The sequence below is a fragment of the Acidovorax sp. SDU_ACID1 genome (assembly GCF_045291395.1).
In the GTDB taxonomy this organism is placed as follows: domain Bacteria; phylum Pseudomonadota; class Gammaproteobacteria; order Burkholderiales; family Burkholderiaceae_C; genus MR-S7.
Genome location: NZ_CP152342.1, coordinates 1,690,988 through 1,804,237, shown reverse-complemented (window position 1 = coordinate 1,804,237; position 113,250 = coordinate 1,690,988). Strand labels below are relative to the sequence as shown.

At 67.7% G+C, this 113,250-nt stretch carries 99 protein-coding genes, 2 tRNA genes and 11 pseudogenes (1 of these 112 running past the window's edge); 38 read left to right on the top strand and 74 right to left on the bottom strand.

What is annotated here, in order from left to right; all coding sequences use genetic code 11:
• Positions 1–12: 12 nt before the first annotated feature.
• From AAG689_RS08885 to AAG689_RS08865, 5 genes are all read left to right on the top strand, one after another.
• Complete coding sequence (locus AAG689_RS08885; protein WP_406625625.1) at positions 13–423, top strand: DUF2946 domain-containing protein; 411 nt, start codon at positions 13–15, stop codon at positions 421–423.
• 77 nt (positions 424–500) lie between these two features.
• Positions 501–773 carry a hypothetical protein gene (locus AAG689_RS08880; protein ID WP_406625624.1) on the top strand — a complete coding sequence of 91 codons (273 nt, stop codon included), beginning with the start codon at positions 501–503 and terminating at the stop codon, positions 771–773.
• Entirely contained in the window at positions 773–2,941 is a 2,169-nt protein-coding gene (locus AAG689_RS08875; protein WP_406626313.1) for a TonB-dependent siderophore receptor, read from the top strand. The genes AAG689_RS08880 and AAG689_RS08875 overlap by 1 nt, the downstream gene beginning before the upstream one ends.
• Positions 2,942–2,952: 11 nt before the next feature.
• A complete protein-coding gene (locus tag AAG689_RS08870; protein ID WP_406625623.1) occupies positions 2,953–3,879 on the top strand; it encodes an MbnP family copper-binding protein in 927 nt (308 codons plus the stop codon).
• 62 nt (positions 3,880–3,941) lie between these two features.
• On the top strand, positions 3,942–5,084 hold the full coding sequence (locus AAG689_RS08865; protein WP_406625622.1) for an MbnH family di-heme enzyme: 1,143 nt from the start codon (positions 3,942–3,944) through the stop codon (positions 5,082–5,084).
• Between the two features lie 47 nt (positions 5,085–5,131).
• Here the strand turns inward: AAG689_RS08865 and AAG689_RS08860 are convergent, their stop codons facing one another.
• The 9 genes and pseudogenes from AAG689_RS08860 to AAG689_RS08820 all read right to left on the bottom strand — a co-directional run bounded on the left by AAG689_RS08860 (position 5,132) and on the right by AAG689_RS08820 (position 13,638).
• Entirely contained in the window at positions 5,132–6,802 is a 1,671-nt protein-coding gene (locus tag AAG689_RS08860; protein WP_406625621.1) for a putative Ig domain-containing protein, read from the bottom strand.
• A gap of 423 nt (positions 6,803–7,225) precedes the next feature.
• The gene (locus tag AAG689_RS08855; RefSeq protein WP_406625620.1) at positions 7,226–7,510 is read right to left on the bottom strand and encodes an H-NS family nucleoid-associated regulatory protein; all 285 of its coding nucleotides are present in this window, start codon (positions 7,508–7,510) and stop codon (positions 7,226–7,228) included.
• Between the two features lie 144 nt (positions 7,511–7,654).
• Positions 7,655–8,308 carry a hypothetical protein gene (locus AAG689_RS08850; RefSeq protein ID WP_406625619.1) on the bottom strand — a complete coding sequence of 218 codons (654 nt, stop codon included), beginning with the start codon at positions 8,306–8,308 and terminating at the stop codon, positions 7,655–7,657.
• Positions 8,301–9,430, bottom strand: a pseudogene (locus AAG689_RS08845) (phage capsid protein). The gene AAG689_RS08850 and the pseudogene AAG689_RS08845 overlap by 8 nt, the downstream one beginning before the upstream one ends.
• A gap of 127 nt (positions 9,431–9,557) precedes the next feature.
• Positions 9,558–10,565 (bottom strand): YqaJ viral recombinase family protein, encoded by a 1,008-nt coding sequence (locus AAG689_RS08840; RefSeq protein WP_406625618.1) that lies wholly within the window; start codon positions 10,563–10,565, stop codon positions 9,558–9,560.
• 112 nt (positions 10,566–10,677) lie between these two features.
• Entirely contained in the window at positions 10,678–11,667 is a 990-nt protein-coding gene (locus AAG689_RS08835) for a DUF932 domain-containing protein (protein WP_406625617.1), read from the bottom strand.
• Between the two features lie 100 nt (positions 11,668–11,767).
• The gene (locus tag AAG689_RS08830; RefSeq protein ID WP_406625616.1) at positions 11,768–12,049 is read right to left on the bottom strand and encodes a hypothetical protein; all 282 of its coding nucleotides are present in this window, start codon (positions 12,047–12,049) and stop codon (positions 11,768–11,770) included.
• Positions 12,050–12,570: 521 nt separating this feature from the next.
• Positions 12,571–13,233, bottom strand: a complete 663-nt coding sequence (locus tag AAG689_RS08825) for an inovirus Gp2 family protein (RefSeq protein ID WP_406625615.1) — start codon at positions 13,231–13,233, stop codon at positions 12,571–12,573.
• A gap of 219 nt (positions 13,234–13,452) precedes the next feature.
• Entirely contained in the window at positions 13,453–13,638 is a 186-nt protein-coding gene (locus tag AAG689_RS08820) for a helix-turn-helix transcriptional regulator (RefSeq protein ID WP_406626312.1), read from the bottom strand.
• Positions 13,639–13,942: 304 nt separating this feature from the next.
• Here AAG689_RS08820 and AAG689_RS08815 point away from each other — a divergent pair, with 304 nt between their 5' ends.
• The 6 genes from AAG689_RS08815 (at position 13,943) to arsC (ending at position 19,060) form a co-directional block, all read left to right on the top strand.
• A complete protein-coding gene (locus AAG689_RS08815) occupies positions 13,943–14,863 on the top strand; it encodes a hypothetical protein (protein ID WP_406625614.1) in 921 nt (306 codons plus the stop codon).
• Positions 14,864–15,559: 696 nt separating this feature from the next.
• Positions 15,560–16,319, top strand: a protein-coding gene (locus tag AAG689_RS08810) for an IS5 family transposase (protein WP_406622915.1) whose coding sequence is annotated in 2 segments (ribosomal slippage) — positions 15,560–15,903 and positions 15,902–16,319 — 762 coding nt in all. Because the reading frame shifts where the segments join, the coding sequence is not laid out codon by codon here.
• Positions 16,320–16,741: 422 nt separating this feature from the next.
• Positions 16,742–17,074 (top strand): ArsR/SmtB family transcription factor, encoded by a 333-nt coding sequence (locus AAG689_RS08805; RefSeq protein ID WP_406624592.1) that lies wholly within the window; start codon positions 16,742–16,744, stop codon positions 17,072–17,074.
• A 9-nt stretch (positions 17,075–17,083) separates the two neighbouring features.
• Entirely contained in the window at positions 17,084–17,542 is a 459-nt protein-coding gene (locus tag AAG689_RS08800) for an ArsI/CadI family heavy metal resistance metalloenzyme (RefSeq protein ID WP_406624591.1), read from the top strand.
• Positions 17,539–18,621, top strand: a complete 1,083-nt coding sequence (gene arsB / locus AAG689_RS08795; protein ID WP_406624590.1) for an ACR3 family arsenite efflux transporter — start codon at positions 17,539–17,541, stop codon at positions 18,619–18,621. The genes AAG689_RS08800 and arsB overlap by 4 nt, the downstream gene beginning before the upstream one ends.
• A 16-nt stretch (positions 18,622–18,637) precedes the next feature.
• A complete protein-coding gene (gene arsC, locus AAG689_RS08790; protein ID WP_406624589.1) occupies positions 18,638–19,060 on the top strand; it encodes an arsenate reductase (glutaredoxin) in 423 nt (140 codons plus the stop codon).
• A 42-nt stretch (positions 19,061–19,102) separates the two neighbouring features.
• On the opposite strand, the gene AAG689_RS08785 is transcribed toward arsC, so the two are convergent.
• The 10 genes and pseudogenes from AAG689_RS08785 to cysS form a co-directional block, all read right to left on the bottom strand.
• The gene (locus AAG689_RS08785; protein ID WP_406626410.1) at positions 19,103–19,282 is read right to left on the bottom strand and encodes a hypothetical protein; all 180 of its coding nucleotides are present in this window, start codon (positions 19,280–19,282) and stop codon (positions 19,103–19,105) included.
• Positions 19,283–19,294: 12 nt separating this feature from the next.
• Positions 19,295–19,369 (bottom strand): annotated as a pseudogene (locus AAG689_RS08780) (hypothetical protein); the annotation flags it as partial.
• A gap of 46 nt (positions 19,370–19,415) precedes the next feature.
• Positions 19,416–19,646 carry a hypothetical protein gene (locus tag AAG689_RS08775; RefSeq protein WP_406625613.1) on the bottom strand — a complete coding sequence of 77 codons (231 nt, stop codon included), beginning with the start codon at positions 19,644–19,646 and terminating at the stop codon, positions 19,416–19,418.
• A gap of 244 nt (positions 19,647–19,890) precedes the next feature.
• Positions 19,891–19,983 (bottom strand) — tRNA-Ser (locus tag AAG689_RS08770).
• Between the two features lie 43 nt (positions 19,984–20,026).
• Positions 20,027–21,295 carry an aspartate kinase gene (locus AAG689_RS08765; protein WP_406625612.1) on the bottom strand — a complete coding sequence of 423 codons (1,269 nt, stop codon included), beginning with the start codon at positions 21,293–21,295 and terminating at the stop codon, positions 20,027–20,029.
• 38 nt (positions 21,296–21,333) lie between these two features.
• Positions 21,334–22,341, bottom strand: coding sequence for a tRNA lysidine(34) synthetase TilS (gene tilS, locus AAG689_RS08760; protein WP_406625611.1), 1,008 nt, complete (start codon positions 22,339–22,341; stop codon positions 21,334–21,336).
• A gap of 51 nt (positions 22,342–22,392) precedes the next feature.
• Positions 22,393–24,237, bottom strand: coding sequence for a methyl-accepting chemotaxis protein (locus AAG689_RS08755; RefSeq protein WP_406625610.1), 1,845 nt, complete (start codon positions 24,235–24,237; stop codon positions 22,393–22,395).
• A 102-nt stretch (positions 24,238–24,339) separates the two neighbouring features.
• Entirely contained in the window at positions 24,340–25,317 is a 978-nt protein-coding gene (locus AAG689_RS08750) for an acetyl-CoA carboxylase carboxyltransferase subunit alpha (RefSeq protein ID WP_020228354.1), read from the bottom strand.
• 61 nt (positions 25,318–25,378) lie between these two features.
• Positions 25,379–26,038, bottom strand: a complete 660-nt coding sequence (locus AAG689_RS08745) for a DNA-3-methyladenine glycosylase family protein (RefSeq protein ID WP_406625609.1) — start codon at positions 26,036–26,038, stop codon at positions 25,379–25,381.
• Positions 26,039–26,086: 48 nt separating this feature from the next.
• On the bottom strand, positions 26,087–27,463 hold the full coding sequence (cysS, locus tag AAG689_RS08740) for a cysteine--tRNA ligase (protein WP_406625608.1): 1,377 nt from the start codon (positions 27,461–27,463) through the stop codon (positions 26,087–26,089).
• A 160-nt stretch (positions 27,464–27,623) separates the two neighbouring features.
• Between cysS and AAG689_RS08735 the strand changes: the two genes are divergently transcribed.
• The 5 genes from AAG689_RS08735 (at position 27,624) to AAG689_RS08715 (ending at position 30,990) form a co-directional block, all read left to right on the top strand.
• Positions 27,624–28,172, top strand: a complete 549-nt coding sequence (locus tag AAG689_RS08735) for a tetratricopeptide repeat protein (protein WP_406625607.1) — start codon at positions 27,624–27,626, stop codon at positions 28,170–28,172.
• Between the two features lie 69 nt (positions 28,173–28,241).
• Positions 28,242–28,820: a peptidylprolyl isomerase gene (locus tag AAG689_RS08730; RefSeq protein WP_406625606.1), complete on the top strand. Its 579-nt coding sequence runs from the start codon at positions 28,242–28,244 to the stop codon at positions 28,818–28,820.
• Between the two features lie 17 nt (positions 28,821–28,837).
• Positions 28,838–29,365, top strand: a complete 528-nt coding sequence (locus AAG689_RS08725; protein WP_020228349.1) for a peptidylprolyl isomerase — start codon at positions 28,838–28,840, stop codon at positions 29,363–29,365.
• A gap of 3 nt (positions 29,366–29,368) precedes the next feature.
• The gene (locus AAG689_RS08720) at positions 29,369–30,151 is read left to right on the top strand and encodes a UDP-2,3-diacylglucosamine diphosphatase (protein WP_406625605.1); all 783 of its coding nucleotides are present in this window, start codon (positions 29,369–29,371) and stop codon (positions 30,149–30,151) included.
• Positions 30,152–30,156: 5 nt separating this feature from the next.
• Positions 30,157–30,990, top strand: coding sequence for a zinc-dependent peptidase (locus tag AAG689_RS08715; protein ID WP_406625604.1), 834 nt, complete (start codon positions 30,157–30,159; stop codon positions 30,988–30,990).
• Positions 30,991–31,031: 41 nt separating this feature from the next.
• Here AAG689_RS08715 and otnI read toward each other — a convergent pair whose 3' ends face one another.
• The 7 genes from otnI to AAG689_RS08680 all read right to left on the bottom strand — a co-directional run bounded on the left by otnI (position 31,032) and on the right by AAG689_RS08680 (position 37,574).
• A complete protein-coding gene (gene otnI, locus AAG689_RS08710; protein ID WP_406625603.1) occupies positions 31,032–31,841 on the bottom strand; it encodes a 2-oxo-tetronate isomerase in 810 nt (269 codons plus the stop codon).
• A gap of 10 nt (positions 31,842–31,851) precedes the next feature.
• On the bottom strand, positions 31,852–32,517 hold the full coding sequence (locus tag AAG689_RS08705; RefSeq protein WP_406625602.1) for an aldolase: 666 nt from the start codon (positions 32,515–32,517) through the stop codon (positions 31,852–31,854).
• The gene (gene otnK, locus AAG689_RS08700) at positions 32,514–33,776 is read right to left on the bottom strand and encodes a 3-oxo-tetronate kinase (protein WP_406625601.1); all 1,263 of its coding nucleotides are present in this window, start codon (positions 33,774–33,776) and stop codon (positions 32,514–32,516) included. The genes AAG689_RS08705 and otnK overlap by 4 nt, the downstream gene beginning before the upstream one ends.
• A 3-nt stretch (positions 33,777–33,779) precedes the next feature.
• Positions 33,780–34,793 (bottom strand): D-erythronate dehydrogenase, encoded by a 1,014-nt coding sequence (gene denD / locus AAG689_RS08695; protein WP_406625600.1) that lies wholly within the window; start codon positions 34,791–34,793, stop codon positions 33,780–33,782.
• Between the two features lie 89 nt (positions 34,794–34,882).
• A complete protein-coding gene (ltnD, locus tag AAG689_RS08690) occupies positions 34,883–35,776 on the bottom strand; it encodes an L-threonate dehydrogenase (RefSeq protein ID WP_406625599.1) in 894 nt (297 codons plus the stop codon).
• 70 nt (positions 35,777–35,846) lie between these two features.
• Positions 35,847–36,617, bottom strand: a complete 771-nt coding sequence (locus AAG689_RS08685; RefSeq protein ID WP_406625598.1) for a FadR/GntR family transcriptional regulator — start codon at positions 36,615–36,617, stop codon at positions 35,847–35,849.
• A 66-nt stretch (positions 36,618–36,683) separates the two neighbouring features.
• Positions 36,684–37,574, bottom strand: a complete 891-nt coding sequence (locus AAG689_RS08680; protein WP_406625597.1) for a LysR family transcriptional regulator — start codon at positions 37,572–37,574, stop codon at positions 36,684–36,686.
• A gap of 117 nt (positions 37,575–37,691) precedes the next feature.
• On the opposite strand from AAG689_RS08680, the gene AAG689_RS08675 reads away from it, so the two are divergent.
• Both AAG689_RS08675 and AAG689_RS08670 read left to right on the top strand, forming a co-directional pair.
• Positions 37,692–38,684 carry a tripartite tricarboxylate transporter substrate binding protein gene (locus tag AAG689_RS08675; RefSeq protein ID WP_406625596.1) on the top strand — a complete coding sequence of 331 codons (993 nt, stop codon included), beginning with the start codon at positions 37,692–37,694 and terminating at the stop codon, positions 38,682–38,684.
• A 17-nt stretch (positions 38,685–38,701) separates the two neighbouring features.
• Entirely contained in the window at positions 38,702–39,982 is a 1,281-nt protein-coding gene (locus tag AAG689_RS08670) for an amidase (RefSeq protein WP_406625595.1), read from the top strand.
• A 43-nt stretch (positions 39,983–40,025) separates the two neighbouring features.
• Here AAG689_RS08670 and mdeB read toward each other — a convergent pair whose 3' ends face one another.
• Positions 40,026–42,683, bottom strand: coding sequence for an alpha-ketoglutarate dehydrogenase (gene mdeB / locus AAG689_RS08665; protein ID WP_406625594.1), 2,658 nt, complete (start codon positions 42,681–42,683; stop codon positions 40,026–40,028).
• Positions 42,684–42,784: 101 nt separating this feature from the next.
• Here mdeB and AAG689_RS08660 point away from each other — a divergent pair, with 101 nt between their 5' ends.
• Both AAG689_RS08660 and AAG689_RS08655 read left to right on the top strand, forming a co-directional pair.
• On the top strand, positions 42,785–43,258 hold the full coding sequence (locus AAG689_RS08660; protein ID WP_406625593.1) for an Lrp/AsnC family transcriptional regulator: 474 nt from the start codon (positions 42,785–42,787) through the stop codon (positions 43,256–43,258).
• Positions 43,259–43,354: 96 nt separating this feature from the next.
• Positions 43,355–44,602 (top strand): MFS transporter, encoded by a 1,248-nt coding sequence (locus AAG689_RS08655; RefSeq protein ID WP_406625592.1) that lies wholly within the window; start codon positions 43,355–43,357, stop codon positions 44,600–44,602.
• A gap of 6 nt (positions 44,603–44,608) precedes the next feature.
• Here AAG689_RS08655 and AAG689_RS08650 read toward each other — a convergent pair whose 3' ends face one another.
• The 6 genes from AAG689_RS08650 to AAG689_RS08625 form a co-directional block, all read right to left on the bottom strand.
• Positions 44,609–45,514, bottom strand: a complete 906-nt coding sequence (locus AAG689_RS08650; protein ID WP_406625591.1) for a DUF3014 domain-containing protein — start codon at positions 45,512–45,514, stop codon at positions 44,609–44,611.
• Positions 45,515–45,685: 171 nt separating this feature from the next.
• Positions 45,686–46,360, bottom strand: a complete 675-nt coding sequence (locus AAG689_RS08645; protein WP_406625590.1) for an alpha/beta hydrolase — start codon at positions 46,358–46,360, stop codon at positions 45,686–45,688.
• An 18-nt stretch (positions 46,361–46,378) separates the two neighbouring features.
• Positions 46,379–46,831, bottom strand: a complete 453-nt coding sequence (gene arfB / locus AAG689_RS08640; protein WP_406625589.1) for an alternative ribosome rescue aminoacyl-tRNA hydrolase ArfB — start codon at positions 46,829–46,831, stop codon at positions 46,379–46,381.
• 15 nt (positions 46,832–46,846) lie between these two features.
• Positions 46,847–47,713: an alpha/beta fold hydrolase gene (locus AAG689_RS08635; RefSeq protein ID WP_406625588.1), complete on the bottom strand. Its 867-nt coding sequence runs from the start codon at positions 47,711–47,713 to the stop codon at positions 46,847–46,849.
• The gene (gene aroQ / locus AAG689_RS08630; RefSeq protein WP_406625587.1) at positions 47,707–48,153 is read right to left on the bottom strand and encodes a type II 3-dehydroquinate dehydratase; all 447 of its coding nucleotides are present in this window, start codon (positions 48,151–48,153) and stop codon (positions 47,707–47,709) included. Before aroQ ends, AAG689_RS08635 begins: the two co-directional genes overlap by 7 nt.
• 124 nt (positions 48,154–48,277) lie before the next feature.
• Positions 48,278–48,631, bottom strand: coding sequence for a hypothetical protein (locus AAG689_RS08625; protein WP_406625586.1), 354 nt, complete (start codon positions 48,629–48,631; stop codon positions 48,278–48,280).
• Between the two features lie 195 nt (positions 48,632–48,826).
• Between AAG689_RS08625 and AAG689_RS08620 the strand changes: the two genes are divergently transcribed.
• The 5 genes and pseudogenes from AAG689_RS08620 to AAG689_RS08600 all read left to right on the top strand — a co-directional run bounded on the left by AAG689_RS08620 (position 48,827) and on the right by AAG689_RS08600 (position 54,847).
• Entirely contained in the window at positions 48,827–50,635 is a 1,809-nt protein-coding gene (locus AAG689_RS08620) for a glutamine--tRNA ligase/YqeY domain fusion protein (RefSeq protein ID WP_406625585.1), read from the top strand.
• Entirely contained in the window at positions 50,632–51,882 is a 1,251-nt protein-coding gene (locus tag AAG689_RS08615; protein WP_406625584.1) for an MFS transporter, read from the top strand. Before AAG689_RS08620 ends, AAG689_RS08615 begins: the two co-directional genes overlap by 4 nt.
• Before the next feature lie 79 nt (positions 51,883–51,961).
• Positions 51,962–53,091: pseudogene (locus AAG689_RS08610) on the top strand (ABC transporter substrate-binding protein).
• A gap of 88 nt (positions 53,092–53,179) precedes the next feature.
• Positions 53,180–53,650 carry a nucleoside deaminase gene (locus AAG689_RS08605; RefSeq protein ID WP_020229400.1) on the top strand — a complete coding sequence of 157 codons (471 nt, stop codon included), beginning with the start codon at positions 53,180–53,182 and terminating at the stop codon, positions 53,648–53,650.
• Positions 53,640–54,847 (top strand): annotated as a pseudogene (locus AAG689_RS08600) (MFS transporter). Before AAG689_RS08605 ends, AAG689_RS08600 begins: the two are co-directional and overlap by 11 nt.
• Before the next feature lie 165 nt (positions 54,848–55,012).
• Here the strand turns inward: AAG689_RS08600 and AAG689_RS08595 are convergent.
• The 5 genes from AAG689_RS08595 to AAG689_RS08575 form a co-directional block, all read right to left on the bottom strand.
• Entirely contained in the window at positions 55,013–55,885 is an 873-nt protein-coding gene (locus AAG689_RS08595; protein WP_406625583.1) for a DMT family transporter, read from the bottom strand.
• A 195-nt stretch (positions 55,886–56,080) separates the two neighbouring features.
• Entirely contained in the window at positions 56,081–56,581 is a 501-nt protein-coding gene (locus AAG689_RS08590) for a flavodoxin family protein (RefSeq protein WP_406625582.1), read from the bottom strand.
• A 20-nt stretch (positions 56,582–56,601) separates the two neighbouring features.
• Positions 56,602–58,440 (bottom strand): acyl-CoA dehydrogenase, encoded by a 1,839-nt coding sequence (locus tag AAG689_RS08585; protein WP_406625581.1) that lies wholly within the window; start codon positions 58,438–58,440, stop codon positions 56,602–56,604.
• A gap of 268 nt (positions 58,441–58,708) precedes the next feature.
• Entirely contained in the window at positions 58,709–59,158 is a 450-nt protein-coding gene (locus AAG689_RS08580; RefSeq protein WP_088886655.1) for a carboxymuconolactone decarboxylase family protein, read from the bottom strand.
• Positions 59,159–59,314: 156 nt separating this feature from the next.
• Positions 59,315–60,244, bottom strand: a complete 930-nt coding sequence (locus tag AAG689_RS08575; protein WP_228403699.1) for a sigma-70 family RNA polymerase sigma factor — start codon at positions 60,242–60,244, stop codon at positions 59,315–59,317.
• Positions 60,245–60,652: 408 nt separating this feature from the next.
• Between AAG689_RS08575 and AAG689_RS08570 the strand changes: the two genes are divergently transcribed.
• Positions 60,653–61,564: a GNAT family N-acetyltransferase gene (locus AAG689_RS08570; protein WP_406625580.1), complete on the top strand. Its 912-nt coding sequence runs from the start codon at positions 60,653–60,655 to the stop codon at positions 61,562–61,564.
• A 181-nt stretch (positions 61,565–61,745) separates the two neighbouring features.
• Here AAG689_RS08570 and AAG689_RS08565 read toward each other — a convergent pair whose 3' ends face one another.
• The 8 genes from AAG689_RS08565 to AAG689_RS08530 form a co-directional block, all read right to left on the bottom strand.
• On the bottom strand, positions 61,746–62,921 hold the full coding sequence (locus AAG689_RS08565) for an acetyl-CoA C-acyltransferase (RefSeq protein ID WP_406625579.1): 1,176 nt from the start codon (positions 62,919–62,921) through the stop codon (positions 61,746–61,748).
• A gap of 28 nt (positions 62,922–62,949) precedes the next feature.
• Positions 62,950–65,049, bottom strand: a complete 2,100-nt coding sequence (locus tag AAG689_RS08560) for a 3-hydroxyacyl-CoA dehydrogenase NAD-binding domain-containing protein (RefSeq protein WP_406625578.1) — start codon at positions 65,047–65,049, stop codon at positions 62,950–62,952.
• Positions 65,050–65,250: 201 nt separating this feature from the next.
• Positions 65,251–65,946, bottom strand: coding sequence for an ABC transporter ATP-binding protein (locus AAG689_RS08555; protein ID WP_020229107.1), 696 nt, complete (start codon positions 65,944–65,946; stop codon positions 65,251–65,253).
• Positions 65,946–66,734 (bottom strand): ABC transporter ATP-binding protein, encoded by a 789-nt coding sequence (locus AAG689_RS08550; RefSeq protein WP_020229106.1) that lies wholly within the window; start codon positions 66,732–66,734, stop codon positions 65,946–65,948. The genes AAG689_RS08555 and AAG689_RS08550 overlap by 1 nt, the downstream gene beginning before the upstream one ends.
• Positions 66,734–68,068: a branched-chain amino acid ABC transporter permease gene (locus AAG689_RS08545; protein WP_406625577.1), complete on the bottom strand. Its 1,335-nt coding sequence runs from the start codon at positions 68,066–68,068 to the stop codon at positions 66,734–66,736. Before AAG689_RS08545 ends, AAG689_RS08550 begins: the two co-directional genes overlap by 1 nt.
• A gap of 5 nt (positions 68,069–68,073) precedes the next feature.
• On the bottom strand, positions 68,074–69,027 hold the full coding sequence (locus AAG689_RS08540; RefSeq protein ID WP_020229104.1) for a branched-chain amino acid ABC transporter permease: 954 nt from the start codon (positions 69,025–69,027) through the stop codon (positions 68,074–68,076).
• A gap of 76 nt (positions 69,028–69,103) precedes the next feature.
• Positions 69,104–70,339 (bottom strand): branched-chain amino acid ABC transporter substrate-binding protein, encoded by a 1,236-nt coding sequence (locus AAG689_RS08535; protein ID WP_406625576.1) that lies wholly within the window; start codon positions 70,337–70,339, stop codon positions 69,104–69,106.
• Between the two features lie 138 nt (positions 70,340–70,477).
• Positions 70,478–72,115 carry a 3-(methylthio)propionyl-CoA ligase gene (locus tag AAG689_RS08530; RefSeq protein ID WP_406625575.1) on the bottom strand — a complete coding sequence of 546 codons (1,638 nt, stop codon included), beginning with the start codon at positions 72,113–72,115 and terminating at the stop codon, positions 70,478–70,480.
• A 160-nt stretch (positions 72,116–72,275) separates the two neighbouring features.
• On the opposite strand from AAG689_RS08530, the gene AAG689_RS08525 reads away from it, so the two are divergent.
• The 6 genes from AAG689_RS08525 (at position 72,276) to AAG689_RS08500 (ending at position 76,586) form a co-directional block, all read left to right on the top strand.
• Positions 72,276–72,971, top strand: a complete 696-nt coding sequence (locus AAG689_RS08525; protein WP_406625574.1) for a Crp/Fnr family transcriptional regulator — start codon at positions 72,276–72,278, stop codon at positions 72,969–72,971.
• Between the two features lie 83 nt (positions 72,972–73,054).
• Positions 73,055–74,500 carry a protein adenylyltransferase SelO gene (locus tag AAG689_RS08520; RefSeq protein WP_406626311.1) on the top strand — a complete coding sequence of 482 codons (1,446 nt, stop codon included), beginning with the start codon at positions 73,055–73,057 and terminating at the stop codon, positions 74,498–74,500.
• Positions 74,497–74,910, top strand: coding sequence for a peptide-methionine (R)-S-oxide reductase MsrB (gene msrB / locus AAG689_RS08515; protein ID WP_020229099.1), 414 nt, complete (start codon positions 74,497–74,499; stop codon positions 74,908–74,910). Before AAG689_RS08520 ends, msrB begins: the two co-directional genes overlap by 4 nt.
• Complete coding sequence (locus tag AAG689_RS08510; protein WP_020229098.1) at positions 74,907–75,464, top strand: septation protein A; 558 nt, start codon at positions 74,907–74,909, stop codon at positions 75,462–75,464. The genes msrB and AAG689_RS08510 overlap by 4 nt, the downstream gene beginning before the upstream one ends.
• Complete coding sequence (locus tag AAG689_RS08505) at positions 75,461–75,733, top strand: BolA family protein (protein ID WP_406625573.1); 273 nt, start codon at positions 75,461–75,463, stop codon at positions 75,731–75,733. The genes AAG689_RS08510 and AAG689_RS08505 overlap by 4 nt, the downstream gene beginning before the upstream one ends.
• A gap of 67 nt (positions 75,734–75,800) precedes the next feature.
• A complete protein-coding gene (locus AAG689_RS08500) occupies positions 75,801–76,586 on the top strand; it encodes a peptidyl-prolyl cis-trans isomerase (protein ID WP_406625572.1) in 786 nt (261 codons plus the stop codon).
• Positions 76,587–76,633: 47 nt separating this feature from the next.
• On the opposite strand, the gene AAG689_RS08495 is transcribed toward AAG689_RS08500, so the two are convergent.
• The 4 genes and pseudogenes from AAG689_RS08495 to AAG689_RS08480 all read right to left on the bottom strand — a co-directional run bounded on the left by AAG689_RS08495 (position 76,634) and on the right by AAG689_RS08480 (position 79,231).
• Positions 76,634–77,404, bottom strand: coding sequence for a heparan-alpha-glucosaminide N-acetyltransferase (locus AAG689_RS08495; RefSeq protein ID WP_406625571.1), 771 nt, complete (start codon positions 77,402–77,404; stop codon positions 76,634–76,636).
• A 65-nt stretch (positions 77,405–77,469) separates the two neighbouring features.
• Positions 77,470–77,546: transfer RNA gene (locus AAG689_RS08490), tRNA-Pro, on the bottom strand.
• Positions 77,547–77,620: 74 nt separating this feature from the next.
• Positions 77,621–77,872, bottom strand: a complete 252-nt coding sequence (infA, locus tag AAG689_RS08485) for a translation initiation factor IF-1 (RefSeq protein WP_020229094.1) — start codon at positions 77,870–77,872, stop codon at positions 77,621–77,623.
• Positions 77,873–78,120: 248 nt separating this feature from the next.
• Positions 78,121–79,231: pseudogene (locus AAG689_RS08480) on the bottom strand (HPP family protein).
• 251 nt (positions 79,232–79,482) lie between these two features.
• On the opposite strand from AAG689_RS08480, the gene asd reads away from it, so the two are divergent.
• On the top strand, positions 79,483–80,334 hold the full coding sequence (asd, locus tag AAG689_RS08475; protein ID WP_406625570.1) for an archaetidylserine decarboxylase: 852 nt from the start codon (positions 79,483–79,485) through the stop codon (positions 80,332–80,334).
• Between the two features lie 14 nt (positions 80,335–80,348).
• Here the strand turns inward: asd and AAG689_RS08470 are convergent, their stop codons facing one another.
• The 9 genes and pseudogenes from AAG689_RS08470 to hutC form a co-directional block, all read right to left on the bottom strand.
• Positions 80,349–80,612 (bottom strand): hypothetical protein, encoded by a 264-nt coding sequence (locus tag AAG689_RS08470; RefSeq protein ID WP_024001601.1) that lies wholly within the window; start codon positions 80,610–80,612, stop codon positions 80,349–80,351.
• An 11-nt stretch (positions 80,613–80,623) separates the two neighbouring features.
• Positions 80,624–81,442 carry an N-formylglutamate deformylase gene (gene hutG, locus AAG689_RS08465; RefSeq protein ID WP_406625569.1) on the bottom strand — a complete coding sequence of 273 codons (819 nt, stop codon included), beginning with the start codon at positions 81,440–81,442 and terminating at the stop codon, positions 80,624–80,626.
• Positions 81,439–82,830: a formimidoylglutamate deiminase gene (locus AAG689_RS08460; protein WP_406625568.1), complete on the bottom strand. Its 1,392-nt coding sequence runs from the start codon at positions 82,828–82,830 to the stop codon at positions 81,439–81,441. The genes hutG and AAG689_RS08460 overlap by 4 nt, the downstream gene beginning before the upstream one ends.
• Positions 82,827–84,050 carry an imidazolonepropionase gene (gene hutI / locus AAG689_RS08455; protein ID WP_406625567.1) on the bottom strand — a complete coding sequence of 408 codons (1,224 nt, stop codon included), beginning with the start codon at positions 84,048–84,050 and terminating at the stop codon, positions 82,827–82,829. Before hutI ends, AAG689_RS08460 begins: the two co-directional genes overlap by 4 nt.
• Positions 84,047–84,679: a HutD family protein gene (locus tag AAG689_RS08450; RefSeq protein WP_406625566.1), complete on the bottom strand. Its 633-nt coding sequence runs from the start codon at positions 84,677–84,679 to the stop codon at positions 84,047–84,049. The genes hutI and AAG689_RS08450 overlap by 4 nt, the downstream gene beginning before the upstream one ends.
• A pseudogene (gene hutU / locus AAG689_RS08445) lies at positions 84,676–86,372 on the bottom strand (urocanate hydratase). The gene AAG689_RS08450 and the pseudogene hutU overlap by 4 nt, the downstream one beginning before the upstream one ends.
• A 104-nt stretch (positions 86,373–86,476) precedes the next feature.
• Positions 86,477–87,313 (bottom strand): phytanoyl-CoA dioxygenase family protein, encoded by an 837-nt coding sequence (locus tag AAG689_RS08440; protein ID WP_406625565.1) that lies wholly within the window; start codon positions 87,311–87,313, stop codon positions 86,477–86,479.
• Positions 87,314–87,351: 38 nt separating this feature from the next.
• Entirely contained in the window at positions 87,352–88,941 is a 1,590-nt protein-coding gene (gene hutH, locus AAG689_RS08435) for a histidine ammonia-lyase (protein WP_406625564.1), read from the bottom strand.
• A gap of 112 nt (positions 88,942–89,053) precedes the next feature.
• A complete protein-coding gene (gene hutC / locus AAG689_RS08430) occupies positions 89,054–89,773 on the bottom strand; it encodes a histidine utilization repressor (RefSeq protein ID WP_406625563.1) in 720 nt (239 codons plus the stop codon).
• Between the two features lie 170 nt (positions 89,774–89,943).
• Here hutC and AAG689_RS08425 point away from each other — a divergent pair, with 170 nt between their 5' ends.
• Positions 89,944–90,270, top strand: a complete 327-nt coding sequence (locus AAG689_RS08425; protein ID WP_406625562.1) for a hypothetical protein — start codon at positions 89,944–89,946, stop codon at positions 90,268–90,270.
• Between the two features lie 167 nt (positions 90,271–90,437).
• Positions 90,438–90,983, top strand: coding sequence for an Rrf2 family transcriptional regulator (locus AAG689_RS08420; protein WP_406625561.1), 546 nt, complete (start codon positions 90,438–90,440; stop codon positions 90,981–90,983).
• Positions 90,984–91,073: 90 nt separating this feature from the next.
• Here AAG689_RS08420 and aceA read toward each other — a convergent pair.
• From aceA to AAG689_RS08400, 4 genes and pseudogenes are all read right to left on the bottom strand, one after another.
• A pseudogene (gene aceA, locus AAG689_RS08415) lies at positions 91,074–92,404 on the bottom strand (isocitrate lyase).
• 332 nt (positions 92,405–92,736) lie between these two features.
• A complete protein-coding gene (gene phbB / locus AAG689_RS08410) occupies positions 92,737–93,474 on the bottom strand; it encodes an acetoacetyl-CoA reductase (protein ID WP_406625560.1) in 738 nt (245 codons plus the stop codon).
• A 237-nt stretch (positions 93,475–93,711) separates the two neighbouring features.
• Positions 93,712–94,890, bottom strand: a complete 1,179-nt coding sequence (locus AAG689_RS08405; RefSeq protein ID WP_020229624.1) for an acetyl-CoA C-acetyltransferase — start codon at positions 94,888–94,890, stop codon at positions 93,712–93,714.
• 135 nt (positions 94,891–95,025) lie between these two features.
• Positions 95,026–96,738, bottom strand: coding sequence for a PHA/PHB synthase family protein (locus AAG689_RS08400; protein WP_406625559.1), 1,713 nt, complete (start codon positions 96,736–96,738; stop codon positions 95,026–95,028).
• Positions 96,739–96,880: 142 nt separating this feature from the next.
• Here AAG689_RS08400 and AAG689_RS08395 point away from each other — a divergent pair.
• Positions 96,881–97,185 (top strand): annotated as a pseudogene (locus tag AAG689_RS08395) (hypothetical protein).
• 30 nt (positions 97,186–97,215) lie between these two features.
• On the opposite strand, the pseudogene AAG689_RS08390 reads toward AAG689_RS08395, so the two are convergent.
• Both AAG689_RS08390 and maiA read right to left on the bottom strand, forming a co-directional pair.
• Positions 97,216–97,857 (bottom strand): annotated as a pseudogene (locus AAG689_RS08390) (polyphenol oxidase family protein); the annotation flags it as partial.
• Positions 97,858–97,949: 92 nt separating this feature from the next.
• Positions 97,950–98,618, bottom strand: a complete 669-nt coding sequence (gene maiA, locus AAG689_RS08385; protein WP_406625558.1) for a maleylacetoacetate isomerase — start codon at positions 98,616–98,618, stop codon at positions 97,950–97,952.
• A 59-nt stretch (positions 98,619–98,677) separates the two neighbouring features.
• Between maiA and AAG689_RS08380 the strand changes: the two genes are divergently transcribed.
• Both AAG689_RS08380 and AAG689_RS08375 read left to right on the top strand, forming a co-directional pair.
• Positions 98,678–99,376, top strand: coding sequence for a fumarylacetoacetate hydrolase family protein (locus tag AAG689_RS08380; RefSeq protein ID WP_406625557.1), 699 nt, complete (start codon positions 98,678–98,680; stop codon positions 99,374–99,376).
• Positions 99,377–99,448: 72 nt separating this feature from the next.
• Positions 99,449–99,997 carry an NUDIX hydrolase gene (locus AAG689_RS08375; protein ID WP_406625556.1) on the top strand — a complete coding sequence of 183 codons (549 nt, stop codon included), beginning with the start codon at positions 99,449–99,451 and terminating at the stop codon, positions 99,995–99,997.
• 3 nt (positions 99,998–100,000) lie between these two features.
• On the opposite strand, the gene AAG689_RS08370 is transcribed toward AAG689_RS08375, so the two are convergent.
• The 9 genes and pseudogenes from AAG689_RS08370 to AAG689_RS08330 form a co-directional block, all read right to left on the bottom strand.
• Entirely contained in the window at positions 100,001–102,463 is a 2,463-nt protein-coding gene (locus AAG689_RS08370; protein ID WP_406625555.1) for a transglycosylase domain-containing protein, read from the bottom strand.
• 45 nt (positions 102,464–102,508) lie between these two features.
• Complete coding sequence (locus tag AAG689_RS08365; RefSeq protein ID WP_406625554.1) at positions 102,509–103,447, bottom strand: GSU2403 family nucleotidyltransferase fold protein; 939 nt, start codon at positions 103,445–103,447, stop codon at positions 102,509–102,511.
• A 60-nt stretch (positions 103,448–103,507) separates the two neighbouring features.
• Positions 103,508–104,431 carry a patatin-like phospholipase family protein gene (locus AAG689_RS08360; RefSeq protein WP_406626310.1) on the bottom strand — a complete coding sequence of 308 codons (924 nt, stop codon included), beginning with the start codon at positions 104,429–104,431 and terminating at the stop codon, positions 103,508–103,510.
• A gap of 29 nt (positions 104,432–104,460) precedes the next feature.
• The gene (ligA, locus tag AAG689_RS08355) at positions 104,461–106,518 is read right to left on the bottom strand and encodes an NAD-dependent DNA ligase LigA (RefSeq protein ID WP_406626309.1); all 2,058 of its coding nucleotides are present in this window, start codon (positions 106,516–106,518) and stop codon (positions 104,461–104,463) included.
• 22 nt (positions 106,519–106,540) lie between these two features.
• Complete coding sequence (locus tag AAG689_RS08350; protein WP_406625553.1) at positions 106,541–106,915, bottom strand: hypothetical protein; 375 nt, start codon at positions 106,913–106,915, stop codon at positions 106,541–106,543.
• 8 nt (positions 106,916–106,923) lie between these two features.
• The gene (locus AAG689_RS08345; RefSeq protein WP_024001878.1) at positions 106,924–108,018 is read right to left on the bottom strand and encodes a ZipA FtsZ-binding region; all 1,095 of its coding nucleotides are present in this window, start codon (positions 108,016–108,018) and stop codon (positions 106,924–106,926) included.
• Between the two features lie 11 nt (positions 108,019–108,029).
• Complete coding sequence (gene smc / locus AAG689_RS08340; RefSeq protein ID WP_406625552.1) at positions 108,030–111,554, bottom strand: chromosome segregation protein SMC; 3,525 nt, start codon at positions 111,552–111,554, stop codon at positions 108,030–108,032.
• A 149-nt stretch (positions 111,555–111,703) separates the two neighbouring features.
• Positions 111,704–112,012, bottom strand: a pseudogene (locus tag AAG689_RS08335) (YnfA family protein); the annotation flags it as partial.
• 13 nt (positions 112,013–112,025) lie between these two features.
• A pseudogene (locus tag AAG689_RS08330) lies at positions 112,026–113,250 on the bottom strand (EAL domain-containing protein) (it continues 1,915 nt past the right edge of the window).

Below are 113,250 nucleotides of genomic sequence, written 5' to 3'. Positions count from 1 at the left end.
ATCCAAGTCCCCATGCGCCGCGCCAGCGCCTTTCTCCGCCATCCATCCACGCGCTTGTATTGCGTGTGGATGGTTGCGCTGGCGTTGCTCTGGGGCACCCTGGGTCCCGTACTCATTCCGGCATCTCAGGCCGGCGAAGGTACATGGGTCCAGGTATGCAGCGGCATCGGCACCAAGCTGGTCCGCATCGACGACGCGCAGAAAGACGCTCCATCCAGAGATAGCAAATCAGCCAGCACCCTGTCGGAATGTCCGTACTGCAGGCTGCATCTCAGCCTGGCGCTGCCGCCTGAAACGATTCCAGACGTCGTCCGGCGTCCACGCCAGCCTGTGGCGTTCAGCCTTCCCCGAGAAGAGCCGCACAGGCCGGCGCCGATCTGGCGACCGGCACTCGCCCGGGCTCCACCCACGACTTCCGCCTGAACGCCCCACTGCAGCGCATCTTCGCTCGGTTCAGTTCTCGTCGCCTGCCTCAGCCGGTGACTCCAAGGAAGTCATTCATGCAAATCTCTCCCGAGGTGCGCCTGCGCGCGCCTTTCTTCAACGCGCGGCCTGACCCCGCGCACGAACCCCTGGCAGCAGGTGCCGCTCGCTGCCGCACCACCGTACTGTTCCTCCTCACGCATCTCGCGGTTGTCGCAGCCGCCTACGCCGCCGCAGTGATTCACGCAGATGGGCACGAGCTGAAGGCAGGCACCATCGGTGCCGGGCATGTCGAGCACCTTGGCCAAATGTTGCTGGTTCCCATCGCAGCCACGGAGGTCCGGCCGTGATGCGTGCAACCCGATCTTCCAAAAGTCAGCAGCGCACCACGCAGAACACTTCATGCGTCCCCGGCGCGCGACATCCCGTCACCTGCGCGGCGCTGTTCTTGTTCGCAGTCTTTGGTACTCCGGCCCAAGCGCAGGATGCCACTGCGAGAACGCTGCCCGTCGTCGAAGTCACCGGCGATGCGCTTTCCGACGGCTACACCAGCCCTGTCGCAGTCGGCGGAAAGGAGCCCTTGCCGGTCCGGCAGATTCCCCAGTCCGTCTCGGTGATCACCGAGCAGCGCATTCGAGACCAGAACCTGTCCACCGTGCAGGAAGCGCTGAACCAGGCCAACGGGGTCACCGTGATCGCCAACGACAGCACGCAGAGCCAGATGCGTTCCCGCGGCTATTCGCTGGGCGTCAGCTACGACGGAGTGCCCGCGTACAGCGCGCTGTCAGGCTACCAACAATTCGACCTCGACCTCTACGAGCGTGTTGAGGTCTTGCGTGGTCCTGCCGGCATTTTCTCGGGCAGTGGTGACCCGGGCGGCGTGGTCAACCTGGTGCGCAAGCGGGCCAAGCCGCAGTTCGGCATCTCTGCGAGTGCATCGGCGGGAAGCTGGAACAACTACCGCAGCAACCTCGACGTGACGGGCCCGCTCAATGAGGACAAGAGCCTCCGCGGGCGCGCCGTCTTTTCAGTCCAGGACCGGGACTACTTCTACGACAAGACCCACACGCGCCGCTGGCTAGCCTACGGAACGCTGGAATGGGACATCGCCAGGGCCACCACACTGTCATTCTCGGCAGCGATTCAGGATGACAACACCCGCGCCAGTTCCTTCGGGTTGCCAGCCTGGACCACGGGCGGCTTGATCAACGCGCCTCGCTCCACCAACACCATTGCCGACTGGACCCGCTACGCCTGGCAGACCCAGGAGTACACTGCCGAGCTGGAGCGCCGGCTCGACAGCGGATGGCTGTTCAAGGGCAAGCTCAGCCACCGGCCACAGGATTTCTACTTCAAGGACGGCTATCCGAGTTCCGGCGTCGATCCCACGACCGGAACGCTGACCTACGCCCGGCGGGTCCGCGACTACACCTACGAGCGCAATGCCGTGGACCTCTACGCGACGGGGCCTGTCGTACTGTTCGGGCGGCGGCACACGTTGCTTGCCGGCTACAACCGGGAGAACCTGTCCTCGGTCTATGCCGGAGTGAATGCCACTGCGGTCACGGGTGTTCCCTTCGGGCAATCCAGCCTGGTGCCGGATTTCGACCTTGCCTACAACCTCGGGGGTGACACGCGAACCAGCCAGAGCGGTTTCTATGGGCAGGCACGGCTCAGTATTGCGGATCCCTTGATCGTCGTGCTCGGCGGGCGAGTGAGCGACTTCAACGTCAAGAGCCGTAGCATCGCGCCGGCCACGCCGACCAACTGGACGCAGGGGGCGAAAGCCAACGGGGAGTTCACACCCTATGGCGCCGTACTCTATGACTTCGCTCCGAACTGGACCGCGTACTCCAGCTACAGCGACATCTTCCTTCCCCAAACGCAGCAGCGCGTCGACGGCAGCACGCTCGATCCACGCTCCGGTCGCCAGATCGAAGTGGGGGCCAAGGCCGAGTTCCTTGAAGGCCGGCTGCAGGCTTCTGCAGCATATTTCCAGCTCAGGGACCGCAATCGTTCCTACGCCGACCCGGTCAATACAGGCTACTACCTGAATGCCGGCGAAGTCGAAAGCAAAGGCTGGGAGATAGAAGTCACGGGCCGCCCCGCCCCGGGCTATGAGATCCAGGCCGGCTATGCGCGGCTGGACACGGTCTATCTCAGGGACAGAAACAACGCGGGACTTCCTTTCACGACCTGGGATCCGCGTCACACATTGAAGCTCTGGGGCGTCCGACGCTTTGGCGATGGTCTGCTGCGCGGCCTCAGCCTTGGGCTTGGCGCCAATGTGGTCAGCGAAAGCGCCTCCGGGACTGGAAGCTCGGCCGTCCGCCGCCAGGGTGGATACGCCGTCGTCAATGCCATGGCGAGCTACCGCATTACACCGAAAGTGACGCTGAGCCTTCATCTGAACAACCTCACGGATCGCACCTACTACACCCGTCTGGGAGGCACGAACACGTACAACACGTACGGCGAGCCACGCAATGTCAGCCTTGCCCTGCGTGCAGATCTGTAAGGGAGATAGACATGAATTCACGTTCATTTCTTCGAGGCTCGCGAGGGGCATTCCTATTGGCTGCGGCAGCAACACTTTCGGCGTGCGGAACCACGGACCCCGGTGCAACAGCGAAAGCGGAACAAACGGTCTCGATTCGCTTTGCCGCCATGACGGGCACTGAGCCCGTACGGTGCGGCAAGACCATCAGCGGGTTGGGGAAGCCGGCGTCCTCCGCCGAGTTGCGAGACCTCCGCTTCTACGTCAGCGACGTAGCACTCATCGATGAGGCTGGCCGACCTGAGCCACTTCGCCTGACTCCAGGCGAGTGGCAGCGTGGACAGGTCGCCTTGATCGACCTGGCGGATGGTCAAGGCGCCTGTGCGACCGCAGGTTCGCAAACCAATCCCGAGATCACCGGTACGCTGCCCGCGGGCCGCTATCGGGGCTTGCGCTTCACCGTCGGAGTTCCACACAACCTCAACCATTCCGACTATGCGAGCGCGGACCCGCCACTCGACGTCCAAGCCATGGCCTGGGCCTGGCAGGTCGGACGCAAGTTCATGCAGTTCGAGATCAACCCGGTCGGCGGCGTAGTGCGCACGACATCAGGCGCAGCGCCCGGGCGATCATTCCTGTTCCACCTGGGAACAACGGGTTGCAGAGGGAACCCCGTATCAGGCGAGACAGTGCACTGCGAGCGCTCGAACCGCGCCGAGGTGGTACTTGGCAGCTTCGATGCCTCCGTTGATCAGGTCGCCATTGACCTCGCTGAGCTTTTCGCGGGCAATGACGTGGGGCGGGATGGCGGTGGCGCCCTCGGGTGCATGTCTGCCTTGAGCGACCCAGAGTGTGCACCGTTGTTCGCGGCACTCGGCATCGATATGGCCTCTGGAAAATCCAGCCCGCAATCGACCGACGCGCGACGATCAGGTGTTTTCAGGGCGCTTTCAAAATGAAGGCTCAGCAAAGCGCTCATCATGGCGCTTCTGCCCGCTCGCAAATGCGGCGCCACCGTCGCATGATCGCTGCCGTCGTGCCTGCGATCCTGACCACGGTGGCCATGGCCACCAGCACGGTCTGGACATGGACGCTCCCGGCGTTCTTTCCCGAGCCACGCATTCCGCAGGCCAACCCGATGACGGCCCAAAAGGTCGAGTTGGGGCGCCATCTCTTCTTCGACCCACGCCTGTCCGGCAATGGCACGCAGTCATGTGCCAGCTGCCACGATCCTTCCCGCGCATTCACGGACGGACGGCGCCTGGCGGTCGGGTCAACCGGACAGACTCACCCCCGCAATTCGCAAGGCCTGGCCAATGTGGTCTACCACCCGACGTTCACCTGGGCCAATCCTGCTTTGGTCACGTTGGAGCAGCAGATGGAAGTGCCGTTGTTCGGCACCGAGCCCGTGGAAATGGGCATCGACGATGGCAACAAAGCCGAAGTGCTTGCGCGCTTCTCGGGCGATGAGGACTATCGCCGACGCTTCGCGCTGGCCTTTCCCGGAGACAAGACGCCGGTCCGGTGGACCCACATCATCCAGGCGATCGCCGCCTTCGAGCGAACCCTGCTTTCGGGTGACAGCCTCTACGACCGCCACCTGCAGGGCAAGGCGCAGCTCAACGCCGCGCAGACGCGAGGCCTTGAACTGTTCTTCGGAGAGAAGGCCGAATGCTTCCACTGCCATGGCAGCTTCAACTTCAACGACCAGACCATCCACGCAAAGAGCCGCCTCGTCGACACGCCCTTCCACAACACCGGCCTCTACAACCTCGGGGGAACTGGTGCTTTCCCCGAGCCTAACCGGGGGCTGTTCGAGCTCACCCAACGCTCAGAGGACATGGGGGCATTCCGAGCTCCCAGCCTGCGCAACGTCGAGGTCACGGGGCCTTACATGCACGACGGCAGCATCGCCACCCTGGAGGAGGTCGTGGACTTCTATGCAGCGGGTGGCCGCCAGGTCAATGAGGGCCCGCATGCCGGCGACGGTAGGGCCAACCCCCACAAGAACGACCTCATCAACCAGATCGATCTCAATGCACAGGAGCGCGCCGATCTGGTGGCGTTTCTGAAGACGCTGACGGACCACAGCTTCCTCTGCAGCGCACGGTTCTCCAGCCCATTCGAGCCACCCGTCAATCAACCCGAGTGCCGCCGGCCATGAAGTCCCGGCTCGGCCATCGTTCTCAATCCAGTGAAGGAGTTTCCATGTCACCTCGCCATTTTACGCGCCGCGCCATGGCGCTCACCGCCGCAGCCGCTTTGCTCACGAGCGCACCCCTCATTCACGCCCATAACTTCCGCGCAAGCGACCTGGTCATCGACCATCCGTACGCGACGCCGTCCAACCCGAGCGGCTGCCGTTGCCATGAGCAATGCCAACAGCGCCGTGGTCCATGATTGGAGTGAAGGCACCGGGGCGGGTGCGCTCACAATGACTGCCGACGGCTGACTCTGGCTTGCCAAGTTATTCGCATCGCCGCCGTACATGGCCACGATGGAGTGCGATCCCGGGGTCACAAAAGCAGTGCATTGCGCCTGTCCGGTGACCAAAGGGACCGCATCGCAGCCGGGCAGGGCCGTCGCTCCATTCATGAAGGCCACCACGCCACCCATGTTCGGACCGGCCGGCGCCACGTTGGCGGTAAAGACCACCTGCTGGCCCGCCACCGCGGTAGCCGTGGAAGCGGCCAGCGTGGTCTGGGTGCTGACCTTGCCCACAGCAAAGCTTTGCTGGGCCTGGGCCGGGGCGTAGTTGGCCGAGCCGGCCTGGTTGATGTTGATGATGCAGGTGCCTGCGCCCGTGAAGGCAATGCCCCCGCCCTGCAACCGGCATACCGCGTTGGCGGCCGCATCGATGTACAGCACCACGGGCTGGCCGGATGCCCCGGCACTGACCGTGGGCACATAGGGCGCTCCCCCCACGATGGCCGCGGCGGGAGGCGTGCTGGAAAATGCCAGCGTCTGCGCTGCCCGCTGGATGGTCATACTGTAGGGCTGGCTGCCCGTGTAGCCGATGTCGTCTGTGGCGGTGATCGTGAAATTGGAATCGCCTGCCGCGTTGGGCGTGCCAGAGATAATGCCCGTGACTGGGTTCAGCAGGAGGCCGGTGGGAAGCTGGCCTGCGGTGACGGCGTAGGCATAGGGGCCGGTGCCGCCGCTGGCCTGCAGTTGCCGGCTGTAGCCGCTCTGGTAGGTGCCGTCGGCCAGCGTGGTGGGGCCAAGGGCGATGGTAGGCACCTGGAAACTGTAGGTGACGGGGTTGGAGGTGGTGCCCGCATCGGTGGTGACCGTGACGGTCTGCGTGCCGACGCCCGGCGGCGTCTTGGCCATGATGCGGCCAGCATTGTCCACGATGAAGGACGGGGCAGGCAGCGAACCGAAGCGCACGGCAGTGGTGCCGTAAAAGCCCGTGCCCGTGAGCGTGACCATGCCGCCTGAGCCCGAAGCCGGGGAGACCTGGGCCAGCTGAGGCAGTGCGGAGTCGCAGGACACCTGGTAGGCCAGGCTGGCCGAGGCCCCGGGCGAGAGGTAGAGGTCCACGGCATAGATCAGCCCCTGCGAACTGGACACATCCACCGCCACGGTGCCGGGAGTGGACGTGCGCTCGTCCTGTTCGTTCTCGCCGATAAGGCTGAACTTGAAGGCGCCGCTGGCCGGTCCCGAGAAGTTGACCGAGATACGGTCGCCTGCGTTGAAGTAGCCGAAAGGCAGCAGCCTGTCGTTCGTCGCATTGAGATTGCCGGAGACACCGTGGACCGCCCTGCAGCCCGGCGAGGCGAAGGCCGGGAGCGGCAGGCCTGCAGCAAACGCGGCTATCGTCACCGTTGCCATCGCGTAGGCACTTCGCGCGCGGTGGGTGACGAAAAAGTGCGGAAGCATGTCTCTCCTTCAGGTATCTGTTCCGACGAAGCAATGCGCAGCGGTATGGATTGGCATTGCTGCCATCGCTGATGTGGCCAGAAGTACTAGCTTGAGTCTGATCCCACCCTCTCCACTGAGAGGCGGCGCTGACTAATTGTTGGTTGGCGGCGATGGTAGTTGCCAGGAAATGTCAGTGGGATAGTTTTTATCAATTCGGCCGCGTCGAAGGTTGCGTGGAATCGGGACCAGTTCGCAACGCGCTCAGCCTGCACCCGCTTCGTTGTGGCCTTCATCGATGGGGTATTCTCAAAACATGGATGGCGGGAAACGCCCATACTGCATGATTAGCTGAGGAACAGCAAAGGCTCAGGCGCCAACTTCGCGTATCTAAGTCCAGCATGACGCAGACAAAACCGTTCCCCGTGCTGGTAGGCAGCTATCTCATGCACTGCTCTGAACCAAGAACCGCGCCCGCTCTTTCCCCTCAATCCACTTCGGCGCCTTCCCTCTTCCACTCCAAGTCGCCCCTGTCTCCGGATCCTGGTACTTGGCCACCACCTTCTTGACCTGCGATTTCCACGGAAACACCTGCTGCGAGGTGAACCCGAACTCCGCGATCAGCGCATGGATGGATTCCAACGCCTGCTTGGCCTCGGCCTTGCGCGCCGTGGCAATCTGTTGGTCCAGGGCTTTCTTTTGCTCCAGCAATTCTTGGTAGATACTCATCGACTTTCCATGGGTGTAAATGCAAATAGGATAGCGCCAAACCCTTATTTCACTTGATCTCTGAGCTGCTCTTCGCAAAAAAACCTCCCCCACAACACGACGGATCCCGCGCATGCACATGCACGCACGGGATCCGTCTGTCCATCAAGGCGCCGGCTCGAGCACCACCACCTCCACGGCCTCGCAGGCCACGCATTGCCCCTCGGTGCTGCGCACCACCCAGGCCCCGTGCTCGCCGGGCATCAGCCGCGCCCCATAGCCACAGCCCCAGGGCGCATGCCATGGCGCTCCCACCACCAGCAGCGCACGCTCATGGGCCTGCACCGGCGCCCGGGCCCGCATCTCCACCCCCACGACCCAGGCCCAGCACACGCCCTGTCGCCGGGGGCTTTGCAGCACCAGCCGCACCAGCGCGCAACCGCCCTGCTCCAAGGCTCGGATGATGGCGTTCATCGATGCCGGGCCCCTGCCCTGCTCTGCCCCCAGGTCCCAACCTGGCAGCATGGCCTGCAGCACCCTCTCCACCTGCGCGATGGACGGACAGCGCTGCAGCGCCTGCGGCGGGCGCACCAGGCGCCAGGCCCGCTGGCCCAGCACTGCCACGCACCGGCGCACGCACCACCAGGCGCCTTCCGGGTCCCCGGATGCGCGCGATACCTCCGACTCGAGCGGCAGTTCGTCCCAGCGCAGAGTGCTTTCGCTCTCGCGCACGGCATACCGCCACAGCCCATCGAAGCGTAGCCCTGGCATGAAGCGGTGCACCAGTCCTGCGGATTCGTACCGTGCTGCCTCAGCCATGGCGCTCGCCTTCGGGTGGAGAAGCCAGGGGCGGGATCTGCGCGCGGCGCATGCGTTCCTCGAGCCGCGCCGCCAGCTCCGAGCGCTGCGGCTCCCCTGGGATCTGCGGGGCGCTGCCGCCCTGCTCCCCCTGCTCCATTTGCGCCCCCGCTTGCGCGTCCTTCCCCTGCCCATAGAACTCCTGCACCACCGCCGAGGCGTCCTCACCGGTCTCCTCGAACAGCCCCAGCGCATAGCCCTCGCGCGCAGCGCGCTCCAGCGCCTCGAGGTCCAGCCCGCCCGCCCGTGCCTGCTCGCGCTCCTCGCGCGCCTGCACTACGGCCAGGCCCAGCGGCATCTGCGCGCGCAGCCCCAGGTCCACGTAGTAGATCGGCGCGCGGTGCGACTGCGCCGTGGACTTGCCCCGCAGGCGCAGCTCCAGCGGCAGGAAGGCCAGCAGCCCGCCAGAGAGCGCATGCAGGTAGCGCATGCGCGCCATGAGCGTGCGCACGGTGTTCACGCTGGTGGTGCGCAGCACGAAGGTGCTCAGCGCGTCACCCTGGTTGGCCGCATGGTCGATGCGCACGTTGAAGCGCCCAAACAGCTTGCAGCCGCCCTCGATGCCCAGCGCGCAGTGGTCCGGCCCGGGACAGGGCAGGCTTTCCACGCCGGTGTGCGTCACCCGCTTGCAGTGCTGGCCGTCGCCCACGCACAGGGGCCGGGCCGTGGCCCGGTCGAACAGCGTGTAGCTCGCGCGCAGGTTCAGGCCGGGGTCGTTGAACAGCAGGCGCACGGGAATGCTGCGCAGCTTGGTGTGGGCATGGGGTGCGGCAGCCGTTGGCGGTGCGGTTTCCTGGGCTGCCTGGGTTGGAGCGGTTTCTTTCTTACGAGCGCGAGACTTTGCATCGGCGGTGCCGGGCAGCTCCTTGACCTCGATGCCGGTGGCCATCAAGGCGCGCTCCTGCAGCTCTGCGCGCAATACGCCATCCAGGGGGTGCAAGGCCCAACCGCTTCGGGTCTGCACCTGGGTGGTGAGCGTGAATTCGTCGTCTTTTTCCGGCAGGCGCCGGCCTTGACGCTCGACGGTGCGGCCAATCGAGATGCGCCCCACCACGGGGGTGTGAGCATCAGTCCTTTGATCATGGTGTTCTCCAAAGTAAAAAGCCCCTCCCGCGATGGGAGGGGCCGTGAGGTGGGTGAGGTGGGTGTGGGAGAGGAATGCACCGCGGGGATCGGTAAGGATTCCTGCGATGGGCCGCTCTGCCCGCTCCTACCCATCGGTGTGCACGAGGAAGCGGCGGGTGCCGGGTTTGCTGGCGAGGTACGCGGCAGCGGTGTCCGGGTGGTCCTGGATGAAGCGGGCCGCGTCGAACTCCTGGCGGGCCTGGGCGCGTTTCCAGCTCACCGATCCGCCCGCCAGGCGTGCATGGGAAGCGGTGCCCATGCGTTGCTGGATCTGGTGCTTGAGCAGGGCTTCCTGGGCTTGCCAGCCGGCGAGCAGTTCGCGCACCTGCAGCAGTTGGGCGAAGGCCTGGCTGCTGGCTTCGTCCTGCGAGAGGTCGACGGTGTCGCCCGCGTCCTGCGGGTACAGGCTGCGCAGGGCCTGGGCGCTGCTGTCCGAGGCGTCCGCCGGGGGCGGGGTGTCGGATTGCACATGGTCCCAGAACCGTTCCTCCAGCGCGATGAGCCGGGCGATGAGGGCCTCGTCGCGCTCGATGCGGTGAATCCGCAGTTCCTGGCCGCACACCAGCACGGCCACGTCGGCGGCCTGCTTGCCGGTGACGGCCAGCTGGTGCATGACCTGCAGTTGCACGTAGTGCGGCACGCCCTCGCGCCACAGGCGCATGCCGTTCATCCCGGTGGTCTTGCATTCGAGGATCTGGACGTCCTGCGTGCCGACGACCTCGCGGTCGATGTTGGCGCGCATCCAGGGCACCCGGGGGTGCTGCAGCACGGCGTTGACGCGGCGCACCTTGTGGCCCGTGGTGCGGGTGTAGTGGGCGGCGACGATGGGCTCCAGGACGGCGCCCCAGTAGGTGGGGCCGCTGGGGTCTTCGGGATCGGGGGGCAGCATCTCGGCCCGGCCGCTCTTGTGCATCCACAGCTCCAGCGGGGACTGGTAGGGGTTCAGGCCCACGGCGGCGGCGGCATCCGAGCTGCCGATGCCTTCGCGGCGCAGGCGCAGCCAGTCGCCACGCTCCATGGTGCGGGTGGAGACCAGGCGCAGTGCGGGGCGTGGGCGGGGAATGGATGGGGGATGGGGGTCGGGGGTGGACATGGGGTTCTCCTGCAATAGAGGCGCACAGGCACGCGGACCCTCCCCTCTGAGGGGAAGATCCGCAGCGCGTGCGAGAGTTGGGAAGGAATGGAAGGCGCCGAAGCGCCGCAGCTCAGGCCACCAGCTGCAGCGCGTGGTCGAGGGCGCGCTGCTTGATGGCCGCGCCCTGGCCGAACCAGGCGCTGTCCAGGCGGTTGTCCTGGCTGCGGGCCTGTTTCTCGTGGTCGACGTACTCGGTGATGGCGCTCAGCAGTCCCCAGGCGGTGCCTTTGGCCGCCTGCAGCTCGGCGCCGCGGCCGTGGCCTTCGTAGAGGGCCTGGACTTTCTTGAGGGCGCGTTCGTTGGCCAGGCCGGTGCCTTCGCCGGGCTGCTCGCTCTGGCAGATCACCTTGAGCAAGTAGTTCATGGCCTCGTGGGTCTTGACCTTGCGCTCGGCCAGGGTCTTCATGCGGTACATGAAGCTGTCCCACTGGCCGACGGCGATGCCCAGCTGCCGTTTGACGGCCTGGGCGTCAAAGCGCGTGGAGTGCGGCACCCGGACGGCGCCGGCCTGGTTGGCGCCTTGCAGGGCGACGGCCAGGGTGTTGTTGCAGACCACGCGCACGCTGGTGGGGATGGCCATGGTGGCGAGGGTGCCGTCGCACGAGGTGGCCAGCAGCAGGTAGCCGTGCACCAGGTCGTTGCCCTTGAGGGCGGTGGATTTGCCGGTGCGCGCCAGGGCCCAGAAGCGCCGCCCGGCCTTGAGCACGCCGGCGGTCTCCAGCTCGAACCCGGCGACTTCGGAGAGGTCGCGGTAGAACTCCAGCACTTGGCGCGGCTGCACGACCTTGTAGCGCTGGCTGACCACGGACAGGGGGGCCTGGGTGTCACTGCGGTAGAGGACCTTTTGCTCGGGGAATTCGAGGGCCTCGCCGTACAGGGAGGAAGCGCCTGCGCCACCATGCTCCGTGGCGAGGTAGCGCACGGGGGTTTCCTGGATCTGCCAGTGCATGCCGGCGGCCTGGGCCCAGACGTCGATGGATTGGCGCTTGGGCAGGGCGTGGCCCAGCTGGTGCCAGGGGGTTTGGCCGGTGTAGGCCATGGTGTCGATGAGGTGGGACATGGAAAGAGTCCTTGGAAGAAAGCAAACAAAAAAGCCAGCGCACCGCGGAAGGCGCGCTGGCTGGCTCGTTCAAAGATGAAGAAAGGTGGCGTGCGGGGGATCAGGCGGTGAAGGTCCCGCCGCATTGGAGACAGCGATAGCGCGGCCATACATGGGTATCGATGCGCTCGCCCAAGGCCGCGCCGATGCCGCAGCCAGTGGTCGCGCCCGCCAGCGCGCCCAGCAGGGCCGCGGACAGCAGCGCGATCCACCGCACCTGGGCATTGTCGATATCGGGTGCGTACTGCCGCATGGTCTCTATCGCCTTGACGCTCCCGCCCAGCCCGCCGGCGAGCAGGCCGAGCAAGGCACTGGCGCGCCCTGCCAGTTCGCGGCGCTGCACGCGCGTGGAGCGGCAATGGCTGCAGCACGGGGGATGGCAGGTGCCGGGCTGAAGGCTCTGTCCTGCCCCGGCGCATGCATATCCATCGCCGGGCTCGTCATCCTCCATGCCGTGGGGGGCATGCAGGTCCCAGCCGCGGGGGTGCGAGGTCACGATGGCGCGGCTCCCCGCTGGGGCGCTTGGGCAGCGCAGGCGCCCGTGGCGTCCATCGGCGGGGGGTTCGGCTCCGGGGGATAGCGGCAACGATAGGCGGATGCGTCGCCTTTGACACGCCGGTAGTAGGTGGTCAGCGACAAGGCCGCCAAGACCCCGACGATGAAGGTGAGCCCGAAGGCCGCGAGGTTTTCTAAAGGGGAAGAAGACACTGGGATCATGAGGACTCCTTTGAAAGAGGGAAAGGAGCTGCTGCAGTGCGCGTAGGAGACGGCGGACTGCAACAGACTCATGAATGGGATATATGACTGAAATTTGTTTGAATCAAATTCTCTAACTGCGTTAAATCGCCTTTCAAATACTTTCAATCAACCTCGACTCGCACCATAGCCATGGTGACCTAAACCATACTGTTTGGTCCTGGCTTTGCACAGATAACTCGCACGCTGAAAGAATGCTGCAATCGTTGCAGGGTCGCTGCGAAAAAGGTTGTATGTAGGGTTCACGGGAAAGTGCACCAGCATCATTGCGCATTCCACTGTTTCATGCAGTGCACTGGCCCAAGCCTCCCAGATGCGGTTGACCATATTCTCTCTACCCAATTGGTACAAGCCAAGCCAATTGAAAGCATTTCCATTCAGCAAAACTACAAAATGGTAATGCACCCGCCCTAGATCACCCACCTCCCTCACCCAAAAATATCTAACTCTGGTTTGATGAACAACAGATCCATCATATTCAGCAGCCTTCCTATTGTGCCTAATCTTAGCTTTCAAGGAGTTCAAAAATCTAGAAATCATTGAATTATTCCAGTCGACAGAGCAAGCCTCGATGCCCTTAGGCATATGAAGATCAAATCTAAATGCAAACACCCTACAATATTCCGCCATCGCGTTTTCAACGACGCGACTGAGAACTTCCAGATACTCCCTTATCATTGGCTGACTCCCACTTATCAATGGTAGCGACTCATATTGCCTTCCCACATAAAGATGATGATTTTTATTTAGAGAAATATTCTCGCATTTCATAGTCACCTCAAAAATAATCAAATCGCAAGACACCAGCACCTACTTAGCACTCATCCCCAGTCATTCAATTAATATTAATTAATATTAATTATTAATTAATACTACCAATACCTATTTATAAACACAGCAAGCAACCCCATACTCAAGGGTGATAAGCTGCAGATCTCCCAAGAAAACACCTTAAATCAAGGGAAAAATCGCTCTATAAAAATAGGAAATTTAACAAGCATCCCGTTGTTCTTTTCTTTGAAACAACCACTCTTCCACTTCCGTTCTGATCCAGCCTACGGATCTAACTCCTATCTTAACTTGTTTAGGGAATTGATTCTGTTTTATGTACAAGTACAGCGTCGATCTAGGCAAGCCTGTTCGAGAAATCACTTCAGGCAGTCTTAGTATTTTCATGCTTTGTAACTCATGTGGTTCGTACAAAGCATTCACTTCACAAGTAAATTTCACCCATCTATATCAGATCGGACCAGTGACATTCGCACTCTCAACATACACTCTGCAGAATGTCCACTTCTCCCCGGAGGAGCGCTCGTCGTACCATTGAGCTATCCACAGCAGAAAAGCATGTGTATCATGGGATACCGCCCTTTGACACCGCGAAAGAAGAACTTCCTTACTTCAAGAATGCTTCTAGAACCCTCATAATTTTCGTCTAAAATATTTCTTTTTTGACTCTGAATTAACTCAGGAAATAAATATGGCAGTTCATGATCAGCACGCCCGTTCCTTTCCAATACTTGACAGCATCAACCGATCTCGACGTGCCGAATCATTCATCTGGCTCTCGCTCGCTCAATTAGATCAACAATTCATCTCCATAAACGTGCGAGAAATGAAAGATAGCTCAAAAGAATTAATAGAGAGTTGCTTATCAAATCATCCGGAAATCAAACAAGAAATAGAATACAAATTGCTCCATCGAGTCATTCCAATAGAAAATCTTAACTGGATTAAAGACAGCCAGCGGCAAACCAAATGGATCACACAAAGAATCAATGAAGACATAAATTCAAAAATAACAACCGGGATGTTACCGCCGACAACAGCTCCCATTAACTTCCCTTTTCACCTTCAAAGAAGAGATTTAAGCGTAGCCGCTTTCGATTATTGGGCATCCACATTCCATCATCCGTCACTCCTCGTAATGCAAAACAATATATTGAAAAGCATTTGGGAAGGATACAGCTCCCATGATCAACATTTTTCCTGGATAGAAAAAGAAAACACACAAGACAAGATAGATTCTTTTTGGAAATGGCTAAATGGAAAATCCCCAGATATCACCACCTATTATCAAAAACCAGAAAACTACGACGAATTGCTATCAATTCTGGATGATCCAAGACTTAGACATCACCATAGCAAGGAGCTTTTTAGCTCAAGCTTTCGGAAAATATGGAATCAGCAGCAACGAAGAGAAAAAGAAAAGGACAAAAAACAATGCAATTTACTACTCTCAAATAAAACCATATCCAAGCTCAAGGCCTTATCCAAAGAGTATGATTTAACACAGGCAGAAGTTATTGATGTCATAATAAACTCAGAAGCAAAGCACAAGCATTACCTCACCGAGATCACAGAGAGGAGAAAATTTCTTTTAGATGAAAAAAATCATTAGCAAACATCAGATTCAACATGATTTGAAATTATTTTCATACATTAATGAATATTAATTAACAAGGAAAATAATTGAATTGAATAATCTTAATTTAGAGAAGGCAATATTTCGGCACCACTTCTCCTATGAAAAGGCTGTGCAGGTGTTACTACATGCTGGAGGGAATAATTCAACGCGCAGGTCGGGCTACCAAGCAATATTTGAAGACCAAGCGGGAGAACTCATCACATGCCCCCATTCCTGGTTGGAGCGCACTCGTCCCTCTAGCGATTTCTGCACATCGGAACCAGCAGCGGTCGCGCTGCTCATCGTCGTAGCTGTTAGGCAGGGCCAATTCGCCGCTCGTCCATAGTTACCACGCGTTCTGACATTTGCCTGTTCCGCTTGTCATCGGCGTTTTGCGCATTCATTCTGATGGCGCTGGGCGGTATGGTCATTCCTGCGCTGGTCTATTCGGCCGACCTGGACCGTCGGGCGTTATCGACGCCGCAATAGCATCCTTTTGGTGAAGAGCTTGTAGCGGATCTTCAGCCTTCGCTACGTGCTGCCTGGAGCCGTTGTCTGGATGGCTAAAGATGACCAGCGCGCCTCCTAGGCTGGCCGGCATGGGCTTGGCCTACTGACGCCGTACTAGGGCGTGTCATCAATCAAAGTCCCTTCAGTTGAAATTCACAGCCCCAGCGCCACGTAGCGGCCATGAGTAAAAGATATGTCCTCAGTGATGGGCAATGGGAGCGCATCAAGGACTTCTTGCCCGGCCAGGCTGGGCAGCCCGGAGCGACGGCAAAAGACAACCGGCTATTCGTAGATGCAGTGCTGTACCGATACCGAGCAGGAATTCCCTGGCGGGATCTGCCCGCGCGCTTTGGTGATTTCCGCGTGGTGCACACCCGTCACTCACGCTGGAGCCAAAGCGGCGCATGGCAGCGGGTGTTCGATGTCTTGGCACAGGATGCGGACAACGAGTACGCGATGATCGACGCCACTATCGTGCGCGCCCATCAGCACAGCGCTGGCGCAAAAGGGGGATCCGGACAAGCAGGCTCTCGGGCGCAGCAAAGGCGGCCTGAGCACCAAGATCCATGCCACGGTCGATGCGCTGGGCAATCCGACAGGATTTCTCCTCACACCTGGGCAAGCGCATGACCTCAAGGGCGCCGATGTCCTGCTCAAGGACACACCTGCCCAGACCATCCTTGCCGACAAGGCCTACGACGCCCATGCTCGGCTGATCGAGCCGTTGCTGAGCAAGGGCAAGGCGGTGGTGATTCCTTCACGGGTGACCAACAAGAAGCCGCGCGAATATGACCGAGACCTCTACAAGGCCCGGCATCTGATCGAGAACTTCTTTGCGCGTCTGAAGCAGTACCGAGCCATTGCCACGCGTTACGACAAGACGGCTCGTAACTTCTTGGGGGCCATCCATCTGGCCGCATCCATGGTGTGGCTCGCGTAAGTGGCAGTAACCCCGTCACTTTCTCAGGGTTGATTGATGACATACCCTAGTACGACTCTTGCGCAAGTGTCCACTGGACATGGCAGGGCACCCATAACGACGCTGCACGATCACGACGAAGCTAAAAACGCACAGCATCTGACCATGCCAATCAGGCCGCTGTGACGGCCAGCGAGTTGTGTTGCCCACCAATAGCGCGCGTGCAAATAGCACTGCATTTCGAGGAGGAGCCAGAAATCATGCCCCCTTTTGAACTAGCCAAATACAGGCATCGTCCTTCCCCGAGTCGGAGACGCAGCACCGCGTTGGAGCTGATGTAGTCAGTGTGAGTAACTGTCTTGCAAGTCAAGCGTTTTCAAGCGAACGGGCCTGGTCGGAATGGCCTTTCCACAATTATTCAATGATTGTTGTATTATTGAATAATGAATGAAAACCAAGCTGTTTCCGCCCTCGGTGCCTTGGCCCATGCCCAGCGACTGCGCGTGTTCCGCGCCCTGGTTGTTGCCGGCCCCGAAGGATTGACGCCCAGCGTGCTGGCCGACGAGCTTGACGTGGCCCGCAACGCGCTGTCCTTCCACCTGAAGGAACTGGCCCATGCCAGCCTCGTCACGGTCGAACAGCAGGGCCGCAATCTGATCTACCGCGCCGACTTCTCCCAGATGAACGGGCTGCTCGGCTACCTGACCGAACACTGCTGCCAGGGCGGCACCTGCGAGGTCATTGCGTCCGCATCTCCCTCCTGCACTTCCTGCTGAAAGGCTTCCATGAAACGCTTCCACGTCCACCTACACGTCGATGACCTGAACCGCAGCATCAGCTTCTACTCCCAGCTCTTCGCCGCGCAGCCGGCCCGCATCGAAGCCGATTACGCAAAGTGGATGCTTGAAGACCCGCCGGTGAACTTCGCCATCTCCACGCGCGGCAGCAAGCCGGGCATCGACCACCTGGGCATCCAGACCGACGATGCCGAGGAATTGGCGGCGCTGAAGGCCCGCGCCGAAGCGGCCGACATGGCGCTGCTGGATGAAGGCACCACGACCTGCTGCTACGCGCGCAGCGAGAAGCACTGGGTCACCGACCCGCAGGGCGTGGCCTGGGAGCATTTCCACACGCTGGGCAATATCCCGGTCTTCAACGAAGCGCAGCAAGCCGCGCCCGCGGTCGCCCCGGCGTGCTGCTCGGGCCCTCCCGTTCTTCCTGCTGCTAACGCGAGCTGCCCATGACCCAAGCCACAACGGCCGGCCGCGCGCCGGCCGTCTCCTCCATGAGCGTCTTCGAGCGCTTCCTGACCGTTTGGGTGCTGCTGTGCATCGTCGCCGGCATTGCCCTGGGCCAGCTCGCGCCCGGCGTGTTCCAGGCCATCGGCCGCATGGAGGTCGCCCAGGTCAACCTGCCCGTGGGCCTGCTGATCTGGGTGATGGTGATCCCGATGCTGCTCAAGGTGGACTTCGGCGCGCTGGGCCAGGTGGGGCAGCATTGGCGCGGCATCGGCGTGACGCTATTCGTGAACTGGGCGGTCAAGCCGTTCTCGATGGCGCTGCTGGCATGGATCTTCATCCGCCAGGTCTTCGCCCAGTGGCTGCCCGCCGACCAGCTCGACAGCTACGTCGCCGGCCTGATCCTGCTGGCCGCCGCGCCCTGCACGGCCATGGTCTTCGTCTGGAGCCGGCTGACGGGCGGCGATCCGGTGTTCACGCTGTCGCAAGTCGCCTTGAACGACACCATCATGGTGTTCGCCTTCGCGCCCATCGTCGGCTTGCTGCTGGGCCTGTCGGCCATCACGGTGCCGTGGGACACGCTGCTGGTGTCAGTGGCACTCTACATCGTCGTGCCGGTCGTCTTGGCCCAGCTCTGGCGCCGCGCGCTGCTGCGCCGGGGACAGGCCGCCTTCGATGCCGCGCTGTCGCGCATAGCCCCGCTGTCCATGGCGGCGCTGCTGCTCACGCTGGTGCTGCTGTTCGCCTTCCAGGGGCAGGCCATCCTGCAGCAGCCGTTGGTGATCGCCATGCTGGCCGTGCCCATCCTGATCCAGGTGTTCTTCAACTCCGGTCTGGCCTACTGGCTCAATCGCCGGCTGGGTGAGAAACACAACATCGCTTGCCCCTCGGCGCTGATCGGCGCGTCCAACTTCTTCGAGCTGGCCGTGGCCGCCGCCATTAGCCTGTTCGGCTTCCAGTCCGGCGCAGCTCTGGCCACGGTGGTTGGTGTGCTGATCGAGGTGCCGGTGATGCTGCTGGTGGTGCGCGTGGTCAATCGCTCGCGCGGCTGGTACGAGTGCAGCCCGACCCTATCCTCCCGATAACCGCCAGGACATGCCCATGAGCACCATTACGATCTACCACAACCCCGCCTGCGGCACATCGCGCAACGTGCTCGCCATGATCCGCAACAGCGGCGAAGAGCCCACGGTCATCGAGTACCTCAAGACGCCGCCCGACCGCAGCACGCTCACGGCGCTGATCGCCGCCATGGACGTGCCCGTTCGCGCCGTCCTGCGCGAGAAGGGAACGCCCTACGCGGAACTCGGCCTGGCTGACGAGAAGTGGAACGACAAACAACTGATCGACTTCATGCTCCAGCACCCCATCCTCATCAACCGGCCCATCGTGGTCACGCCACTGGGCACGCGCCTGTGCCGGCCGTCCGAGGCCGTGCTGGACATCCTGCCACAGCCGCAGCGTGGCGCGTTCAGCAAAGAAGACGGCGAGGCGGTGGTGGACGCCAAGGGCCACAGGCTCTGACACCTTCCGCGCAGACAGCCACGCCGTCTGAACCCGCCACTTTCAGGACTGTGCCAGGTGATCATTCCATGGCCGCCCGGTTCTGACCATCGCATTCATGATGACCAGCAGCTTGCGCATGCAAGCCACGATAGCCACCTTCTTCGGCTTTCCAGCCGCCAGCAGGCGCTCGTAGCATCGCCGTATCACGGCGTTGTGGCGCATGGCGACGATGGCGGCCATGGCGGCCATGTACAACGCACTCCTGACCGTGGCCCGTCCGCCGCAAATGATGCGTTTGCCGCGCGCCTGGCCCGAGTCCCGGTTCATCGGCGCAACACCCACCAGCGCGCAGATCTGCTTGGCCTCGAGCTAGTCAAGTTCCGGCAGCTCGGAAATCAGCGTTGCCGCCGTCGCCGCCCCCCCCCCCCTTGACGCTCTTAAGCAATGCGGCCAGATCGGACTGGTATTGAGCCAGGTGCTCCGCAATCCTTCGATCCAGCATCTTCAGTTGCTTCACCAGCACATCCATCAGTTCCGCAATATCCTGCACGACCTGCGGATGCGACACGTGTTTACGTTGGCGCTCGCTGACCAGCAAGCGCACCAACTGCCGGCGCCGTCTGGCCCCGGTTAGGCTGAGGCCTCGTTTACTGCAAGCGTATACAGATAAGGATGCCTGGGCAGAAAGGCTCTAACTCTAATCCTAGCTGCCTCATCTAAGCCTAAGAAATGACGGAACAAAAGCAAAAAAGCTGCGATCCTATGGGACTGCAGCTTCTGCTTTTTGTGGGCTTTTATGTGGGACAAATCCCAAAAAATTAGCTAAGCTGTTGATTTTAAAAGCCCTATGGCGGAAACGGAGGGATTCGAACCCTCGATGAGGCTCTACACCCCATACTCCCTTAGCAGGGGAGCACCTTCGGCCACTCGGTCACGTTTCCAATCCCGCTATTGTAGCCTGATTTTCAGGCCGCTCCAGCAGATTCAGGCAGCTTGCTGGTCCAGTTCGAACGCCTTGTGCAGGGTGCGCACGGCCAGCTCGACGTACTTCTCGTCGATCACGACCGACGTCTTGATCTCGGACGTGGAGATCATCTTGATGTTGATGCCTTCTTCGCTCAGCGCGCGGAACATCTTGCTGGCCACGCCGACGTGGCTGCGCATGCCAATGCCCACGATGCTCACCTTGGCGATCTTGTCGTCGCCCACCACACTCTCGGCGCCCAGCTTGGGCAGCACTTTGTCCTTGAGCAGTTCGATGGTGCGCTGATAGTCGTTGCGGCTGACGGTGAAGCTGAAGTCGGTCTTGCCGTCCTTGCTCATGTTCTGGATGATCACGTCCACGTCGATGTTCGCGTCAGCCACCGCGCCCAGGATCTGGTAGGCGATGCCGGGCGTGTCGGGCACGCCGAGCACGGAGATCTTGGCTTCGTCGCGGGTGAATGCGATGCCGGATACGACGGCTTGTTCCATTTGTGCGTCTTCCTCAAAGGTGATCAGGGTGCCGGACTTGGCTTCCTCGTTGATGTCGATGTCCCAGGACGTGAAGCTGGAGAGCACGCGCAGCGGCACCTTGTACTTGCCGGCGAACTCCACCGAGCGGATCTGCAGCACCTTGCTGCCCAGGCTCGCCATCTCCAGCATTTCCTCGAAGCTCAAGGTCGCCAGACGGCGTGCCTCGGGCACGACGCGCGGGTCGGTGGTGTAGACGCCGTCCACGTCGGTGTAGATCAGGCATTCGCTGGCCTTCATCGCCGCGGCGATGGCGACGGCCGAGGTGTCGGAACCACCCCGGCCCAGCGTGGTGACGTGACCATCGCCGTCGATGCCCTGGAAGCCGGTGATGATGACCACCCGGCCCGCGTCCAGGTCGGCACGCACGCGCTTGTCGTCGATGGATTCGATGCGCGCCTTGGTATAGCTGCTGTCGGTGCGCACCGGCACCTGCCAGCCGGCATAGCTCACGGCCGGCACCCCTTCGGACTGCAGCGCGATGGCCAGCAGCGCCGAGGAGGCCTGTTCGCCCGTGGCGGCCAGCATGTCGAGCTCGCGGTGGTAGGCCGAGGCGGCCTTCGACGGGGCGAGTTCCTTGGCCAGCCCCAGCAGGCGGTTGGTTTCGCCGCTCATGGCGCTGGGCACCACCACCATCTGGTGGCCCGCCCGCGCCCACTTGGCCACGCGCTTGGCGACATTGCGGATGCGCTCCGTGGAGCCCATCGAGGTGCCGCCGTATTTATGAACGATCAGTGCCATGGAATATCTTGCAGTGACGGGGGCATCGGTTCACGGCGCTAAAAGTCATGCGGTTTTGGCGCGCCGTCGCCCCGTGCGGAAATGAGGTCCAAAACCTGCTGATTGTACCAACCGAGCGACTCGTTCTCGCGCACCACGTGGCCGCGCCCCACCTTGATGCGGATGCGGTGCCCGCGCGTGGTGCAGGCGGCGATCTGGTCGAGCAATTCGCCCAATTGCGCGGCTGTGGGCGTGGTGCCATGCACGGTGCGCAGCCAGTGGCGCAGCACATTGGCCTGGCGCGCGCGGCTCAGGGCCCGCAGCGCGGCGATGCGGGGAGGCTGGCCCACGGCGGCCAAGTCGGTCTCGGCCAATTCCTGCAGCAGTTCGCTGGCCTGCGCGGCATGGCCGCAACTGCGCGCGAAGGTGTCGCGGAACTCCGGGAAGGCCTGCTGCAGCGCGGGCAGCAGTTGCCTGCGGATGCGGTTGCGCGTGTAGCGCTCGTCGGCATTGCTCGGGTCTTCCACCCAGCGCTCGCCGCGCGCCTGCAGCCATGCGCGGATGTCGGCGCCGGCCACGCGCAGCAAGGGCCTGTGCCAGGCGATGCCGCCCCGCTCCCAGCGCGCGGGCATGGCCGCCAGGCCAGGGATGCCCGCGCCCCGCGACAGGGCCAGCAGCAAGGTTTCCACCTGGTCGTCCGCATGCTGTGCGATCGCTATGTCTTTGATAGCTACTAGCGCTTGTCCATCAAGCGCCAGGGCCTCAAAAGACTTGTAGCGCGCCTGGCGCGCGGCGTCCTCGGGGCTTTGGCCCGGGGCATGCCGGGCATCCACGCGCCGCACGGCCAGCGGCACGCCCAGGCGCGCACACAAGGCCGCGCAATGCTGCTCGAACCCGTCCGCCGCGGCCTGCAGCCCGTGGTGCACGTGGAAGGCATGCACCTGCCCGGGCCAGCGCTCGGCGCAGGCCAGCAGCAGCGCCGTGGAATCCGCACCGCCGCTCAGGCCCACGGCCAGGGGAAGGCGGGGAGCGAAGCGGCGGATCGCCGCGTCGAACGCCAGCGTCACGCAGGTCTCGGCTGCAGGATGGTCATGGCGGCCGATTATCGGCCGCCCCGTTCAATGCGCCGGTGCGGGCAGGCGCGCGGGCTGGCGGTCGTCGTGCAGGCGGAAGGTGCCCACCACCTCCGACAGGCGCACCGACTGGTCCTTGAGGCTGGCCGCCGCGGCAGCGCTTTCCTCGACCAAGGCAGCGTTCTGCTGGGTCATCTGGTCGAGATGGTCCACCGCCTGCCCCACTTCGCCGATGCTGGTGCTCTGCTCGGTGGTGGCGGCGGTGATCTCGGCCATGATGTCGGTCACGCGCTGCACGGACTGCACGATGTCGGCCATGGTCGTACCCGCATCGTTGACCAGGCGCGAGCCGCTCTCCACCTGCTCCACCGACGAGCCGATCAGCGCCTTGATCTCGCGCGCGGCCTCGGCCGAGCGGCCCGCGAGGCTGCGCACCTCGCCCGCCACCACGGCAAAGCCCCTGCCCTGCTCGCCCGCGCGCGCGGCCTCGACGGCCGCGTTGAGCGCCAGAATGTTGGTCTGGAACGCGATGCCGTCGATCACGCCGATGATGTCGTTGATCTTGCGCGATGCGGCATGGATCTGCTCCATGGTGCTGACCACGTTGCCCACCACCTCCCCACCGTGCCGCGCCACGCCGGAGGCCTGCGCGACGAGCTGGTTGGCCTGGCGTGCCGCGTCCGCGGTATGGCGCACGGTTTCTGTGAGCTGCTGCATGGACGCTGCGGTCTCCTGCAGGCTCGACGCCGTGAGCTCGGTGCGGCTCGACAGGTCCTGGTTGCCCGTGGCGATCTCCTCGGAAGCCAGGCGCACCGAGTGGCTGGCGTCGCGGATCTGTGCCAGCACGCCCGCGAGCTTGCCCGCGAAGTTGTTGAAGCTGCCGGCGATCTGCGCCAGCTCGTCCTGTCCGTGCGCGTCGATGCGCCGCGACAGGTCGCCGTCGCCCTCGCCGATCTCGTGCATGGCGTCGCGCACCAGCGTCAGGCGCCGCAGGCGCCGCGCCAAAACAGCGGCCAGCACGGCCGTGGCGATGGCCAGCACGGCGATGCTCGCCCACACCGACGCCTGCAGCATGCCGGCGATGGAAGCCAGCGCCTCGCGCCGGTCGAGCGCGATGGCCAACAGCCACGGCGTGTCGGCCACCGCCGAAACGCTGAGCAGCACGGCATGGCCCTGCAGGTCGAGGGCCTGCAGCTCGCCTCCCTGCGCCATGGCGGCCAGGCCCTGCGCTCTGAGCGTGGGCGCGATCTCCGTCGCGGGCTTGAGCGCGAGCTTGGCATCCGGGTGGGCGATGATGGCGCCGCTGCCGTCCACAAGGAAGGCGAAGCTCGACGGCGTGGGTTTGATGGACGTGACGTTGGCGATCACCGAGGCCAGCGAGACATCCCCCGCCAGCACGGCCCGGATGGCGCTGCCCTCGCGCACCGCGCGGGCGAAGGTCACCACCAGGCCGTTGCCGCCCGCGTCGGCATAGGGCGGCGTGATGGCAGCCGCGCTGGCCTGCGCCGCCTGCCGGTACCAGGGGCGCGAGGTGGGGTCGTAGTCGGCCGGCAGGTTCTGGGGCGTGGAGAAAGCCATGCGCTTGTCCGCATGGGCGATGTACGTGGTGACGAATCCGCCCGCCTTGGCCAGCATGAGCAGCGGCCTGGGCTGGTCCGCCTCGTCCAGGGCCGCGCCGGCGGCCTCCACGATGGAGGCCTTGGCCTTGGCCCAGTCACGCAGGGTTTCGATGTGGCTGTGCGCCAAGGCCCGGGCGTTCGCCGCGAGCGACGCATAGGCATGCGAGCGCACCGATGCGTAGTTGGCCGCAGTGAGGGCCGCCAGCGCCGCCACCAGGCAGGCCAGCGACAGCAGCAGGATCTGGCCCCGGAGGGTTTTCCCAAGTGACATGCAGGACTCCTTCCATGCGCAGCGCGTTCCACGGCCGCGAGGAAATCATCCTACATCTTGATACAGGGCAAGGCGATGGTCGGGAACCCTGCCCCGGCGGGGTCAGCGGCTGTCGGCCTTGGTGTCGGTGAAGCGGCCGTAGCTTTGCAGGCGCTCGTAGCGGCGCTCCAGCAATTCCCGGGCCTTGAGGTCGGCCAGCTGGCGGTGGGCATCGCCCAGCGCGCGCTTGAGGAAGGCGGCCATCTGCTTGTGGTCGCGGTGCGCGCCGCCCACGGGCTCGTTGACGATCTTGTCCACCAGGCCCAGGGCCTTGAGGCGGTGCGCCGTGATGCCCATGGCGTCGGCGGCATCCCTAGCGTTGTCGCTGGTCTTCCAGAGGATGGAAGCACAGCCCTCGGGGCTGATGACCGAGTAGATCGAATACTGCAGCATGATGACCTGGTCGGCCACGCTGATGGCCAGCGCGCCGCCCGAGCCGCCCTCGCCGATCACCGTGGTGATGATGGGCACTTCGAGCTGGGCCATTTCGTAGATGTTGCGGCCGATGGCCTCGGACTGGCCGCGCTCCTCCGCGTCGATGCCGGGGTACGCGCCGGGCGTGTCGACAAAGGTGAACACGGGCAGCTTGAATTTCTCGGCCGTCTTCATGAGGCGCAGAGCCTTGCGGTAGCCCTCGGGCTTGCTCATGCCGAAGTTGCGCACGGCGCGCTCCTTGGTGTCGCGGCCCTTCTGCTGGCCGATCACCATGCAGGCGTGGCCGTTGAAGCGCGCGAGGCCGCCGACGATGGACTGGTCGTCGGCGAAGTGCCGGTCGCCGTGCATCTCGACGAAATCCGTGAAGATCTCCCGCACATAGTCCATGGTGTACGGACGCTCGGGATGGCGGGCGATTTTCGTGATCTGCCAGGGCGACAGGTCGCTGTAGATGTCCTTGGTAAGCTGGTGGCTCTTCTTGCTGAGCTGGTCGATCTCCTCGGAGATGTCCACCGCGCTCTCGTTCTGCACATAGCGCAGTTCTTCGATTTTGGATTCCAGCTCCGCGATGGGCTGCTCGAAATCCAGAAAGGTCTTTTTCGCCAAGATGTTTTCTCCTCGGGCTCGTCCGGCCCGTCGTCGTTCGCTGCTGCTGCAGGGCGGTGGATCAGTAGTCCACCGGCAGGGGCGCGAGCGATCGCCAAATATACCAACTCGCCACGCTGCACCAGGGTTTCCACGCCTCCGCCACCTCGCGGGCATCGCTGCGGCTCACAGGATCGCCCGAAAAGTAGTGCTGGCTGATGCCCTGGATCAAGGTGGCGTCGTCCAGCGGAAGCACGTTGGGGCGCGCCAGGTGGAAGATCAGGAACATGTCCGCCGTCCAGCGGCCGATGCCGCGGATGGCCACCAGTTCGGCCACGATGGCCTCGTCGTCCATCGCGTCCCACTGCTTGACGTGCAGGCGGCCGCTGTCGAAGTGCAGCGCCAGGTCGACCAAATAGTCCACCTTGCGCGCCGACAGGCCGGCCGCGCGCATGTCGTCCACCTTGAGCTTGAGCACGTTGCGCGGCGTCATGCTGCGCGGCAGCGCGGCGAACTGGTCCCATACGCGCTGCGCGGACGCCACCGACACCTGCTGGCCCACGATGCTGCGCGCCAGCGTGGTGAAGGCGTCGCCGCGCTGGGCCAGCGCCACGTCGCCCAGATCGGGGATCAGGCGGCGCATCACGCGGTCCTTCTTGACGAGGTGCTTGCACGCGTCGTCCCAGTAGGCCGGCGGCGTGAGCTGCGGCGCCTCGTTCACTATCTTTTTAATAGCTGCCACCGCTTACCCCGCCTGCGCTGCAAGCCAATTCGACTGCAAATGCGTTATTCACTGCGCCGCCTCCCAGGTGGTGCCCGTGGGCGCGTCCTTGAGCACGATGCCCTGGGCCAGCAGCGCGGCTCGGATGCGGTCGGCTTGCGCGAAGTCCTTGGCGGCCTTGGCAGCCGCGCGCGCGGCGATCTGGGCCTGAATGGCGGATTCGTCGAGCGCCGCACCCGCCTTCAGGAACGCCTGCGGATCGTCCTGCAGCAGGCCCAGGTACCCGCCCAGCGCCTTGAGCAGCCCTGCGGCCTCGGGCGACTTGCTGCGGTTCACCTCGCCGGCCAGGTCGAACAGCACGGCAACGGCCTCGGGCGTGCCGAAGTCCTCGTCCATGGCCGCCTTGAAGCGCGCGGCATGGGGCTCGGTCCAATCGACGTCCACCACGGCGGGCGCCACCAGGCTGAGCGCGGTGTAGAGGCGCTTGAGCGCGGCGCGGGCGTCGTCCAGGTGCACGTCGCTGTAGTTCAGCGGGCTGCGGTAATGGCTGCGCACGACGAAGAAGCGCACCGTTTCCGCGTCGTATTCCTTGAGCACGTCGCGGATGGTGAAGAAGTTGCCCAGCGACTTGGACATCTTCTCGTTGTCCACGTTGATGAAGCCGTTGTGCATCCACACCTGCGCGAAGGGCTTGCCCGTGGCGCCCTCGCTCTGGGCGATTTCGTTCTCGTGGTGCGGAAACTGCAGGTCCGCCCCGCCGCCGTGGATGTCGAAGCTCTCTCCGAGCATCTCGCAGCCCATGGCCGAGCATTCGATGTGCCAGCCCGGACGGCCCTCGCCATAGGGGCTGGGCCACTTCACCTCGGCCGGCTCATCCGGCTTGGCGCTCTTCCAGAGCACGAAATCCAGCGGGTCGGCCTTACCGTCCTGCACGGCCACGCGCTCGCCCGCCTGCAGCTCGTCGAGCGACTTGCCCGACAGCTTGCCGTAGCCGGGAAAGCGCCGCACGGCGTAGTTCACGTCGCCGTTGGCGGCCTGGTAGGCCAGGCCCTTGCCTTGCAGCGTGCCGATCATCGCGAGCATCTGCGGCACGTACTCGGTGGCGCGCGGCTCGTGCGTGGGGCGCTCGATGCCCAGGGCGTCGGCGTCCTGGTGCAGCGCTTCGATCATGCGGTCCGTCAGGCTGCGGATGCTCTCGCCGTTCTCCACGGCGCGGCGGATGATCTTGTCGTCGATGTCGGTGATGTTGCGTACGTAGGTCACGGCCAGGCCCGACGCGCGCAGCCAGCGCTGCACCACGTCGAAGGCGATCATCGAGCGCGCATGGCCCAGGTGGCACAGGTCGTAGACGGTCATGCCGCACACGTACATGCGGACATGGCCCGGCTCGAGCGGGGAAAACTCCTCCAATGCACGCGTCAGCGTGTTGTAGATACGCAAGCTCATGGGTTTCTTCTCGGGGTGGGCGAACCGGGCGCCGCACGGCAGCGGGCCGGCGCCACCGGGGGCGGCGGCTGCGCACACCCCCTCGGCTACAATGCGCCGCAGTATAAGCCCGCGCCGCGCCCTCTGGCGCAGGCCTTCCCACCCCTCTTTTTCCCTCTCCATGACACCCGCCCGACCCCTTGTCCACCGCCTGCTGCGCCTGTTGGCCGTGGCCGCCCTGGCGGGAGCCGGCTGGGCGCATGCCGACGAGTACGCCGGCATCTCCCAGCTCATCAAGCAGGGCAAGCCGCGCGAGGCGCTGGCCCAGCTGGAGCCGCGCATCGCCGCCAACCCGCGCGACCCGCAGCTGCGCTTCCTGCGCGGCGTGGCGCAGGCCGATGCGGGCCAGCAGGCCGAGGCCATCGACAGCTTCGTGCAGCTCACCGAGCAATACCCCGAGCTGCCCGAGCCCTACAACAACCTGGCCGTGCTCTACGCCGGCCAGAACCAGCTGGAGAAGGCCCGCGCCGCGCTGGAGATGGCCGTGCGCGCCAACCCCGGCTATGCCACCGCGCACGAGAACCTGGGCGACATCCACATCCGGCTGGCCATCCAGTCCTATGCGCGCGCGCAGCAGCTCGACCCGGCCGTGGGTGCCTCCGTGGCTCCCAAGCTCAAGCTCCTGCGCGAGCTGCCTGCGGCCAAGCCCCAGCCTGCTCTCGGCCGCTGACGCGGTCCCGCGGCCCTGCTTCCCCCAGGGCCGCCTTCCTTTCTTTCGCACTTCTCAAGGAGCCTCTGCATGATTTCCAGAAGAAATACGGCCCTGGCGCTTGCCGGCCTTGCGCTGGCAGCTATGGTCAACGTAGCAAGCGCACAGGGTGCCGCACCCAAGGTCAAGCTCGCCACCAGCATGGGCGACATCGTGGTGCAGCTCGACCCGGCCAAGGCGCCCAAGACGGTGGAGAACTTCCTGGCCTACGTGCAGGACAAGCACTACGACGGCACCGTCTTCCACCGCGTGATCGACGGCTTCATGATCCAGGGCGGCGGCTTCACCGCCGACATGGCGCAAAAGCCCACCAAGGCGCCGATCCCGCTGGAGGCCTCCAACGGCCTGAAGAACGACCAGTACACCATCGCCATGGCCCGCACGGGCAACCCGAACTCTGCCACCTCGCAGTTCTTCATCAACGTGAAGAACAACGACATGCTCAACGCCCCCAACCCCGACGGCCACGGCTACGCCGTGTTCGGCAAGGTGGTCGAAGGCAAGGATGTGGTGGACAAGATCAAGGCCGTGGCCACGGCGAACAAGGGCATGCACCAGAACGTGCCCACGACGCCCGTCGTCATCCAATCCGCAACGCTGGTCAAGTAAACGAAAGGACTTCCTCCATGAGCAACCCGCAAGTCGAACTGCACGTCACCATCAACGTGGCCGAGACCGCCACCCCCGGCGTCATCACGCTGGAGCTGGACGCCGTGAACGCGCCCAAATCCACCGAGAACTTCCTCGCCTACGTGAAGAAGGGCCACTACGACGGCACCATCTTCCACCGCGTCATCAAGAACTTCATGATCCAGGGCGGCGGCTTCACGCCCGACATGAAGCAAAAGGGCACGGACGACCCCATCGAGAACGAGGCCGCCAACGGCCTGAAGAACGACCAGTACACCATCGCCATGGCCCGCACGGGCGATCCGCACAGCGCCACGGCCCAGTTCTTCATCAACGTGGTGGACAACGCCTTCCTGAACCACACCGCGCCTTCCGGCCAGGGCTGGGGCTATGCCGTGTTCGGCAAGGTGGTCAAGGGCCAGGACGTGGTGGACGCGATCAAGAAGGTGCGCACCACGCGCAAGGGCTTCCACGACGACGTGCCGTTCGACGCCGTGGTGATCGACAAGGCCGTGGCGCTGTAAGCCATGGCCGAGGCCGTGCCGCCGATGGCCGAGCTGGCCGCGCCAGCCGGGTGGCGCACGGTCGATTTCCTCTCCGACCTGCATCTGGAGAGCGCCCACCCCGCCACGCTGCGCACCTTCGCGAACTACCTCGACGGGACACCCGCCGACGCGGTGTTCCTGCTCGGCGACCTGTTCGAGGTCTGGGTGGGCGACGATGCGATCGACGAGCCCGGCAGTTTCGAGAGCGAATGCTGCGCGCTGCTCGCGCAGGCCGCCGCGCTGCGGCCTGTCTTCTTCATGCACGGCAACCGCGATTTCCTCGTCGGCGAGGGTTTCACGCAGCGCACGGGCATCCCGGTGCTGGCCGATCCCACGGTACTCACGTTCGCGGACAGGCGCTGGATGCTCTCGCACGGTGACGCGCTGTGCCTCAATGACGTGGAATACCAGCGCTTTCGCGCCCTCGCGCGCAATCCGCAGTGGCAGGCGCAGTTGCTCGCGCGCCCGCTCGCGGAGCGCCGCGCCCAGGGCCGCAGCGCGCGCAGCGAGAGCGAAGCGCGCAAGCAGTCGGGCATGGCGGTCTACGCCGACGTGGACAGCCCCGCCGCTGTTCGATGGCTGCGCGCCGCGCGCGCCGATGCGCTGGTCCACGGCCACACGCACCTGCCCGCCGACCACGAACTCGCCCCCGGCCTCGCGCGCCACGTGCTCACCGACTGGGATCTCGAAGCCCCTGCGCCACGCGCCGGCGTGCTGCGCCTCACGCCCCAGGGCTTGCAGCGCCTGCCGCTCACCACCACGTAGGGGCGATGCCCGCCTTTCTCACCCGCCTGGCCCGGCGCGTACGCGCCACCGTGGCCCCCATTCCCGACATCGGGGCCGACCTGTGGCTGCAGACGCTGCACAGCTACCCCTTCCTCTCCGCGCTGCCACTGGCCGACCAGGGCAAGCTGCGCGCGCTGAGCGCCCTCTTCCTGCACCGCAAGGAATTCACGGGCGCGCATGGCCTCGTGGTGACCGATGCCATGGCCGTGGCCATCGCCGCGCAGGCCTGCCTGCCGCTGCTGCACTGGGGCGAGCCCGGCCAGGCGCTGGCCTGGTACGACGACTTCGTGGGCATCGTCGTGCACCCGGCCGAGGCCGTGGCGCGCCGCAAGGCCGTCGATGAAGCCGGCGTGGTGCACCACTACGACGAGGTGCTGCTCGGCGAAGCCATGCAGGACGGCCCGGTGATGCTGAGCTGGCCCGCCGTCCAAGGTGCGGGCCGCGAGGGGCACGCGACCAGCGTGGTGATCCACGAGTTCGTGCACAAGATCGACATGAAGAACGGCGGCGCCGACGGCAGCCCGCCCCTGCCGCCCGGCTTCATGGGCACGGCGAACGCCCGTGCCGCGCACGCCGCCTGGCGCGCGGCCTGGGAGCCGGCCTACGAGCAGTTCCGCGAGCGGGTCATCATCGCCGAGCGCTTCGGCGGCGAGTGGCCCTGGCTCGATGCCTACGGCGCCACGGCCCCGGCGGAATTCTTCGCCGTGGCCTGCGAGGCCTACTTCGTGCACCGCGAGCGCTTCGCGCAGGAATTCCCCACGCTGCTGCCGGTACTGGACGCGCTGTTCCGCCCCGCACAGGAACTTCAAGCCAAATAGGCCTCCAGCGCTTGTCCAGCAAGCGCTGGCAGCTCTCCTACTTATAGCAAGCCGCGCGCCCAGCCCAGGCCCTTGGTCGTGCCGCCGGGCACGGCGCCGCGCGCGGGCAGGTATTCGCAGCCCACCCAGCCCTGCCAGCCGCACTGCGCGGCCACCTCGTCGATGACGGAGAACAGGTAGGGGTGGTTCAGCTCGCCCACATCGGGCTCATGCCGCTCGGGCACGCCCGCGATCTGGAAGTGGCCGACGCGGCCCGTGGGCAGGTACTGGCGGATCTTCATCGCCACGTCGCCCTCGACGATCTGGCAGTGGTACAGGTCGAACTGCACCTGCAGGTTGGGCGCGCCCACGGCCTGCACGATGGCGTGCGCGTCGTCCTGGCGGTTGAGGAAGAAGCCGGGGATGTTGCGCGTGTTTATCGGCTCGATGAGCACGTTGCGCCCCGCTTTCACGGCCTGCTCCGCCGCCCAGCGCAGGTTGTCGATGTAGGTGGGGCGCAGCGCCTCGCGCGTCTGGCCCTCGGGCAGCAGGCCGGCCATCACGTGGATGCGCGGGCAGTCGAGCGCGGCGGCGTAGTCCAGCGCACGCGCGAAGCCGTCGCGGAACTCGGCCTCGCGGCCCGGCAGGCAGGCCAGGCCGCGCTCGCCCGCGGCCCAATCGCCGGGCGGGGCGTTGAATAGCACCTGCTGCAGGCCGTTGTCTTTCAAGCGCTTGGCGATCTCGGCAGCGGGGAAGTCGTAGGGGAACAGGTATTCGACGCCTTTGAAGCCGTCTGCGGCGGCGGAGGCGAAACGGTCAAGGAAGGCATGCTCGTTGTAGAGCATGGAGAGGTTGGCGGCAAAGCGGGGCATGTCTTGTTCCTTACCAGCGCGCGCCGAAGGTGGCGCGCAGTTCGTCGATGCGTGCCGCGTCGAGCGCGGCGGGCTTGGGAGACGACAGCAGCCACAGCCGCGCCGTTTCCTCCAGTTCCTCCAGCGTCGCCATCGCAGCGGCGGGAGTGTCGTGCCAGACGTTGGGGCCCAGGCGCTCCAGCATCACGGCGCGCAGCGGCGTGCCTTGCGCGCCGTAGCGCGCGATGGCCTGGGCCACGGCCTCGGCGGCGTCGGGCGCGCCGGGGCGGTGGTAGGGGATCACGGGCACGTGGCCGACCTTCATCACGAAATACGGCGTGATGGCGGGCAGCAGTTCCCCCTCCGCGGGTTGCAGCGTGAGGGCCACGCAGTGCGTGCTGTGCGTGTGGATCACGCAGGCGGTCTGCGCGTCGAACGCGCGCGCGGCGGCGTAGATGCGCGCGTGCAGCGCGATGGTCTTGCTCGCGCGGTCGCCGCTCACCTGCTGGCCCTGCGCGTCCAGGCGCGCGAGGCGCGCGGGATCGAGAAAGCCCAGGCAGGCGTCGGTGGGCGTGATGAGAAAACCGCCGTCACCCAGCCGCACGCTGATGTTGCCGGCCGTGGCGTGCACGTAGCCGCGCTCGAACAGGCTGCGGCCGACGCGGCAGATCTCCTCGCGCGCCTGGGTTTCGGTCATGCGAGCACCTCGAACGCGCGCGTGAAGAAGTCGTCGCCGCCGAAGTTGCCGGACTTGAGCGTGACGTGCAGGCCCTGGCCCAGCGCCTGCGCATGGCACCACGGCACGCCCGGGTCGATCTGCGGGCCGATCTGCATCTGCGTGATGCCCAGCGCCTGCACGCAGGCACCAGAGGTCTCGCCGCCCGCCACCACGAGCTGGCGCACGCCGCGCTCGACGAGGCCGCGCGCGATGGCTGCGATGGTGCGCTCCACCATCGCGCCCGCCTCTTCCACGCCCAGGCGCGACTGCACGGATTTCACCGCGCCGCTGTCGGCCGTGGAATAGACGAGCACGGGGCCGCGTTCCAGCAGCGGCGCGGCCCAGGCGAGCGCCTCGGCCGCCACGTCGGCACCATCAGCGATGCGCAGCGGGTCGATGGCCAGCGCCGCGCCGCCGCGCGCGATGAAGTCCTGCACCTGCCGGTTGGTGGCCAGCGAGCAGCTGCCCGACACCACGGCGCGCAGCCCGCCCGTGGGCGGCAGCACGCTCGCGGCAGGCGACGGCGCGAGGCCGAAGTTGGCCGGCAGCGCGATCGCCACGCCCGAGCCCGCCGTGACCAGCGGCAGCGCCGCGATCGCCGGGCCCGTGCGCAGCAGGTCGTCATTGGAGACGGCATCGACGATGGCGATGGCAACGCCCTCGGCCTGGAGCTGCGCGATGCGCTCGGTGACCGCCGCCGCGCCGCGCGCGACCACGGCATGGTCGATCAGGCCCACCTTGCGCTGGCACTGCGACTGCATCACGCGCACGAGGTTCGGATCGGTCATGGGCGTGAGCGGATGGTTCTGCATGCCGCTCTCGCTCAGCAACACGTCGCCCACGAACAGGTAGCCCTTAAACACGGTGCGCTTGTTGTCGGGGAAGGCGGGGGTGGCGATGGTGAAGTCCGTGCCCATCGCATCCATCAGCGCCTCGGTCACGGGGCCGATGTTGCCGGCCGCGGTGCTGTCGAAGGTGGAGCAGTACTTGAAGTAGATCTGGCGCGCCCCCTGCCCTTGCAGCCAGCGCAGCGCGGCGAGCGATTGCCCAATGGCCTCGCCCACGGGGTTGGTGCGCGATTTGAGCGCGATGACGACGGCATCCACGTCCGCCGCCAGCGGGTCCTCCGGCACGCCGATGGCCTGCACCACGCGCATGCCTGCGCGCACAAGGTTGTTGGCGAGGTCGGTGGCGCCCGTGAAATCGTCGGCGATGCAGCCGAGCAGCAGCTTGCTCATGGCTTATCCCTTCACCGCGAGCTTGACGGCCTGCGGGTTCTCGCGCACGTAGTCGCGCAGGATGGCCTCGAAGCTCTCGTCGGCCGCCAGGCCCAGGGCCTGCGCACGCTTCGGCTGGAAGCGGCTGGGCCAGCTCGTGATGATCTTGGCGATCTGCGCATCGGGCTCCCAGTCGATGAGCGCGGTGGCCTCCTTGCCGGCCACGCGGGCCAAAGCCTGGGCCATCTCGCCCACGGTGGTGGTGAGCGCGGGCAGGTTGACGGCGGTGCGCGCGCCCCACTCCGTGCTGCTGGCCGTCGACGCGCGGATGATGCCGCGCACCGTGTTGCCGGGCGACGAGAGCGCCACGGCCGTCTCGGGCGCCACGGGGCAGCGCGCGCGCTCGCCCGCCAGGGGCTCGCGCAGCATGCCCGAGAGGAAGCTGGAGGCCGCGCCGTTCGGGCGGCCGGGGCGCACGCTCACCGTCATCAGGCGCACGTTGCGGCCCTGCACGAAGCCCTTGCGCGTGTAGTCGGCCACGAGCTGCTCGCCGATGAACTTCTGGATGCCGTAGCTGTTCTGCGGCGTGGGCAGCGTGGTGTCCTCGATCACCTCGGGCAAGCGCTGCTCGGGCGAATCGCCGAACACGGCCACGGAGCTGGAGAACACGAACACGGGCGCATGGCCCGCGCGGCGGCAGCCTTCGAGCAATTGACGCGTGGCGTCGAGGTTGCTGCGCATGCCGAGATCGAAGTCAGCCTCGCACTCGCCGCTGACGGCTGCCGCGAGGTGGAAAACGGCCTGCACCTCGCCCAGCGGCAGCGCGCCGGCGGCGAGCTGCTCGCCCAGGTCGCCCAGCAGCGGCTGCACGCGCGCATCGGCAGCCAGGTCAGCAGGCGGCGCCACGCGGTCGACCAGCACCACGCGCTGGATGGGCTGCGCGGGCGCGCCGGCCAGCGCCAGGCTGCCCTGGGCCAGCAGCGTGCGCGCGAGGCGCGCGCCGAGGAAGCCACTGCCGCCGGTAATGAGGATGTTCATGGGAGGGGTCCTTGTGTGTGGAGTTACAAGCCAAATCGGGCTCTAGCGCTTGTGCATCAAGCGCGAGCAGCTATGAAAACAGGAGTTTTCTAGGGGAGTGTGATGCCCGGGAAGATCTTGATGACCGCACTGTCGTCCTCACGTGCGAAGCCCGCCGTGGAGGCCTGCATGAACATCTGGTGCGCGGTGGACGAGAGCGGCAGCGGGAATTTGCTGGCGCGCGCCACGTCCAGCACCAGCCCCAAATCCTTCACGAAGATGTCCACGGCCGACAGCGGCGTGTAGTCGCCCGCCAGCACGTGGGCCATGCGGTTCTCGAACATCCAGCTGTTGCCCGCGCTGTGCGTGATGACGTCGTAGAGCGCGGCCGGATCGACGCCCTCGCGCAGGCCCAGCGCCATGGCCTCTGCCGCGGCGGCGATGTGCACGCCCGCCAGGAGCTGGTTGATGATCTTGACCTTGCTGCCCGCGCCCGCCTTGTCGCCCAGGCGGTAGACCTTGGCGGCCATGGCGTCGAGCGTGCCGCCCGCGCGCGCATAGGCATCGGGCGTGCCGGCGGTCATCATGGTCATCTGCCCGCTCGCGGCCTTGGCGGCGCCGCCGGAGATGGGCGCGTCCAGGTACAGGATGCCCTGCTTGGCCAGGCGCGATTCCAGCGCCACCGACCAGTTGGGATCGACGGTGGAGCACATCACGAACAGGCTGCCGGGCCGCATGCTGGCGGCCACGCCATCGTCGCCGAACAGCACGCTTTCGGTCTGCGCGGCGTTGACGACCACCGAGACCACCACGTCGCAGCGCGCGCCCAGCTCGGCCAGCGTCTCGCAGGCGGTGCCGCCGTCCTTGGCGAAGTCCTGCGCCACTTCGCGCCGCAGGTCGAACACATGGGGCGCGAAGCCCGCGCGGCGCAGCGACTGGGCCATGCCCAGGCCCATGGCGCCCAGGCCCACGAGGCCGACGGTAGGTGGAGATACGTTGCTCATGCGGGAATGGCGGTGGAAGTTGAAATTGTCAGGTCATCATACAAATTTGAGAGCACATTACGGATACGGGTTAACCCTTGCGCCGCTCGACCAGCGGGCGGGCCAACTGCGCACCCTCCTGCTGCCAGAACGCGGGGTCGGCCTGCCGGATGCGGCGGATGGCGTTGTCCATGTGGGTCTTGGCGGCGTCCCGTGCGGCGGCGGGCTCGCCCGCCTCGATGGCGTCCGCAATGCGCGTATGTTCACTGGCGACCTCGCGGGCGAAGTCGTCGCGGCGCGCTTCGTTGGCCCGCGTAACGCGGATGGCGCCCTGCAGGAATCCGTGCAGGTACTGCAGCGTGCCCATGAGGAAAGGGTTGTGCGCCGCCTCGGCGATCGCCAGGTGGAAGGCCAGGTCCTGCTCGGCGCCGCTGCCGCCATCGGCCACGGCCTGACGCAGGGCCGCGATGGCCTCGCGGATGCGCGCCATGTCCTGCGCCGTGCGGCGCTCGGCCGCCAGTGCGGCAACCTCGGACTCCAGCGGGCGGCGCAGCTCGGCGAGCTGGATCACCGCCTCGCGCGAGGCCAGGTGCGCGCCCTCGAAGCGCAGCGGCTCGGCGCTGGCGGCGCGCACGTAGACCCCGCTGCCCTGGCGCGAATCGACCAGCCCGAGCGACTTGAGCCGCGACACGGCCTCGCGCACCACGGTGCGGCTCACGGCGAACTGCGTGGCCAGCACGGCCTCGGTCGGCAACCGGTCGCCCAGCGCCAGCCGGCCGCTGCGGATCTCGGCCGCGAGCGCGTCGGCGACCTGGTCGGCCAGACGGGCGCCGGAAGCCACGGGCTGGAACTGCAGGGGCATCGTGTCGTTATCCGTACATGGCAGGGCCTGCCACTCTAATGCCTGCGCCCTTCTCCGCCGCCCCGGTCAGGCTTGCGGCAGGCAGGCGAGGAAGCGCTGCACCACCGGGTTGCAGTTGTCCGCGCTCCAGACGCAGGACAGCACCGCGTCCAGCGGCGCGCCGCCCGCGGGCAGGGCCAGCTCCCGCCATGCGAAGCGCCCGGCCCCGCCCTGCACGGCGGACAGGGGGACCAGCGCGGCCCCCATGCCGGCTTCCACCAGCGCCAGCAGCGTGGGCAGCAGGCTGTGGTGGCGCACGTGGGGGCGCACCTGGGCGCTGGCGAGGAGCTTTTCCTCCAGTTCGTGGAAATAGCGCGCACCCTGCGGCTCGTAGCCCACCCAGGGCAGGCCCTGCAGGTGGGGCACCGGCACGCGCTCGTGCGCGGCCAGCGGATGCCCCAGCGGCAGCACCAGCACCATGGGGTCGTGGGAGACCACGCTCGACACCAGGCCCGCGCTGTCCATGGAGGCGGAAAACCGCAGCAGCGCCACGTCCAGGCGGCCGCTGCGCACGTCCTCCACCAGCAGGTCGGAGGTCTGCTGGCGCAGTTCCAGCACCACGTCCGGACAGGCCTGGCGGAAGGCCTGCAGGGCCTGGGGCAGCACGCGGTAGACCGTGCTGTGGGTGAAGCCCAGCGTGAGCACGCCCTCGTCGCCCAGCGCATGGCGCCGCACGGCGTGCAGGGCGGCATCCGCCTCGGCCACCAGCAGGTGGGCGCGCTCCAGCAGCAGGCGGCCCGCCGGCGTGAGCTGGACGGAGCGCGTGGTGCGCACCAGCAGCGGCGCGCCCACCTCTTCCTCGAACTGGCGGATCTGCTGGCTCAGCGGCGGCTGGCTGATGTGCAGCCGCTGCGCGGCCCTGCCGAAATGCAGTTCCTCGGCCACCGCGATGAAGGCCAGCAGGTTGCGGGAAAGCATGATTATGCCGATCTACGACTCAATAGTTAGAGAATTTTATATTAGACATATCAGTGGTGCAGCCGTAGCCTCCGCAGCGCAACGTTGCCTTCCACCCACCCTTTACATCCCATCGCCATGTCCCTCCATCCTTTCCGCTTGCGCCGCGCCCTGGTGGCGTCGGCCGCCCTCGCCCTGGCCGCCGTGGCAAGCGCCCAGCCCCCCGCAACGGCCAGCTACCCGGCCAAGCCCGTCACCATGGTGGTGCCCTTCGCCGCGGGCAGCGTCACCGACCTGCTGGCGCGCATCGTGGCCCAGCGCCTGGGCGATGCGCTGGGGCAGCCCGTCGTCGTGGAAAACAAGGCCGGCGCCGACGGCAACATCGGCGCCGCCTATGCCGCCGCGGCCGCCCCCGACGGCTACACGCTGATGATGGGCGCCGCCAGCACCAACGCCATCAACCCCAGCCTGCACAAGAACCTGAAGTTCAATGCGCTCAAGGACTTCACGCCCATCACCAACGTCGCGTCCATGCCCAACGTGCTGGTCGTGGGCCCCCAGGTGCCGGCGCGCAACGTGAAGGACTTCATCCAGGCCGCGCGCACCGAGAAGTACAGTTTCGCCTCCAGCGGCGCGGGCGGCAGCATGCACCTGTCGGGCGAGCTGTTCAAGACCATGGCCCAGGTGCCCGACTTCCTGCACATTCCCTACAAGGGCGGCAGCGCCCCGGTCACCGACGTGATGGGCGGGCGCGTCAGCGCCATGTTCTGCAACCTGCCGCTGTGCCTGCCGCACATCCGCGCCGGCAAGCTGCAGGCGCTGGCGGTGACGTCCGCCCGGCGCACGCCGCTGCTGCCCGAGGTGCCGACCATCGCGGAAAGCGGCGTGCCCGGCTACGAGGTGGAAGGCTGGTTCGGCCTGTTCGCCCCGGCGGGCGTGCCGCAGCCCATCATCCAGCGGCTGAACCACGAGGTGGTGCGCATCCTGCAGGACCCCAAGGTCAAGGAATCGCTGCTCGCCCAGGGGGCCGAACCCATCGGCAACAGCCCCGAGGCGTTCGCGGCCTTCGTGCACAAGGAGCACGACCGCTGGGCCAAGACCATCCGCGACGCAGGCATCACCCCGCAATGAGCGCACACAGCACTGCCATGACGCCGCCCAACCGCCTGACGGCCCTGCAGGCCCTGCGCGCCATGGAGGAAGGCCGCCTCACGAGCGAGGCGCTCACACGCGCCTGCCTGGAGCGCATCGCCGAGCGCAACGGCGCGGTGCAGGCTTTCACCGCCGTGGACCCCAGCCGCGCGCTGGCGCAGGCCCGCGCCGCCGACCGCGCCGCGGCCGCGCCGCTGCGCGGCCTGCCGTTCGCCGTGAAGGACGTGCTGGACACCCGGGACCTCGCCACCGCCTACGGCTCGCCCATCTACGCCGGCCACCAGCCGGTGGCGGACGCCGCCTGCGTGGCGCGGGCGCGGGAATTCGGCGCGCTGGTGCTCGGCAAGGTGGCCACGAGCGAGTTCGCCACGCAGACCCCGAGCCAGACGCGCAACCCGCTCGACCTGGCGCACACGCCGGGCGGCTCGTCCAGCGGTTCGGCTGCGGCCGTTGCCGACTTCATGGCGCCCGTGGCCTTCGGCACGCAGACCACGGCCTCCACGGTGCGGCCGGCGTCCTACTGCGGCATCGTGGGCTACAAGCCGACCTTCGGCTTTCTCAACGTGGCCGGCCTCAAGCCCCTGAGCCCCTCGCAGGACACCGTCACCCTGCTGGCGCGCACGGTGGAAGACGCGGCCCTTTGCGGCTTCGGCCTGCAGGGCGTGCGTGCACAGGCCCAGCCGCTGGAGCGCCCCCGGCTGGCGCTGTGCCTGTCGTCGCAGTGGGACGCGGTGCACCCCGAGATGGCCCAGGCCATCGAAAGCCTGGCCGCCGCCGCGCAGCGCGCGGGCGCCGAAGTCCGGCGCCTGTGGCTGCCGGCCGGGCTGGAGGCGCTGATCGACCTGCAGGGCCGCCTGTTCGCGTTCGAGGCGCGCCAGTCGCTGGCGCACGAGCGCCAGCACCACGCGGCGCAGTTCAGCCCGCGCCTGCAGGCGCGCCTGGCGGGCGGCGAAGGCATCGACGGCGCGGAGTACCTGGCCATGCGCCAGCGCGCGCTGGCCGGGCGCCAGGCGCTGGCGCGCCTGTTCGACGGCGTGGACGCGCTGCTCTACCCGCCCGCCCAGGGCGAGGCGGACGAAGGCATCGCCGACTCGGGTTCCGCCCAGTTCGGCGCGCTCTGGAGCCTGATGCACGTGCCCTGTGTGTGCGTGCCCGCCGCCCGGGGGCCGCGCGGTCTGCCGATGGGGGTGCAGGTGATCGGCGCCTACGGCGACGACCTGCGCACCCTGCAGGCGGCGGCCTTCGTGGAACGCGTGGCGCAGGCCGCGCTGGCGTGACAACCTTGCCGGCCGGACGCACCGCCGTCCGGCCCGGAAACGGTCACGATGCCCGCGCTAGCAGCGCTGCCCGCGCCCGCTGCGCGATGGCCTGTGCATCCACGTGGAAGAAGGCGCGCAGCGCGGCCCGCGTGTCGCTGCGCCCGAATCCGTCCGTGCCCAGCGTGTGCAAGCGCCGGCCCTCGGGCAGGTAGGCGCGCACGGTCTCGGGCACGGCCCGCACGTAGTCGGTGGCGGCGATGACGGGGCCGTGCGTGCCGGCCAGCACCTGCGCGAGCCACGGCGTGCCGCCGCCCTTGCCTTCCATGGCTTCGCAGGCCCTGCCGTCGCGCGCGAGTTCGCTCCAGCTCGTCACGCTGACCACGGTGGCGGCAATGCCCTCCTCGGCCAGCAGCGCGGCGGCCTTCACGACCTCGGTGAGGATGGCACCCGAACCCAGCAAGGCCACCTGCTTTTCAGGTGAAATCGGGCTCTCGCGCTTATCCAGCAAGCGCGAGCAGCTATCCAAGAGATAGCACCCGCGCAGCACGCCCTCGGCCGCGCCCTCGGGCAGGTCGGGCTGGGCGTAGTTCTCGTTCATGAGCGTGACGTAATAGAACACGTCCTGCTGCTCCACGAGCATCTCGCGCATGCCCGCGTCGAGGATCACGGCCAGCTCGCCCGCGTAGGCCGGGTCGTAGGCCTTGCAGTTGGGAATGGTGGCGGCCACGAGGTGGCTCGACCCGTCCTGGTGCTGCAGCCCCTCGCCGCCCAGCGTGGTGCGCCCCGACGTGGCGCCCAGCAGGAAGCCCCGCGCGCGCTGGTCGGCGGCGGCCCAGATGGCGTCGCCCACGCGCTGGAAGCCGAACATGGAGTAGTAGATGTAGAACGGCAGCATGGCCAGGCCGTGCACGCTATAGCTGGTGGCGGCGGCCGTCCAGCTGGCGATGGCGCCGGCCTCGCTGATGCCCTCTTCCAGGATCTGGCCGTCCAGCGCCTCGCGGTACGAGAGCACGGAGCCGATGTCCTCGGGCGCGTACTGCTGGCCCACACTGCTGTAGATGCCGACCTGCTTGAACAGGTTGGCCATGCCGAAGGTGCGCGCCTCGTCGGCCACGATGGGCACGATGCGGGGCCCCAGCTGCCCGTCCTTGAGCAGCGTGCCGAGCATGCGCACGAAGGCCATGGTGGTGCTCATCTCCTTGCCGTCGGCCGCGAGCGCGAATTGCGCGTATTGCTGCAGCGCCGGCACGGGCACGGCGTCGCACGCGGTGTCGCGGCGCGGCAGGCTGCCGCCCAGCGCCTCGCGGCGCGCGCGCAGGTACTGCATCTCGGGGCTGTCCTCGGCCGGCTTGTAGAAGGCCAGGGCCTTGGTCTGCGCGTCGCTCACAGGCAGGTTGAAGCGGTTGCGGAATTCGATCAGATCGGAGTCGCCCAGCTTCTTCTGGCTGTGCGTGGTCATCTTGCCCTGGCCCGCCGTGCCCATGCCGTAGCCCTTCTTGGTGTGGGCCAGGATCACCGTGGGCCGGCCCCGGTGGGCGGCGGCCGCGGCGTAGGCGGCGTGGATCTTCACCAGGTCGTGGCCGCCGCGCTTGAGGCGGTCGATCTGCTCGTCGGTCATGCCCTGGGCCAGGCGCTCCAGTTCGGGGCTCTGGTGGAAGAAGTGGTCGCGGTTGTAGCGGCCGTCCTTCGCGGCGAAGGTCTGCATCTGCCCGTCCACGGTGCCGCCCAGCGTGCGCACCAGCGTGCCGGTGAGGTCGCGCGCGAACAGGCCGTCCCAGTCGCTGCCCCAGAGCAGCTTGACCACGTTCCAGCCCGCGCCGGAAAACAGGCGCTCCAGCTCGTCCACGATGCGGCCGTTGCCGCGCACGGGGCCGTCCAGGCGCTGCAGGTTGCAGTTGACCACCCACACCAGGTTGTCCAGGCGCTCGCGCGCCGCCAGCGTCAGCGCGCTCATGCTCTCGGGCTCGTCCATCTCGCCGTCGCCGAACACGCCCCACACCTTGCGGCCCTGGCAGTCGAGCAGGTTGCGGTGCGTGAGGTAGCGCATGAAGCGCGCGTGGTAGATCGAGCTGATCGGGCCGATGCCCATCGAGCCGGTGGGAAACTGCCAGAACTCGGGCATGAGCCACGGGTGCGGGTAGCTCGACAGCCCCTGCGCGCCCGCCGCGGTGCCGGTGATCTCCTGGCGGTAGTGCTCCAGGTCGCGCTCGGTCAGCCGCCCTTCGAGGTAGGCGCGCGCATAGACGCCCGGCGCGCTGTGCGGCTGGAAGAACACCAGGTCGCCCCGGTGCTGCCCCGGCCCCGTGCCCTCGCGGGCGTGGAAGAAATGGTGGAAGCCCGTCTCGAACAGGTCGGCCGCGCTGGCATAGCTGGCGATGTGCCCGCCCAGCTCGCCATAGGCCTGGTTGGCGCGCACCACCATGGCCAGCGCATTCCACCGCATGATGGAGGCGAGCCGCTCCTCGATGGCCAGATCGCCCGGAAAGGCCGGCTGCTCCTGCGCGGCCACGGTGTTCACGTAGGGCGTGTTGAGCTGCGGCTGCCAGCCCACGCGGTGCGCATGGGCCATGCGCACCAGCTCGTCCAGCACAAAGCGCGCGCGCTCGGGGCCCTGGGTGGCGACCAGGGCCTGGAAGGCGTCGCGCCACTCGGCGGTTTCTAGCGGGTCGGTGTCGTTGGCGGTGGCGTGGAGCGCGGTGAGGGGCATGGGGGCGTTCATGCGCACACTGTACGGCGGCGTGGCCGAAATGAGATGCCGTTTGGCTTATTTCCCGCACATGCTGCAGAATTTCATGCCGCAAAACCCAATAATCACAGCACATGAAACTCGACACCATCGACCTGCGCATCCTGGCCGAACTCCAGGCCGACGGTTCGCTCTCGAATGTGGAACTGGCCCGGCGCGTACACCTGTCGCCCTCGCCCTGCCTGGCACGCGCCAAGGCGCTGGAGGCAGCGGGCGTCATCCAGCGCTACGTGGCGCTGGCCAATGCCGCCGCGCTGGGGCTGGGGCTCAACGTGTTCATCAGCATCAGCCTCAAGACCCAGAGCAAGGAAGCGCTGGCGGCCTTCGAGCAAAGCATCGCCGAGCACGACCAGGTGATGGAGTGCTACCTGATGACCGGCGACAGCGACTACCTGATCCGCGTGGCAGTGGCCGACATCTCGGCGCTGGAGCGCTTCATCCTGGACCAGCTCACGCCCATCCCGGGCATCGAGAAGATCCGCACCAGCTTCACGCTCAAGCAGGTGCGCTACAAGACGGCGCTGCCACTGCCCGCAGCGCGGGGTTGATGGCGGGGCGGCATGCGCGCCGCTGCAAGCGCTCTTAGAATCGCGCCTTCTCCGGGTTTTCCCTCCCTCTTTTCCCCATCCCCTCACGAGACTGCCGTGCCGTGGCATTTGCTGACGCTGGTCCCCGGGCCGCTGCTCGGGCTGTTTCTGGTCAGCCTGGGCAACGGGGCCATCTCCTCCCTCACTTCCCTGCGCCTGGACGATGCCGGCGTCAGCGACATCGTCATCGGATGCGTGGCCTCCTCCTACTTCGCCGGCCTGGCGCTGGGGGCGATGTTCAGCGACCGGCTCATCGCCCGCATCGGGCACATCCGGGCCTATAGCAGCTTCGCCAGCCTGACCGCGGTCACGTTCCTGCTCCAGGGCATGTTCTTCGATCCCTGGGCCTGGCTCGTGCTGCGGCTCGTCAATGGCTGGGCCATCGTCGGCATCTACCTCATCGTCGAGAGCTGGCTGCTGCTGGCAGGCGATGCCAGGATGCGCGGGCGGCTGCTCGCCATCTACATGATCGCGCTGTACGGATCGGGCATGGCGGGCCAGATGAGCCTGGGTGCGCTCGACGCCTGGGGCCCGACGGCCCCGTTCATGATGGCCGGCATGCTGGCCTCGCTGTCGGTGCTGCCGATGGTGATCCTGCCGCGCATGGATCCGCAGATGGGCCGCATCGAGCCGCTCATGCCCCAGCATCTGCTGCGCACCACGCCCACCGGCTTCATCGGCAGCTTCGGCTCGGGCATCGCCATCGCCGCCATCTATGCGCTGCTGCCCATCTATCTGCAGCGCGTGGGCATGAGCGTGGCGGAAGTGGGGCACCTGATGGCCTGCGTCATCCTCGGCGCCATGCTGCTGCAGTACCCCGTGGGCCGCTGGTCCGACCGGCAGGACAGGCAGAGCGTGCTGATCGTGCTCAGCGCCGCTTGCGCCGCCCTGTCGCTGCTCATCCTGGTGCTGCCGGACTCGCGCATTCTGCTGGCGCTGCTGCTGTTCCTGCTGGGCGGCAGCGTGTTCGCGATCTACCCCGTCGCCGTCAGCCACTCCACCGACCGCGCCTCTTCGAGAGAGCTGGTGCGCCTCATCCAGGGCCTGCTGCTCGTCAACTCGGCCGGCTCCGCCGCCAGCCCGCTGCTGATTGCACAGGTCATGGACGCCGCGGGTGCGCGGGGCTTCTTCCTCTCGTTCCTGGCACTCAGCGTGGCCTTGACCGGCTTCTTCCTCTGGCGGCGCCGGGTGCATCCGGCCGCGAGCCCCGCCGCCCCCTTCCAGGCGGCGGCGCAGATGTCGCCCATCGGGGTGGAGATCCGCGTGACGCAGGAGCTTGTGCAGGCAACGACGGAGCGGGAGTGAACTCCGCTACCGTTCGCCGGCGGCGTTCGCCACGCCGCCGGTCGCCACCCTGCGGCGCAGCTCGGCCAGCACGGCCTTCAGGCGGCGCGCATTGTCGGGCCCCATGCGCACCAGCATCTTCTGGCCGGCCGACAGCGCTTCGAGCTTGGGGTCGGCGAACTCGTAGCGCACCCAGGGGCGCGTGGACGGCACCTCGCCGTGCACCTGCGTCAGCTGCACGTGCAGCGGGCCGTTCGGCTCGGGCGCGGCGCGCAGATGGTCCAGCACGGCCACCAGCCGGTCGTTGAAGTAACCCTTGGGATAGCCCAGCTCCTGGTAGGCCGCCTGGAACAGCGGGTAGAGCTGGGTGTAGAGCTTGACGGCGCCATCCATCGGCACGGACTCGGCGAACGTGACGAAGGCGTGGTAGCGGGCCGCGTTGGCCGCAGCGATGGTCTGGACCTGCGCGTCGGCCGGGCCTTCCACGGTGAAACGCTCGGGCGCCGGCTGCACCGGCCACATGCGCGACGGCGCCTGCGGGCGCGGCAGGTTGTCCACGGTGGCGACGGCGCGGCGCACGAAACCGTCGATCTGCAGGAAGGATGCGACTTTCTGCGCGCCCAGCAGTTCGTTCAACGCTGCGGCCACGCGCGCATCCGACTCTGCCAGCGGGGGCAGCGGCTCGGCCACGGGCTGCGCCTCTACCGGATTCTGCGGGCCCGAGGCCTCGGTCCCAGGGGCGGAGGCCGCAGGCACGGGCGCCTCGGCGGGCGGGGCCGCCACCACCGCAGCAGGAGCAGGCGCATGCGCCGGCCGCCACCAGAACCACCACGCCGCGCCAGCCGCCAGTCCCGCCGCGACGACGCCGGCCACGATCCAGGCGGAAGAAGATTCAGGGCGGGGGCGGAGTTCGCTGGGGTCGCGTTCGGGCATCAGGGGTCCTTTCAGAGACAGGCAAGCAGGCCGGCGCGTGGACGTTGCCACACCACCGTGCGACGCCGGGAACGCGCCAACGTTCCCCAGCTACCGAATTAATAGCGCCTTGCGCCTGATGCGCCTGCGCCAAAGCCCGACAAGACTGCAGGACGGAGGTGCTGCAAAGCGTTACAGCGCCTCGCCCGGCGCCGCAACCAAGCCCTGCAGCCACTCCATCGCGCCCTGGAGCTCGGCGGGGCGGATCTCGTGCATGCCCGGGTATTCGCGGTACGCCATCTCCAACGGAAGCGTGGCCGCATGGTCGCGGATCGCGTGGGCGCTGGCCAGCGGGATCACGTTGTCCTGCAGCCCATGGCTCACCCACAGGCGCTTGCCGCGCAGTGCTTGCGCCGGTGCAGCATGCGGCAGCGCCTGAGGCAGCAGGCGGCTGTGCAACACCAGCGCGGCGTGCAGCAGTTCGGGCCGCGTGAGCAGCAGCGAAAGGGCCATGATGCCGCCCTGGCTGAAGCCGCCCACCACGACGCGCCCGGCAGGCACGCCGAGCTGGCGCGCGGCGGCCTCCACGGTCTGCGCCACCAGGGCGCGGCTGGCGGCTTCCTGCGGCTCATCGATGCTGCGCGAGCCGTCGGCGTTCACGCTGAAGGCAAACCAGGCGTTGGCGTCCGGACCCATGCGGTAAGGCGCCCGCAGGCTGAGCACATGGAACGGAGCGGGCACATAGGGCGCCAGGCCGAACAGGTCCTGCGCGTTGCTGCCCACGCCATGCATCAGCACCAGAAGCCAAGGGTGGGACACGCCGGCAGCGGCGGGACGGTGAAGGAAGGAAAGTGCAAGGTCCAGCATAGGCATTCGGTCGGTTGGTCAATCCCGCACCTTGCCGCGCAGCGCCTTGACGTCCGAGCGCTGGCTTTTCGACGCCAGGCGCCGCTGCTGCGAACCATAGGTGGGCCGGGTCGCACGGCGCACGCGCGGGGGGCGGGCCACGCTGTCCACCACCGCCTGCAGGCGCTGCAGCGCATCCAGGCGGTTGGCCTCCTGCGTGCGGTACTGCTGGGCCTTGACGACGAACACGCCCTCCTGCGTGAGCCGGCCGTCGCGCAGCGCCAGCAGGCGTGCCTTCACATCGTCGGGCAGCGAGGAAGCGCGCACGTCATACCGCAGGTGGACGGCGCTGGACACCTTGTTGACGTTCTGCCCGCCGGCGCCCTGGGCGCGCATGGCCGTCCATTCGACCTCGCGCTCGTCCACCTGCGGCCCGGCAACGGTGCGCCGGGGCAGCGCGGGGGTGCCGTGGCTGGCAGCAGGGATCTTCATGGCGGGGGTAAGTAGTCAGCCCTGCAGCCGCCGCGCGCCCTGCGCCAGCGCGTCCAGCAAGGCCTGGCGGAAGGCTTCGGGCTGCTCGAACTGCACCCAGTGGCCCGCGTCCGCAATCAGCGTGAAACCCTGCAGGTCCGGGGTCACGGCGGCATAGGCGCTTTCCAGCGCCGTGATCCATTCCTTGTAGAGCGCATCGCCTTGGCCGTAGATGGCATGCACGGGACACGCCACACGCGACAGCGACCGCGCCAGGATGTCGGTGTGGGCCAGCCTGCGGCGCGGCATGCGGTCGCGCACCACGTTGGCCACGTGCAGGTCCAGCGCCAGCCCGTCGATGAGCGCCGGGTCCTGCAGCATCAGCGCGCCCAGGTTGTAGCGGTGCGCCTCCACCTGCTGCGTGGGCGGCAGGTGGCGCCAGGCCTTGAGTTCGAACTGGCGCTGGGGCACCACGCCCATGGCGGGCGCGCCCACGAGCACGAGCTGGCGCGCCAGCTCGGGGTGCTCGGCCAGCAGCAGGCCGGCCGTCATGCCGCCGAAGGAAAAGCCCACCAGGTCGCAGGGACGCGGTCCGAACAGCATGCGCAGGCCCTCGGCCAGCGGCGCCACCAGCGCATCCGCATCGCTGCCCGCGGGCGGAGCGGCGGAGTCGCCGAAGCCCGGCAGGTCGGGAATCCACACCTCGCGCCCGGCGGCCACCAGATCGCCGATGTTGCGCACCCAGTGCGTCCAGCTCCCGCTGCCGCCGTGCAGCAGCACCAGCGGCGGCTCGCCCGCCCGGGCGTCTCCCCAGACGTGCCAGACGGTGTCGCCCTCGCCGCAGGGCGTGGTCTCGCGCCGTGCCTGGCCCTCCAGGGCCGCGATCGGATCAGCGGTCACCATTGCGCCACACCCTCAATGGCAAGCTGGTAGCCCCGCACGCCGAAGCCGCACATCACGGCCCGCGCGACGCCGGACAGGTAGGAGTGGTGGCGGAAGCTCTCGCGCGCATGCACATTGCTGATGTGCAGCTCCACCAGCGGCACGCCCGTGCCCTTGACGGCATCGAGCAGCGCCACGCTGGTGTGGGTGTACGCGGCGGCATTGAGCACCACGCCGGCGAGCCCGCCCTCGGCGTGCAGGCGGCCGGCCTCGTGGATCCAGTCCACCAGCGCGCCCTCGTGGTTGCTCTGGCGGAACACGAGCGACAGGCCGAGGCGCTCGCAGGTGGCGGCGCACAGCCGCTCCACGTCGGCCAGGGTCTGCGAGCCGTACACCTGCGGCTCGCGCGTGCCCAGCAGGTTGAGATTGGGGCCGTTGAGAACGTAGACGGTTGGGGTCATGGGAATGCTGATATGGGCGGTGGGGCGTGCGCCCCGGGGCACGGCCGATTATGCGGGCGGCCGCCCGGCCAAAAAAAGCGGCCCCGAAGGGCCGCCGTGTGTGCAGAGGGGATGGAACGCGGGTTCAGCGCCAGTGGCGCGGGCCCCGGTGGTCATGGCCGCGCCAGTGGCGATGGCCGGGCCCGCGGTAGTACACGGGCGGCGGTGCATACACCACGGGCGGTGCGTAGTACACGGGACGGGGCGTGCGGTACACGGGAGGCGCGTACACCACGGGCGGCGGCGGTGCGTAGTACACCGGCGGTGGGGCATAGTAGACGGGGGCGGCATTGCCCACCCCCACGGCCAGCCCGGGGGCTCCGACGCCGACGGACCAATACACATCGCTGCGCGCCTGCGCTATGCCCGGCCCCGCCAACAGGGCCAGGACCACGCCTGCCGAAGCGGCGGCAGCGAACCAAGAGCGACGTTGGGTCATGAGAATCTCCTTGAAACTGATGGGAAGAGGCCCACCCGCAGGCGGGCGCCTCTCCCGCCGTGCCGTGCAGGCAGGGCGGTTCCCTTGTCTAACGCACGACATGGCCGGTAGGATGGCATGAACGGGCATCCATCTTGTTTCCGGAAGTAGCCGCCGCTCGCTGAAGCGCCTCACCCGCACGCCTAAAATTGGGGCATGAGCACCCCCGCCCACAACGATTCCGCGCCCGACGCGGCCAAGCCCAGCAATTTCCTGCGCCAGATCATCGAAGCCGACCTTGCCCAGGGCACGCATGCCCACAACCGCTGGGCCGGCACCCCGGGAGACGCCGCGCACCAGGCCGGCGGCGCGCCCGATCCCGCCCGCATCCGCACCCGCTTTCCGCCCGAACCCAACGGCTACCTGCATGTGGGCCACGCCAAGAGCATCTGCCTGAACTTCGGCCTGGCGCGCGACTACGGCGGCATGTGCCACCTGCGCTTCGACGACACCAACCCGGAGAAGGAAGACCAGGAGTACGTGGACAGCATCATCGATGCCGTCCACTGGCTGGGCTTCGACTGGAAGGAGGCCTCCGGCCGGGAGAACCTCTACTACGCCAGCAACTATTTCGACTTCATGTACCGCGCAGCCGAGTACCTCGTCGAGACCGGCCATGCCTACGTGGACGAGCAGACGCCCGAGGAAATGCGCGCCAACCGCGGCGATTTCGGCAAGCCCGGCGTGGACAGCCCCTACCGCAGCCGCACCCCGGCGGAGAACCTGGCGCGCCTGCGCGAGATGCGCGGCGGCAAGCTGCCCGACGGTGCCGCCGTGCTGCGCGCCCGGATCGACATGGCCTCGCCCAACATCAACCTGCGCGACCCGGCCATCTACCGCATCAAGCACGCCGAGCACCACAACACGGGCGGCCGCTGGTGCATCTATCCCATGTACACCTTCGCACACCCCATCGAGGACGCGCTGGAGTGCATCACCCACAGCATCTGCACGCTGGAGTTCGAGGACCAGCGCCCGTTCTACGACTGGCTGCTGGAGCGGCTGGCCGAAGGCGGCCTGATCGCCCGCCCCCAGCCGCGCCAGTACGAGTTCGCGCGGCTCAACCTCACCTACGTGATCACCAGCAAGCGCAAGCTCAAGCACCTGGTGGACAACGGCATCGTCAGCGGCTGGGACGACCCGCGCATGCCCACCATCGTGGGCCTGCGCCGTCGCGGCTACACGCCTGAGGCCATTCAGCTCTTCTGCGAGCGCATCGGCGTGACCAAGGACTATTCCTGGATCGACTACGGCACGCTGGAAGGCTGCCTGCGCGAAGACCTCGAATCCAAGGCCCACCGCGCCATGGTGGTGCTCGACCCGCTCAAGCTGGAGCTGACCAACTGGGCCGAGGTGTTCGGCAGCGACACCCACCTGGAGCACTGCCATCTCCCCGCCCTGCCCCACGCCGCAGAGGGCCAGACCGTGCCCGATCGGCGCTTCACCCTGGGCCGCGAGGTCTGGATCGAGCGCGAGGACTTCGAGGAAACGCCGCCCAAGGGCTACAAGCGCCTTTTTCCCGGCAACAAGGTGCGCCTCAAGGGCGGCTACGTCATCGAGTGCACCGGCTGCGAAAAAGACGCGGACGGCCGCGCGACGAAGGTGCTGGCCACCGTGGTGCCCGACACCAAGAGCGGCACGCCCGGCGCCGACAGCGTGAAAGTGAAGGCGGCGATCACCTGGGTGGGCGTGGCCGACGGCCTGCAGGCCGAAGTGCGACTGTACGACCGCCTGTTCACCGACCCGCAGCCCGACGCTGGCGGCAAGGACTATCTGGCGCTGCTCAACCCGGCCAGCCTCAAAGTGGCCACGGCCTACGTCGAGCCCTCCCTGGCCTCTGCGCAGCCCGACGAGAAGTTCCAGTTCGAGCGCTTCGGTTATTTCGTGGCCGACCGCAAGGACCATGCTCCGGGCAAGCCAGTGTTCAACCGTGTGACGGGGCTGAAGGACTCCTGGGGCAAATGACGGCGGCCGGCAAGAGCCCGGCCCAAGGCAGCGCGGCGGCGCCACGCTGGTACTTCGGCTGGAACATCGTCGCCGCCGCCACGCTGCTGACGCTGCTCACCGTGGGCATGCGCCTGGGGCTGGGCCCGCTGTTCCTGCCCATGGCGCACGACCTGGGCTTCTCGCGCAGCCTGCTGTCGGGCATCGTGGCCGTGGGCATGCTGTGCTATGGCGCGGCGATGCCGCTGGCGGGCTGGCTGGTGGCGCGCCACGGCACGCGCTTCGTGCTGCTCGCGGGCACGGCCATCCTGGTGCTGGCCACGCTGTGGGCGGCGAACACGCGCACGGCCTGGGGCCTGCTGGCCAGCTTCGGCGTGCTGATGTCCATCGGCGCCGGGTTCACCAGCCCGGTGGCGCTCACGCCCATCATCAGCCGCTGGTTCCACCGGCGCCGCGGCATGGCGCTGTTCTTCCTCTCCACGGGCTCCATGGCGGGCATCGCAGTCATGACGCCGCTGCTCGGCATGGCGCTGCAGCATGCGAGCTGGCAGGCTACGCTGCTGGGCTTCGCGGCGCTGTTCACCGCCATGGCCGTGCCGCTGGCGCTCTTCGTCATGCGTGACGAGGCACCGCCCGAAGGCGACGCTCCGCTGCCCGGCACCGCCGCCGCCAACCCGCAGGCGCCGGCCGCGCGACACGTGACGATGCTGGAGGCCATGCGCACGGGCATCTTCGCCAAGATCACCCTGGGCCTGTTCGCCTGCGGCTTCAGCATGAACCTGCTGGGGACGCACGGCATGCCCATGCTGATGGACCACGGCTTCGACGCCACCACCAGCGCGCTGGGCATCGGCCTGATCGGGCTGGTGGCGATCCCCAGCACCGTCTTCCTCGGCCGTCTGGCGGACCGCCTGCCGCGCCGCCGACTGCTGGCCGCCATCTACTGCGTGCGCGGCCTGGGCTTCTTCGGGCTGCTGCTGGCAGGCAGCACGCTGGAGCTGTACGGCACGGCGGTGATCGGCGGCATTGCCTGGGCGGGCAGTATTGCGCTGTCGTCCGCCATCCTGGCCGATGCGTTCGGCGTGCGCCTGGTGGGCATGCTCTACGGCTGGGCCTACCTGGGCCACCAGTTGGGGGCCATGGTGAGTTCCTGGCTCGGCGGCTGGGGCTACGAGCACTTCGGCACCCACTGGCTGGCATTCGGGCTCTCGGGCGCGTTGCTGCTCACGGCCTCGGGCGTGGCGCTGGCGCTGCCGGGGCGTGACTAGGGCCTGTCAAGCGTCCTCCAGGGCCATGCAGGGTTTGGTTGCAGATCTGAATAGACTCTTACCTTATACGGAGACCCCAATGACGCCGATTCTTCTCTTGCGCAAGCGCGCCCTGCGCGCCACCGCCGCCCTGTTCACCGCGCTGGCCGCGAGCCAGGCGCCCGCCGAACTCCTGATCGGCCAGACCACCGCCGTCACCGGCCCCGTGGCGGCCAGCGTGGGCGAGACGCTGGTGGGCGTGCGGCTCTACCTGGACCACGTCAACGCCAAGGGCGGGGTGCACGGCGAGCAGATCAAGCTGATCACGCTGGACGACAAGTTCGAGCCCCCCTGGCCGGGGAGAACGCCCGCCGGCTGATCGAGCAGGACAACGTGCTGGCCCTCTTCATGAGCCGTGCCACGCCCCACACCGAGGCCATCCTGCCCCACCTGGCCAAGCACAACATCGCGCTGATCGCCCCTTCCACCGGCGCCATGGTGTTCCACCAGCCGGTCAATCCGCTGGTCTTCAACGTGCGCTCCAGCTACCAGGCGGAGACCGAGAAGGCCGTGGAGCACCTGCACACCTTGAGCGTGGGGCGCCTGGCCGTGGTGCATGTGGACGACAGCTTCGGCGAGGACTGCCTGGCCGGCGCCGAGAAGGGCTTCCAGAAGACGGGCCTCAAGCCCGTGGCCGTCATCAAGGCCGACCGCAGCAAGCCCGACTTCGCGGCCATCGTGCCCCAGTTGATCAAGGCCGACGCCCAGGCCGTGATCTGGATCGGCTCCAGCGTGGCCGTCAGCGGCGGCGTGAAGGCGCTGCGCCAGGCGGGTTCGGCCATGCAGGTCATCACCGTGTCCAACAACGCCTCCTCGGGCTTCACCAAGCAGCTCGGCGACGCGGTGCGCGGCGTGATCGTGACGCAGGTGTTCCCCAACGAGCGCTCCATGAGCTACTCCATCAACCGCGAGGCTGCCACGCTCGCCAAGGCCAAGGGCGCCACGCTGTCGCCATCGGTGATGGAGGGATTCGCCTCCGCCAAGGTGCTGGTGGAAGGCCTGCGCCGCGCCGGCCCCAAGCCCACGCGCGAGAAGATCGTGGCGGCGCTGTCGGGCATGGGCCACTACGACCTGGGCGGCCTGGAGCTGGGCTACGGCCCGGGCGACCGCACGGGCCTTTCGTTCGTCGAGCTGTCCATCATCGACGCCAGCGGGCAATTCCGGCGATAACCCGCCGGCAAGGTTATTGGCCTCTTCCTAAAATCGGCTCCACCGCTGGTGGCACAAGCGCTGCCAGCTCTCATTTCAGGAGTAGCCGATGCCCACCGATACCGCCTTGCTGCGCCAAGCCGTGCAGCTCGCCCATGACAACCGCGCCCAGGGCGGCCGCCCGTTCGGCGCCGTGCTGGCGCGCGGCGGCGAGGTGATCGCCACCGGCGTGAACGAGATCGTGCACAGCCACGACCCCAGCGCCCATGCCGAAATGCAGGCCCTGCGCGCCGCCACGCGCGCGCTGGCCCGCCCCAGCCTGGCGGGCTGCGCCATCTACGCCAGCGGCCACCCCTGCCCCATGTGCCTGGCCGCGCTGGTGATGGCAGGCGCCGAGCGGGTGTTCTACGCCTTCGACAACCACGACGCCGCGCCCTACGGGCTGTCCAGCGAAGGCGCGTACCAGCGCCTGCGTATGCCGCTGGACCCGCCCCCGCTGCCGATCGCACGGCTGGACACCGGCATCACCCCCGCGCAGCTCTACGGCGACGCCCCCTGGCCCGCAGCCCATGGCGCGTGAAGCGCCGCGCACGGCCGCGCTGCTGTGGCTGGCCACGGTGGTGCTGGTCACGCTGAACCTGCGCCCCTTCCTCACCGCCGTCGGCCCGCTGGGCCAGACCATCCAGGCCAGCACGGGCATGGATCTGTCGGCGCTCGCCTGGCTCACGCTGCTGCCCATGGCGCTGATGGGTGCAGGCGCCTGGGCCGCGCCGGCCGCGCTGCGCCGCCTGGGTGCGCGCGCCTGCGTGGCGGGCGCGCTGCTGCTCGTCGCCCTGGGCTGCCTGCTGCGCCTGGGCGGCGCCAGCGCGGCGGTGCTGCTGGCCAGCGCCGCACTGTGCGGCGCCGGCGTGGCGCTGGTGCAGGGCGTGCTGCCTGGACTGATCAAGCGCCGATCGCCCGGCGGCGTGGCGCAGATGATGGGCGTGTACTCCGCCGCGCTGATGGGCGGCGGGGCGCTGGGCGCGCAGCTCTCGCCGCTGGCCCTGCAGTGGGGCCTGGGCTGGCAGGCGGCGCTGGCGATGTGGGCCGCCCCCGTGCTGCCCGCGCTGGCGCTGGCCTGGCACACGCTGCGCGAACCCTCCCCTGCTGCGCCTGCGGCTGCCACGGCCCCGGTCCAGGACGGCACGGGCTGGCTGCTGCACCGCCCGCGCACCTGGCTGCTGATGGCCTGCTTCGGCCTGGTCAACGGCGGATACGCATCGGTGGTGGCCTGGCTGGCCCCCTACTACCAGACACTGGGCTGGAGCTCCGCACGCAGCGGCCTGCTGGTGGCCGTGCTGTCGGTGGCGCAGGCAGCCGCGGCGCTTACGCTGCCTGCGCTGGCCGCGCGCCGGCTCGACCGGCGCGCGTGGATCGGGTTCACCCTGGCCTGCCAGGCCATCGGCTTCGCGCTGCTGGCCTGGTGGCCGGGCGCCGCGCCACAGGCCACCGCCATCGTGCTGGGCGTGGGCCTGGGCGGCTGCTTCGCGCTCAACATGGTGGTGGCGCTGGACCACCTGCCCCATCCGGCGCAGGCCGGGGCGCTGAACGCGCTGATGCAAGGCGGCGGCTTCATCCTCGCGGCGATGGCGCCCTGGGCGGTCGCCCGGCTGCACCAGGCCACGGGGGCTTTCGCGCGGGCTGGCTGGCGCAGTTCGCTGCCGTGCTGGCGGTCGGCGTGCTCACCACGCGCCTGGCGCCCGCGCACTACACGCGGGTGATGCGCGCGCCTGCCTGACGGCTCATAAGGTGTGGATGAATCGGGCGTGGCCGAGCGGGCCGCACAAACGTGCTCCATCAAGGCGCAAAGCACAGCCATAGCTCGGCTATGGCGAGCATTTGCAACGCCGATGGAGTGCGTTTTTGCGGAACGAGCGGGCATGACGGGTTCGTTCACACCTTCTCAGCCCGCGCCTGCGGGCTGCCGGTGCACCAGCACCACTCCGGCCAGGATGCACACCATGCCCAGGACGGCCAGCAGCCCCAGGGCGTTGCCCAGCACGGCGTAGTCCAGCAGCGCGGTCACCGCAGGCACCAGGTAGAACAGGGTGGTCACGTTCACCAGGCTGCCGCCCTGGATCAGCCGGTACAGCAGCCACTGCGCCACCACCGAGATCACCAGCCCCAGGAACAGCACGGGCAGCCAGAACCCCAGGCTGCCGTCCCAGCGCAGCGGCTGCACCTGCGCGAATGCCAGGCACACCGCCAGCGTGACGGCGTACTGCAGCGGCAGCACCTGCAGCGGCGCCTGCCGTACCTGTTTTTGCACGATGGCTCCCACCGTCATGCAAGCCAGCGCTCCCAGTGCGAAGGCCAGGCCGGTGGCGTCGAAGCCCGTAGCCAGCAGGCTCTGGCGCACCACCAGGCCCAGGCCCGCCAGCGCGAGCAGCAGGCCGCCCAGGCGGGCCGCGCCAAAGCGCCGCTCTACCAGCAGCAGCGTGAGGATCGGCTGCACCCCGAGCAGCGTGGCGATCAGCCCCGGCGTGATGCCGTGGGCCATGGCCTGGAAATAGCACACCGAATAGCACGCCACCATGAGCAGGCCCGCCAGGGCCACGGTGCCGCGCGTCCCCGGTTGCGGCAGCCAGGGCCCGCGCCGCCAGGGCAGCGCGGCCAGCAACGCCAGGCAGGCGATGCCGTAGCGCGCCAGCAGCACCGCCGAGGGCGAGCCATGGTCCAGCACCCAGCGCGTGAAGATCGCCGCACTGCCCCAGAGCAGCACGAACAGCGACATCGCCCCCCAGGAGGCCAGGAATTTTCGATACGAGAAAGACATGGGAATCCCATCCGTCAAATACACACCCAGCACGCGGGCGCAGGCCCTGCATGCACAAGGAAATGGCGGGCCGGTCAGCCAGCCAGGATGCGGAGGATGGGAGGGGGAGGATTGCCCGAACGCACGCGCAGGCCAGCGGTAGGCTGGGCACGAAGCAAAAGCGTGGGCAAGGAGGACATGGACCGTGAGTGTAGATCAGAACACGCCCAGCGCCAGCCCCGCCGCCAGCGCCTCTCCCAGCGCGCGGCAGCGCTCCAGATCGTCCGCGCCGATCTGCTTGGGCGCCAGGATGGCCTCGGGCGTCTGCGCGTGGGTGCAGACGATGAGCGGGTCGGCCACGGGCTTGAGGCGCCAGCCGGTGGCGATGCGCGCGATCTGCCGCGCCGCGTTCTGCCCGTCGCTGCCCGCGCAGACCAGGCTGGCGTAGGGCCGGCCGTTGATGCGCTCGAGCGCTGGGTAGTAGCAGCGGTCGAAGAAGTCCTTGAGCTGCCCGCTGACGGCAGCCAGGTTCTCGGGCGTGGCGAACAGGTAGCCGTCGGCACCCAGCACATCGTCCGGCCCCGCCTGCGCCGCGTGCAGCAGCCGCGCCTGCACCGCCGGCTCGCCCTCCGCGCCGGCCCGCGCCGCCTCGGCCATCTGGGCCGTGCCGCCAGTCAACGAGTGGTAGACGATGAGCAGGGTCTTGCGGCCAGACATGCGCGCATTGTCGCCTGGGGTCAGAAGGCGTCTTCGGCCATGTCCGTGCAGGTGCCGTCGCGCCGGCGAACCACTTCCAGCCAGGCGCCGATGCGCGGCAGCTCATAGTGGAAGAAATAGCGGCAGGCGACCATCCGGCCAGCGCTGGCAGCTATGGAAAGAGAAGCATCGCGAGACAGCACGGCATGCGCCATGTCCAGCCACATCCAGGCCAGCACCAGGTGGCCGAAGGCCTGCATGTAGGGCACGGCATTGGCCAGCGCCTCACCCGCGTTGCCCGTGGCCCAGGCGGCCTTGGTGGCGCCGCCCACGTCCTGCAGGGCCTGGGCGAGCTGGTTGGCGTAGGCGGCAAGCTCGGGCCGCTGCAGCGCCTTTTCGATGGTGGCGTTGACGGTGCGCGCCAGCAGCTGCAGCCCCGCCCCGCCCTGCATGACCACCTTGCGGCCCAGCAGGTCGGCGGCCTGGATGCCGTGCGTGCCCTCGTGGATCATGTTCAGCCGGTTGTCGCGCCAGTACTGCTCCACGGGAAAGTCGCGCGTGTAGCCGTAGCCGCCGTGGATCTGGATGGCGAGGCTGTTGGCCTCCAGGCAGAACTCGCTGGGCCAGCTCTTGGCGATGGGGGTGAGTACCTCCAGCAGCAGCCGGGCATCGGCGGCAGCTTGCGCATCGCCCGTGCGGCCCTCGTCCACCAGGCGCGCGCAGTAGAGGTTGAGCGCCAGCGCGCCCTCGCAGTAGCTCTTTTGCGCCAGCAGCATGCGTTTGATGTCGGCGTGCTCGATCAGGCGCACCTGGGGAGCGCTGGCGTCCTTGCCGCCGCTGCCCACCGGGCGGCCCTGCAGGCGCGTCCTGGCGTAGTCCAGGCTCGCGTAGTAGCCCGCCAAGCCCAGCATGGTGGCAGCCATGCCGATGGAGATGCGCGCTTCGTTCATCATGTGGAACATGCACTTGAGCCCCTCGCCCGGCTGGCCGACCAAGTAGCCGATGGCGCCCGCGCCGCCGCGCACGGGGTACTTGCCCTCGCCGAAGTTCAGCAGCGTGTTGACGGTGCCGCGCCAGCCCAGCTTGTGGTTCAGCCCAGCCAGGGCCACGTCGTTGCGCTCGCCGGTCAGGCGGCCTTCGGCGTCCACCAGCTTCTTGGGCACGATGAACAGCGAGATGCCCTTCACGCCGGGGATGGTCTTGCCGTCCGGCCCCGGGATCTTGGCGAGCACGAGGTGGACGATGTTCTCGGTCAGCTCATGGTCGCCCGCGCTGATCCACATCTTGTTGCCGCGCAGGCGGTAGCGCGGGCCCAGCGGGTCGGCTGCGGAGCCCTCGCCGTCCGGCTCGGCACGCGTGGCGATGTCGGAGAGGGACGAGCCCGCCTGCGGCTCGCTCAGGCACATGGTGCCGGCCCAGCGGCCGTTGAACTCGTTGGCGGCGAACACCTGCTGCTGCAACGGCGTGCCGTGCGCCAGGATGGCGTTGGCATTGCCGGTGGTCAGCAGGTTGGCGCCGATGCCGATCGAAGCGCAGCCGAAGAAGCTGTTGGCCGCCGACTCCACCACATAGGGCAGCTGCATGCCGCCCAGCGCGTAGTCCTGCGCGGCGCCGAGCATGCCGCTGTCGGCATAGGCCACGCGCGCATCGTGGGTGCACTGGGGCAGGATGACCTTCTCGCCGTCGAACTGGGGCTCCTGCGTGTCCACCGTGCGGTTGAACGGCGCGTACTTCTCGCGCGCGATGCGCTCGCAGGTGTCGAGGACGGCATCGAAGGTCTCGCGCGAGTGGTCGGTGAACCGCTCGCGGGTGGCAAGGGACTCGGCCTGGAGCCAGTCGTAGAGCTGGAATTCGAGGGTGGCGCGCAGGGGTGTGGTCATGCACGAAATTATGGAGGGAGGGGTTGGGGCGAGGCTGTCCGCTGGGTGACGAGGAAGAAGGACAGGCACAGATCGCCTTGGCGTTTAACCCGGGGAGTGTTGCTCCGGTTTGAGAGCAATTGAGCAGCGGCGGCTCCGCAGCGGTTGCTGACGATCCCGGACGAGACGGCGACGGTTGCTTTGGGGCCAGGAGCGGTCGCTTGCTGGCACCCAAAACGCGCGCCTGGAGCGGGCCGCTCAGCCCCGTAATCGCGGCCTGTCCGCCGCCTTACAACTTGGCACGAGGCTTCATACGGAAGCTTATGCCCATGCGATTGATAGCATTCATGGCTGCAATCGTGAGAGTCAGATCCACCAGATCCTTTTCTCCGAACACGGCCAATGCGGCCGAATAGGCCTCATCTGAAGCGTGAGTCTCGCTCACCAGCGTTACTTCCTCGCTCCACGCCAACGCCGCGCGCTCCTGTTCAGAGAATAGGTATTGGGCCTCGTGCCAGACAGGGATGAGTACCATCTTTTCAACCGACATGCCTTCAGCAAGTAGGTCACGCGTATGAATGTCGATGCAGTGCGCGCAACCATTGATCTGCGACACACGCAGGAAGACTAGGTGAGTCAGCAAACTCGGTAGGCCAGTGCTCTTGGTAACGAAGTGGTGCAGCGTTCCAACAGCCTTGGCACCTTCAGGGGAGGCTTGAAACCATACAGCGCGATTCATAGATCAGATTCCTTCAATGTCAATGAGGGGCGGAGGCCGACCGCGACCTCCTGCTCACAAGACGTTTGACATGAGGGCTCTGTGACACCTGTTGAAGAAAATCGCGGCGAACAACCGCGCGCTGCGAGCGTTGTTTTGCTCCTCGGACGGGTTCGATCAGTGAGGATTTGGCGCTGTCAGCAAGTCGCTGTAGCGTTTGAGGCTGGCTAACTTCTCCGGATTGCGCTGTATCCGCACATGCGCGATGCGACCACCTTCGAACTCAAAGGCCTGGATGGACTCCAGTTCGTCTTGTAGATAGCGCAAGAGAGCCCATTCACCGTTCAAGAAGGCCAGTTCCAGTCGCATGTTTCTGCCATGCCGCAGGTAGTGCGCGTAATACAGTTGGGCAATACGCTGGGCGCCGCTCAAGGGATGGCGCAAGCTTGGCCCCTTATTGCCAAAGTCGCCTACCAGAGCTGCCTCTTCGGCCAGCAAGGCGCGAATCCCGCTGAAATCACCGTCCATGATGGCCTGTATCAAACGATGCAGAAGCGCGTACTGCTCCTTCGGCGGGGTTCGCGACCTCTGTCGCTCTGAGCCGCGCGCTGCCGTTAGCCGTTGCTTCGCACGGTGCACGATTTGACGGGATGCCGCCTCACTCTTGTCTATGGCTGCGGCAATATGCTCGTAGTCGACGTCGAAGACCTCCCGAAGCAAGAATGCCGCGCGTGCCTCTGGCGTCAGGCAATCGAGCAGCACCAGGAATGCGATGGAAACGTCATCAGCAACTTCGTGGATTTGCTCCGGGGAGGCCGGACCTTCGCTGATCAGTGGCTCGGGAAGCCAGAGGCCAGGATAGGCTTCTCGTCGAAGCTTGGCAGCACGCAAGCGGTCAATTGCCATGCGGGTGGTAACCGTGACAAGCCAAGCCTCTGGAACGAGCACCACTTCACGCTGATTTTCGGCTTCATCATGCCAACGCAGCCATACATCCTGCACCAAGTCTTCAGCCTCTTCGACGGAACCAAGCATTCGATAGCCGAGGGCCATCAGCTTGGGGCGCGAGCGCGAAAAGGCTTGTTCAGACGATGGAGACAAGGTCACCTCTACGATATTCCAGCTACCGCCAAGCCGTCACCTCAACGCGGCGACGGACGGAGCGGACGAAACTCAACTGAGCACGAATGAATTGGCTCAATCCTAACGGTAATGGAGTCTTACAAACGTTGCGCGACGGCATGTGCCTCTACTCGGCGGTACGCCGTTGTGAGCGGCTGCTTTTGGGCGCTGAACCACCGTTTCGTCCAGAGTCTGCTTTGGTCGCGCAGCAGTCGTTCAACAACCGCGGGTTTAGCGGCAGCAACCAGCCTAAAGCGGACCTCGAAAGCGCAGTACTGCACGAGCCCAAGGCAGCATGCACTTGCCCCGCCTCTTAGAATCAGCCTCTCCCGAAAGAACCGTCATGGCCCAGGCCATGAAAGGCTTTCATTCTTGAAACCCACCGGGGTGAAGATGAACAAGCCTTTCGTTTCCCTGTGCCCGGAGATCACCCGGGCCAACGCGCTCACGCTGATGGACTGGCTGGAGGACGAGGCCGTGACGCGCTACCTGAGCGACTCGCGCCATGTCTCCCGCTTCATCGAGCAGGTTATCGGGCGGGTTCAGTTCCCCGTCCTGACCCATCTGTTCAACCAGGGCGGCCGATTCTTCATGGCCTACGACCGGCATGACGTGCCCGTGGGCTTCGTGCGCCTGGTCAAGAACGGTCGGGACTGCGAGATGGTGCTGGTCATAGGCCAGCGCGACAACTGGGGCCGCAGGCTTGGCACCAGCGCGATCCGCGAGGGTATGAAACTCGCCTTCTTCGACATGCGGGCCGACAAGCTCATCGCCAAGATCCACCCCGACAATGCACGGTCGCTCCAGGCGTTCCTGCACAGCGGCTTTGTGCTGGAGAGCGAGACGCCGGCCATGAAGTCGCTTGCCCTGCCCGCGCATCGCTATTTGCAGCTCTTGCACGAAAGCCCGCCCGCGCACACTTCCCACATCTACATCACCGAGATCGACAAGGCACGGCTCAGGAGCCTGATCGAGGTGGCGATGGGCGCGGAGATTTTCGAGCTGGAGCACGAGGTGGAGCGTGCCATCGTCGTCGATCCCGTGCAGGTGGCGCAGGACGTAGTCACCATGAACTCCAAGGCCTTGCTGGAGGTGGATGACGAAGAGGTGGAAGTCGCTCTGGTCTACCCCGAAGACGCGGACGACGGTGCCGGCAAGCTCTCGGTGTGCTCGGGCATCGGCACGGCCATCCTGGGCTACAAGGAGGGCGATGCCTTCAACTGGCGCATTCCGGACCGGACGTGCCACATCCGGATCAGGAAAGTGCTGTACCAGCCGGAAGCGGCGGGCGACTTCCACCTGTAGACGCGCTGGAAACCTGCGGCAGCGCATGGCATTCAGGCGGGCCTGCCCTAATGAATGGCAAAAAACGGCTCCAGCGCATACCCAGCAAGCGCCAGCAGCTATCAAAAGCAAAGCAAATGCCCCGCGCAAGCCAAAGGCCTGCGCGGGGCGCTGGGGGTTCCGGTCAGGGCTTGTCCGGCGCTTACAGCACCTCGAACACGCCCGCCGCGCCCATGCCGCCGCCGATGCACATGGTCACGCACACGCGCTTGGCACCGCGGCGCTTGCCTTCGATGAGTGCGTGGCCCGTGAGGCGCTGGCCGCTCACGCCGTAGGGGTGGCCCAGGGCGATGGCGCCGCCGTTCACGTTCAGGCGGTCGGCGGGAATACCGAGCTTGTCGCGGCAGTAGAGCACCTGCACGGCGAAGGCTTCGTTCAACTCCCACAGGTCGATGTCCTGCACGGTGAGACCGAGCTTCTTGAGCACCTTGGGCACGGCGAACACGGGGCCGATGCCCATCTCGTCGGGCTCGCAGCCCGCCACAGCGAAGCCCAGGAAGCGGCCCAGGGGCTTGAGGCCCTTCTTGCTGGCGTATTCCTCGCTGGTCACCACGCAGGCGCCGGCGCCGTCGCTGAACTGGCTGGCGTTGCCCGCCGAGATGAGGCCGCCGGGCAGCGCGGAGCGCAGGCCGTGGATGGCGTCGAAGGTGGTGCCCTCGCGCGTGCCTTCGTCCTTGCTCACGGTGACTTGCTTGGTGATGAGGCCCAGGGTCTTGTCGGCAATGCCGGCGGTGACGGTGATGGGCGCGATCTCGGCGTCGAACAGGCCGGCGGCCTGGGCGGCGCAGGCTTTCTGCTGGCTGGCGGCGCCGTATTCGTCCATGGCGTCGCGGCCGATGTTGTAGCGCTTGGCGACCTGCTCGGCGGTCTGCAGCATGCTCCAGTAGATCTCGGGCTTCTGCTTGGCCAGGGCCAGGTCCTGGATCATGTGCAGGTTCATCTCCTGCTGCACGCAGGAGATGCTTTCCACGCCGCCGGCCACGAACACGTCGGCCTCGCCCGCGATGATGCGCTGGGCCGCCAGGGCGATGGTCTGCAGGCCCGACGAGCAGAAGCGGTTGACGGTCATGCCCGAGGTGGTGACGGGCAGGCCTGCCTTGAGCGCGATCTGGCGCGCGATGTTCATGCCGGTGGCGCCCTCGGGGTTGGCGCAGCCCATAATGACGTCGTCCACGTCGGCCCCGTCGATGCCCGCGCGCTGCACGGCGTGCTGCACCGCGTGGCCGCCGAGCGTGGCGCCGTGCGTCATGTTGAACGAGCCCTTCCAGCTCTTGGCGAGCGGCGTGCGGGCGGTGGAAACGATCACTGCGGAGGTCATTGCTTCAAATCCTTGTTATCGATGACGTTCAGGCGAAGGCCTTGCCCTCGGCGGCGAGTTGCGCCAGCAGCGGCGCGGGCTGCCAGGCGCGGGCATCGTCCAGCGGGTTGCGGGCGAAGCGCTGCATGGCCTGCACGACGTTGAACAGGCCCACTTCGCTCGCGTAGTGCATGGGGCCGCCGCGGTGGATGGGGAAGCCGTAGCCCGTGAGGTAGACCATGTCGATGTCGCCGGACTTGCTGGCGATGCCCTCTTCCAGGATCTTGGCGCCCTCGTTGACCAGCGAATACACGAGGCGCTGCACGATCTCCTCGTCGCTGACCTTGCGCGGGGCGATGCCGGCGTCCTTGCGGTGCTGCTCGATCATGTCCAGCACTTCCTGGCTGGGAATCGCGTCGCGCTTGCGGGGCGCGTAGTCGTACCAGCCCTTGCCGGTCTTCTGGCCGAAGCGGCCCTTCTCGCACAGCAGGTCGGCCGTCTTGCTGTACTTCATGTCCGGCTGCTCGACGGCGCGGCGCTTGCGGATGGCCCAGCCGATGTCGTTGCCCGCGAGGTCGCCCATGCGGAACGGACCCATGGCGAAGCCGAATTTCTCGATGGCCTTGTCCACCTGGCTGGGCGTGCAGCCCTCGTCGAGCAGGAAGCCGGCCTGCTGGCTGTAGCGCTCGATCATGCGGTTGCCGATGAAGCCGTCGCACACGCCCGAGACCACGGCCGTCTTCTTGATCTTCTTGGCGATCGCCATCACGGTGGCCAGCACGTCCTTGGCGGTGTGCTTGCCGCGCACCACTTCCAGCAGCCGCATCACGTTGGCGGGGCTGAAGAAGTGCATGCCGACCACGTCCTGCGGGCGCTGGGTGAACGCGGCGATCTTGTCCACGTCGAGCGTGGAGGTGTTGGAAGCCAGGATAGCGCCGGGCTTGGCCACCTTGTCGAGTTGCTTGAACACGGTCTCCTTGACGCCCAGTTCCTCGAACACGGCCTCGATGATGAGGTCGCAGTCCTTCAGGTCGTCATAGCTCAGCGTGGTGGACAGGAGCGCCATGCGCTGCTGGTACTTGTCTTCCTTGAGCTTGCCCTTCTTCACCTGGGCTTCGTAGTTCTTCTGGATCGTGGCGATGCCGCGGTCCAGCGCCTCCTGCTTCGTCTCCAGGATGGTTACGGGAATGCCCGCATTCAGGAAGTTCATGCTGATGCCGCCACCCATGGTGCCCGCGCCGATCACGCCCACCTTCTTGATGTCGCGCTTGGGCGTGTCCGAGGGCACGTCGGGGATCTTGCTGGCCGCGCGCTCCGCGAAGAACAGGTGGCGCAGCGCGCGCGACTCGGGCGTCCACATGAGGTTGATGAACAGCTCCCGTTCCGTGGCCAGACCCTCTGCGAATTTCTTCTTCGTCGCGGCTTCCACCGCGTCCACGCACTTGGCGGGCGCGGGGAAGTTCCTGGCCATGCCCTTGACCATGTTGCGCGCGAACTGGAAGTAGGCGTCGCCCTCGGGGTGCTTGCACGGCAGGTTGCGCACCAGCGGCAGCGGACGCGCATCGGCCACGCTGCGTGCGAAGGCCAGGGCCTCTTCGGCCAGGGATTCGGGCGATGCGGCCATCTTGTCGAACAGCTTCTGGCCAGGCACGGCGCCGATGAATTCGCTCTTGACCGCCTCGCCGCTCACGATCATGTTCAGGGCCGCCTCCACGCCCACCACGCGCGGCAGGCGCTGCGTGCCGCCCGCGCCAGGCAGCAGGCCCAGCTTCACCTCGGGCAGCGCCACGCTGCAGCCGGGCGCGGCCACGCGGTAGTGGCAGCCCAGTGCCAGCTCCAGCCCGCCGCCCATGCAGACGGTGTGGATGGCGGCGACCACGGGCTTCTCGCAGTGCTCGATGGCGCTGATGACGGAATGCAGGTTGGGCTCCTGCAGCGACTTGTCGGTGCCGAACTCCTTGATGTCCGCGCCGCCCGAGAAGGCGCCGCCCGCGCCGGTGATGACGATGGCCTTGACGGCCGCGTCGGCCTGCGCGCGGTCGAGGCCCTCCACGATGCCCCGGCGCGTGGCCAGGCCGAGCCCGTTGACGGGCGGGTTGTTGAGCGTGATCACGGCCACGTCGCCGTGGACCTGGTATTCAGCCGTCATGCTGTCGTTTCCTCTTGGATCTCGGTGGATGAAAGAAAAGTACGCTCGTGCGCTTTTTTCCGCAAGTCTAGGGGGAGTCGGGTGCACGCCCTTGTCTCAGGGGGGACAAAGGCGCACCGCCCGCAGGGGCTCCGCGCGCTAGCGCTATGGTTTGCATAGCTGGTTGCGCTTGATGGGATTGCGCTGGAGGCGCTTTTGGCTTCAAACCTCCAGCCACTCCTTGCGCACGTAGCTGTTGGCGCGCAGTTCGTCGGGCGTGCCCTGGAAGACGATGCTGCCGTGGCCCATGACCAGCGCGCGGTCGGAGATAGTCATGGCGATGGTGAGCTTCTGCTCGATCAGCAGCACGGAGATGCCCCGCTCCTTGAGCTTGGTGAGGTATTCGCCCACCAGCTCCACTATTTTTGGCGCGAGTCCTTCCGTGGGTTCGTCGATGATGATGAGGTCGGGGTCGCCCATGAGCGTGCGGCACAGCGTGAGCATCTGCTGCTCGCCGCCGGACATCACGCCCGCCTCGATGTTGCGCCGCTCCTTGAGGCGCGGGAACATGGCGTACATGTCGTCGAACGACCAGCGGCTGCCCCGGCCAGCGCCCTTCTGGCCCAGGAGCAGGTTCTGGTGCACGGTGAGGTTGGGGAACACGTCGCGGCTCTCGGGTACGTAGCCCAGACCCAGGTGGGCGATCTCGTAGGCCTTCTTGCCCGCGAGGCTCTGGCCCTTCCAGTCGATGCCGCCCTCCCAGTCCACCAGTCCCATGATGGCCTTGGCCGCCGTGGAGCGGCCCGAGCCGTTGCGCCCCAGCAGCGCGACGATCTCGCCGGGCCGCACGTCGAACGCCACGCCGTGCAGCACGTGGCTCTTGCCGTAGTAGGCGTGCAGGTTCTCGATTTTCAGCATCAGTGTCCCCCCGCCTGCTGCGCCGCGATGACGGAGCCCAGGTAGGCCTCCTGCACGCGCGGGTTGGCGCGCACGTTCTCGGGCGTATCGAAGGCGATCACCTCGCCGTAGACCACCACCGCGATCTTGTCGGCCAGGCCGAAGACCACGCCCATGTCGTGCTCCACGGTCAGCAGGGTGCGGCCCTGCGTCACCTCCTTGATGAGGTGGATGAAGCGCGTGGTCTCGCTCTTGCTCATGCCGGCGGTGGGCTCGTCCAGCAGGATGACGCTGGCGCCGCCCGCGATGGTGATGCCGATCTCCAGCGCCCGCTGCTCGGCATAGGTAAGGTTCATGGCCAGCGTGTCGCGCTTCTTTTCGAGCTTGATCATCTCCATGAGTTGCTCGGCGCGCTCGTTGGCGTCCTGCAGCTTCGACAGGAAGCGCCAGAACGCATAGCGGTAGCCCAGGCTCCAGAGCACGCCGCAGCGCAGGTTCTCGAACACGCTGAGCTTGGGAAAGATGTTGGTGATCTGGAAGCTGCGCGACAGGCCCATGCGGTTGATCTCGAACGGCTTCTTGCCGTCGATGCGCGCGCCGTGCAGCAGCACCTCGCCACTGGTGGGGGCGAAGCGCCCGCTGATCAGGTTGAACAGCGTGGACTTGCCCGCGCCGTTGGGCCCGATGATGGCCACGCGCTCGCCCGCCTGCACGGCGAGCTGGGCGCCGCGGATGATCTCGGTCTTGCCGAAGCTCTTGCGCAGGTCGCGCAGCTCCAGCGCATAGGCCGCTTGGTGGTCCGTCGTCATCACGCCGCCTCCCCGCGCTTGATCTCGTGCTCGATTTCTTCCTGGATCTCGCCCCACTGCCGCAGGAACTGCCGCCTGCACAGTTCGAACAGCCCCAGCCCCGTCACGAACACGAAGCCCGCGCCGAACCAGCTTCCCGCGCTGTGGGCGTCCAGCGTGGCGCCCAGGAACGTGAGCTGCGGCCCCAGCGCCGCGTTGAGCTGCAGGTGGTAGGTCATCTCGATCATCGCGGCCGCGCCCAGCACCGCCACCAGGGCCGTGCCGCCCAGCGCCAGGTAGGCGCTGATGATGCCGCGCAGCTTGCCGTACTTGGCCAGCCGCAGGTTCATCATGATCAGGCTGGCGATGCCGCCAGGCGCATACATCACCATGAACAGGAACACCAGCCCCAGGTACAGCAGCCAGGCCTTGGACAGCTCCGACAGCAACACCGAGGCCAGCACCAGCAGCACCGCGCCGATGATGGGCCCGAAGAAGAACGTCGCCCCGCCCAGGAAGGTGAACAGCAGGTAGCCGCCCGAGCGCACCACGCTCACGCTGTCGGCGCCGGTGACGATCTCGAAGTTGATGGCCCCCAGCGCCCCGCCCACGCCCGCGAAGAAGCCCGCGATGATGAAGGCGAAGTAGCGCACGCGCTGCGTGTTGTAGCCGATGAACTCCACGCGCTCGGGGTTGTCGCGCACGGCGTTGAGGATGCGCCCCAGCGGCGTGCCGGTGAAGGCGAACATCAGCGCCGTGCAGACGAAGCAATATGCCGCGATCAGGTAATAGACCTGGATCGCGGGTCCGAAGGTGATGCCGAACACGCTGCCGCCGTACACGCGGTCGGTGGTGATGCCGCCCTCGCCGCCGAAGAATTCGGGGAACATCAACGCCATCGAGGCCACCAGCTCGCCGATGCCCAGCGTGATCATGGCGAAGGTGGTGCCCGACTTCTTGGTGGTCACGAAGCCCAGCACCACGGCGAAGAACATGCCCGCCAGCCCGCCGATGATGGGCATGAGCACCAGGGGAATGCCCAGCGTGCCCGCGCCCGCCATGTTGATGGCATGCACCGTGATGAAGGAGCCGAGCCCCGTGTACACCGCATGGCCGAAGCTCAGCATGCCGCCCTGCCCCAGCAGGATGTTGTAGGACAGGCAGATGATGATGGCGTAGCCGATCTGCGAGAGCATGGTCAGCGCCAGCCCGCTCGTGAACACCTTCGGCGCGACGATGAGCGCGAGGGCGAACAGGCTCCAAAGGACGATCCGGCCCACGTTCAGAGGCTTGAACCGGTAGTAGCGGGTGGCGCGCGGCGCGGCGGCCGCGGGCAGGGAGGAAGTCGTTTGCATGGCCTTCAATCCTCCCGGGTGCCCAGCAGGCCCTTGGGCCGGAAGATCAGAATCAGGACGAGGAACAGGTACGGCAGGATGGGCGCGACCTGCGAGATGGTGAGCTTGAGCAGCGGGTAGCCGAAGGTCTGCTCGGTGACCTGCACGCCCAGCCCGGCAAAGGCATGCACCAGCGAATAGTCCAGCGCCACGGCGAAGGTCTGCACCAGGCCGATGAGCAGCGAGGCCAGGAACGCCCCGGCCAGCGAGCCCATGCCGCCCACCACCACCACCACGAAGATGATGGAGCCCACGGACGCGGCCATGGCCGGCTCCGTCACATAGGTGTTGCCGCCGATCACGCCGGCCAGGCCCGCCAGCGCGCAGCCGCCGCCGAAGACCAGCATGAACACGCGCGGCACGTTGTGGCCCAGCGCCTCCACCATGTGGGGGTGCTTGAGCGCGGCCTGGATCACCAGGCCGATGCGCGTGCGCGTGAGCACCAGCCACACCGACACCAGCATGAGCACCGCCACCAGCATGATGAACGAGCGCGACTTGGGAAACTGCGTGCCGTACAGCGTGAACAGCGGCCCCTGGAGCTGCGTGGGCAGGCCATAGGGCACGGTGGATCGGCCCCACACGAGCTGCACCACTTCCAGCACCAGGTACGACAGGCCGAACGTGACCAGCAGCTCGGGCACATGGCCGAACTTGTGCACCCGGCGCAGCGCGTAGCGCTCGAAGAGCGCCCCCAGCGCCCCGACGAGCAGCGGCGCGGCGAAGAGCGCCGGCCAGAAGCCGATGGCGCCAGACAGCGTGTAGGCAAAGTACGCCCCCAGCATGTAGAAGCTGGTGTGGGCGAAATTGAGCACCCCCATCATGCTGAAGATCAGAGTCAGCCCCGAGCTCAGCATGAACAGCAGCAGCCCGTAGCTGACGCCGTTCAGCAGGGAGATCACGAAAAACTCGAGATTCATGGAAACACTTCGTGGCAGGTGAAAAAAAGGCCCGAGGAGAGTCGGGCCCCAAAGGTCTTCACACCAGGAATCGCAATCAGGAGGGCCGTTTCATCTGGCACGAGGTGGGCGTGCTGGCCACGTAGGGCTCGTAGTACTTCACGGGCACGAAGGTGTAGCCGGTGTTCTCCGCATCTACGGGGTACTTGCCGCCGGCCTTTTCCCAGCGGTTGACGAACAGGCCCTGCTGGAGCTGGTGGTCGGTCTTGCGCATCTCGACCTCGCCGTTGAAGCTGTTGAACTTCATGCCTTCCATGGCCGCGGCCACCTTGGCGGGGTCGGTGGACTTGGCCTTCACGAAGGCCGCGTCCAGCATGGAGAAGGCGTGGTAGACCGCGCCGGTGTACATGTCGTCGTTGAACTTCTTCTTGTACTCGCCCACGATGCGGCCGATGTCGCCCGGCAGGTTCAGGTGGCTGTACGAGACCATGTACACCCGCCCGGCCGCGCCCGCGCCCATGGCCGTGGGGCTGCCCGTCACGCCGCCGTAGTAGGTGTAGAAATTGACGTTGTTCAGGCCCGCGTCGTTGGCCGCCTTGATGAGCAGCGCCAGGTCGGAGCCCCAGTTGCCGGTGATCACGGTGTCGGCGCCCGACTGCTTGATCTTGGCGATGTAGGGCGAGAAGTCGCGCACCTGCGCCAGGGGGTGCAGGTCATCGCCCACCACCTGCACGTCGGGGCGCTTGCGCTTGAGGTTTTCCTTGGCGTACTTGGAGACCTGGTGGCCGTGCGAGTAGTTCTGGTTGATGAGGTAGACCTTCTTGACCTCCGCCTGGTCCTTCATGAAGGTGGTCATGGCCTCCATCTTCATGGAGGTGTCGGCATCCAGGCGGAAGTGCCAGTAGCTGCACTTGCTGTTGGTGAGGTCGGGGTCCACCGCGGCGTAGTTGAGGTAAACCACCTCCTTGCCGGGGTTGCGCGCGTTGTGCTTCTCCAACGCGTCGATGATGGCCAGCGCCGGGCCCGAGCCGTTGCCCTGCACCACGAAGCGCGCGCCCTGGTCCATGGCCGAGCGCAGCGCGCTCGTGGTTTCCTGCGGGCTCAGCTTGTTGTCGATGCCGATGATCTCGAACTTCACGCCCGACGCGTTCTTCTTGTTGAACTCCTCGGCGACGAACTGGAAGCTCTTGAGCTGGTTCGTTCCCACCGCCGCCATCAGGCCCGACAGGGGGTCCAGCCAGGCGATCTTGACCGTCTCGCCCTTTTGAGCGAATGCGCCGCCAGCGCAAGCCACCAAAGCGCCAGCAGCTACCATTTTGATAGTAAACTTCATGCCTCGTCTCCTTTATAAGAATGGGTACGCCGCAGCGTACAGGGTTGCCATCGGGCACCGTTCAGGGATTGCCCCTAGCAGCTATCGCCGACGTGACGCACCGCTGAGGCGCATGGCCGCGCGGTGCGCCCGCCGCCGTCACAGGCCCGGCAGCTTGTAGCCCGCCAGTTGCTCGCGCAGGCGGGTCTTGAGCATCTTGCCGGTGGCACCCAGCGGGATCGCGTCGACGAACACCACGTCGTCGGGGATCTGCCATTTGGCCGTCTTGCCTTCGTAGAACGCCAGCAGTTCCTCGCGCGTGACCTCCTTGCCCGGCCGCTTGGTGACGGCGACGATGGGGCGCTCGTCCCACTTCGGGTGCGGCATGCCGATGCACGCGGCCATGGCCACGGCCGGGTGGGCCATGGCGATGTTCTCGATGTCGATGGAGCTGATCCACTCGCCGCCGGACTTGATCACGTCCTTGCTGCGGTCGGTGATCTGCATGTAGCCGTCGGCGTCGATGGTGGCCACGTCGCCCGTGGGGAACCAGCCCACGCCGTGCTCGTCCTTCACCAGGGGGCTTTCGCCCTTGTAGTAGGTGTCCAGGATCCAGGGGCCGCGCACCAGCAGGTCGCCGTAGGTCTTGCCGTCCCAGGGCTGCTCCCGGCCGTCGGCACCCACGATCTTCATGTCCACGCCGTAGATGGCGCGGCCCTGCTTCTGCAGGATGTGCATCTGCGCATCCTTGTCCATCTTCAGGTGCTTGTTCTTGAGCGAGCACAGCGTGCCCAGCGGGCTCATCTCGGTCATGCCCCAGGCGTGCAGCACGGTGACGCCGTAACCTTCCTGAAAGGCCGTGATCATGGCCGGCGGGCAGGCCGAGCCGCCGATGACCGTGCGCTGCAGCGAGCTGAACTTCAGCCCGCCCGCCTGCACGTGGCCCAGCAGCATCTGCCACACCGTGGGCACGCCGGCGGCGAAGGTCACGCCCTCGGACTCGATGAGCTCGTAGACCGACTTGCCGTCCAGCGCGGGGCCGGGGAACACCACCTTGCAGCCCGTGAGCGCCGCGGAATACGGGATGCCCCAGGCGTTGACATGGAACATGGGCACGACGGGCAGCACCGCGTCGCGCGCCGAGAGGTTCATCACGTCGGGCAGCGCGGCGGCGTAGGCGTGCAGCGTGGTGGAGCGGTGGCTGTACAGCGCCGCCTTGGGGTTGCCCGTGGTGCCGCTGGTGTAGCACATGCTGGACGCGGAGTTCTCGTCGAACACGGGCCACTGGTATTCGCTCGATACGCCGCCGATCCAGGCCTCGTAGCTCACCAGGCCGGGAATGCCGGAGTCCGCGGGCAGCTTGTCGGCGTCGCACAGCGCCACCCATCGCTTGACCGTGGGGCACTTGGCATGCACGGCCTGCACCAGGGGCAGGAAGGTCATGTCGAAGCACAGCACCTGGTCTTCGGCGTGGTTCATGATCCAGGCGATCTGCTCGGGGTGCAGGCGCGGGTTGATCGTGTGCAGCACGCGGCCCGAGCCGCTCACGCCGAAGTACATCTCCATGTGGCGGTAGCCGTTCCACGCGAGCGATGCCACGCGGTCGCCGGACTGCAGGCCCAGGGCCTCGACCGCATTGGCCAGCTGCCGAGACCGGCGCGCCAGGTCGCGGTAGGTGTAGCGATGGATGTCCCCCTCCACGCGGCGCGAGACGATCTCCCCATCGCCGTGGTGCCGCTCCGCGAACGTGATCAGCGACGAGATCAAGAGGGGTTGGCTCTGCATGAGGCCCAGCATGTGTGCTCCTTGTTGTGATGGAAACGAAACTCTTATCCTAAACCTCGGCATGCGCGTTCGGCACGGCAGTCTGCAAGGCTTGGCGAACGGCGCCAACACCTGTCGCGCCGCTGACAGATCACGGGGGTTTACCCGGCCGGCGCCAGGGCTGCGCGGCACAATGGCCGGCATGTTCGCCACCACGCCTCCCGCCCACCGTTTCCTCGCCGCGCAGCCCTGGTTCGCGGCGCAGGATGCCTCGCTGCGGCAGGCATTGCAGGACGGCGTGCACACGCTGCGGGGCGCCAAGGGCGAGGCGGTGCTGGAAGCGGGCGCCGAGGTCGGGGGCTGGTACGCGGTGCTTTCCGGCCTGGTGATGCTGCACAGCCCCGAGGCGCGGGGGCGCCAGTCGGCCTTTCTCGGCGTGCCCGATGGCGAATGGTTCGGCGAAGGCTCGGCCATGAAGGCCGAGCCGCGCCGCTACCGCGTGGTCGCGCTGCGCGAAACGCAGCTGATGTGCCTGCCCCTGCCGCTGTTCCAGCGGCTGCGCGAGACCAGCCTGGCGTTCAACCAGTGCCTGGCCGCGCACCTGAACATGCGGCTGGGCCAGGCCATGGCCATCATCGAGGCGGGCCGCATGCGCTCACCCGAGCACCGCGTGGCGCTGTACCTGAGCCCGCTGTTCTGGCGCAGCACGCGCCGCATCCACCTCACGCAGGAAGAGCTGGGCCACCTCGCGGGGCTGTCGCGGCAGACGGTGAACCGTGTCCTGCGGCAGCTGGAAGCCCTGCGCATCGTCTCGCTGGACTTCGGGCGCGTGGCCATCGTGGACGACGCGGCACTGGCCGCCTATATCTCCGACACCGCCGACGCCTGACTCCCCAAGGCCTTGCCGCCCGGGGGGCAAAAGCCCGTGGGCGACAATCGCGCCATGCACCCGCCAGCCACCGCCGAAGGCGCATCCCCCTGGCCTGGCGCCACGGGTTCGCCGGCCTCGGCCCCGCCTTCTATACCGAATTGCGCCCCACGCCCCTGCCCGCTCCCTACTGGGTGGGCACGAGCGCCGACATGGCCGCCCTGCTCGGCCTGCCCGCCGGCTGGATGGGCAGCGACGCGGCGCTGCAGGCCTTCACCGGCAACGCGCTGCTGCCCGGCAGCCGGCCGCTGGCCAGCGTCTACAGCGGCCACCAGTTCGGTGTCTGGGCCGGGCAGCTCGGGGACGGGCGCGCCATCCTGCTGGGTGAGACGGCTCAGGGCCAGGAAATCCAGCTCAAGGGCAGCGGCCTCACGCCCTACTCGCGCATGGGCGACGGCCGCGCCGTGCTGCGCTCGTCCATCCGCGAGTTCCTGTGCAGCGAGGCCATGCATGCCCTGGGCGTCCCCACCACGCGCGCGCTGTGCGTGACGGGCTCGCCCGCGCCCGTGTACCGCGAAGAGGCCGAAACCGCGGCCGTGGTCACGCGCGTGGCACCGAGCTTCATCCGCTTCGGGCATTTCGAGCATTTCGCCGCGCGCAACCAGTTGCAGGAGCTGCGCACCCTGGCGGACTATGTGATCGACCGCTACTACCCACAATGCCGTGCAACCGATGCATCCAGCGGCAACGCCTGCGCTGCGCTGCTGCAGGCCGTGAGCGAGCGCACCGCCGCGCTCATCGCGCAGTGGCAGGCCGTGGGCTTTTGCCACGGCGTGATGAACACGGACAACATGAGCATCCTGGGGCTCACCATCGACTACGGGCCCTTCCAGTTCCTCGATGCGTTCGATCCGAACCACATCTGCAACCACAGCGACAGCCAGGGCCGCTACGCCTTCCGCCGCCAGCCCGCCATCGGCTGGTGGAACCTGCACTGCCTGGCGCAGGCGCTGCTGCCGCTCATCGACGACGTGGCCGTGGCCCAGCAGGCGCTGGGCACCTACGAAGCCGTGTTCGCCGCGCAGTTCATCGAGCGCATGCGCGCCAAACTCGGGCTGCGCTCCGCCCATCCTGGCGCCGCGGCGCTGATCGACACGCTGCTGCAGTTGCTGGCGGCGGGCCGCGTGGACTACCCCATCTTCTGGCGCCGCCTGTCGCAGGCCGTGGCCGAGGACGCCTTCGAGCCCGTGCGCGACCTGTTCGCCGACCGCGCCGCGTTCGACGCCTGGCTGCTCTCTTATCAGGAGCTGCTTGCGCTTGATGGCAAAGCGCTGGCAGCCGATTTGATGCTCAAGAACAACCCGCGGTTCGTGCTGCGCAACCACCTGGGCGAGCAGGCCATCCGCGCAGCGAAACTCGGCGACCTCCGGGAACTCCAAACCCTGCAGACGCTGCTGGCGCGCCCCTTCGACGAACACCCCGGCCACGAGGCCTACGCCGGCTTTCCGCCCGACTGGGCGTCTTCCATTTCCATCAGCTGCTCCTCATGACCTACCCCATCCAGAAAACCGAAGCCCAGTGGCAGGCGCTGCTCCAGGACAAAGGCGCCGAGCCCGGCGCTTTCCAGGTCACACGCCGCGCGGCCACCGAGCGCCCATTCACCGGCAAGTACGAGGGGCATTGGGCCGACGGCAGCTACCACTGCATCTGCTGCGGGGCCAAGCTGTTCGACTCCGGCACCAAGTTCGACGCGGGCTGTGGCTGGCCCAGCTTCTCGCAGGCCATGCCCGGCGCCATCCGCGAAATCGAGGACCGCAGCCACGGCATGCTGCGCACCGAGACCGTGTGTGCACAATGCGGGGCCCATCTGGGCCACGTCTTCCCCGACGGCCCAGCCCCCACGGGCCTGCGCTACTGCATGAACTCCGCCTCGCTCGACTTCGAATCCCCGGCGCCATGAAACTGCTCATCGACTTCTTTCCCATCATCCTGTTCTTCGCGGCCTTCAAGGTCTGGGGCATCTACGCGGCCACGGGCGTGGCCATCGCCGCCACCATCGTGCAGATCGGCTATCTGCGCATGCGCCACGGCAAGGTCGAGCCCATGCAGTGGCTCAGCCTGGGGGTGATCGTGGTGTTCGGCGGCGCGACGCTGCTGGCGCACAGCGAGACCTTCATCAAGTGGAAGCCCACCGTGCTCTACTGGCTCATGGGCGCGGCGTTGCTCGTGGGCCAGTTCCTGCTGCGCAAGAACTTCATCAAATCGCTCATGGGCGCGCAGATCACGCTGCCCGAGCCCGTGTGGCGCAGCCTGAACTGGGCCTGGACGGGCTTCTTCGCCGCCATGGGCGTGCTCAACCTCTGGGTGGCCTACACCTTCGATACCGACACCTGGGTCAACTTCAAGCTGTTCGGTGGCATCGGGCTCATGTTCGCCTTCGTCATCGCCCAGGCCCTGTACCTCGGCCGCTACCTCAAGGAAGAGGAAGCCACTCCCGAGGACGCACAGCCATGAAGCAGCCGTTCGCCATCACCGCCGAAGCCATGGCCGAGCGCCTGCAGGAGGCGCTGTCCCCCACGCAACTGCAGGTCATCGACGAAAGCGGCCTGCACGAGGGCCACGCCGGGGCCAACGGCACCGGTTTCGGCACCCATTTCCGGGTGCGAATCGCGTCACCGTTGTTTACAGCCAGGCCCCGCGTGGCACAGCATCGGCTTGTGTATGATGCGCTGCAGGTTTTCATCGACCGTGGCGCCCATGCCATTGCGATTGAAATCCTCTGACCCCAGCCCTATTTGAAGGCTCGCGGGCCACCACCCGCACACCATTTCCTATTTCCGTGGATTCCCAATGAAGAAAAAGCTCTTGTCCGGCCTCGTGGCCGCCGCCCTGCTGGGCACGATGGCTCTGCCCGTTGCCGCGCAAAACCTCGCCATCGTCAACGGCAAGGCCGTCCCGAAGGAACGCGCCGAAGTCCTCAAGCAGCAGGTGGAGCGCTCGGGCCGTCCGATCACCCCCGAGATCGAGAGCCAGATCAAGGAAGAAGTGATCGCCCGCGAAATCTTCATGCAGGAAGCGCAAAAGCGCGGCCTGGAAGCCTCGGCCGACTACAAGGCCCAGATGGAACTGGCCCGCCAGACCATCCTGATCCGCGAGCTGTTCGCCGACTACCAGAAGAGCAGCCCCGTCACCGACGCCGAGATCCAGGCCGAATACGACAAGTTCGTGGCCGCCAACGCCGGCAAGGAATACAAGGCCAGCCACATCCTGGTGGAGAAGGAAGATGAGGCCAAGGCCATCATCGCCTCGCTCAAGAAGGGCGGCAAGTTCGAAGACATCGCCAAGAAGCAGTCCAAGGACCCTGGCTCCGGCGCCCGCGGCGGCGACCTGGACTGGGCCAGCCCCAGCAGCTACGTGCCCGAGTTCACCGAGGCCCTCGTGAAGCTCGAAAAGGGCAAGACCACGCAAGCGCCGGTGAAGAGCCAGTTCGGCTGGCACGTGATCCGCCTGGACGACGTGCGCGAGGCCCAGCTGCCCAAGCTCGACGAGGTCAAGCCCCAGATCGCCCAGCAGTTGCAGCAGCAGAAGCTGATCAAGTTCCAGGAAGACCTGCGCGCCAAGGCCAAGGTGGAATAACCACCCTGCCCTGCGCTCCCTGCAAACGCGGCCATGTGCCGCGTTTTTCATGTGCGCAGCCAGCCGATGAGCAGGAACGCGCCGATCATCACCGGCTGGTGCAGCATGTAGTAGCCGAGGCTGTAGCGCCCCAGCGCGGCCAGCGGCCTGCCCGCGCCGCCCACCGGCCCGGCAAGCCAAGCAGGCCGCCGTGCGAGCAGCCCCTGGCCGCATGCCATGCCCCACCACATCACGCCCAGCCAGGGGAACACGGGCACGTAATCCTCGGTGAACGGCTTGCGCGTCACCCAGCCCAGCCAGTTCAGCGCCCGGCCGTCGAAGGCTGCGGCCCATGTGGACAGCGGCCCCGACAGCGCCCACCCGGCCGCCCAGGGCGACAGCACGGCCAGCAGGCCCGCCAGCCACAGCCAGCGCCCCCAGCCCGCCGTGGCCCGCGCCACCAGCAGCATCACGGCCATGCCGTGCAGCACGCCGAAGTAGATGAAGCTGCGGGGAAACATGAGGTAGGAGCCCGCCGTCACCAGCAGTGCGCAGCCGGCGATCTGACCCCAACGCCTGCCGAAGCGCAGCCCGCCCACCCCGCGGTGCCATGCGACGGCCTGTCCCAGTCCGGCGCAGAACAGGAACAGGCTCACGATCAGCGTGCGCTGCACGGTCCAGAAGGCATCGCCGCGAAAATCCTGCGCCCAGTAGCCGAAATGGCTCAGGTCGAAGCTGAAGTGAAAGAGCGTCATCCACACCATGGCGACGCCGCGCAAGGCATCCACCCGGTCGTAGCGCACCGCTGCGCCTGTGCTCCATCCGCCGTGTCCTGCCATGCCCCCTCCAGCACCCATGACGAAAAAAGGGGTTGGCTCCTGAAGAGCCAACCCCTTGTATACGATGGTCGGAGCGGCGGGATTCGAACTCGCGACCCTCTGCTCCCAAAGCAGATGCGCTACCAGGCTGCGCTACGCTCCGACAGCTCGCATTCTAACCCGCCAGATCCGTCCACTCGGGGGAAACGGCGCGATATTTGCAGCCCTGCCAACGCCTCAGCGGTTGCCCGAAGGCGCAGGGCCGCGGCCTGCCAGGTGGCGGAACGTGATGCGGCCCTTGGTAAGGTCGTAGGGAGACATTTCGAGCGACACCTTGTCGCCCGCCAGGATGCGGATGTGGTGCTTGCGCATCTTGCCGCCGGTGTAGGCGATGAGTTGGTGTCCGTTGTCCAGCGTCACGCGAAAGCGCGAATCCGGCAAGACTTCGGTCACGGAACCCTGCATTTCGATCAGTTCTTCTTTGGCCATGTGTTGTGGTCCATCGGTTTCAATAACAAATGCTTGCGAACGCACTCTGCCGCGCCCGGCCATCACCAACGACCGCTCCAGCCCGTTCATGGGCTTGAAGCACGGTGCAGTGCAGGCAGGGGAGCGTCATTCGCCCCCGGGCGTAGGGGGCGGAAAAGCCGGCAGGAGCGGCTTCACGGACAGGCGTGGCGCTGTGGCGCTGTGCATGAGCCGCAGAATTGTACTGCGATGTGGACCGCCCCGCGCAGCTAGGCCCTTGCCACGGCCGCTGCGAGCGACTTGACCAGGTCCGTCTGCGTGATGATCCCGACCAGCTCCCGCTGCTCGTTCACCACGGGGATATGGTGGTGCCCTGCCACGGAAAAAAGCGGCACCAGGTCCATCACGTGCTGGTTCGCGTGCACCTGCATGACGGGCGACGCCATCAGGTTCTGCACCTGGTCGGGGCGCTTGGGGCGCCCCAGGATGAGCGAGCGCAGGCGCTGGCCCATGCCCTCGTGCACGTCGAGGTTGGCCAGCCGCATGAAGTCCGACACGGTGACGATCCCGACCACCAGGCGCTCTCCGTCCACCACGGGCAGCGCCTTGATGGCCTCCTTGCGCATGAGCGCCCAGGCGTCCTTGAGCGAGGCGTCGGCCGACACGGCATGCACGGGCGACGACATGATCTGCTGGCAGCGCAACTCGCCCAGCGTGCGCTGGAAGGCGGCCTTGCCCGCGAGGTGCAGCAGCCCTTCCAGGTCGGCCCGGCTCACGTCCAGCACCTGGTTGTAGTGCGATAGCGCGGCATCCAGGTCGGCGGACGTGAAGGCGCCCGTCCCCCCGGGGAGCGCTCTTGCGCGCCTGGGCATGGGGATAGCTGCGCCCCGTGAACTGGTTGTAGGCGATGCCCACCAGCACCAAGATTGCGACGTTGAGCAGCACCGGAAACAGCGCCACCTGCAGGTTTTCGTGGGGATTGAGAACGCCGAACAGCGCCAGGGCGCCGCCGGGCGGATGCAGGCAGCGCAGGGCCAGCATCGCACCCACGGCCAGGCCGACGGCCAGGCCGCAAGCCAGCACCACCTCTGGAACCATCGCGGCGCAGGCCTCGCCGATCAGGAAAGACAGGGCGCTGCCCGCGAGCACCGGCCACGGCTGCGCCAAGGGGCTCGACGGCATGCCGAACACCAGCACGGCGCTGGAGCCGAGCGATGCCACCATCCACGGGACGGGCAGCGCCGCACCATACCAATGGGCAAACAGCGCCACCACGGCAACCCCCAGGGCCACACCACCCACCATGCGCAGGCGCTCGCGCCGGTCCACGCCCACCGGCGCAGGCCAGAAGCGGCGCAGCCAGGCCAGGGCGCGACGCATGCCGGCCTCCTCAGGCCTGGCTTCGGAGGACACATCGGAAACGGGTGAAGGTGGCATGAAGGGGGCGCCTCGTCGCGCCGCGGCGCTTCAGGGAAGCTTGGCATTATCTGGCGTGCCGGCCCTTGCCGCAGGCGCGGGGTTTCTCCCGGCCGCCGTGCGCTGCTGCGGGTATGCCCGCAGCAGCGCACGGCCTTGGGCGCCCGGGCCCGCCAGTAGAATGGCCCGGCCTTTTTCGCAAGGATTGCCCCTACGTGTCCGACCGCCTCGCCGTTCTTCCCCAGTATCTTTTGCCCAAGCAGGCGCTGACCGCCCTGGCGGGCAGTCTGGCATCGGCACGGGCAGGCCGCCTGACCACGGCGGCCATCCGCCGTTTCGTCGCGCGCTATGGCGTGGACATGAGCGAGGCCGCCGAGCCCGACATCGCGCACTACGCCTGCTTCAACGACTTTTTCACCCGCGCGCTGCGTCCCGGCGTACGCCCGCTGGCGGATGCGGCCGCCATCTGCCCGGTGGACGGGGCAGTGAGCCAGCTCGGTGCCATCGAGCACGACCAGATCTTCCAGGCCAAGGGCCACCACTACTCCACCACCGCCCTGCTGGGCGGCGACGCCACGCTGGCTGCGCAGTTCCAGGGCGGCAGCTTCGCCACGATCTACCTGAGCCCGCGCGACTACCACCGCATCCACATGCCGTGCGACGGCCGGCTGCTGCGCATGGAGCACGTGCCGGGCGCGCTGTTTTCCGTCAACCCGCTCACGGCGCGGGGCGTGCCGGGGCTGTTCGCGCGCAACGAGCGGGTGGTCTGCCTGTTCGATACGCCGCTCGGCCCCATGGCGCTGGTGCTGGTGGGCGCCACCATCGTCGGCAGCATGGCCACCGTGTGGCATGGACAGGTGAATCCGCCGCGCACCGGCAAGCTGCGCCGGTGGGACTATGCGGACCAGGACATCCGGCTGCGGCAGGGCGAGGAGATGGGACGCTTCCAGCTGGGCTCCACCGTGGTGCTGCTGTTCTCGCGCGGCGCCGTGCAGTTCACCGCCGGCTGGGCGGCGGCCCGCCCCGTCCGCCTGGGCGAGGCCATGGCCCAGCGGCCGGGCGCCTGACGCGGTTCAGGCCGTCAATGCGGCTCGGGCACGCGCACGGTGGTGAACACCGTGGGCTCGAGCTCCAGCTCCAGGGGGTCGGCCGGCTCGGCGTGGCCCACCAGGTACACCGCCAGGTCATGGCGGCGCAAGGCCACATGGCTCACCGTTTCCCAGCTTCCGCCGCGGCGCAGCCGCACGCGTGTCCCGGGCCGGTACAGAGGCATGCGAAAACGATCGCTCCAGCCCCAGGGGGCTTCCCGGGGTGGCTCTTGGGCAACGAGGGATTGGGTGTCCATGGACATGGATCTTAGCCGTTGGCCTGCGCGAACGCGAGCATGGCCTGCAGCATGCGCCGCACGTGGGGCTGAACACCCGAGGCGATCTCGGGCAGGTAGTCGAACGGCAGATGCTCCTGCATGTAGCTGCACTGGGTCATTTCCAGCTGCACGGCGTGCACCTTGCGTGCCGGGTCGCCATAGCTTCGCGTGATATGGCCACCTTTGAAACGGCCGTTGAGCACGGCCGTGTAGCCCGGTGCGGCCTGGGCAATGGCCAGCAGTTCCTGCGCCAGCGCAGGGTCGCAGCTCGCGCCGCCGGCGGTGCCCAGGTTCAGGTCGGTCAGCTTGCCGGCGAAGAAGCGCGGCAGCACCGACCGGATGGAATGCGCGTCCCACAGCATGGCGATGCCGTGCTGCGCACGCAGGCGTTCCAGCTCCTGCGCCAGCCGGGCGTGGTACGGCTGCCAGAGTGCATCGCGGCGCGCGGCGATTTCGGCGTCGCCGGGCGCATCGGCTGCGTCGGCATACAGCGGCGTGTCGTCGAACGTGTCCACCGGGCACAGGCCGGTGACGCTCTGGCCTGGGTAGAGGCTGGCACCGTCCGGCGGGCGGTTCAGGTCGATGACGTAGCGTGAATGCGTGGCGACCAGCACCGAGGCGCCCAACCCGTCGGCAAAGTCGTACAGCCGCTCCAGGTGCCAGTCGGTGTCGGGCAGGTGGCGGGCCTCGGCGGTGAAGCGCGCGGCAAGCTGCGGCGGCACGTGGGTGCCCACGTGGGGCATGGAAATCAGCAGGGGCCGGGTTCCCTGGCGGAAGCGGAAGGGCGGCTGGTCGGTGTGGAAATTCATGGGGACTCCTCAATCAATTGTCGCCGTGCGGCGATGAAGCCGGCCCGGGCCGCCTCGTGGCCGGCATGGCGCCCCGCCACCACCACGGGCTGGCCGCCGGCATGCACGCCGCATACCGCGCTGGTACGGTGGCTGGCGAACACGTGGCCTGCCAGCATCTGCGGCGCCGCGAGGCCCGCGAGCGCCGGGTGCGCCGCATCCAGCACGGCGAAATCGGCCCGCTGGCCCACGGCCAGCCCGGCGACCGGCCGCCCCGCCGCCTGCGCGCCGCCGCGCACGGCGGCGAGCACCATGGCGGTGGCCACCTCGGGCTGGTGCGCGCCGGCCGCCACGTTGCGCCGGCGCGTGGCCAGGCGCTGGCTGTATTCGAGCAGCATCAGTTCCTCGGCCGCATTGACGCACACATGGCTGTCCGAGCCCACGCCCCAGGCGCCGCCGGCCTCCGTCCAGGCCGGCAGATCGAAGATGCCGTCGCCCAGGTTGGCCTCCGTCGAGGGACACAGGCCGGCCACGGCGCCGCTCGCGGCGGCGCGGCGGATTTCGCCGGCGTCCATGTGGGTGGCGTGCACCAGGCACCAGCGCGCATCGACCGGGGCATGGTCCAGCAGCCAGGCGACCGGGCGCTGGCCGCTCCAGGCGATGCAGTCCGCCACCTCGCGCTCCTGCTCGGCGATGTGGATGTGGATGGGCGCGGTGGCGTCCAGGGCGTCCAGACCCGCCAGCGCCTCGCGCAGCGCGGCGGGCGGCACGGCGCGCAGCGAATGCGGCGCAAGGCCCAGCCGGGCGCCCTGCGCTGCGCACAGCGGCCGCAGGCGCTCCAGTAGCCGCAACATCGCGTCGGTGGCGTGGATGAACCGCCGCTGCCCGTCGCCCGGCGGCTGCGCGCCGAAGCCGCTGCTCTGGTAGAGCACCGGCAGCAGCGTGAGCCCGATGCCCGCGCGCCGCGCGGCGCGCAGCACGGCCAGGGCCATCTCGGCGCTGTCGGCGTAGGGGCGGCCGCCGGTGTCGTGGTGCACGTAGTGGAATTCGCACACCGCCGTGTAGCCCGCCTCCAGCATCTCGACGTAAAGGCCGTAGGCGATGGCTTCCAGCTGCGCCGGCGTGAGCCTGCACGCGAAGCGGTACATGAGGCTGCGCCAGCTCCAGAAGCTGTCTTCGCCGCTGCCGCGGTATTCCGCCAGGCCGGCCATGCCGCGCTGGAAGGCGTGGGAATGCAGGTTGGGCATGCCGGGCAGCACGGGACCGGCGGCCTCGGCCACGCCGGCCGGCCGGGCCGCGCCGGCCTGCACCTGCGTGAAGGCGCCCTGCCCGTCCCATGCCAGCAGTACGTCGCGCGCCCAGCCGGCGGGCAGCAGCGCATGGGCGGCGAACAGCCGGCCCGCGCTCACGGTGCACCCTCCGCGATGCGGCCCTGGCGCACGACGCAGCGCACCGGCCTCTGGCCGAACCAGTAGGCCAGCTCGGAGGCCTCGCGCACGTTCCACAGCACGAAGTCGGCCGGGCGGCCCACGGCCAGCGTGCCGTGCGTGTCCTGCAGGCCCAGCGCACGTGCGGCGTGGGCGGTGATGCCCGCCAGCGCCTCCGGCACCGTCAGGCCGAACAGCGTGCAGGCCATGTTCGCCATCAGCAGCAGGCTCAGGGCCGGCGAGGTGCCAGGGTTGTGGTCGGTGGCGACGGCCATGGGCACGCCGGCGGCGCGCAGCGCGGCGATGGGCGGCAGGTGCGTGTCGCGCAGCGTGTAGTAGGCGCCGGGCAGCAGCACGGCGACGGTGCCGGCGGCCCGCATCGCGTCGATGCCCGCCTGCGAGAGATGCTCCACGTGGTCGCACGACAACGCGCCATAGCGCGCCGCGAGCTGCGCGCCGCCCATGTCACTGAGCTGCTCCGCGTGCAGCTTGATCGGCAGGCCCAGCGCCCGCGCGGCCTGGAACACGCGCTCGGTCTCCTCCAGCGAGAAGGCGATGCGCTCGCAGAACACGTCCACCGCGTCCACCAGCCCTTCGGCGTGCAGCGCGGGCAGCATCTCGCGGCAGACGAGGTCGATGTATTCGCCGCTGCGGCCCGCGTATTCGGGCGGCAGCGCATGCGCGCCCAGGAAGGTGGTGCGCACCGCCACGCCGTGTGCCTGCGCCAGCCGCCGCGCCACGCGCAGCTGCTTGCGCTCGTGCTCCAGCGCCAGGCCGTAGCCGGACTTGACCTCGACGGCGCACACGCCCTCGGCCAGCAGTTGCGACAGGCGCGCGCTGGCGCTTGCGAACAGCACATCCTCGCCGGCCTCGCGCGTGGCGCGCACGGTGGAGACGATGCCGCCGCCGGCCCGGGCGATCTCCTCGTAGCTGGCCCCGGCCAGGCGCAGCGCGAACTCGTGGGCGCGGTGGCCGCCGTAAACCAGGTGCGTGTGGCAGTCCACCAGCCCGGGCGTGACCAGAGCGCCGCCACCGTCATGGCGCACGACCTGGGCGAAGCGCGCAGGCTCGGTGCCGGGCAAGCCCATCCATTGCACCTGGCCGGCCTCCACAGCCAGCGCGAGAGGCGCGCCGTCCATGGCGCGCAGGCCGGTCCACAGCCCGTCGGCGCTGGACGCCGAGGCGAAGGTGGTCGTGGTCATGCATCAACTTTCATAGCTGGTTGCGCTTGCTGGGCGGGCGCTGGAGGCGCTTTTGATGCCAAAGCTGCAGGCTGCCAGCCGGCGGCCACCAGTTGCGCATCGCCCCCGCCGGGAACCAGGTGCGCGCTGCGCGGCGTGCCTGCCCACCAGACGCCGCTGCCGGCGGCCAAGGACTCCTCCCCCAGGCGCCAGTGGCCGCGCACGGCCAGCAGCAGCAGGTGCGTGGCGCCGTCCAGCGCCCAGGATTCGCCCTGCAGCACCCGCACCGTGGCGCTGCCGCGGCCGCGCCGCGCCATGGCGTTGAAGTCGGTGGAGGTGCCGTCCAGCCGCGTGCAGTGCAGCGCCGCATCGCCGCTGAAGGCGAAGGGCTGCAGCGGCGTGGCCAGCCGGTGGTCGATGCCCTCGCCCTGCAGGTGCACGCCGCCGCCCTCCAGCAGCAGGATGTGGCGGTCGATGCCGGGAAAGCGCGAGAAAGGCCCGTCGGCCGCGATGGTGGCCACGGAGACGCGCCAGTCGAAATACTCCAGGCCCGCACCCGGCGGCCAGCACAGCAGCTCGCGGGTGCTGCCGCCGCCGTTCTTCCAGGGCGTGGCGGGCACGCCGCCCAGCGTGAAGCGGTGCAGGCTCACGGCACCATCGGCAGCGTGAGGCCGAACTTCTTCGCCGTGGCCACGGCCAGCTCGTAGCCCGCGTCGGCATGGCGCATCACGCCCGAGCCGCAGTCGTTGACCAGCACGCGCGCCAGGCGCCGGTCGGCGGCCTCGGTGCCGTCGCACACGATCACCATGCCGGCATGCTGCGAATAGCCCATGCCCACGCCGCCGCCGTGGTGCAGGCTGACCCAGGTGGCGCCGCCCGCGGTGTTCAGCAGCGCATTGAGCAGCGGCCAGTCGCTCACGGCGTCGGTGCCGTCCTTCATGGCCTCGGTCTCGCGGTTGGGGCTGGCGACGGAGCCGGTGTCCAGGTGGTCGCGGCCAATGACGACGGGCGCCTTCAGCTCGCCCTTGCGCACCATCTCGTTGAAGGCCAGGCCCGCCACGTGGCGCTCGCCCAGGCCCAGCCAGCAGATGCGCGCCGGCAGGCCCTGGAAGGCGATGCGCTCGCGCGCCATGTCCAGCCAGCGATGGGTGTGGTGGTTGTCGGGGAACAACTCCTTGATCTTGGCGTCGGTACGGTAGATGTCCTCGGGGTCGCCCGAGAGCGCCACCCAGCGGAACGGGCCTTTGCCCTCGCAGAACAGCGGGCGGATGTACGCCGGCACGAAGCCGGGGAAGTCGAAGGCGTTCTGCACGCCCTGGTCGAACGCCACCTGGCGGATGTTGTTGCCGTAGTCCACCGTGGGGATGCCCAGTGCCTGGAAGTCGAGCATGGCCTGCACGTGCACCGCGCAGCCCCGGGCCGCCGCCTCGGCCAGCCGCGCATGCTGCGCCGGGTCGCGCTGCGCGGCCTTCCACTGGGCCACGCTCCAGCCGGGCGGCAGGTAGCCATGCACCAGGTCGTGCGCGGAGGTCTGGTCGGTCACCAGGCCGGGGCGGATGGCGCCGGCCCGTGCGCGCCGGGCCAGCGCGGGCAGCACCTCGGCCGCATTGCCCAGCAGCGCGATGGAGACGGCCTCCTTCCTGGCCGTATGGTGCCGGATGAGCGCCAGGGCGTCGTCGATGTCCCGCGCCTGCTTGTCCACGTAGCGGGTGCGCAGGCGGAAGTCGATGCTGCTTTGCTGGCATTCGACGGTGAGCGAGCAGGCGCCGGCCAAGGTGGCGGCCAGCGGCTGCGCGCCGCCCATGCCGCCCAGGCCGGCCGTGAGGATCCAGCGGCCCCCAGGTCGCCGCCGTAGTGCTGGCGGCCCGCCTCCACGAAGGTCTCGAAGGTGCCCTGCACGATGCCCTGGCTGCCGATGTAGATCCACGAGCCGGCCGTCATCTGGCCGTACATGAACAGGCCCCGGCGGTCCAGCGCGTTGAAGTGCTCCCAGTTCGCCCATTGGGGCACGAGGTTGGAATTGGCGATCAGCACGCGCGGCGCGTCGGCATGGGTCTTGAACACGCCCACCGGCTTGCCGGACTGCACGAGCAGCGTCTCGTCCTCGCCCAGGGCCTTGAGCGAGGCCAGGATCTGGTCGAAGCACTGCCAGTCGCGCGCGGCACGGCCGATGCCGCCATAGACCACGAGCGACTGCGGGTTCTCGGCCACGTCGGGGTCCAGGTTGTTCTGGAGCATGCGGAACGGCGCCTCGATCAGCCAGTTCCTGCAGGTAAGCGTGCTGCCGCGCGGGGCGCGCACTTCACGGGTGGGGTCCAGGCGCGGGTCGGTGGTGGTGTTCATGCATGTCTCCTTCGTCGGCGCGGGGCGTTGCCCGCTACCGTATCAATAGCTGCCCGCGCTTGCTGGAAGGGGGCCGCAGGGCTTTTTCATATCAAACGCATGCCCTACCCCACCAGGCGGGGAAAGAGCGGGTGGTCCATTTCCGTACCCGGCGGCAGCACCTCGGCCAGGCCGGGAAAGTCCGGCGAGGTCTTCCAGGCGCGCGGCGCATGGCGCATGTCGTCGCCCAGGAAGCGCAGCGAGAACACGCGCCGGCGGCCGGGCCCCTGCACGCCGGCCGAGGCATGCAGCGTGAGCATGTTGAAGCACACGAAGTCGCCCGGCTCCAGCGCCCAGCCCAGGATGGGAAAGCGGTCGCGCGCGGCCTCGATGTCCGGCAGGTCGGCCAGGCTGCCCTCCGGGAACCACTTGGCCTGGTTGTCCATGAAGCTGCGCGGCATGAGCCACGGGCCGCGGTGCGAGCCGGCCACGAACTCCAGCGTGGACGGGCGCGAGACCGGATCGACCGGGATCCACAGGCTGATGTTCTGGCCGCCGTCCACGTTGTAGTAGGGCTGGTCCTGGTGCCAGGGCGTGCGCTGGCGCGTGCCGGGCTCCTTGACCAGCAGGTGGTCGTGGTACAGGCGCACGGTGCGCGAGCCCATCAGCCGCTGCGACAGCAATGCCAGCGGCGTTTCACGAATGAAGCGCTCGATGGCCGGGATGCGCTGCCAGTTGCAGAAGTCCTCGAAAAAGCGGCCCGGGTCGTCGGGCCGGCTGGCCACCTTGGCCAGGGGGCCGGGGGCGGCGAGGTTGGCCTCGATGGCCTCGGACAGCAGCGCCAGCTCCTGCGCATTCAGCAGGCCGCGCACCACGGCGGCGCCGTCGCGCTGGAAGGCCTGCACGGTGGCATCGTCCACGCAGGCGTCGATGCGGGCGGCATGGGAGGAAGGGGTCGTCATGGGCAGGGCTCCTTTGCTTGTGGTGGATGGCGCGGCCATCATGCCTGCGCATGGCTGGGCAGGACGCCCGCCAGCGCAGCGGGCCACTGCGCCGCGCCCTCCCCGTCGCGCAGGGCCCAGCCGCGCATGGCCTCGATGTCGGGTGCGAGGTAGCGGTCCTGCTCCAGGAAGGCCACGCGCTGGCGGATGGCGGCCAGTTCGGCCTCCACCAGCGGCGAGCTGCGGAGCCAGGGCCGGTGCGCGCTGCCGGGCGCGGGCACGCGCTCCAGGTCGATGCCCTGCGCGGCGGCCATGGCCTCGATGCCCACCATCACCGCCACGTTGCGCACCATGCCGCCCAGGCGGCGCGCGCCGTAGGTGGCCATGGACACGTGGTCCTCCTGGTTGGCGGAGGTGGGCAGGCTGGTCACGCTGCTCGGGGTGGCCAGGCACTGGTTCTCGGCCGCCAGCGCCGCGGCAGTGACCTGCGCGATCATGAAGCCGGAGTTGACGCCGCTGTCGCGCACCAGGAAGGCCGGCAGGCCGGACAGTGCCGTGTCCAACAGCAGCGCCAGCCGCCGCTCGGAGATGGCGCCGATCTCGGCCAGCGCCAGCGCGACGATGTCCGCCGCGAAGGCTACGGGCTCGGCGTGGAAGTTGCCGCCCGAGATCACCTCGCCCGTGTCGGCGAAGACCAGGGGGTTGTCCGACGCGGCGTTGGCCTCGGTGCGCAGCACGCGCGCGGCGTGCTGCAGGTTGTCCAGGCAGGCGCCCATGACCTGCGGCACGCAGCGGATGGAGTACGGGTCCTGCACGCGGCCGCAGTGGGGGTGCGAAGGGTCGATCTCGCTGCCTTCCAGCAGCGCGCGCATGGCCGCCGCCACGGCGATCTGCCCAGGCTGGCCGCGCGCCGCATGGATGCGCGCATCGAACGGCTTGACCGAACCCTTGATGGCCTCCAGCGTCAGCACGCCGGACAGCAGCCCTGCGGCGAACACGCTCTCGGCCCCGAACAGCCCCACCAGCGCCAGCGCCGTGGACACCTGCGTGCCGTTGAGCAGCGCCAGGCCTTCCTTGGGCCCGAGCACGAACGGCTGCAGCCCCGCGGCGGCCAGGGCCTGGCGGCCGGGAACCACGCGGCCCTGCACCTTGGCCTGGCCTTCGCCGATGAGCACGCAGGCCAGGTGCGCCAGCGGAGCCAGATCGCCCGACGCTCCCACCGAGCCCTGCGCCGGAATGACCGGCAGCACGTCCGCATTCGCCAGTGCCAGCAGCGCATCCACCAGCGCCGGCCGCACGCCCGAATGGCCGCGCGCCAGGCTCACTGCCTTGGTGGCCAGCACCAGGCGCACCACGGGGTCAGGTAAGGCCTCGCCCGTGCCCACGCTGTGCGACAGCACCAGGTTGCGCTGCAGCTCGGCCAGCCGGTCGCCGGCGATGCGGGTGCTGGCCAGCTTGCCGAAGCCGGTGTTGATGCCATAGACCACCTGGTCCTCCCGCACGATGCGGTCCACGGTGGCCTGCGCCGCTGCCAGTCCCTGCAGCGCCTCCGGGTCCATCGCCAGCCGCAGGCCGCCGGCGCTGGCACGGCGCAGTTCGGCCAGGGAGACCTGGCCGGGTCGGAGCACGAGGGTGGGCAAGGAGGTCATTATTCTTCCTGTATAGACAAGATGACGCGAAAAAACGGCATGGTTGCTCCGTATTGAAGGTATTGGAGCATGGAAAAGCGATCCTGTATATACAGGATCAACCCGCATGCACCTACCCCACGAGCGGGGGGCCGTCGGCCCTGAAGCGGCTGCCCAGCCGGTAGCGGCTGCCGGGATGGAGGCAGCGCACCACCGTCACCGGCACGCCCCCCGACCAGGTGCGGCGGGTGAGCAGCAGGCAGGGGTCGCCGGGCGTGATCGCCAGCAGCCCGGCCTGCTCGGGTGTGGGCAGCACGGCATCGACCACGTGCTCCATCTGGTCGAAGGGCACGTTGCGCACCAGGAATTCCGAGGGCTGCAGCCGCGAAAAATCCTGCGCCCCGAACGTGGGCGCCATCCTCGGGTTCACGTAACGGTCTTCCAACTGCACCGGCACGCCGTCCTCCCGGTGCACGCACACCGCATGGAACACCGAGGCGCCGGCTCGCAGGTCCAGCGCCGCAGCCACTTCCACCGGCGCGGACACGCGCTCCACCCGCAGCACCTCGCACAGGTAGTCGTGGCCGCGCTGGCGGATCTCCTCGGCCAGGTTGGCGATGTGCAGCAGCGTGGACTGCGGCTTGCCCTCCGCCACGAAGCTGCCCACCCCGGCCACGCGCACGATGCGCCCCTGCTCCACCAGCTCGCGCAGCGCCCGGTTCACCGTCATGCGCGACATGCCGAAGCGCGTGACCAGCTCGTTCTCGGAAGGCAGACGGTCGCCCGCGCGCCAAGAGCCGTCCTGGATGCCGCGCACGATGAAGTCCTTGATCTGCTGGTACAGCGCCGGCACGGCGGAGCCGCCGGGCGGGCGGGCGTTCGGGGTGCGGGGCGGGCGCTCATGGCCGCATTCTGCCGGCTTCCCCTGGCCACGGGCATGGGCCTGGAAAGAGGGGTCCGTATAATTTACCTACCATGCCGAGATGGTTGATTGCGGTTTTCACCCTCCATTTCCTCCTGAGCGTGGGTGTATCCGCCTTCGGCAAGACGCCGGCGGCGGTGCTCCCACCCCAGGTGTGCACGCATGCCATGCTGCTGGACGATGCCTCCGCAGGCCCCGCGCTCCAGACCGCAGAAGACGTGGCGAAGGACGCCTCCGCCGACCTGCGCGGCCACGGCCTCATGGACGACCGGCAGGACCTGCCTGACGACCAGTACATCCGCCTGCCGCAGGCCGCCTCCGGCCTTGCGCCCTTCCCCTGCCCCGCCACACTGGCCGAAGCACTGCCTGCCCCGCTACCGAAGAAAAGGCACAGGCCTCCCCGCGCGGGCCGCATGCAGCGCGCCTGAGGCACTGCCCGGCCATCCGCCGGCCCGGCCTGCCGCCTTACAGGCGCGGCGCACGCACATCCATCTGCTCTTCAGGGCCACCGCAGGGCCGCATGGCCCGGCCACAGCGCTTCGGCGCAGCAGCAGCGGCCCTGCCCGCCACCCTTCACGACAAGGAACCCCACACCATGCGTTTGACCACCCGAGGCAAGCTGGCTGTCACCGCCCTCACGGACTTGGCACTGCGCTCCCACGGCCAGCCCGTCGCCCTTCCCTCCATCAGTGCACGCCAGGGCATTTCGCTGTCCTATCTCGAGGACATCTTCAGCGCGCTGCGCCGCGCAGGCATCGTCTCCAGCATCCGCGGCCCCGGCGGCGGCTATACGCTGCTGCGCCCGCCCCAGGAGCTGTCGGTCGCGGACATCGTCCTCGCCTCGGAGAAATACATGCCCCGGCCAGCCGGCCAGGACGAAGGCGCCTCCCCTTCCGGCGGCGGCGATATGACCGCTGAGCTGTGGGCCAACTTCCACTCCCGGGTGATGGAATACCTGCAATCCATCACCGTCGCCGACCTGCTGGCACAGCAGCAAGCTGGCGACAGGGCGCTACAGACCATGCAGGTAGTTTCGTCCCCTTCCCGCACACGAGCCGTCAAGACCCAGTTGCCCGCGCAGAACGTGCCGAATTCCGTTTTTGCACTGGGTTTGCCGGGGGCCAAGCTCAAGCCCAGCTAAGGGAAGCTTCAACGCCGCTCAAAAAAGAAAAGCCACCCGACGGGTGGCCTTTTCACCTTCCAGTGCCCTATCGGGCACCTGGTGGCTCGATCAGTGGAACTGCTCTTCTTCGGTGGAACCCGTCAGCGCCTTGACCGACGAGGAGCCGCCCTGGATCACCGTGGTCACGTCGTCGAAGTAGCCCGCGCCCACTTCCTGCTGGTGCGACACGAAGGTGTAGCCCTGCTCGCGTGCGGCGAATTCAGGTTCCTGGATCATTTCCACGTAATGGCGCATGCCTTCGCCGCCTGCGTAGGCGTGGGCGAACTTGAACGTGTTGTACCAGTTGCTGTGGATGCCGGCCAGCGTGATGAACTGGTACTTGTAGCCCAGCGCGGACAGGTCTTCCTGGAAGGAAGCGATTTGCTTGTCGTTGAGGTTCTTCTTCCAGTTGAACGAGGGCGAGCAGTTGTAGCTCAGCAGCTTGCCAGGGCATGCGGCCAGCACGGCCTGGGCGAATTCGCGGGCGAAGCCGATGTCGGGCACGCCAGTCTCGCACCACACCAGGTCGGCGTAGGGGCGTAGGCCACGCCGCGGCTGATGGCCTGCTCCAGGCCGTTTTTCACGCGGTAGAAGCCCTCTTGCGTACGCTCGCCGGTCAGGAAGGGCTTGTCGTTGGCGTCGTGGTCGCTGGTAATCAGATTGGCGGCCTCGGCATCGGTGCGAGCCAGCACGATGGTGGGCACGCCCATCACGTCGGCGGCGAAGCGCGCGGCGATCAGCTTCTCGCAGGCTTCCTGCGTGGGCACGAGCACCTTGCCGCCCATGTGGCCGCACTTCTTCACGGCGGCCAGCTGGTCTTCGAAGTGCACGCCTGCGGCACCGGCGGCGATCATGTTCTTCATCAGCTCGAAAGCGTTCAGCACGCCGCCGAAACCGGCTTCCGCATCGGCCACGATGGGCAGGAAGTAGTCGACGAACTCCTTGTCGCCGGGGTTCACGCCGCGGCCCCACTGGATTTCATCGGCACGCTTGAAGGTGTTGTTGATGCGGCGGACCATGGTGGGCACCGAGTCGTAGGCATACAGCGACTGGTCGGGGTACATGGTTTCGCTGGTGTTGCCGTCGGCGGCCACTTGCCAGCCCGACAGGTACACGGCTTCCAGGCCCGCCTTGGCTTGCTGCATGGCCTGGCCGGCGGTGATGGCACCGAAGGCGTTCACGTAGCCCTTCTTGGCGCCGCCGTTCACCAGCTCCCACAGCTTTTCGGCGCCGCGCTGGGCCAGCGTGTATTCGGGCTGCAGGCTGCCGCGCAGGCGCACCACGTCGGCGGCGCTGTAGCCGCGCTTGACGCTCTTCCAGCGGGGGTTCTGGGCCCAGTCCTTTTCGAGGGCTGCGATCTGTTGTTCACGGCTGAGTTGTGCGTTCAGGGACTTCGACATGGTTGCTCTCCAAGGGTTGGTTCATCGGGGGCATCGGTGCGATGCCCTTGGAGACAACTTTAAGTCTTCTATAAGACCTGAACAAGCTCTTATGTCTTATAGAAGACATGATTTTTTTACTTAAAAATCAATAACATAACTTTATATTTTTATGATACGAAATATATTTTCTCATATCGAGAAATTTTGCGGCAATGCAGCATGATTCATTTTTCATTTGGCAAAACTTCACTCACCATATGAAAAATCATGGCCGACATGAAAAAGGGAACGCGCTGCGTTCCCTTTGTCGGCTTTCGTGCCCGCCCGGCAGCGGGCGCATGCCTGCATGCTTAGCCCATGTGCAGGCCGCCATTGACGGAGAAATCCGCCCCCGTGGCGTAGCCGCCTTCTTCCGAGGAAAGCCACGAGATGATGGATGCGATCTCGCTGGGCTCGCCCAGGCGCTTGACCGGCACCGTCGCCACGATCTTTTCCAGCACGTCCGGACGGATGGCCTTGACCATGTCGGTGCCGATGTAGCCCGGGCTCACGGTGTTCACGGTCACGCCCTTGGTGGCCAGCTCCTGCGCCAGAGCCATCGAGAACCCGTGCATGCCCGCCTTGGCGGCCGAGTAGTTGGTCTGTCCGGCCTGGCCCTTTTCGCCGTTCACGCTGCTGATGTTGACGATGCGGCCCCAGCCCTTCTCCACCATGTCGCCCACGACCTGCTTGGTCACGTTGAACATGCTGTTGAGGTTGGTCTCGATCACCGCGTCCCAGTCCTCGCGCGTCATCTTGACGAACATGCGGTCGCGCGTGATGCCGGCGTTGTTGACCAGCACGTCGATGCTGCCGTGCTCGGACTTGGCCTTGGTGAAGGCCTCGACGGTGGAGTCCCAGTCGCCCACGTTGCCCACCGATGCATGAAAGGTGTAGCCCTGTGCCTTCTGCTCTCCCAGCCATTTCTCGTAGTCGCGCGTCGGGCCGCAACCTGCGATGACCTTGAAACCATCCCGGTGCAGACGCTGGCAAATGGCAGTGCCGATGCCCCCCATGCCTCCTGTGACGTACGCGATCTTCTGACTCATTGTGCTCTCCTGGTTTGGCAAAACGGAATGTGTTCCAAGTGCCACTCTACCCAAGAATCGCGGTGTTTCCGTCGAGGAAAACACGGGGCGCCGCAGAGATTTTGGAGGCCCTCAGGCATGCGATGATGACGGGTTATGGATGCACCATGCATTGCCATGGGACCATGAAAAAAGCCGCGCCCGAGGGCGCGGCCTGTAGGCCTGGAGGCCCTGCTCGCACAGGGCCCGTCTGGCTGCTCAGCGCTCCACCGCCAGCGAAACGCCCATGCCGCCGCCGATGCACAGCGCGGCCAGCCCCTTCTTGGCGTCGCGGCGCTGCATTTCGTGCAGCAGCGTGACCAGCACGCGGCAACCCGATGCGCCGATGGGGTGGCCGATGGCGATGGCGCCGCCGTTCACGTTCACCTTGGCGGGGTCGACGCCCAGCTCCTTGTTCACAGCGCAGGCCTGCGCGGCGAAGGCTTCGTTGAGTTCGAACAGGTCCACGTCGCCCACGTTCCAGCCTGCACGCTGCAGCGCCTTGCGCGATGCGGGCACCGGGCCCATGCCCATGGTGGCCGGGTCGAGGCCGCTCGTGCCGAAGGCCGCGATGCGCGCCAGGGGCTTGAGGCCCAGGGCCGCAGCCTTCTTGGCACTCATGACCACGACGGCGGCAGCGCCGTCGTTGATGCCCGAGGCGTTGCCCGCAGTCACGGAGCCGGCCTTGTCGAAGGCGGGGCGCAGGCCGGCCAGGGCATCGGCATTGGTCTTGCGGTTGAGGTATTCGTCGGCCGCGAAGACGATGGGGTCGCCCTTCTTCTGCGGCAGCGATACGGGCACGATCTCGTCGGCGAAGCGGCCGGCGTCCTGCGCGGCCGCGGCCTTCTGCTGGCTGGCAAGGGCCAGCGCGTCCTGCATCTCGCGCGTGATGCCGTGCTGCTTGGCCACGTTCTCGGCGGTGATGCCCATGTGGTACTGGTTGTAGACGTCCCAGAGGCCGTCCACGATCATGGTGTCCACCAGCTTCCAGTCGCCCATGCGCTGGCCGTCGCGCGAGCCGTTGAGCACGTGGGCCGAGAGGCTCATGTTTTCCTGGCCGCCGGCCACGACGATCTCGCTGTCGCCCGTGGCGACGGCCTGCGCGGCCAGCATCACGGCCTTCAGGCCGGAGCCGCACACGGCGTTGATGGTGAGCGCGGGGGTTTCCTTGGCCACGCCGGCCTTCATCATGGCCTGGCGTGCAGGGTTCTGGCCGCAGCCGGCCGCGAGCACCTGGCCCATGATGACTTCGCCCACCTGGTCGGGAGCCACCCGCGCACGCGCCAGCGCCTCGCGGATAACGAGGGCGCCCAGCTCGGTGGCGGGCGTCTTGGCGAGTGCGCCGCCGAACTTGCCCACAGGCGTGCGTACGGCAGAGACGATGACGATGTCTTCCATGATGTCTTCCTTTCTTTCATCCGGCCGAAAGGCCGTATTTGGCGGGACCCGCGCACGTGGCGGCGCAGGCCCTGCAATGCATTCTGAATCTGCCTGCTGTCAGGACTATTGCGTAATCAATGCCGCGGAAAACCCTCAGGCCTTCTGCTGGACGTAGCTGCCGGGCGCGGGCTCGATGGCCTTGAACTTGGGCGCCTTGCCGTAGGACTTGGGCGCGGCGACCTGCTTGCCCGCATGGCCCTTGAGCCAGGCGGCCCAGTCGTCCCACCAGCTTCCGGGCAGTTCGGTGGCACCTTGCACCCACTCGTCCAGCGTGGCCGGCAGCTTGCCGTCCTCGCGCAGCCAGTGGCTGCGCTTTTTCTTGGCCGGCGGATTGATCACGCCCGCGATGTGGCCGGAGGCGCCCATCACGAAACGCTTCTTGCCCGGCAGCACCTGCGTGGAGGCGTAGGCCGCGCCGATGGGCACGATGTGGTCCTCGCGCGAGCCGTAGATGTACACGGGCAGCTTCACCTTGCGCAGGTCCAGCTTCTCGCCGCAGACGGTGAGCTTGCCGGGCTGGATGAGGTTGTTCTCCAGGTAGAAGTTGCGCAGGTACCAGGCGTAATACGGGCCGGGCAGGTTGGTGGCGTCGCTGTTCCAGTAGAGCAGGTCGAACGCGGGCGGCGTCTCGCCCTTGAGGTAGTTGCCCACCACGTAGTTCCACACCAGGTCGTTGGGCCGCAGGAAGCTGAAGGTCGATGCCAGCTCCTGCCCCTTCATGAGCCCGCCCTGCCCCATCTGCATCTCGCGCAGGCGCACGAAGCTCTCGTCGATGAAGACATCGAGGATGCCGGTATCGGAGAAGTTGATGAGCGTGGTGAGGAAGGTGGCGCTGGCCACAGGCTCCTCGCCGCGCGCGGCCAGCACGGCCAGGGCGTTGGCCAGCATGGTGCCGCCCACGCAGAAGCCCAGGGCGTTGATCTGCGGCGCGCCCGTGATCTGCTGCACGGTGGCGATGGCGGTGAGCACCGCGTCCTCGATGTAGTGGTCCCAGGTCTTGTCGGCGAGCGACATGTCCGGGTTGCGCCAGCTCACCACGAAGGTGCGGTGGCCCTGCGACACGGCGTAGCGGATCACCGAGTTGTCGGGCTGCAGGTCAAGGATGTAGAACTTGTTGATGCACGGCGGCACCATGAGGAAAGGACGCTCGTACACCTTGGGCGTGAGCGGCTTGTATTCGATGAGCTGGAACAGCTCGTTCTCGAACACCACCGCGCCCTCGGTCGTGGCCACGTTGCGGCCCACCTCGAAGCGGCTTTCGTCGGTCATGGAGATGTGGCCCTGGCGCAGGTCGTGCAGCAGGTTGGCCACACCCTTGGCGATGCTCTCGCCCTGGGTTTCCAGCGCTTTCTTCTGCGCGTCGGCGTTGAAGGCCAGGAAGTTGCTGGGCGCCATGGCGGCCAGCCACTGCTCCACGCTGAATCGGATGCGCGCGCGGGTCTTGTCGTCGGCCTCCACGGCATCGACCAGCCCCATGAGCGTGCGTGCCTGCAGCTGGTAGGCCGCCACGGAGAACGCCGACAGGGGGTTTTGCGCCCAGCCGTCGCCGCTGAAGCGCTTGTCGCCGCCTTGCGGGGGCGCTGCCTGCCAGCCCTGGCTCCACAGGGCGCGGGCGCTTTCCATGTACTGCTGCTGCAGCTCGGCCAGCTTGCCGGGCGCGAAGCCCACGGGCTGGTGCGGCTTCAGGGCCGTGGACAGGGCGCCCATGTCCACGGGTTGCAATGCTTGCAGCATCTTGGTCCAGCCGTCACCGAAAATCTGCTGGAATTGCCGGGCGCCTTCGGCCCAGCCTGCGTCAGAATCCATGCTGCCTCCTTGTGAATGCATGTGCCATGGCGCGGGCCCTCGCCCGCGAGCCATGGCAACCATTGTTGCCGAGCCCGGAACCGCCCCGCAAGCCATGGCATTCACCAAGGCCCCTCCAAAACCCTTTGTTTCCTGTCCGTTCATGTATCTGGTGGTCATTGCGTGGCTGTACATCACCCTGCTGATGGCCGTGGCCGAAGCCACGGCCGCCAACGGCACGGTGCTGGGCGCCATCGTCACGTTCGTGCTCTACGGGCTGCTGCCCCTGGGCCTGGTGCTCTACATCCTGGGCACGCCGGCACGCAAGCGCGCGCTGCGTGCGCGCGAGCAGGCCGAGCGCACGGCGGAGGCGCAGGCCGCGCCGTCAGCCGGCCAGCCAGATGCAGGCGGCCATGCGCCCACTGGCGCCGAAGCGGGGTTGTCCCGCCGGTAGGAAAAGAACCGTGACGGGTTGCCCACGGTGCACCACGCAGGCGAACTGTCGTTGCCGTAGAGCCGCTCCACACCTGCCGCGCGAAGGCGCTGGCGCGCCAGGCCAGCCAGGTCGGCCAGATACTTGCCGCCGGCCTGGGGCCGGAAGTGCGCAGCAGCCGCGCCGTCCTGCACGCAAAAAGCCTCGCGCACTTCGGGGCCGACCTCGAACGCCGTGGGGCCGATGCAAGGGCCCAGCCAAGCGATGACGTCCGCCGCCTCGATCGCTTCTTTTTTCATAGCTGCTTGCGCTTGGCCAGCAAGCGCTGGAGGCTGAAATGACTCCAAAGCCGATTCCAGCACCCCCGCCGCCAGCCCGCGCCAGCCCGCATGCGCGGCCGCCACGCGGGTGCCGGCGCGGTCGGTGAAGAGCACGGGCAGACAGTCGGCGGCCATGGCCACGCAGGCCACGCCGGCCTGCGCAGTGGTGCAGGCATCGGCCTCGATGCCGTCGGGCGTGTCCGCCAGCAGAGGCTGCAGGACCGTGCCGTGCACCTGCCGCAGGTACACGGGGCGCACGGGGCGGCCATCCGCGGGGCCTTCCGCACTCAGCACCGCCTGCAGCGTGGCCCAGTTGGCGCGCACGGCAGCGGGGGCGTCGCCCGCGTAGCGCCCCAGGTTGAAACTGTCCCAGGGCGCGGCGCTCACGCCGCCGGCGCGCGTGGTGCACACGGCGTGGACGTGCGCGGGCGCGGGCCAGTCGGGCCTGAGCCAGTCGGCGGGCTGCGCTGCCACGGGGGTCAGCCCTCGCAGTCGGGGCAGGCCGAGGGCTGCGCGCGCTGGAATGCGGGCAGCTGCATGCAGGCCTCGAACGCGGCCATGGTGCGCGGCAGGCCGCCCATGTCGACCTGGAAGCGCTGGCCGTTGAAGATCTGCGGCACCAGGCAGCAGTCGGCCAAGGTGGGCGTGTCGCCCCAGCTGTAGACGGAGGGCGGCAGGCCCGCGCCATCGCGCTCCGCGGCCAGCAGGGCGAACTGGCGCTCGTAGGCCTCCAGGCCGCTGCGCACCCAGTGGCGGTACCAGGCGTCCTTGGCCTCGTCCGTCACCTGCAGCTGGTGCTTGAGGTACTTGAGCACGCGCAGGTTGTTGAGCGGGTGGATCTCGCAGGCCACCATCTGCGCGAGCGCACGCACGCGGGCGCGGGCCAGCGCGTCCGGCGGCAACAGCGGCGGCGCGGCGTGGGTTTCTTCCAGGTATTCGATGATGGCCATCGACTGCGCGAGCAGGTGGCCGTCATCGGTTTCCAGCGCCGGCACCAGCGCGTCGCCCTGGCGCTGGGCGTAGGCCGGCGCGTGCTGCTCGCCCTTCACCAGGTGCACCGGCAGGTATTCGTAGGGCAGGCCCTTGATCTCGAGCGCGATGCGCACGCGGAACGATGCCGAGGAACGGAAGTAGTTGTAGAGCTTCATGGAGCGCAGCATAAGGCACCGTGGCACACTGCATGCTCCTTCGAAACGCTTGGCTTTCCATGACTTCCTACGTGATTCTCCCCGCTCCCCAGGCCAGTGTGCCCGTCGCCGGCACGGCCGACCGTTTCCCCGTGCACCGCATCTACTGCGTGGGCCGCAACTACGCCGAGCACGCCAAGGAAATGGGATTCACCGGCCGCGAGCCGCCCTTCTTCTTCATGAAGCCCGCCGACGCCGTGCTGCCCGTGGCCGCCGGCGAGACGGGCCACATGCCCTACCCCACGCTCACGGCCAACCTGCACCACGAGATCGAGCTGGTCGTCGCCATCGGCAAGGGCGGTGCCAACATCAAGGCGCAGGACGCGCTGCAGCACATCTGGGGCTACGCCGTGGGCCTGGACATGACCCGCCGCGACCTGCAGAACGACATGAAGAAGCAGGGCCGCCCCTGGTGCATCGGCAAGGGCTTCGAGACCAGCGCGCCCATCGGCCCCATCACGCCCGTGGCCCAGGCAGGCGACGTGGAGAAGGCCGCCATCTGGCTGCAGGTGAACGGCGCCGACCGCCAGCGCAGCAACGTGGACAAGCTCATCTGGAACATCGCCGAAACCATCGAACACCTCAGCGCCGCATGGACGCTGCAGCCGGGCGACCTGATCTTCACCGGCACGCCCGAAGGCGTGGGCGCGGTGGTGCGCGGCGATGTGCTGGAAGGTGGCATCGACGGCCTGGGCTCCCTGCGCGTCGCGCTCACCTGACCGCTACCACAACCATAGCTGCCAGCGCTTGATGGACGGGCGCTGGAGCCGTTTTTGATTCAAAAAGAAAGCATGACCTTCCGCCGCCCCATCCAGCATTGCCGCGCGTGCGGATCGGCCGTGGTCTACCGCGTGCCCGACGACGGCGACACGCGCGAGCGCGCCGTCTGCCCCGCCTGCGGCACCATCCACTACGAGAACCCGCTGAACGTGGTGGGCACGGTGCCCGCTCTGGGCGACCGCGTGCTGCTGTGCAAGCGCAACATCGAGCCGCGCTGGGGCAAGTGGACGCTGCCCGCGGGCTTCATGGAACTGGACGAGACCACCGCGCAGGGCGCGGCGCGCGAGACCGACGAGGAAGCGGGCGCGCAGATCGAGATGGGCCCGCTGTTCTCGGTGCTGAACGTGCCGCGCGTGGGACAGGTGCACCTGTTCTACCTGGCCACGCTGCTCAGCGACCGGTTCAACCCCGGCTACGAGACCATCGAGGCGCGCCTGTTCACCGAAGACGAGATTCCCTGGGACGAGCTGGCCTTCCGCACGGTGAAGGCCACGCTGGAGCGCTACTTCGCCGACCGCCGCGCGGGGCGCTTCGGCATGCACTGCATCGACATCGTCTAGGGTCTACTGCGGCGGGCTTTCCCACGGGCTGGGCACGACCACGCCGCGGTGCACCGGCTCCGTCGTCACCATGCCCGGCTCGGGCTGCGGCCCGTCGGGCTCCGTCATCCACACGGGCGGCTCCACGGGCACCGGTGCGCGCGGCGCCACTTCCTGCAGCGGCACCAGGGGCGCGTCGGTGATCTCGGGGCGCTCGCTCTCCAGAGGCGCGCTGGCGGCGCTGGCCGGGGGCGCGGGCGCGCGCGGCAGTTCGGGCTCGGGCGCGCCTGCCGGGCCGGCCTGCTCCCCGGTGGGGCGGCCGAACAGGTCGTAGACCCAGTTGCGCAGGGCGCTCACGGCCCCCGCCGTGCGGCCGGCCCAGGAGCTTTCCTCCTCGTCGACGAAGCGCTCGCGCGCGTCGATGAGCTTGGCGCGCAGCGCCTGGCGGAACACGTCCCCCACCATCGGCAAAGCGCTGTGCGCGCCCTGGCCCCAGTAGTCGCTGCGCAGGGTGATGCGCGCGTCGTTGAAGCCCACCCAGGCTCCGGCCACGAGCTGCGGGTGCATGAGGATGAACCAGCCGTCGGTGTTGTCCTGCGTGGTGCCGGTCTTGCCGGCCACGTCGGCGGTGATGCCGTAGCGGCTGCGGATGGCCGCGCCCGTGCCCTTGTCCACCACGCCGCGCAGCGCGTCGCGCAGTTCCTGCGCCGCGGTGAGGCCCAGGGCGCGCTCGGACGGCGCGGCCTTGAACTCCTCCAGCAGCCTGCCCTCCTTGTCCTCGATGCGCGTGATGACCTGCGGCGCCCGGTAGCTCCCTGCGCTGGCGATGGTGCCGTAGGCGGCCACCATTTCCTTGAGCGTGACGTCGCTCGTGCCCAGCGCCAGCGCGGGCACGGGCTCCAGCTTCGACTCGCGCACGCCCATGGCGCGCGCGAGCTGCGCCACGCGTTCGGGGCCCACCTGCTGCATGAGCTGGACGGTGATGGTGTTCTTGGAATAGGCCAGCCCGTCGCGCAATTGCATGGGCCCCTCGCTCGGCGGAGTATTGCCGTCCGTGGGGCGCCAGACACGCTTGCCGCCCAGGGGGATCTCGACAGACGTGTCCAGCAGCGTGTCGGTGGGCAGCATGCCCTTGGCGAAGGCCGCGCCGTAGACGAAAGGCTTGAACGTGGAGCCCGGCTGGCGCCGTGCGGCCTGCACGTGGTCGAACGGGTCGCTGCCGTAGTCGCGGCTGCCCACCCAGGCCAGCACCGCGCCGCTGCGCGGGTCGAGCGCCATGAAGCCGGCCTGCACGCGGGTCTTGGCGGCGCGCAGTTCGCGCAGGAAGGCGGCATCCTGGAGCAGGTCCTGCAGCACCGCATCGGGCTCGCCGCCCGCGGCCACGGCCTTTTCGTAGCGCGCGGACTCGCGCACCAGCTGCTGCACCAGCGTGCTCTTGGGGCCCCACACGCCGCGCGGCGCCCAAGCCCCGTCGGCCACGCCCTGCAGCGCCCGGCCCTGGCGCTGCACGGCCTGGGTGGCGATCTCCTGCAGGCGGCCGTCGATGGTGGTGCGCACCACGAGCCCGTCGGAATACAGGCTGTAGCCGTTGCGGTCCGCCCAGTCGATGAGCTGGCGCCGCAGTTGCTGCGCCAGGTGCGGCGCCAGGCCCGCCACCTCGCTCTGGCGCTCGAAGCGGATGCGCAGCGGACGCTTGGCCAGCGTGTCGTATTCGGCGGCCGCGAGCTTGCCGCGCTTCTTCATCTGCGCGAGCACCGTGTTGCGCCGTGCTTGTGCGCGCTCGGGGTTGAGCACGGGGTTGTAGTAGGCCGTGCCCTTGAGCATGCCGATCAGCGTGGCGCTCTCCAGCACCGTGAGCTTGTCGGCCGACTTGTCGAAATACGTGCGCGCCGCCATCTCGATGCCATAGGCGTTGTAGAGGAAGGGCACGGTGTTCAGGTAGGTCTCCAGGATCTCGTCCTTGGAATAGCTCCACTCGATCTTGAGCGCGGTGATCGCCTCCTTGAGCTTGCGCGTGAGCGTGGGCGCGCGGCCGATCTCCTCGGGATACAGGTTGCGCGCAAGCTGCTGCGTGATGGTCGAGCCGCCCTGCCGGTCGCCCCCCGCCGTGCGTACCACGGCCGAGAGCGTGCGCCGCCAGTCCAGCCCGAAGTGCTCGTAGAAGCGGTGGTCCTCGGTGGCGATCAGCGCGTCCACCACCGCGGGCGCGATCGCATCGAGCGGCACCCACTCGCGGTTGACCCACTTGTACTCGGCCAGCAGCCGCCCGTCGCTGGAGACGAGCTGCGCCGGCTGGTCGGTCTTGGCCTTGCGGATGTCGCTGATCGCCGGAGTGAACGGAACCAGCGCCAGCACGTAGAGCAGCACTGCTGCAGGCACGGCCGCCAGGAACAGCGCGAGGGTGTGCTGCGACCACAGGCGGTCGGGCTTGCGCAGAAAACGGCGCAGCGCCTGCCAGGCGGTGCGGGGAATATCGGATGGATTCATGGTCAAAATGGGCTCTGGCGCCTATTCGACAAGCGCAAGCAGCTATCAATTCAGAAGCAATCCCTCGTCCATCAGGGCTTGCACGATATCCGCCTGGCGTGCATCGCGCCGGCGCTTGATGGGTTCGCGGTGCGGCGCCTCGGCCGCCATCCAGCGCTTGAAGGCCACGAAGGCTGCGGGCGCAATGGTGCGCATGCGCGCCATCCGCCCCGTGGCGGAAACCACCACCTGCTCGAAGCGCGCGGCGCTCGTGAGGAACGAGGCGCGCCGAGCCTGCACAGGCCAGAGGTCCTCTTCGTCGCTGGAGAAGCGGAATGGGTGCGGATCGTCGCCTTCGGGCTGCCGGCGCAGGAAATCCACCTCGAAACCCTGGGCGTTGATGGCCGTCTCGTTCTGGCCTTCCTTGCGACGGAAGCTCGGGTCGGCACGCTGCAGCACCTGGAGCATGGACACATCGAGCCTTTGCATGTCCGCCAGGAATTGCACACGTCGCCGCGCATCCCAGAGCAGATCCACGTCCTGCGTGGCCAGCGCACCCTGCACGATGCGCACGCCCGCAGCCATCTCGTAGGCGTAGAGGGCATGCGTGCCGACCACCGCGAAGTGCCGGTCCAGGCCGCTTTCGGCCAGGGTATGCAGCAGCGTGATGAGCAAGGCCGGAGCCCTGCCGACCTTCAGCGCCTTGTTCATGCGCTCGGCATCCCTGAGTGCCATGCGCAGCGATTGCAGCCGGGCCTGGCACTGCGCCTTGCGCTCCGTGAAAGCGGCGTAGGTGGCTTCAGTCTCGGCGCTGCGCGCGCCGATGCGGGTCTGGCGGTTGTCCGGTTGCGTCTTGACCAGGTATTCGTACTCCCCTTGGCGTTTCCAGTACATGCCGCCCGCACAGGTACGCGCATCCCGCGCGACGCGTGCGTGCTCGTCGAACACGGTGGCCGCATCGATCACCTGGCGCGCGGCGTTGTCGGAAAGGGGCAGGTAGTCCATTGGCCGTAAAAATTCAAAAATTGATTTTTATACGGCCAATTATTGCCAATCAACCACTTATCACCCCATGAATCGCCGCAACTGCGGCAACGCAGCCTGTGCGGCGCGGCGGCCCTCGGCGATCGCCTCGGGCGCGCGGTGGAAGTCCAGCAGGCCCAGGTGCGCGAGGCTGGGCGCCACCACCACCTCGGGCGGGTCGCCCGCCATGCGGCTGCGGGTGATGCGCATCTGCATGATGGTGACGCTGGTCATCACCACGTCCAGCACGGAGGGCTTGCGCGGCAGGGGCGCCACGGCCGGGCCTGCTGCGGGCGCCCCGGCAGGTGCCCAGAACCGCAGGCGGCTCATCCAGTCGGTGCTGGCGGCCGGCTCGGGCTCGGGCACCGCGCCGGGCTGCTCCGGCGGCGGGTCCTGCACCACGGCCAAGGGCTGCATGTGGCGGTGCAGGATGTCGGTGTTCAGGTCCACCGCGATGACGATGTCCGCTCCCATCGCGCGTGCGAGCGAGGCCGGCACGGGGTTGACGATGCCGCCGTCGACCAGCAGCCGCCCGTCCGCCCGCGCCACGGGCGTGAACAGGCCGGGCAGCGCGATGGAGGCGCGCACCGCGTCGGCAATGGAGCCTTCGCGCAGCCACACCTCGGCGCCCGAATGTAGGTCCGTCGCCACGGCACCGAAGGCCAGCGGCGAGTCCTCGATGTCGAAATCCGCGAAGTGGCGGCGCCAGAAGGCGATGAGTTTTTCGCCCTTGAGCATGCCGCCCGCGAGGTTGAAGTCCATGAAGCCGAACACGTCGCGCATGCCCAGGCCCTGCACCCAGTCGGCGAAACGCTCCAGCTCGCCGCCCGCGTAGGCCGCGCCCACCAGCGCGCCGATGGACGCGCCGCAGACCACGTCGGGCTTGAGCCCCTCCTCCTGCAGCACCTGCAGCACGCCGATGTGCGCCCAGCCGCGCGCGGAGCCGCTGCCCAGCGCCAGGCCCAGCCGGGGGTGCGGCGCGACAGCACCATGCGCTACAGGCTCCCGTCCAGCAGCGCACGCAGGCCGTCTTCGTCCAGCACGGGAATGCCCAGCGCCTGGGCCTTCTCCAGCTTGCTGCCTGCCTCGGCGCCGGCCACCACGTAGTGGGTCTTCTTGCTGACCGAGCCGGCTACCTTGGCGCCCGCGGCTTCGAGCAAGTCCTTGGCCTCGTCGCGGCCCAGCGTGGGCAGCGTGCCGGTGAGCACGATGGTCTTGCCCGCGAGGGGCAGCGTGGCACCCTCTTGCGGCTCGCCCTCTTCCCAGGTGACGCCGCAGGCGCGCAGCTGCTCCACCACCTCGCGGTTGTGCGGCTGGGCGAAGAACGTGTGGATGGCCTCGGCCACCACAGGGCCCACGTCGTTCACTTGCAGGAGCTGGTCCACGCTCGCGTCCATGATGGAGTCCAGCGCACCGAAGTGCCGCGCCAGGTCCTTGGCCGTGGCCTCGCCCACGTGGCGGATGCCCAGGCCGAACAGGAAGCGCGGCAGCGTGGTGCGCTTGGATTTCTGCAGCGCGTCGAGCACGTTCTGCGCGGACTTCTCGGCCATGCGGTCCAGCTCGCTGAGGCTCGACAGGCCCAGCCGGAACAGGTCGGGCAGCACGCGGATCACATGGCCCTCGACGAGCTGGTCCACCAGCTTCTCGCCCAGGCCCTCGATGTCCATCGCGCGGCGCTGGGCGAAGTGCAGCACCGCCTGCTTGCGCTGCGCGGGGCAGAACAGGCCGCCGGAGCAGCGGTGGTTGACCTCGCCCGGCTCGCGCACCACGCTGCTCCCGCAGATCGGGCACTGCGCGGGCATGCGAAAGTTGGGCACGTAGCCGGCGCGCGGTGCGGGCACCACGCCCACCACCTCGGGAATCACGTCGCCCGCGCGGCGCACGATGACCTCGTCGCCCACGCGCACGCGCTTGCGGCGCAGCTCGAACAGGTTGTGCAGCGTGGCGTTGGTGACGGTGACGCCGCCCACAAACACGGGCGCCAGGCGCGCCACGGGCGTGAGCTTGCCGGTGCGGCCCACCTGCACGTCGATGCCCTCCACGCGCGTCATCATCTCCTGCGCCGGGTATTTGTGCGCCACGGCCCAGCGCGGCTCGCGCGTCACGAAGCCGAGCTGCCTTTGCAGCGCCAGGCTGTTGACCTTGTAGACCACGCCGTCGATGTCGTAGGGCAGCTGATCCCGCTCGGCGCCGATGCGCTGGTGGAATGCTATGAGTTCCGTAGCACCTCGCGCAATCTGCACCTGCGCTGCGACCGGAAAACCCCATGATCTGAGCTTCTCCAGCAGCGCGAAGTGCGTGGCGAACTCCGCGCCCTCCACCTCGCCCACGCCATAGGCGAAGAACGACAGCGGCCGCTGCGCGGCGATGCCCGAATCGAGCTGGCGCACCGCGCCCGCCGCCGCGTTGCGCGGGTTCACGAAGGTCTTGCCGCCCTGCTCGCGCTGGCGCTCGTTGAGCCGCTCGAAGTCTGCGCGTCGCATGTAGACCTCGCCGCGCACCTCCAGCACCGGCGGCGCGTCCTTGGGCAGCGTGAGCGGGATCTGGCGGATGGTGCGGATGTTGTGCGTCACCTCCTCGCCCACCTCGCCGTCGCCGCGCGTGGCGGCCTGCACCAGGCGGCCGCGCTCGTAGCGCAGGCTCATCGCCAGGCCATCGAACTTGGGCTCGGCCACGTATTCGACGGGCGGGGCATCGGGCGCCAGCTTCAGCTCGCGCCGCACGCGTGCATCGAACGCTTCGGCGCCGGTGGCCTCGGTGTCGGTCTCGGTGCGGATGGAGAGCATGGGCACCTGGTGGCGCACGGGCGTGAGGCCCTCCATCACCGCGCCGATCACGCGCTGCGTGGGCGAGTCGGGCGTGACCAGGTCTGGGTAGGCGCCTTCGAGCGCCTGCAGCTGCTGGAACAGGCGGTCGTACTCGGCGTCGGGCACGCTGGGCGCGTCGAGCACGTAGTACGCGTGCGCCCACTGGTTGAGCTGGTCGCGCAGCGCTTCGATTTTGCTGGCTACCAGCGCAGGCCCCTTGGGCGCTGGAGCTGAAAAAGGTCGGATTGTTCAGACATGCCAGGAAGGGTCAGGCCCGGTCCCACTGGGCCAGGTGCAGCAGCACGCCCGAAGGGTCCCAGACGTAGGTCACGCACGCGCCGTAGGGCTCCTGCTTCGGCGCGGCCACGCGGGCGCCGGGGAAGCGGCCCGTGTCGATGAGCCGCGAGACGTCCGCGAAGCACTGGGCCGCGTCCTGCACGGAAATGTGCAGCATGCAGTTGTCCGCCCATTCCTTCACGTAGTAGCGCTGGAGGTAGAACCGCGCCCCGCCCAGCTGGAACAGCGCCAGGCCGTCGTCCGACCACTCCAGGGTGCAGCCCAGGGCCGTATAGAACGCCTTGGACAGCGCGAAGTCCTGGGCCGGGAGGAAGGAGCGCACATCGTGGGCGCGCAGGTCGATCATGCCGGCTCCTAGCTGAACAGCCGCCGCGCCAGCACCGAGCCGGCCGACAGCTCGCGCTGGTCGAGCGTGTCGTAGAGCTGCTCCAGGTCGGCGGCGATGGGCTCCATGGTCATGGCGGGCAGCGGCGTGCCGTTCTGGTCGCACAGCACGCCGTCCATGGCCTGGCACAGGGCGGCGGCGGCCTCGCGCAGGCGCGCGAAGGGCTGCTCGGCACGGTGCACCTGGGCCACGTCCAGGCTCAGGATCACGTCGCGCACGGCGGACTGCTCGGGCTCGTCGGACATGGCGGCCTGCGGGTCGTAGGCCAGCGTGAGCATGGGCGGCAGGCCGGGGCCGCTCGCGGGCAGCACCAGGCGGCCCGGCATGGCGCCGGGCAGGAAGCCCAGCCGCGCGGCATGCTGCTGCACGTAGCCGGGGCTCCATGCGGCCTGGCGCGCGCGCAGCACGAAGGTGAGCTGGGCGTCGTGGTCGCTGGCGAACTGGTCCAGCTCGCGCGCGCGGGCCACCTCGTGCAGCATGTCGGGGAAGTCGGGCGCGGCGTTGATGGCGTCGGCGAAGCCCTGGGTCTTCATCACGAATTCGGAGAACTCGATCTCGTTGAGCGCGCCCACGCGGTTGGCCAGTTGCACGCCGGCCTGGAACTGCTGGTAGCGCTGGCCGGGCTGCGGCGTTTCCCACTGGCGGGTGGCCTCGTTCAGGCCCTCGATGGCGAAGGGCTTGCTGCCCGCGCGGCGCGTGGGCGGCATGGCCGCCAGGGCGGCGTCGCCCGAGACCGGCTGCTCGGCGGCGACGGGGGCGATGGCGTCGATCAGCGCGTCCAGCCCGCCGCGGCGCTCGGGCGGCGGCACGGGCAGGTCAAGGGCGTCCTGCACGTGGATCGCGTGGCCGTCCAGGCTGGGCTCCATGCCCCCGCCCTCGCCCACCGCGAGCGCCGGGCCGTCGAACGCGGGCTCCTGGCGCGGCGCGCCGTCCTGCGCGGCCTCGGGCGGGTTCGGCTGCGGCCGCTTGGGCGCGTTGCGGTGGGTGGTCCAGGCGTTGTAGGCGACGACGACGATCAGCACGAGGCCGCCGGCGATGATGAGTCCGAGTTGGAAGTTGCTCATGATGGGATGGTTCAAGCCTCTGCCATTGACAAGGCGGATTCCATGTCGACCGCCACGATGCGCGAGACGCCCTGCTCCTGCATGGTCACGCCGATGAGTTGCTCGGCCATTTCCATGGCGATCTTGTTGTGGCTGATGAACAGGAACTGCGTGCCCTTGGACATGCTGGCGACCAGCTTGGCGTAGCGCTCGGTGTTGGCGTCGTCCAGCGGCGCGTCCACCTCGTCGAGCAGGCAGAACGGCGCGGGGTTGAGCTGGAAGATGGCGAACACCAGCGCGATGGCCGTGAGCGCCTTCTCGCCGCCCGAAAGCAGGTGGATGGTCTGGTTCTTCTTGCCCGGCGGCTGGGCCATGACCTGCACGCCGGAGTCGAGGATCTCGTCGCCCGTCATGATGAGCTTGGCCTGGCCGCCGCCGAACAGCTCAGGGAACATGCGGCCGAAGTGGTGGTTGACGGTGTCGAACGTGCCCGACAGCAGCGTGCGCGTCTCGCCGTCGATTTTCTTGATCGCGTCTTCCAGCGTGGTCATGGCCAGCGTCAGGTCTTCGGTCTGCGCGTCCAGGAAGGTCTTGCGCTCGCGCGCCAGGGTCAGCTCGTCCAGCGCGGCGAGGTTCACGGCGCCCAGGGCGGCGATCTCGCGGTGCAGGCGGTCGATCTCGCTCTGCAGGCCGCCGACGCGCACGTTGCCTTCCTCGATGGAGCGGGCCACGGCCTCCAGGTCGGCCTGCGCGTCCTGCAGCAAGGTGCCGTACTGCTCCAGGCCCAGGCGCGCGGCCTGTTCCTTCAGCTGGAATTCGGTAATGCGCTGGCGCAGTGGGTCCAGCGCGCGCTCGTGCTGCATGCGCAGCTCGTCGCTCGCGCGCAGGCGGGCGGTCAGGTCGTCGTACTGGCTGCGCTGGGCGGCGAGCTGGCCTTCGCGCTCCATCTTCAAGTCCAGCGCCTGCTGCAGCCCGCCTTGCGCGGCGGCATCGGTCAGGCGGCCCAGCTCATCCTGGGCGCGCTGGCGCTCGTCGGCCAGCGACCGGGCCTGGGAGCCCGCAGTGTCGATGGTGCGCGCCAGCTCGGCGCGGCGCGCCTGCAGGCTGCGCTGGGAGAACTGCGCCTCCTGCGCTTGGCGCTCCAGCGTGCGCTGCTGCTCGCGGCATTCGGCCAGGCGCCGCTCGGCCTCGATCACGCGGTCGCCGAGCTGCGCGTGGCGCTCCTGGCTGTCGGCGAGCTGCATGTCCAGCTCCTCGAAGCGCGCCTCGGCGGAGACGCGGCGCTCCTGCAGGTCGGACAGCTGGGCCTCCACCTCGAACAGGTCGGCGCCGATCTGCGCGCTGCGCGCGCGGGCCTGCTCGGCCAGTTGCGACAGGCGCAGGGTTTCGACCTGCAGCTCGTGCGCGCGGCCTTGCGATTCGGTGGCCTCGCGGCGCGCGGCGACGAGGCGCTGCGAGGCATCGGCATACGCGGCCTCGGCGCGCACCAGGGCCGTGCGCGCCTCCTCGGCGATCAGGGCCTGAGCACGCAGCTCCTTTTCAAGGTGCTCGATTTCCTGAGCGCGCGCGAGCAGGCCGGACTGTTCGGAGTCCTGCGCGTAGAAGCTCACGCTGTACGCATCCACCGCGTGGCCGCTGGCGACGTAGACCGCCTCGCCCGGCTGCAGTTGTGCGCGGCGGGCGAGCGCGTCGTCGAGCGACTGCGCGGTGTAGCAGCCCTGCAGCCAGCCCGCGAGCACCGCGCGCAGGCCTGCGTCGTGCACGCGCAGCAGGTCGGCCAGGCGCGGCTGGCCGGCCGCACCTTCCGCAGCGGGCGCGGTGGGGCTGCTGTAGAAGGCCAGCTTGGCGGGCGGCGCGTCCTGCCCGCCCGCGCCGAGAAAGCCGCGCACGCGGTCGAGCTGGCCCACGGGCAGCGCGGCCAGGCGCTCGCGCAGCGCGGCCTCCAGCGCGTTCTCCCAGCCGGGCTCGATGTGGATGCGGCTCCACAGGCCCTGCAGCCCGTCCAGGCCGTGCTTGGCGAGCCAGGGCTGGAGTTTGCCGTCCACCTTCACCTTTTCCTGCAGCGCCTTCAGCGCCTCCAGCCGCGCGGACAGGTCGGCCTGGCGCGCGGCCTCCTGGTTCACGGCCTGCTGGCGCGCGCGGCGTTCCTCGTCCAGTTGCGGCACGCTGTCCTGCAGCTCGGCCAGGCGGGCCTCGGCCATCTCGGCGCCCTCCTGCGCCTCCTGGAGCTGCTGGCGCAGGTTCTCCAGGCGCGCCTCGTCGGGCGCGGCCAGGGCGTTGCGGTCGGTGCGCAGGCGCTCGTGGCGCGCTTCGAGCTGGCGGCTCTGCTCGTCCAGGCTGCGCTGCTCGGCGGCCAGCACCTGTATCTGCTGCTGCACCTGAACCACGGCGGCGCGCTGCTCCTCGCTGCGCTGCTGGTTCTGGCGCAGGGCCTCTTCGAGGTCGGGCAGCTGCATGGCCTGCTCCTCGACCTGAGCGGCCAGCAGCTCGGCCTGCTCCTCCGCATGAATGCCCGAGCCTTCGATGTTCTCCACCTCGGCCTCGGCCTCTTCCTTGCGGGCGGACCACTGGGCGATCTGCTCGGCGAGCTGCACCAGGCGCTGCTCCACGCGCTGGCGGCCCTCGACCACGTAGCGGATCTCGGCCTCCAGCTTGCCGACCTCGGCCGTGGCCTCGTAGAGCTTGCCCTGGGCCTGGTTCACCTGGTCGCCGGCCTCGTAGTGCGCCTGGCGGATGGTCTCCAGGTCGGCCTCCACGCGGCGCAGGTCCGCCATGCGCGATTCGAGGTCGTTCACGGCCTGCAGGCCCTCGTTGCGCACGCGGGTCTGCTCGGCCTCGGCATCGGCGCGCTTCAGGTACCAGAGCTGGTGCTGCTTGAGCGTGGCGTCGTGCTGCAGCGCGTTGTATTTGGCGGCCACCTCGGCCTGCTTTTCCAGCTTTTCGAGGTTGGCGTTCAGCTCGCGCAGGATGTCCTCGACGCGCGTGAGGTTCTCGCGCGTGTCGGCCAGGCGGTTCTCGGTCTCGCGGCGGCGCTCCTTGTACTTGGAGACACCCGCGGCTTCCTCCAGGAACAGGCGCAGCTCCTCGGGGCGCGACTCGATGATGCGGCTGATGGTGCCCTGGCCGATGATGGCGTAGGCGCGCGGGCCCAGGCCGGTGCCCAGGAACACGTCCTGCACGTCGCGCCGGCGCACGGGCTGGTTGTTGATGTAGTAGCTGCTGGCGCCGTCGCGCGTGAGCACGCGCTTGACGGCGATCTCGGTGAACTGGTTCCACTGCCCGCCCGCGCGGTGGTCGCTGTTGTCGAAGGTCAGCTCCACGCTGGAGCGGCTGGCGGGCTTGCGGTGCGTGGTGCCGTTGAAGATCACGTCCTGCATGCTCTCGCCGCGCAGCTCGCTGGCCTTGGATTCGCCCAGCACCCAGCGCACCGCGTCCATGATGTTGGACTTGCCGCAGCCGTTGGGGCCCACCACGCCCACGAGCTGGCCGGGGAGCATGAAGTTGGTGGGCTCGGCGAACGACTTGAAGCCGGCGAGTTTGATGGAATTGAGGCGCACGGGGCTGCTGCAGCGGCGATGACGGCGGTGGCGGGAAGGCTGGAATCATACCGTGGCGCCCCCTGCACCCGGCCGCTACAGGGTTCTACGCCGAATCGGCCTCCAGCGCTTGTCCATCAAGCGCAAGCAGCTATCAAAACAGAAGTTTTTCAGCGGGGAGCGAAGGCGATGATCGCCATGCCGCACAAGGTGACGGCCACGCCCAGCCAGTCCCACGGGCCGGGACGAATGCCGTCCACCGCCCAAAGCCATGCCAGCGCCACGGCCACGTAGACGCCGCCGTAGGCCGCATACACGCGCCCTGCGGCCGCCGGGTGCAGCGTGAGCAGCCAGGCGAACAGGGCCAGGCTGGCGGCGGCAGGCAGCAGCAGCCAGGCGCTGGCGCCCTGGCGCAGCCAGAGCCATGGCAGGTAGCAGCCGACGATCTCGGCCAGCGCCGTGGCGAGGAACAGGCCCAGGGTCTTGGAGATCTCAAGCACGGGACGCGTGCTCCAGCACCAGGGCCTCGTAGTCGGCGACCGCGAGCGGGGGCTGAGCAAGTAGCCCTGCCAGGCATGGCAGCCGTTGCGCTCCAGGAAGACGCGCTGCGCCTCGGTCTCCACGCCCTCGGCGGTGACCTGCAGGCCCAGGCTGGTGCCCAGCGCGACGATGGTGCGGGCGATGGCGGCGTCGTTGGGGTCGGTGAGCACGTCGCGCACGAAGCTCTGATCGATCTTGAGCTCCTGCAATGGCAGGCGCTTGAGGTAGGCCAGCGACGAGTAGCCGGTGCCGAAGTCGTCCAGCGAGAAGCCCACGCCGTAGCCGCGCAGCTGCACCATCTTGGCGATGGTGTCCTCCACGTCCTGCAGCAGCAGGCCCTCGGTCAGCTCCAGCTTCAGGCGGCGCGCCTCGGCGCCCGAGCCGGCCAGCGCGGCCAGCACCTGGGGCACGAAGGACGGCTCGTGGAACTGGCGCGGGCTCACGTTCACGGCCAGCGTGAGCTGGCCCAGCACCGGGTGGGCGCTCCACCGCGCCAGGCGTTCGCAGGCCGTGCCCAGCACCCATTCGCCCAGCGGCAAGATGAGGCCGCAGTCTTCGGCCAGCGGAATGAACTGCGACGGCGGGATGAAGCCCTTGTCCGGATGGCGCCAGCGCAGCAGGCCTTCGGACCCGATGATGCGGCCGTGGACCATCTTGGGCTGGTAGAACAGCTCGAACTGGCCACCCTCCAGGCCCGCGCGCATGTCCGCTTCCAGCGCCACGCGCGCCGCGACCGCGGCCTGCATCTGCGGGTCGTAGAAGCGCAGCGTGTTGCGGCCGGCGGCCTTGGCCTCGTACATGGCCAGGTCGCTGCGCTTGAGCAGTTCGTCCACCGACTCGCGCAGGCCCTGGAACAGCGTGATGCCCACGCTCAGCGTGGTGTGGTGCTGCTCCCCGTCGAGCTGGAAGGGGCCGCGCAGCGCGGCCAGGATCCTCGTGCCCACTTCCTCGGCGCGCGCCGCGGCCTCCTGCGGGTTGCCGTCGAGGTCGGTGAGCACCACCACGAATTCGTCGCCGCCCAGGCGTGCCAGGGTGTCGTCCTTCTCCGCGCAGCAGCGCAGGCGGTCGGCCACCTCGCGCAGCAGGCGGTCGCCCATCTCGTGGCCCTGGGTCTCGTTGATGGTCTTGAAATGGTCGAGGTCCAGCATCAGCACCGCGCCGCAGCGCTGGTGCCGCG

Coding starts and splice junctions, on each gene's coding strand:
- AAG689_RS08885 (WP_406625625.1), top strand. CDS start 13: ATGCGCCGCGCCAGCGCCTTTCTCCGCCATCCATCCACGCGCTTGTAT.
- AAG689_RS08880 (WP_406625624.1), top strand. CDS start 501: ATGCAAATCTCTCCCGAGGTGCGCCTGCGCGCGCCTTTCTTCAACGCG.
- AAG689_RS08875 (WP_406626313.1), top strand. CDS start 773: ATGCGTGCAACCCGATCTTCCAAAAGTCAGCAGCGCACCACGCAGAAC.
- AAG689_RS08870 (WP_406625623.1), top strand. CDS start 2,953: ATGAATTCACGTTCATTTCTTCGAGGCTCGCGAGGGGCATTCCTATTG.
- AAG689_RS08865 (WP_406625622.1), top strand. CDS start 3,942: ATGATCGCTGCCGTCGTGCCTGCGATCCTGACCACGGTGGCCATGGCC.
- AAG689_RS08860 (WP_406625621.1), bottom strand. CDS start 6,802: ATGCTTCCGCACTTTTTCGTCACCCACCGCGCGCGAAGTGCCTACGCG.
- AAG689_RS08855 (WP_406625620.1), bottom strand. CDS start 7,510: ATGAGTATCTACCAAGAATTGCTGGAGCAAAAGAAAGCCCTGGACCAA.
- AAG689_RS08850 (WP_406625619.1), bottom strand. CDS start 8,308: ATGGCTGAGGCAGCACGGTACGAATCCGCAGGACTGGTGCACCGCTTC.
- AAG689_RS08840 (WP_406625618.1), bottom strand. CDS start 10,565: ATGTCCACCCCCGACCCCCATCCCCCATCCATTCCCCGCCCACGCCCC.
- AAG689_RS08835 (WP_406625617.1), bottom strand. CDS start 11,667: ATGTCCCACCTCATCGACACCATGGCCTACACCGGCCAAACCCCCTGG.
- AAG689_RS08825 (WP_406625615.1), bottom strand. CDS start 13,233: ATGAAATGCGAGAATATTTCTCTAAATAAAAATCATCATCTTTATGTG.
- AAG689_RS08820 (WP_406626312.1), bottom strand. CDS start 13,638: ATGAAAATACTAAGACTGCCTGAAGTGATTTCTCGAACAGGCTTGCCT.
- AAG689_RS08815 (WP_406625614.1), top strand. CDS start 13,943: ATGGCAGTTCATGATCAGCACGCCCGTTCCTTTCCAATACTTGACAGC.
- AAG689_RS08805 (WP_406624592.1), top strand. CDS start 16,742: ATGAATGAAAACCAAGCTGTTTCCGCCCTCGGTGCCTTGGCCCATGCC.
- AAG689_RS08800 (WP_406624591.1), top strand. CDS start 17,084: ATGAAACGCTTCCACGTCCACCTACACGTCGATGACCTGAACCGCAGC.
- arsB (WP_406624590.1), top strand. CDS start 17,539: ATGACCCAAGCCACAACGGCCGGCCGCGCGCCGGCCGTCTCCTCCATG.
- arsC (WP_406624589.1), top strand. CDS start 18,638: ATGAGCACCATTACGATCTACCACAACCCCGCCTGCGGCACATCGCGC.
- AAG689_RS08785 (WP_406626410.1), bottom strand. CDS start 19,282: ATGGCCGCCATCGTCGCCATGCGCCACAACGCCGTGATACGGCGATGC.
- AAG689_RS08765 (WP_406625612.1), bottom strand. CDS start 21,295: ATGGCACTGATCGTTCATAAATACGGCGGCACCTCGATGGGCTCCACG.
- AAG689_RS08755 (WP_406625610.1), bottom strand. CDS start 24,237: ATGTCACTTGGGAAAACCCTCCGGGGCCAGATCCTGCTGCTGTCGCTG.
- cysS (WP_406625608.1), bottom strand. CDS start 27,463: ATGAGCTTGCGTATCTACAACACGCTGACGCGTGCATTGGAGGAGTTT.
- AAG689_RS08735 (WP_406625607.1), top strand. CDS start 27,624: ATGACACCCGCCCGACCCCTTGTCCACCGCCTGCTGCGCCTGTTGGCC.
- AAG689_RS08730 (WP_406625606.1), top strand. CDS start 28,242: ATGATTTCCAGAAGAAATACGGCCCTGGCGCTTGCCGGCCTTGCGCTG.
- AAG689_RS08725 (WP_020228349.1), top strand. CDS start 28,838: ATGAGCAACCCGCAAGTCGAACTGCACGTCACCATCAACGTGGCCGAG.
- AAG689_RS08720 (WP_406625605.1), top strand. CDS start 29,369: ATGGCCGAGGCCGTGCCGCCGATGGCCGAGCTGGCCGCGCCAGCCGGG.
- AAG689_RS08715 (WP_406625604.1), top strand. CDS start 30,157: ATGCCCGCCTTTCTCACCCGCCTGGCCCGGCGCGTACGCGCCACCGTG.
- otnI (WP_406625603.1), bottom strand. CDS start 31,841: ATGCCCCGCTTTGCCGCCAACCTCTCCATGCTCTACAACGAGCATGCC.
- AAG689_RS08705 (WP_406625602.1), bottom strand. CDS start 32,517: ATGACCGAAACCCAGGCGCGCGAGGAGATCTGCCGCGTCGGCCGCAGC.
- otnK (WP_406625601.1), bottom strand. CDS start 33,776: ATGAGCAAGCTGCTGCTCGGCTGCATCGCCGACGATTTCACGGGCGCC.
- denD (WP_406625600.1), bottom strand. CDS start 34,793: ATGAACATCCTCATTACCGGCGGCAGTGGCTTCCTCGGCGCGCGCCTC.
- ltnD (WP_406625599.1), bottom strand. CDS start 35,776: ATGAGCAACGTATCTCCACCTACCGTCGGCCTCGTGGGCCTGGGCGCC.
- AAG689_RS08685 (WP_406625598.1), bottom strand. CDS start 36,617: ATGCCCCTGCAGTTCCAGCCCGTGGCTTCCGGCGCCCGTCTGGCCGAC.
- AAG689_RS08680 (WP_406625597.1), bottom strand. CDS start 37,574: ATGCTTTCCCGCAACCTGCTGGCCTTCATCGCGGTGGCCGAGGAACTG.
- AAG689_RS08675 (WP_406625596.1), top strand. CDS start 37,692: ATGTCCCTCCATCCTTTCCGCTTGCGCCGCGCCCTGGTGGCGTCGGCC.
- AAG689_RS08670 (WP_406625595.1), top strand. CDS start 38,702: ATGACGCCGCCCAACCGCCTGACGGCCCTGCAGGCCCTGCGCGCCATG.
- mdeB (WP_406625594.1), bottom strand. CDS start 42,683: ATGAACGCCCCCATGCCCCTCACCGCGCTCCACGCCACCGCCAACGAC.
- AAG689_RS08660 (WP_406625593.1), top strand. CDS start 42,785: ATGAAACTCGACACCATCGACCTGCGCATCCTGGCCGAACTCCAGGCC.
- AAG689_RS08650 (WP_406625591.1), bottom strand. CDS start 45,514: ATGCCCGAACGCGACCCCAGCGAACTCCGCCCCCGCCCTGAATCTTCT.
- AAG689_RS08645 (WP_406625590.1), bottom strand. CDS start 46,360: ATGCTGGACCTTGCACTTTCCTTCCTTCACCGTCCCGCCGCTGCCGGC.
- arfB (WP_406625589.1), bottom strand. CDS start 46,831: ATGAAGATCCCTGCTGCCAGCCACGGCACCCCCGCGCTGCCCCGGCGC.
- AAG689_RS08635 (WP_406625588.1), bottom strand. CDS start 47,713: ATGGTGACCGCTGATCCGATCGCGGCCCTGGAGGGCCAGGCACGGCGC.
- aroQ (WP_406625587.1), bottom strand. CDS start 48,153: ATGACCCCAACCGTCTACGTTCTCAACGGCCCCAATCTCAACCTGCTG.
- AAG689_RS08625 (WP_406625586.1), bottom strand. CDS start 48,631: ATGACCCAACGTCGCTCTTGGTTCGCTGCCGCCGCTTCGGCAGGCGTG.
- AAG689_RS08620 (WP_406625585.1), top strand. CDS start 48,827: ATGAGCACCCCCGCCCACAACGATTCCGCGCCCGACGCGGCCAAGCCC.
- AAG689_RS08615 (WP_406625584.1), top strand. CDS start 50,632: ATGACGGCGGCCGGCAAGAGCCCGGCCCAAGGCAGCGCGGCGGCGCCA.
- AAG689_RS08605 (WP_020229400.1), top strand. CDS start 53,180: ATGCCCACCGATACCGCCTTGCTGCGCCAAGCCGTGCAGCTCGCCCAT.
- AAG689_RS08595 (WP_406625583.1), bottom strand. CDS start 55,885: ATGTCTTTCTCGTATCGAAAATTCCTGGCCTCCTGGGGGGCGATGTCG.
- AAG689_RS08590 (WP_406625582.1), bottom strand. CDS start 56,581: ATGTCTGGCCGCAAGACCCTGCTCATCGTCTACCACTCGTTGACTGGC.
- AAG689_RS08585 (WP_406625581.1), bottom strand. CDS start 58,440: ATGACCACACCCCTGCGCGCCACCCTCGAATTCCAGCTCTACGACTGG.
- AAG689_RS08580 (WP_088886655.1), bottom strand. CDS start 59,158: ATGAATCGCGCTGTATGGTTTCAAGCCTCCCCTGAAGGTGCCAAGGCT.
- AAG689_RS08570 (WP_406625580.1), top strand. CDS start 60,653: ATGAACAAGCCTTTCGTTTCCCTGTGCCCGGAGATCACCCGGGCCAAC.
- AAG689_RS08565 (WP_406625579.1), bottom strand. CDS start 62,921: ATGACCTCCGCAGTGATCGTTTCCACCGCCCGCACGCCGCTCGCCAAG.
- AAG689_RS08560 (WP_406625578.1), bottom strand. CDS start 65,049: ATGACGGCTGAATACCAGGTCCACGGCGACGTGGCCGTGATCACGCTC.
- AAG689_RS08555 (WP_020229107.1), bottom strand. CDS start 65,946: ATGCTGAAAATCGAGAACCTGCACGCCTACTACGGCAAGAGCCACGTG.
- AAG689_RS08550 (WP_020229106.1), bottom strand. CDS start 66,734: ATGACGACGGACCACCAAGCGGCCTATGCGCTGGAGCTGCGCGACCTG.
- AAG689_RS08545 (WP_406625577.1), bottom strand. CDS start 68,068: ATGCAAACGACTTCCTCCCTGCCCGCGGCCGCCGCGCCGCGCGCCACC.
- AAG689_RS08540 (WP_020229104.1), bottom strand. CDS start 69,027: ATGAATCTCGAGTTTTTCGTGATCTCCCTGCTGAACGGCGTCAGCTAC.
- AAG689_RS08535 (WP_406625576.1), bottom strand. CDS start 70,339: ATGAAGTTTACTATCAAAATGGTAGCTGCTGGCGCTTTGGTGGCTTGC.
- AAG689_RS08530 (WP_406625575.1), bottom strand. CDS start 72,115: ATGCTGGGCCTCATGCAGAGCCAACCCCTCTTGATCTCGTCGCTGATC.
- AAG689_RS08525 (WP_406625574.1), top strand. CDS start 72,276: ATGGCCGGCATGTTCGCCACCACGCCTCCCGCCCACCGTTTCCTCGCC.
- msrB (WP_020229099.1), top strand. CDS start 74,497: ATGACCTACCCCATCCAGAAAACCGAAGCCCAGTGGCAGGCGCTGCTC.
- AAG689_RS08510 (WP_020229098.1), top strand. CDS start 74,907: ATGAAACTGCTCATCGACTTCTTTCCCATCATCCTGTTCTTCGCGGCC.
- AAG689_RS08505 (WP_406625573.1), top strand. CDS start 75,461: ATGAAGCAGCCGTTCGCCATCACCGCCGAAGCCATGGCCGAGCGCCTG.
- AAG689_RS08500 (WP_406625572.1), top strand. CDS start 75,801: ATGAAGAAAAAGCTCTTGTCCGGCCTCGTGGCCGCCGCCCTGCTGGGC.
- AAG689_RS08495 (WP_406625571.1), bottom strand. CDS start 77,404: ATGGCAGGACACGGCGGATGGAGCACAGGCGCAGCGGTGCGCTACGAC.
- infA (WP_020229094.1), bottom strand. CDS start 77,872: ATGGCCAAAGAAGAACTGATCGAAATGCAGGGTTCCGTGACCGAAGTC.
- AAG689_RS08470 (WP_024001601.1), bottom strand. CDS start 80,612: ATGGACACCCAATCCCTCGTTGCCCAAGAGCCACCCCGGGAAGCCCCC.
- hutG (WP_406625569.1), bottom strand. CDS start 81,442: ATGAATTTCCACACCGACCAGCCGCCCTTCCGCTTCCGCCAGGGAACC.
- hutI (WP_406625567.1), bottom strand. CDS start 84,050: ATGACCACGACCACCTTCGCCTCGGCGTCCAGCGCCGACGGGCTGTGG.
- AAG689_RS08440 (WP_406625565.1), bottom strand. CDS start 87,313: ATGACGACCCCTTCCTCCCATGCCGCCCGCATCGACGCCTGCGTGGAC.
- hutH (WP_406625564.1), bottom strand. CDS start 88,941: ATGACCTCCTTGCCCACCCTCGTGCTCCGACCCGGCCAGGTCTCCCTG.
- AAG689_RS08420 (WP_406625561.1), top strand. CDS start 90,438: ATGCGTTTGACCACCCGAGGCAAGCTGGCTGTCACCGCCCTCACGGAC.
- phbB (WP_406625560.1), bottom strand. CDS start 93,474: ATGAGTCAGAAGATCGCGTACGTCACAGGAGGCATGGGGGGCATCGGC.
- AAG689_RS08405 (WP_020229624.1), bottom strand. CDS start 94,890: ATGGAAGACATCGTCATCGTCTCTGCCGTACGCACGCCTGTGGGCAAG.
- AAG689_RS08400 (WP_406625559.1), bottom strand. CDS start 96,738: ATGGATTCTGACGCAGGCTGGGCCGAAGGCGCCCGGCAATTCCAGCAG.
- maiA (WP_406625558.1), bottom strand. CDS start 98,618: ATGAAGCTCTACAACTACTTCCGTTCCTCGGCATCGTTCCGCGTGCGC.
- AAG689_RS08380 (WP_406625557.1), top strand. CDS start 98,678: ATGACTTCCTACGTGATTCTCCCCGCTCCCCAGGCCAGTGTGCCCGTC.
- AAG689_RS08375 (WP_406625556.1), top strand. CDS start 99,449: ATGACCTTCCGCCGCCCCATCCAGCATTGCCGCGCGTGCGGATCGGCC.
- AAG689_RS08370 (WP_406625555.1), bottom strand. CDS start 102,463: ATGAATCCATCCGATATTCCCCGCACCGCCTGGCAGGCGCTGCGCCGT.
- AAG689_RS08365 (WP_406625554.1), bottom strand. CDS start 103,447: ATGGACTACCTGCCCCTTTCCGACAACGCCGCGCGCCAGGTGATCGAT.
- AAG689_RS08350 (WP_406625553.1), bottom strand. CDS start 106,915: ATGATCGACCTGCGCGCCCACGATGTGCGCTCCTTCCTCCCGGCCCAG.
- AAG689_RS08345 (WP_024001878.1), bottom strand. CDS start 108,018: ATGAGCAACTTCCAACTCGGACTCATCATCGCCGGCGGCCTCGTGCTG.